Source organism: Sanguibacter suaedae, assembly GCF_016342785.1.
Lineage (GTDB): Bacteria > Actinomycetota > Actinomycetes > Actinomycetales > Cellulomonadaceae > Sanguibacter > Sanguibacter suaedae.
The window spans coordinates 1-86,774 of record NZ_JAEINH010000011.1; the positions used below are offsets into that span (position 1 = coordinate 1).

The window sequence follows — 86,774 nt, forward strand, 5'->3', positions numbered from 1 at the left end:
TCAAGGCGCCGCCCCGTCCACAAGAGCACGCCCCGTGCGAGGGAGCGGAGCGCGCGAGGCTGTCGGGTGCCAGGGGTGCCAGGGGTGCCAGTGGTGCCAGGGGTGCCCGGCGCCGGGGTCAGCGCCGGGGGAGGACCCGGTCGAGGTAGGGGTTGCGCAGGACCCCCTGGGGGTCGAGGCGTTCGGCGAGGTCGCGGAAGTCCGTGAGGCGCGGGTAGAGCTCCGCGAGACGGTCGGTGGGCGTCGTGAAGAGCTTGCCCCAGTGCGGGCGCGCGTCGAACGGGGCGAGGGCGTCCTCGATGCGTGGCAGCAGGGCCTCCACGGCGGGCTGGTCGGGGAGCCACGTGAAGTGGATGCCGAGGGCGTCGTGGTCGCCCGACGGGCTGAGCCACTGCCCGTCGGCCGCCATGGTCCGGATCTCGTTCACCTGGAGCAGCGGCACCACGTGCTCGCGCAGGGAGCGCACCGCGGCGACGGCGGCGGCACCGTGCTCGCGGGGCACGAGGTACTCGCTCTGCAGCTCGTCGCCGTTGGACGGCGTGAACTCCATCCTGAAGTGCGGCAGGCGCTCGTGCCACGGACCGGGCACCCCGAGCTGCTCCGTGCAGCTCACGGCCGAGATCCCGGGCAGGGGGTGGCGGGGCTCGGTGGCGGGCCGCGCCCCGAAGAGGTCCGCACCCTCCGCGGGCAGGGTGGTCGCGTCGACGCGGCTCTTGAGCCACGCCTGGTGGATGCCCTCGTCGCCCCACCGGGTGAACAGGCTCACCGAGTACGCGGACGCGGTCACCTCGTCGAGGTGCTCGGCGAGCACGTCCCAGCCGATGCCCTCGTACACGTCCTGGCGCACCTCGAACGTGGGCTCCACGCGGAGCGTCACGCGGGTCACGACGCCGAGCGCACCGAGGTTCACGAGGGCGGCGTCGAACGGGAACGCGTTGGTGGGGTGCTCCCGGCCCAGGACCAGGACGTCCCCGGTGGCGGTGACCAGCTCCAGGCCCATGACGGCCCCGGCGAGCCCCTGGTTCCTGTCACCTGACCCGTGCGTCCCCGTGGCGATCGCGCCGGCCACGGATATGTGCGGCAGCGACGCGAGGTTGTGGATCGCGTAGCCGCGGGCGTGCAGCGCGGTGGCGAGCGTCCCGTACCGGGTGCCACCGCTCACGGTGACCGTCGAGGTGCCGTCCGCGCTCGTCGCGATCTCGAGGTCGTCGGCGCCCTCGAGCGGCGCGAACCGGTCGAGGGACAGCAGGACGCCGTCGGTGTCAGCCACGTCGTTGAAGCAGTGCCGCGACCCGAGGGCGCGGACGCTGCGCTCCGTGGTGAGGAGCTCCTGCACCTGCTCCACGGTGGTCGGGTGCGCCACGCGGGTGGTGCTGTACCGGAGGTTCCCGGCCCAGTTGTGCTCTGTCATGGTGTCCTCACCAGTTCTTCGTCGTGCCGCCGGAGCCTTGGTCGTCGAGCCAGTCCTCGGTCTCCTGCCGCTCCTGCTCGCCGAGCTCGTTGCGTCGCTCGAGGTCGGCCTGCCGCTGCTCCTCGGGGGTGAGCGGCGGGGCGGTCTCCTCACCGCCCGAGCCCTCCTCGCCCGGTTCGCCCTCCTGACCTTCCTGACCTTCCTGCCCCTCCTCGGGTTCCTGCGGTTCCTGGGGTTCCTCGGGCTCGCCACCGTCACCGGCGTCCGGCGGGGGCGGCTCCTCCTCGAGGGCCTCGCGCTTCTCGCGGGCCTCGGTCTCGCGGTCGACGTTCCGCTGACGGGCGGTGTCGTCGTCCGCGCACCCGTCCTCCACGCGGATCTCGTTGGCCTCCCGGTACAGCCCTTCGGCCTCGAGGTACGCGTCGATGGCGAGCCGCCGGTACTCCTCCGGGTCCGGCGCGGTGCCGTCGTCGGGGACGTCCGGGCCGAGGGCGTCGAGGGCCGACTGCTCGCGCTTCATGCGTGCCACGTGACCGTCGGCAGCGCCGTGCTCGACGTCGCCCTGCAGCTCGTGGGCGACGGCGAGGTTGGTGCGGATCACGCACACGGGCACGATCTCGCCGTCGGCGACGGCGCTCATGTTCTCGGGCGCGGCCGGTGCCGCGTCGAGGGCGACGTACAGCTCCTCGACGGCAGCTTCCAGCTGCCCGTCCTGGAGGAGCGACGTGCCTTCCGCGAAGTGCACCTTCCACTGCTCGGCGACGTTGAGGGTCTGCAGCCAGTGGTAGGAGTCGACGGCGTCGGCGTACCGCCCGTCCTCGTACTCCTCGAGGGCGGAACCGGCGATCACGGGGACCGAGAACGCCTTCCAGGCGGCGGCGAGGGCGAGCAGCACGACGGGCAGCGACCACCACAGCAGCAGGCGGCGACGGCGCAGCCGTGCGGCGCGCAGCCGTGCGGCACGGTCGTACTCGAGGACCTTGCGGCGTTCCTCGGCCTGCCGTTCCATCTCGGCTCGGCGTTCCGCACGCCGGTCGGTGCGCTCGGTGCCTCGGGTGGACACCTTGACGGGCAGGGAGTCAGGCACGTCCCACCCCCACGCGGGCTCCGAGGTGCCGTCCGCTGCTCCACGCCTCGAGGGCGAGGAGCCCGGCGAGGAGGAGGGCGAGGGGCCAGAGCACCAGGTGGTACGACGTGAGGGTGCGGCGCCCGTCGGCGGCGATCTGCTCCGGGTCGACGTCGGCCGTGAGGGGCGCGGTCTCCGTCGGTGCGGTGCGGTGCACGTAGGGGATGCCGAGCTCGGCGGCGATGGCCTGGAGCTCGGCCTCGTCGATGACGGACAGGGCGTCCGGTGTGCCGGGCTGCGTCGGGTCCGTGATGTAGCCGCCCTCGGGGCTCCCGCCGTTCGCGTAGACCGGGTCGTACTCCTTCATGCGCCCACCCTCCTGCGTGCCGTAGCCGAGGACGGCCCCGCCGTCCACGAGCCGTGCGAGGTCCCCGTAGGACCGTCGGGTGCCCTCCGCGGTGTTCTCCCCGTCGGACATGAAGAACACGAGGCGGACGTTCGACGGGTTCTGCTCGGCGGCCCCGGTGAGGGCGCTCGTGAGCTCGTCGAGCGGGCGGTCCACAAGGGAGCCGGACGAGTACATGGTGATCTCCCGTTGCGCGGTCTGCGCCCAGGTGGCCACGGAGCGCGCGTCGGTGGTGAGCGGCAGCTGGCGGCTGGCCTGGGAGTCGAACGCGATGATCGAGTACCGCGCGCCGGGGATGTCGGCGGTGATGCCCTGCATGTCGGCACGTACCCCGTCGAGGCGCTGCTTCTGCCCGTCGTAGTCCTCGGCGGCCATGGACCCGGTGAGGTCCACCACGAAGAAGACATCGACCGCGGTGACGGTCGTGTCCACGCCGGTGCGCGGGACGCTGGGGCCCAGCCCGATCGCGGCGAGCAGGAGGACCATGAGGAACCGGCGGGTCCACCCGCCGAAGCCCGACGTGGGGCTGTGCCACCGGCGGGCGGCGCGGACGGCGAGCACCGCGGTGAAGACGAGGAGGGGGCCGACCACCGCGAGGAGGACCCCGAGGGGGAGGAGCGGCTGGAAGGTCATTCGCGCAACCTCCACTGGACGAGGACGAGGAGGGCGACGCCACCGACCGCCCAGAGGAACCACGGGCCGGCCTTGTCGGAGGACGTCACCTCGGGTGCGGCCTCGAGGTCGACGGCCTGCTGCTCCTGGACGTCACGGACCATCTCCTCGACGGCGTCGGTGTCGTCGCTGTAGAAGTACCGGCCGCCCGCACCCTCGATGGCCTCCTGGTACTCGCGCTCCAGGGCGGCGCTGCCGCCCCAGTCGGACGCGCCGTAGAGGCCGTTGATGACGATGCCCCGCTCCTCGGCGAGGTCCACGGCCTCCTGGAGGCTGTAGATGGGGGTGCCCATGAGGTCGTTGTCGGTGGCGAGGATGATGGACCGCGACCGTTCGGTGTCGGCCTCGTCGAACAGCATGGTGCAGTTGGCGAGGCCGTCGCCGATGAGGGACGACCCCTCGAGGGTGCCCGTCGTGCCGGCCGTGAACCGCAGGTACCGGTTGAGGGCCTCCTCGTCGTCGCTGTACGTGACGATCGGGTCGAGGGCGACGGTCGCCTCGTCGAGCTGGTCCTGGACGAGCGCGTAGTCGTCCGTGAGCGGGAAGACGGTGCGGGACGTCGAGTTGAACACGGACAGGGCGATGCGCTCGCCCTCGAAGCTGTCCACGAGGGTGGAGAAGACCTCGACCATCTCCTGGTCGTACTCGAGCATGGACCCGGACACGTCGAGGCACAGCACGATGTCCCGGGTCCCGAGCTCCTGGTTGACCACGGACACGTCCGCGGGGCGGGCGGCGATGGCGGCCGCGGCCAGCGCGGCGAGCGCCGCCCCGGTGACGCCGATCCACTGGAGGGCGCGGTAGCGGTGCACCCAGGACCGGAACTCCGGGACCTCGCCGAGGTAGTCGGAGTTCGCGACCCAGACGGCCTCCTGGGGCGAGCGCACCCGGGGGTGCCGCACCCGGTACCAGCCGACGGCGAGGGCGATCACGACGACGGCGAGGACGACGGCGACCATCCACGGCCACCGGACGGTGGAGTACACCTGCTCGGCTGCGAGGATCACCACGAGGAGATCACCGTCCTCGCACCGTCGAGGCCCTCGACGCCGGTCTCGTCGGTGCTCCGCGCGAACGACGGCTGGTAGTAGCGGGCGACGAGGTTGGCGAGGCGGTGGGCGCCGGTGAGGTGCTCGAGGTCGGTGAGGGTCATGACGGACGTGTCGACGCCGCGGCGCAGCCCAGCGAACTCACGGACGATGCTGCTGAGCCGCAGGTGGAGCTCGCGCACGTCGATCTCGTGGGCGTGGTACGCCCGGTCGACCTCGTCGACCTTCGCGAGGTACGCCACGCGGAGGTCCACGAAGGGGTCGGAGCCTGCGGCGTAGGTCTTCGGGGGAGGGGGGCTCGCGGCGGCGGACTCCTCGGGCCGGCGGCGGGTGATCACGAAGACCGTCACCCACCAGGCGACGACGGCGGTGAGGAGGAGGGCCCCGGTCCACGCCCACCAGGCGGAGAAGTCGACGGGGGCGACGATGTCATCGACGGGCACGCTTCTGCCTCCCCAGGAGATCGATGAACTGGGTCACGACGTCGTCGCTGCTCTCGGCGATCATGCCCTGGATCTGCTGGCGGCGCAGGAGCTCGGACACGGCGCGGCGGCGGGCGAGGACGGCACGTTCGCCGGAGCTCTCGAGGGCGCGGCGGCGCTGCAGGTAGGGCGGCAGGTGGAGCTCGTCGTCGACGTCGCGCACGGGGCGCGGGGTGCCGCCGCCGGTGAGGGTGAGGGCGGACGCGTCGGCGACGGCGAGGACCATGACCTCGTGGCGGACGCGCAGCTGGCGCAGGAGACGTTCGTTGCGGGGCTCGGGGCGGGCCTCGTCGGTGATGATCATCATGAGCGACCGGCGCTGGAACGCGGTCATGGCGCGGGCGAGGGGCCGGTCGAGGTCCGAGGTCGGGGCGTCGATGTCGAAGCACCCCTCGAGCTGGTGGAGCATGACCTCGAGGTCCTGGGTGCTGGCGCGCGGCGGCCGTTGGACGAGCCGCTCGGAGTCGCCGGCGACGAGGGCCACGCGGTCGCCGCGGTCGCGGGCGAGGTACGCGACGAGGGCCGCCATGAAGCAGGCGACCTTCGACTTCTCCTCGCCGCCGGCGCTCACGGCGGCCATGTTGCGGCCGGTGTCGACGACGAGCACGAGGTTGAGGTTCGACTGCCGGACGAACCGCCGGATGATGGGGATCCCGGCCCGGGCGCTCGACTTCCAGTCGACGTCTCCGACGTCGTCGCCGGGCGTGTAGAGCGAGAGGTCGTCGAAGTCCTGGCCGTGCCCCTTGAAGATCGACCGGTGGCGTCCCTCGAGGAGCCCGGCGGCGCGTCGTGCGACGGGGAGGTCGAGGCGGGCCCGGACCTGCGCGAGCCGTGAGATCTCGTTCATCGGGGGACCACGCCCCTCACGGGGTGGGGACGGCGTCGAAGATCGCGTCGATGAGCTGCTCGGGCTGGACGTTGTTGGCGAGGGCGTCGAAGGTCCGCACGATGCGGTGGCGGAGCACGGCGTAGCGCACGGCCTTGACGTCGTCGGGGATGACGAACCCGCGCCCCGCCTGGACGGCGAGGGCCTGGGCGACGCGCATGAGGGCGATGCTCCCGCGGGGGCTGGCGCCGACGCGCACGTGGTTGGACAGGCCCTGGATGGGGCGGGGTCCGGAGAAGCGGCTCGTGTTGATGACGTCGACGATGTACCGCTTGATGGAGGTGTCGACGTACACGTCGTCGACGAGGCCCTGGAGGAACCGGATGTCGTCGAGGGACACGGGGGCGACGTCGATGGGGGCGCTCTGGCGGCCGGAGGAGATGCGCTCGAGGATCTCGACCTCGTGGACGGCCCCGGGGTACGTGAGGATCTCCTTCATGAGGAACCGGTCCATCTGGGCCTCGGGCAGCACGTAGGTGCCCTCCTCCTCGATGGGGTTCTGCGTGGCGAGGACCATGAAGGGGTCGGGCAGCGGGTACTCGACGCCGCCGATGGACGTCTGCCGCTCCTGCATGGCCTCGAGCATCGCGGACTGCGTCTTGGCGCTCGACCGGTTGATCTCGTCGAGGAGCACGAGGTTGGCGTGGACGGGCCCCAGCTGGGTGGTGAACGACCCGGTGCCGTAGTTGTAGATCTGGGTGCCGACGATGTCGTTCGGCATGAGGTCGGGCGTGCACTGGATGCGGTGGAAGCTGCCGCCGACGGCGGCGGCGAGGGTCTCGGCGGCGGTGGTCTTCGCGAGGCCGGGCACCGACTCGAGGAGGATGTGCCCCCCGGCGATGAGGGTGCTCACGAGCGCCGTCCGCAGCGCCTCCTGGCCCACGACGCGTTGGTCGAAGACGTGCGCGACGGTCGCGAGGAGCCCCTTGGCCCGCTCGAGGTCTGCGGGCGTGATGCCCCCCTGCCCTGCGCTCATTCGAGGTGCACCTTTCGTCGCCGGATCGCGTCCCAGTATGACAGCGGGGTCACCGTGGGGGGCCAGGGGACATGGAGAGGGGTCCCCATGCACGACGCCCGCGGACGTACCCTGGGTGGGTGACGAGAACCACGGCGCGCGGCCCGGCGTCCGACGCGGCGCGCCCTTCCCGGGGCGGCCCTGCCGCCGTCCCGGCGACCGCTCCTGCGGTGCTCGCGTGGTCCGTCCCGGCGATGGTGGCCGTCGCCGTGTGCGCGCTGGTCGTCGCCGGTGCCCTCACCACGGCCTTCGCCCCGCAGCTCCTCCTCGACCCCGGGCCCGTGGTCCGCTGGGGCCTGCCGCTCGCGACGGTCGTCGCGGAGCTCGGGGTGGCGGTGACGCTCGGCGGCCTGTTCCTCGCGGCCTTCGTCGTCCCTCCGGGTCCCGCGCTCGCGCGGACGACGGGGATCGTCGCGGTGGGGTCCGGGGTGTGGGCGGTCGCGGCGCTCGCGCGCGCCGTCCTCACGGCCGCGAACACGGTGGGCCTGCCGCTCGACGGGGAGGGCTTCGGGGACCAGCTCGGGGTGTACCTCACGCAGCTGCCCACGGGTCAGGCGCTGCTGTCGATCGCTCTCGTCGCTGCGACGGTGTCCGTGCTGGCAGCCCTCGTCCCGTCTGCCACGGGTGCCCTGTGGACCTCCCTCCTCGTGGTCGCGGCCCTGGTCCTCCAGTCGCTCATGGGGCACGCCTCCGGGTCCACGAGCCACGAGCTCGCGGTCTCGTCGATGATGCTGCACCTCGTGGGGGCGGCCGTGTGGGTCGGCGGGCTGCTCGTCATCGCGCTGCTGCGCCTGCGCGGGAGCCTCCTCGACGAGGAGCTGCCGGTGGTCCTGGCCCGGTTCTCGCCGGCCGCCGCGTGGTGCGTGGTCCTCGTGGCGCTGTCGGGCTCGGTGAACGGGGTGATCCGGCTGGGCGGGCTCGAGGGGCTGTCCACCGGGTACGGGGTGCTGCTCGTGGTGAAGACCGCGCTCCTCGTGGTCCTGGGTCTCCTCGGCTGGGCGCACCGGCGGTGGGTGATCGGGCGCGTGGGCGGCGCTCCTGCCCTCTTCTGGCGTCTCGCCGCGGTCGAGCTTCTCGTCATGGGTGCGGTGAGCGGTGTGGCGGTCGCGCTCGGCGGGACGCCGCCGCCCGACGACAACGCGCCACCGCCCGACCCCACGCCCGCGTACATCGTCACGGGGCGGGAGCTGCCGCCGGAGCCCACCCTCGCCCGGTGGTTCACGGAGTGGCGGTGGGACGTCCTGCTGGGCTTCGCGTGCGTCGCGGCGGTCGTCGTGTACCTGCGGTGGGTGCGGCGCCTGCGGCGCCGTGGCGATGCGTGGCCGCCGCTGCGCACCGTCATGTGGTGCACGGGGCTCGTCGTCATGTTCTGGGTGACCAACGGTGGCCCGGCCGTCTACGGGTCGGTGCTGTTCAGCGCGCACATGGTGCAGCACATGATCCTCGCGATGGTCGTCCCGCTGCTCCTCGTGCAGGGCGCCCCGGTGACGCTCGCGGTGCGTGCCATGACGGCGCGCAAGGACGGCACCCGGGGCGGCCGTGAGTGGCTGCTCGCCATCGTGCACTCGCGGTACGGGCGGTTCTTCGCGCACCCGCTCGTGGCGGCGGTGAACTTCGCGGGGTCGATGGTCGTCTTCTACTACACGCCGGCCTTCGAGTACGCGTTGTCGACGCACGTCGGTCACCTCCTCATGACGGTGCACTTCACGCTCGCGGGGTACTTCTTCGCGAACGCCCTCGTGGGGATCGACCCGGGGCCTTCGCGGCCCGCCCACGCGCAGCGGCTGCTGCTCCTGCTCGCGACCATGGCGTTCCACGCGTTCTTCGGGGTGGCGCTCATGTCCGGGGAGATCCTCCTCGTGCCGGAGTGGTTCGGGCTCATGGGGCGCGAGTGGGGACTGCCCGCCCTGGAGGACCAGCAGCGGGGCGGTGAGGTCGCGTGGGGCATCGGCGAGGTCCCGACGGTGTTCCTCGCGATCATGGTCGCCGTGTCGTGGTCGCGGTCCGAGGAGCGCGTCGCGAAGCGCCGCGACCGGCGCGTGGACCGCGAGGGCGACCTCGAGATGGACGAGTACAACGCGATGCTCGAGCGCCTCTCGGAGCGCGACCGCCGGTCCTGAGGGCCCGGCACCACCGTGCCGGCCGTCGCGGACATCACGTCTGCCCTGTTCCTGCCGGTTCGTCCGTGGTAGGACAGGTGGGGTGACCGACGACCTCACCCCCGGCCCCACGCCCGCCGACGCCGCGGGCCCCTTCCACGACCTCGACGCGTACGTCGCGCTGCCCCGGCTCGGTGGTCTGGCGCTCTCCCCGGACGGGACGCGCCTGGTGACGTCGGTGAGCACCCTGGACCGCAAGGGTACCGGGTACGTCTCCGCGCTGTGGGAGCTCGACCCGTCGGGTCACGGGGCGGCACGTCGCCTGACGCGCAGCGCCGCGGGTGAGAAGGGTGCGACCTTCACGGCGGAGGGCGACGTGCTCTTCACGTCGGGCCGCCCCGACCCCGGGACGGACGACGACGACGCCCCGCCGGCCCTGTGGCTGCTCCCCGCGGGCGGGGGTGAGGCGCGCGTCCTCGCCTCGCGCGCCGGGGGCGTCGGTTCGCCGCGCGCCGCGACGCGCGCACCGGTCCTCGTGGTGGCAGGCGACGTGCTGCCGGGCGCCCGGGACCTCGAGCACGACGAGGAGCTCCGGGCGGGTCGCACGGAGAAGAAGGTCTCGGCGATCCTGCACTCGGGGTACCCGGTGCGGTACTGGGACCACGACCTCGGCCCGCAGTCCCCGCACGTCCTCGTCGCCGACCTCAGCGACGAGGGTCTCGTCGCGCGCGCGTCGTCCCCCGCCGGTGACCGCCCCGTCCCGGGGCTCGAGGAGCCGCGCGCGACGCTGCGGGACGTCACCCCGGACGCGGGTGTCGCCCTCCGGGAGCACACCGCGGTGGTCTCTCCCGACGGCACCACCGTCGTCGTGCCCTGGGCGGTCCCGGAGGCGCGGGGTGCCCGCCGCTCCGTGCTCATGGCCGTCGACACGGCCACCGGGGACCGGCGTGTCCTCGTGGACGACCCGGACGCCGACCTGTGGGGCCCGGAGATCTCGCCCGACGGGACGCGGGTGGCGTTCGTCCGCGAGACGCGCGCCGCACCGGACCGGGCGCCCGTCGTGCGGCTCGCGGTGGTGGACCTGGCCGGTGGTGACGCGCGGGTGATCGCCGACGGGTGGGACCGCTGGCCGCAGCAGGCCGTGTGGCTCCCGGACGGGTCCGGCGTGCTGGTGACGGCGGACGACGGAGGGCGCACCCCGGTGTTCCACGTGGATCTGACCACCGACGAGGTGCGCAGGGTCACGGCCGACGACGCCGCGTTCTCCGACGTGTGCGTGGCGCCGGACGGGCTGTGGGCGTACGCCCTGCGGTCGAGCTACCTCGAGGCGCCCACGCCCGTGCGGGTCGACCTCGCGCATGCTCTGGCGTCCGGCGAGCCGGTCGCCGCGACGGTCCTCCCGTCGCCGTCGTCGACGCCCACCCTGCCGGGCGTCCTCACCGAGGTGGACGCGACGGCCGCCGACGGCGCGCCCGTGCGCGCGTTCCTCGCGCTGCCGCACGGCGCAGGCCCGGACTCGCAGGCACCGCTGCTCCTGTGGATCCACGGCGGTCCGTTGGGCTCGTGGAGCGCGTGGAGCTGGCGGTGGAACCCGTGGCTGCTCGTCGCCCAGGGGTACGCCGTGCTGCTGCCCGACCCCGCGCTGTCCACCGGGTACGGGCAGGCGTTCGTCGAGCGCGGGTGGGGTGACTGGGGCGACGCCCCCTACACGGACCTCATGACGGTGACGGACGCGGCGGTCGCCCGGGACGACGTCGACGCCGGTAGGACGGCCGCCATGGGCGGGTCGTTCGGCGGGTACATGGCCAACTGGGTGGCCGGGCACACGGACCGGTTCCGGGCGATCGTCACGCACGCGAGCCTGTGGGCGCTCGACCAGTTCGGGCCCACCACGGACGACGCGACGTTCTGGGGGCGCACCATGACCGCGGAGCAGGCAGAGCGGAACTCCCCGCACCGGTCCGTGGCGAGCATCGTCACCCCGATGCTCGTGGTCCACGGCGACAAGGACTACCGGGTGCCCGTCGGGGAGGGGCTGCGTCTCTGGTACGAGCTCCTGTCGTCGTCCGGCCTGGCCGCCGGGGACGACGGGCGGACCGCGCACCGGTTCCTGTACTTCCCCGACGAGAACCACTGGGTCCTCGCGCCACAGAACGCGGTCGTCTGGTACCAGGCGGTCCTGGCGTTCCTCGCCGAGCACGTCCTCGGTGAGGAGCAGCCCCTGCCGCCAGCCGTCGGGGAGCCCCTCCGGTAGGCGCCGACGGTCCCGCCCGCAGCGGCCCGCGCGGGCCTTCCCCGCGCGGTGCCCGTGGTTGTGCGCCAAGGTGGTGCCCGGGGGCGGACCGTCCAGCCAACACTGAGGAGCACACCATGGGTTTCGGAATCGGCATCTTCCTGATCGTCGTCGGCGCGATCCTCGCGTTCGCCGTACGGGACAGCATCGACGTGGTGAACCTCGAGATGATCGGCTACATCTGCCTCGGTGCGGGCGTCCTCGCCCTGATCATCGCGGTCGCCATGAACGCGCAGCGCAGCCACACGACGCACCGCGAGGTCGTCGAGCGTCGCGACGACCGCCTCCCCCCGGCCTGACCGCCGCACGCCCGGCCGGCCCTCTCCGCCCGACCGACGTCGGCCGGACGCAGGGAGCCGGTCAGGCGTAGAGGGACGCGTCGAGGTCGGTGGCCCGCGCCTCGCGCACGAGCGTCACGACGCCCCACGCACCGAGGGCGACCGCCGGCACCACGAGCACCGGGTGCGCGGGCCAGCCGAGGACGATCGACGTCCACGCGACCGCGCCGCCGACGGCCGCCGCACCGCGGCAGGTCCGACGGCCCGGCGCGAGCGAGGCATACACCCACCGGGCGAGGGAGTCCGAGCCCGCCGTGCGCCGGACGGGGACGAGCATCACCCACGACGAGGGGTGGTACATCGTCCACAGGCCCTGCGCCGTGAAGGACAGCGGCTCGTCGGCGTCCTCGCGGCGCAGCGACCGTCCGAGGTGCAGCACCGCCAGCCCCAGGTGCGCTGCCGCCTGCGTGGTGACGAGCACGAGGAGACCCTCCACCAGGGGGAGCACGACGACCGCCAGGCCGACCAGCCCGAGAGTCTCGGCGACGTCCCCCCGGGCCGCGGTGATCCCGTCGGCCTCCGCGATCCCCTCGGTCGCGAATGCGAGGACGGGCAGGAGCGCCGCGCACGCGACCGCGACGACCGTGAGGACCGCCCAGCCGACGGCGACCGCGAGGTATCCCAGAGGCCGCGGTCCCGGGTGGCCGCTCGGGGTGCGGGGAGTGGTCACCCCTCGATCCTAGGTCGGGCCCCACGGAGCTCGCTGGAGGGACTCCCGCGCTGCCGGTGTGGGTGGTTCGTCCCATACTCGGTGGCACGAGGACGAGAGCCGGACGGACGGCGGACGCGGGGGGCGCGCATGGATCACGAGCAGGCACGGCAGACCAAGACCGAGGTGACGAGCTACGTCGAGGAGCTCCTCGCTCGGAGCGTCCGGGCGAGCGGCGCCCCCGACGGCAGCACGCGGGGCAGCGGCATCGCCGTAGGCCTCGCACCGCTGCCCGACGGCGGGTACGGCATCGCGCTGAGGTACCAGCTGGGCTTCCCCACGGCACGCATGGTCGCCCGACGCGTGGTGCACCAGGTGGGTCCGGGCGTCGACGTGCGACGCACCGGGCGCATCCGGGTGGGCCCGCAGGGCGCCCGTACCGGCCAGGTGGTCGCCACCGCGCAGGCGGTCGGCGAGACCGGTCGGGCGCGCCCGCTGCGGCCCGGCGTGTCGATCGCGCACGTCGACGTCACGGCCGGGACGCTCGGGGCGTTCGTCCGGGTGGACGGCCAGGTGCAGGCGCTGTCCAACTACCACGTCCTCGTGGGCGGTCCCACCGGCCGCACCGGTGACACGATCCTCCAGCCGGGTCCCGCGGACGGCGGCCTCGACCCGCACGACCGGGTCGGGACCCTGGGCCGGTTCGTGGCGCTGGAGCGGGGGGAGGTGGCGCGCGTCGACGCCGCGCTCGCCGTCCTCGACGACGAGGTCGTGGACCTCGACCATCCCGTCGGGCGGGTGACGCGCGCCGTTGACGTGCTCGGCGGCGAGCAGGTCGCCAAGATCGGCCGGACCACGGGTCTCACGACGGGCCGGGTCACGGCGATCGAGCTCGACGACGTGGTGGTCGACTACGGGGAGGGTCTGGGGGCGCTGCGGTTCGACGACCAGATCGAGGTGGAGGGCGCGGGTCCCGGTCCGTTCTCCCGCGGCGGGGACAGCGGCTCGCTCGTCTACCGGGCCGACGGCGTGGCCGTGGGGCTGCTCTTTGCCGGGAGCGAGTCGGGGGGCGACAATGGGACCGGGCTGACGTACATCAACCCGATCGGCACGGTCCTCGACGCCCTTGGGGCACAGCTGGTGGACTGAGCCGGTCCCCGGCGCGAGGGACGCGCCGGGTCCCGAGCGAGGTGCACCGATGGCTGACCTGGACGCGGCGCGGCACGCCAAGGCGTCGTTGCGCACGGAGCTCGCCGGGCGTGACGGGGTGCAGGCCGTGGGCATCTCCCACACCGGCGACGGCTACGGCGTGCGGGTGAACCTGCGGACCGAGGCCGACCGTGACGGGGTGCCGTCGTCCGTCGAGGGCGTCCCCGTCGACGTCCGGGTCAGCGGGCGGATCACCGCCGGCGGCTGATCCCCGGGCTCGGCGACCCGGTCGAGCGCGTCAGCGCCGCGTCCCAGGCCCCGAGGATCCGGGCGAGGTGTGCGGCGTCCTCGGTGTCGAGCAGCCCGACGAGGCGGTGCTCGTTGGCGATGTGCGCCGTGAAGGCGGCGTCGATGCGCGCCAGGCCGTCGTCCGTGAGGGCGACGACGCGCCCGCGCCCGTCGGTGGCCGACGCCCGTCGGGTCACGAGGCCGGCGGCGACGAGTCGGTCGACGCGCTTGGTCATGGCGCCGGTCGTGACCATGGTGTGCTCCGCGAGCTCGCTCGGGGCGCGCTCGTAGGGGGCGCCCGCCCGGCGCAGTGCTGCGAGGACGTCGAACTCGCCCTCGCCGAGGCCGTGCTCGCGGTAGACGGGGACGAGCTCGTCGGTGAGGGCGGCGGCGAGGCGGTGCAGCCGCCCGACGACCCCTTGCGGGGTGACGTCGAGGTCGGGGCGTTCCCGGGACCACTCGGCCATGATGCGTCCCACGCGGTCCGGGGACGGGGGCGTCTCCTGCGGCTCGTAGGTCATCCCACCAGCATAGTTTCCACGGAAGGCATCTGTCGCCTATGGTTCCTTCCATGGAAGCAAGATGGCGATGGGTCCTCCTCACAGCGGTCGCACCGGTGACCTGGGGCAGCACCTACTACGTGACGCGCGAGTTCCTGCCCGCCGACCACCCGCTGTGGGGGAGCGTGCTGCGCGCATTGCCCGCCGGGCTCCTCCTCCTCGCCGTCACCCGGCTCCTGCCCACCGGCCGCTGGTGGTGGCGGTCCCTCGTCCTCGGCACCCTGAACCTCGGCGCGTTCTTCGTCCTCGTCTACCTCGCCGCCCAGCTGCTGCCCAGCAGCCTCGCCTCCACCCTCATGGCGCTCTCGGCCGCCGTGATGATGCTCCTCGCATGGCCGCTCCTCGGTGAGCGCCCCACCCTCCTGCCCCTCGCCGGGGTCGTGACCGGGCTCGTCGGGGTGGCGCTCATGCTCCTCACCGGGCGCGAGCAGGTCGACCTCGTCGGGGTCGCGGCGTCCGTCGTCGCCATGGTGTCCTCGTCCGTCGGGTTCATCCTCACCAAACGGTGGGGGAGCGGCGTGCCCGTCCTCGCCCTCACGTCCTGGCAGCTCGTCGCCGCGGGCGTCGTCCTCGTCCCCGTCGCCCTCCTCGTCGAAGGGCCGTTCCCCACCTTCACCGCCCCGGCGTGGGGCGCGCACGCGTACCTCGCCGTCGTCGGCACCGCCGTCGCCTACGCCGCCTGGTTCACGGGTCTCAAGCACCTGCCCGCCGGGACCGTCGGGCTCGTGGGGCTACTCAACCCCGTCGTCGGGGTCCTGCTCGGGACCCTCGTGGCACGGGAGGTCCTCAGCGTCCAGCAGGTCGTCGGGATCGTCCTCGTCCTCGGCGGTGTCCTCCTCGGCAGGGTCACGCCGCCTCGCCCCCGTCGCTCCGGCGCCGATCTCGAGGGCGCCGGCGCTCCCGTCGCCGTCCCGTCCACCGCGGTGCCGCCCAGCACGAGCGGGGGGTGACGTTCCCTCCCGTTCCGCGAACAGAGGACGTCCCGTCGTGATGTCGACGTGTCCCGTTGCCCACCTGCGACGGGCCGTGGCAGACTCGGCGCAGGTCACGAGGCCCAGCGACAAGCCCCTCAGCTTGCTGGCCGGCAACCGCGCTCCGCGCACGGTGCCCCTGAGGGAAGACCCGCTCGCGCAACCAGCGCGAGAAGAGCGACGAACGCCGGCGCCCCCGCACTGACAGGGCGTGCACCGGCGGACAGGAGACTCACATGTCCGAGATCGTGCCGCGTTTCCCCCCGGTCCCCGAGCACATCGGGATCTCTGAGCTGTGCCACGTGTGCCACCGCGCGCGGGTGCACGCCCAGACCACCATCCAGTCGCTCGCGCGAGCGTGCACCCGCTGCCTGAGCCTCGATCGCGCCCTCGGCGCACCGTTCGGCGCCCGGCTCCTCACGCCGCTCGACGAGGGCACCGACCCCGGGTCCGTCCTGCACAACAGGCTGTGGGGGTCGCCCGGACGCGACCTCGCCAAGCGACTGCGTGCACACCACCACAGCCAGGTCGACGAGCTGACCGCCCAGGCCCGCGCCAGCGGCCTCAGTAGCCTGCAGGTGCGCTACCCCGGCGCGTCGCCGATCGCGCAGATGATCGACTGGGACGCCTGGCCGCAGGAGTTCCCCGCCGGCCCCGAGTACACCGTGGCCGGATACCAGCGGTACGTGCAGGAGGTGCACCCCTGGGTCGACTCGGTCGAGCCGCGCGTGTGCGACACCGCGTGGCTGTCGCTGCTCGCGGGCCTGTAGCCCGAGGACCCCAGGAGCCCGGTGGCTCCTGGGGTCCTCGCATCCCCGCGGGCGGGCCCGCCCACGCCGCGCATGGAAGACGTCCGGTCGTGGTGTTGACTTGACCCCGTGACCTCGAACAACCTCCGCCTGCCCCGTGTCCGCGCGTCCGAGCTCGTCGGGCGCGGCTGGCTCAACACCGGAGGGAAGGACGTGACGCTCGCCGACCTCCGCGGCAAGATCGTCGTCCTCGACTTCTGGACCTTCTGCTGCATCAACTGCCTGCACGTCCTCGACGAGCTCCGCGACCTCGAGGCCGCGCACCGCGACGAGCTCGTGATCATCGGGGTCCACTCGCCCAAGTTCGTCCACGAGGCCGACCCGGTGGCGCTCGCCGCCGCCGTCGAGCGCTACGAGGTCCACCACCCCGTCCTCGACGACCCCGAGCTCGTCACGTGGTCCGCGTACACGGCCCGCGCGTGGCCGACGCTCGTGGTCATCGACCCCGAGGGGTACGTCGTGGCGCAGATGGCGGGGGAAGGGCACGCCCACAACCTCGGGATCCTCGTCCGCGACCTGATCGCCGAGCACGACGCGAAGGGCACCCTCCACCGCGGCGACGGACCGTACGTCCCGCCCGAGCCCACGTCGGGCACGCTGCGCTTCCCCGCCAAGGCGATCACCCTGCCTGGCGGGAACCTCCTCGTCGCCGACGCGGGCCACCACTCCCTCGCCGAGCTCGCACCCGACGGCGAGACGCTCGCGCGGCGTATCGGCTCCGGTGAGCGCGGCCTCGCCGACGGCGGGCCCGACGAGGCACGCTTCAGCGAGCCCAACGGCCTGTGCCTCGTCCCCGACGAGCTCCGCGAGCGCCTCGGGTACGACGTGCTCGTCGCGGACACCGTCAACCACGCGCTGCGCGGCGTGGACCTGGCCAGCGGCACGGTGGTCACCGTCGCGGGCAACGGTTCCCAGTACATGGTCGGGGCGAGCGACAACGTCCTCCCCGCCGACGGGACGGGCAGCACCGCGGCGTGTCTCCAGAAGCTGTCGTCACCGTGGGACGTGGCGTGGGTGGAGCCGCTCGGGGCGTTCCTCGTCGCGATGGCCGGCAACCACACGCTGTGGGCGTTCGACGGCGAGCAGGGCTCGGTCGAGCACGTCGCCGGGACCATGAACGAGGGCCTGCTCGACGGCCCGCTGCCCGAGGCGTGGTTCGCGCAGACGTCCGGTCTGGCGGTCGGCCCGGACCGGGCCGTGTGGCTCGCGGACTCGGAGACGTCCGCCCTGCGTCGAGTGGAGATCGACGCCGGGACGTCCCGGGGGACCGTCACGACGGCGATCGGTCAGGGCCTCTTCGACTTCGGTCACCGCGACGGGGCGGCCGGGCAGGCGCTCCTGCAGCACCCGCTCGGTGTGACGATCCTCCCCGACGGCTCGGTGGTCGTCGCGGACACGTACAACGGCGCGATCCGCCGCCTGGACCCGGCCACCGATGAGGTGACCACCCTGGCCACCGGCCTCGCCGAGCCGAGCGGCGTCCTCGTCCACGTCGACGGCGACGCGATCACCCTGACCGTCGTCGAGTCGGCGGCGCACCGGCTCACTCGCGTCGCCCTGCCGGCCCGCCTCGCCGGGCAGGTCCTCGACACCGGTGCGCACCGCACGCAGCGCCCCGTCACGGACGTCGCCCCCGGTGAGCTCGCGCTCGACGTCGTCTTCACGCCCGCGGCGGGCCAGAAGTACGACGACCGCTACGGCCCGTCGACGCGCCTCCAGGTCTCCTCGACGCCCCCGGAGCTCCTTCTCGACGGGGCGGGGGACGCCGTCGAGCTCACGCGCGCCCTGCGCATCAACCCCGACGTCACCGAGGGGGTCCTGCACGTGACCGCCCAGGCGGCGTCGTGCGACGACGACCCCGCGAACGAGTTCCCCGCCTGCCACCTGGCGCAGCAGGACTGGGGCGTGCCCGTGCGGGTGGTCGCCACCGGGGACACGACGCTCACCCTGCCCCTCCACGGCTGACCCGCCTGCCACCCGGGGCGGCCCGCGGTGCGGGTCAGCGGCGGAGGGCGACCACGCCGTCCGCCGCGCGGTCGTGCGCGGTGACGAGGTGCGCGATCGCCTGGGCCGGGTACCGGGCGGCGAGGTCGTCGGCCATGTACCGGCACGCCCACGCGAGTGCGACGGGCGGGACGTCGTCGAGCCCGGCCACCCGGGTCCAGCCGTCGACGAAGGCACGCCAGACGGGGGCGTCCGCGATGAGGCGCGCCTCGGGGTCGAGGTGCAGGACCGTGGCGGTGCGGGCCCGGTCGAGGTCGGCGGGGCCCGCCGCCGTGTTGGTCCAGTCGAGGACGGCGACCACCTCGTCGTCGTCCCCCAGGAGCAGGTTCAGGGGGTGCAGGTCGAGGTGCAGCAGGCCGGGAGGCGCGGGCAGCGCCGCCTCGGACTGCGCCATGCCGGACGGCGCCGTCCCCGGCCCGAGGCCCGCGGCGACCGGGAGACCGGCAGGGGCGGCCAGGTCGGCGAGGGCCCGGTGGACGTGCCCGCACGCCTCGCCGCGCCGTCGGGCCCGGCGTTCCCCGACGCTCTCGTCCACGTACGCCGTGGACCCGGGGAGCAGCGGCTGGAGCACCACGGACCGTCCCGTGCCCGGGTCGTCCACGCGGTCGAGGACGGTCGGGACGGGCACCACGGACGACGCGGCCCCCGCGGCGAGGAGCTCGGTGTCGAGGACCGCCGACCACCCGGTGCGCAGCACGTGCCGGCCGTGTGCGAACACCTGGCCCGTCGCGCCCCCGAGCGACACCGGCTCGTCGTCGGGGAGCCCGAGCCGGGCGGCGGCCCAGCGGGCGAGGTCGGTCCACGTCGTCCCGGTCACGCACCCATGATGCACCCTGCGCCGAGCGGTCAGGCCTCCTGGTCCGTGAGGGACCCGCGGACCACGGAGTCGCCGGAGTGTGCGGGGTCGCCGTCGAAGTGCTCCTCGGAGACGTCGACCACGGAGAACCGCGAGAGGTCGAGGTCGGCAGGGATGTCGAAGCGCCCCTCGGTGCCCTCGAGCACCCCGATGCTCACCAGGCCGCTGAGGTCCTCCGCGAGGAGCCACACCTCGCGGTAGCCGCCGTCGCTCGGCGGCGCGTCCACGCTCACCACGACCTGGCGGACCCCGTCGGCGGTCTCCTCGACGCGCGCCTCGCCCGTCGAGTCCGCCCAGTCGGGCAGGGCCTCGAGCGTGGCGCTCGCGAGCGTCGTCTCCGTGGGAGCGCCGGGCACGTCCTCACGACGCTCCCAGAGGACGCCGCCCGCGACACCCACGACGAGCGCCACCGATGCGGCGGCCGCGAGCCACCCGGCTCCCGGGCCGCGACGCCTGGACGCGAGGTTCACGACGGGTGCGGGCTCGCGGTCGTCCTGCGGCGCGTCGTCCTGCGCGGCGGCGGCCAGGCCGAGCTCTGCCCGGACCCGGTCCCACACCTCGGGCGCCGGCGGGACGAGGGTGTCGTCGGCCGTCACCGTGCGGGCGGCCCCGGCGACCTCGGCGAGCTCGACGACCTCGTCGGAGCACAGCGTGCACACCTCGAGGTGGGTGCGTTCGGAGTCGCTCGCGACGTCCTCGCCGAGAGCGAGGAGCGCGAGGACCTCAGGGTCGACGTGCTGCACCATCCACCTCCATCCGTGTGCGCAACCTGTTCAGGCTCCGTCTGACGTGACTCTTCACCGTGCCGAGCGGCAGGGACAGCTCGTCCGCGATCTGCACGTGCGTGAGGTCTCGGAAGAACGCCAGCTCGAGGATCGTCCTTCCCGGGTCCCCGAGCCGGGCGAGCTCGTCCGCGATGATCACCCGGTCCGCGACCCCGGAGGCTGCGGACTCCGCGACCCCCACCGTGGCCGGTGCGAGCACCTGGGCGGCCTCCTCGGAGCGTCGGGCACGTGCCCTGGCCGCATGGGTGTCGGCCACCGTGTTCCGGCAGATCCCCATGATCCACGTCGGGAGCTTCGCCCGGTCCGGGTCGAACCCGGAGCGGCCCCGCCACGCCGCGACGAACACCTGCTGCGTGACGTCCTCGGCGTCCGACCGGCTGCCGAGCGAGCGCATGGCGACCGTGTGGACCAGGGCCGACCACCGACGGTACGCGGTCGCCAGGGCGTCCTCGTCGCCGGCGGCGAACGCCACACCGAGGGCGTGGACGTCGTCCTGCTCCGCCCCGTCGGGGACATTCACGGTCAGCCCTCCGGGGGGTGTGGTCTCGTGGGACGTCACCCGGCCGGGACCGCCGTGACGATGACGTTGTCCACATAGTGTCCGGTGCTTCGGTCGAAGTTTCCACCACATGTGACGAGGACCAGGCGCTGGGCGCCGGCGCGGTCGAACACGTCGGCCAGGGGGACCTCCTCCTTGGACACCCGCTCCACGGTGCTCACCGTGTAGCGGTGGACGGTGCCGGCGCCGTCCACGACGGTCACGTCGGCTCCCACCGCGACGTCCACCAGCCGCGCGAAGGGCCCCAGGCCCTCCGTGCGGGTGTCGACGTGCGCGGCGAGGACCGTGGTCCCGGCCGGGCTCGCGGGTGCGGGCCCGTGCTGGTACCAGCCGGCGTCGAGCGCGGTCTCCGGGATGGCCATGGTCCCGTCGTCCGCGACGCCCACCGGCACCACGTCCATCGAGATGTCCACGCTCGCGACGGTCAGCACAGCGGGGGCGGGCGGGGCCGGGGCGGGCTGTTCGTCGGCCGACCGGACCTCGATGCCCTCGAGGGCCGACGCCGGGAGGCCGGCCGCGGCAGGCTCCGACGGCGCCGCGTCGGTGCTCGACGGTGAGGGCGTCGGGGTGTCGGCCGTGGCGGTGGCCGCGTCCGTCGGGACAGGGTCCCCGCCCGAGCACCCCACGAGGAGCAGGGCCACCGCGACCACCGGGGCGGTCAGCCGTCTGCGCAGGAACGGGGTGTCGTGTCCGGTGCGACCGCCCCGGACGTGGCCGACGGGCCCGGCGGTCGACCCCGGGTGGGGTGCGCGTACCGGGCCCGCCGTGTCCAGCGGCCCACCGAGGTGAGCGTCGTGCATGGTCGCTGCGCTCAGCTCTCGCGCGAGCCGACGGTCACGCCACGGCGACGCACCGCGACGATGGTCGCGGCGGCGACCGCGAGGAGCGCGGCGCTCACACCGGCCCACAGACCGGTGCTCGTCGAGGAGCCCGTGTCGGCGAGGCCGACCTCACCGGCGGGGACCCCGGCGGGGGCGGAGTGCAGGCCGTCGATGGTCTGCGTGGCGAGCGCGAGCGTCCCGTCCTCGAGGCTGCCCCACGCGTAGGCGATCGTGCTGACGCCCTCGGCGACCGTGACGTCGACCGGGCCGAGGACCGGCTCGGTGGTGCCCGTCGCGGCGACCGCGGCGGAGACCGTGCCGGCGGGCAGGTCGAGGACCTGCTCGTCGGGGTTGCTCAGGTTCGTGACGACGGCTTGGTCGCCGGCGAGCACGTCGACGGCGGGTGCTGCGGCGACGTGGCGCACCGTGAGGCGGCCCTCGCCCGCGGCGGTGGTCGACGTGTCGTTGGTGAAGAGGGTCGCGGTGGGTTCGCCCGCGGCGTCGAGGTGTGCTGCGGCGGTGTAGCTCATGCCCGCCTCGAGGGGGAGGTCCACGGGACCGATCGCGGGAGCGGAGGCGTCCTCGGCGTCGGCCGCGGTGATCGCCACGCTGTACGTGCCGGCCGGCAGGGTCAGCGGTCCGGCGAGGTCGCCGGGCTCGAAGTCGTCGAGGGTGCGCTCGCCGTTGACCCAGACGTCCACGGTGAGGCCGGGGACGCCGTGCAGGACGGACAGCTCCGCGTCGTCGGCCGCCTGGGCGGGCGCGACGAAGGCGCCCAGGCCGACGAGGGCGGAGGCGGAGGAGGCGGCGAGGATCTTGGCTGCGCGGGTGCGGTGTGTCATGAGATCTCCAGGTGTCCGGACCCCGGCTGGCGGGGTGGCTGACGTGCTGACACCTGCTACTACTCCCGGCGGTCCTGATCCGGATGCACCTCGCGCGAGCTTTTTCTCGCGGGGTTCCGGGAGGTGCTCAGAAGGGGAGGGAGTCGAGGCCTTCGAGGGTCCTCATGAGGACGTCGACACCTTGTCCCAGCTCGATGTCGCCGAAGGCGACCTGCTCGTGCTCGGGCCAGTCGTGGATGGGGTTCATGGACGTACCTCGTCGTGTGGTGCGGAGGGAGGGGTGGGGCGGGACGCGGGCGTCGGTGCCCGCGTGGTCGTGGGTGTCACCGGAGGGCGGCGCGCAGGTCGGCGCGGTGTCGGCTCACGTAGTCGGCGGCGGGGCCCCAGTGGTCGGCGTGCCCCTCGGTGTGGAGGGTGGCCCAGGGCTCGGTGCCGGTCCGCGCGCCGTCGACGAGCAGGTCGTGCATGGCGCGCGTCTGGTCCGCCGTCTGCTGCACGAGGTCGGGTCGTTGCGAGGTGCTCAGCCCGTACCCGTCGACGAGGGCCCGCAGGCGGGTCCCGTCGACGCCCGGGTCGCCGTGGGCGTGGAGCGGCAGGAACGCCTGCGCCACGTACGCGAGGTCCCACAGCCGCGTCCCGGGGCCGGCGCCGTCCCAGTCGATGAAGACCCAGCGGTCGCCGTCGCGCACCAGGTTCCAGGGGGCGAGGTCGTGGTGGCAGACGAGGTCGTCGCCGGGGGCGGGGATGCCCACCCCCCAGACGGCGTCCTCGGGCGGCTCGAAGCTCGAGGCCGCGTCGTGGAGGTCCCGGACGAGCTCGCCGAGGCGCCGCAGCTCGTCGGGCGTCATGGGCCCCAGCTCGGTGGACATGCTCCCGGGGACGTACTCGACGACGTGCCGGCCGCGGTCGTCGATGCCGAAGGACCGTGGCGCGCCCCGGAAGCCGACGCTGGAGAGGTGGAGGAGGAACGCGTGGACCGCGGGGGTGGCCCGGGTGGCGGGCTTGCGCACGGTGTCCCCGAGCACGTCGTCGTGCACGAGGACCGCGGACGGCGCGGCGTACCCCACGGTGCCGTGCTCGTCGTCGTGGTCCATGCGCTCAGTTTGCCTCAAAGGAGCGGGTGAAAAAACTCCTGGAGAGGTCGCATTTCGCCATAGGCTCTTGCGTCCGGCGACGCGAACGCCTAATGGGTGGTCGTGAGGTCAGGCGGCGGCCGCCGCCACACCGACGGCGCGCAGCACGAACGCCTCGGTGGCCGCGATGGCGCGGTCCCGCTCGGGCTGGTGCTCGGGGACGGCCCGCCCGGAGAGGCACGCGTTGACGAGCGTGACCGTCGTGGAGATGTCCTGCGCCGGGAACACGCCCTGTCCGATGCCGTCCGTGAGGATGTCCCGCAGGATGTCCTCGACGAGCACGGCGTGCTCGCGCAGCCGTTGCTGGGTCCCGCGCGACAGGACGGTCCGGAGGTCGGGTCCCGGGGCGAGGTGGAACACGCGCGTGAGCCGCGCCTGCGCCTGGACGTACGTCCGCAGCCGGTGGACGGGGTCGACCACGCCCTCGAGCGACCGCTGGAGGGTCTCGACGTAGCGCTGCGTCTCGAAGGTGATGAACCCGATGAGCAGCGCCTCCTTGTCCGCGAAGTGGTTGTACACGGCGGTCCGCCCCACGCCTGCGGCGGCGGCGATCTCGGCGAACGAGATCGCGTCGAAGCCGCGCTCGCTCATGAGCGTGGACAACGCGGTGAACAGTCGCTGACGGGTCTGCTCGCGGTGCTCCTGGAGGGACCCGCCGATGATCTTCGGCATTGTGACAGTGTGGCATGTCGTGTCAGAACATTCATCCAAGGGTGACCTCACCTCGTCGCGACGGTCGCTAGCATCGGCCCATGGACACCACAGGGATCCCCGCCGACACCAAGGACTGGACCTGGGTCCTCGACCGCCCATGCCCCGAGTGCGGGCTGGACGCAGGGGGCGTCGCCCCCGAACAGGTCGGTGCGCTCGTCGCCTCCACCCTGCCCCGCTGGGCCGCGGTCCTCGCCCGACCGGACGCCCGCGACCGCCCCGACCCGCACACGTGGTCACCGGTCGAGTACGCCGCGCACGTCCGCGACGTCTTCGACGTCATGACAGGGCGCCTCACCCTCATGCTGACCGAGGACGACCCGCCCTTCGCCGACTGGGACCAGGACGCGGCGGCGCTCGCGGCGGGCTACGAGTCGTCCGACCCGGTGCTCGTCGGGCAGGAGCTGGAGGCCGCGGGGCGACGGGCCGCCGATGCCTTCGGCGCCGTCCGCGAGGGCGACGTCGAGCGGCCCGGACGCCGCTCGAACGGGTCGGTCTTCACGGTGGCGACGCTCGGGCAGTACTTCGTGCACGACGTCATCCACCACCTGCACGACGTGAACGCGTGACGAACCCCTGACGACCCCCTGACGAACTCGAGCCGATCGGCCGAGTTATCCACAGATTCTGTGCACAGCCCTGTGGGTATGTGGACGATCGTCCCGCACAGGGTGTGGAAAACGCTGTGGGCGGCCCGGGTGACGAATCGGCGTCCCTGCACCCCTTGACCGAGCCCCGGATCCGTGGCCTCGAGCCTCGGGCCGACGCGTCCGCCGACGCACGAAGGGCCGGTCCTCGGTGGAGGACCGGCCCTTCGGCGATGGAGCGGATGACGGGAATCGAACCCGCGCTATCAGCTTGGGAAGCTGAAGTTCTACCATTGAACTACATCCGCACAGCGACGTCGGCTCGGTCTCCCGAGCGGCGTGCGTGAACGATCATACCCATAGGACAGGAGCGTGCGAAGTGGCCCCCCGACGAGGAGACCCCCGAGCGCGCCCCGCGGCACCGTTCTCCCGCGAGGGCGCGTACCCGCCGCCCGCCCGATACGTGTCCGGCGCCACGTCGCCGCGGCCGCCCACCACGGTCGACCCGGAGCCTCCCGGCACCTACGTCCCCGACCTCCTCGCCCGCATGGCCCCCGTGGAGGAGCCCGGCCGCGCCCAGCGCGCCTTCCGGGCCGCGGTCCACCCCGGGTACGGGACCCAGTCCCCGCGGTGGGCCGCTCGCGCCGCCGCCGCGGCCCGTCCCGCCCTCGACCGCGTCGGCCCGGTCCGGCCCGCCGGCCACGTGCCCGGCACGGAGGTCGTCACCGCCCCGCGCTCCAGGGTCGTCGCGGGCGTCCTCGGGATCTTCCTCGGCGCCACGGGCGCCCACCGTCTCTACACGGGCCGTACCCGCAGCGGCCTCGCGATGCTCGTGGTCACCGTCGCGTCCGGCGGTCTCCTCGTGCCGATCACGGCCACCGTGGGTCTGGTCGAGGGCGTGATGTTCCTGTCCTCCACGCGGGGCATCTACTCGCGCGACGGCTACGGACGCGACCTCCGCGGCTGACCGTCGCGTCGTCCGCCCGCCACCTCACGGCCACCTTCCGGTCGCCTTCCCGGCCTAGGGTGCTGACGCCGGGGTTTTCACCCGCTACGGTGTCACAGTGCTGCTCTCCGACCGTGACATCCGTGCCGAGCTGACCGCTGGTCGCGTCGCGCTCGAGCCCTACGCCCCGGAGATGCTCCAGCCCTCGAGCATCGACGTGCGCCTCGACCGGTACTTCCGGCTCTTCGACAACCACAAGTACCCGTTCATCGACCCCGCCGCCGAGCAGCCCGAGCTCACGCGCCTCGTCGAGGTCGAGCAGGGCGAGCCTTTCGTGCTCCACCCCGGGGAGTTCGTCCTGGGGTCCACGTACGAGTCCGTGCGGCTGCCCGACGACATCGCGGCCCGCCTCGAGGGGAAGTCGTCCCTCGGCCGGCTGGGGCTCCTCACCCACTCCACCGCGGGCTTCGTCGACCCCGGGTTCTCCGGTCACGTGACCCTCGAGCTGAGCAACGTCGCGACGCTGCCCATCACCCTGTGGCCGGGCATGAAGATCGGCCAGATGTGCTTCTTCCGTCTGTCCTCCGCCAGCGAGCACCCGTACGGGTCCTCGGCCTACGGCTCGCGCTACCAGGGGCAGCGCGGGCCCACCGCGTCCCGCTCGTGGCAGAACTTCCACCGGACCGACGTCTAGACCATGGCCGACCTCACCCCGGCGCCGTCGCTGCCGCCGTTCCCCGCCGACTCCGCGCTCGACATCGCGGACCTCTACGTCCGCCACGTCCTCGGCGTGGCCGACGACGTCGACCCGTCCGAGATCGAGGCGCTCGCGCTCTCCCGCTTCCCGTCGACCACGTGGGAGATCCCGCCGACGGAGGAGCAGACGCCCGACGGGCGCCAGGTGCGCCCCGGGACCCTGCGGGTCTCCCGCCACACGGTGATCACGGGGCCGTACGCGCCGCGCACCGAGGACGGCCGGGACCTGGGCTTCGACCACGGCGTGGACATGGTCTACGACGTCCAGTGCCCGCGAGAGCGCGGGCCGGCCCCCTACCGGGGAGGCGGTGACCGCGACGGCCTGGCGCGCGTCTTCGCCGACGGCCTGCCGATCCGTGAGGAGTGGCGCCTGTCCTCGTGGCTCGTGGCCGTCTCCCGTCGCCTGGGCGGGTCCGTCCGGTTCGCCGTCGCCGACGGCGTCACCACCCACGTCACCCCGGACCCCGCGGTGTCCGTCGACGTGACCGTGTACTCCGGCGTGTGGCTCGACCCGGAGGCCGCGGAGAGGGTGTGCCAGCAGGCGAACGCCGGTGCCCGGCTCGCCAGCACCGGCATCCCCTGGGAGGGACCGCCCGCCACCACGGGCGTCGTGCCCGCCCTGCCCGACAGCCCTCTCACGCCGGCGCAGCTCAAGGCGATCCACGAGCGGGCCGACGCCGTCGACGTCGCCGCGCTCCGCGACCCCGCGCCGCTCACCGGGTACGCGGTCGAGGTGGACCTCGGGCGGGACGGGCTCGTCTCCGTCGAGGTCGGTGGCGTCGAGTCCGTACCGCTCGTCCTGCGGGGAGCGCCCTGGGCCCAGAACGGCGCGATCTCCTACCTCGTGCGGTGGACGCCGGAGGACCTCGTCGACTGGCAGCGCGAGGTCCCGTCCTTCGGCCTCAAGGTGTCCCGAACCCGCGCGGCGGGCGTCGTGGCCCAGCTCGCCCGGGCCGTCTACGCGGCTGTCGGCGGCGAGGTCGCCGACCAGGACGAGTTCCTCATGGACCCCGAGGACGTCTGAGTCCTTCGTCACTGGCGCGCCCGCGCGCCGTGACAGGTGACCGTCGGTAGACTCACCTCGGAACTCACACAACTCCATCGTCTGGGCCGCGCCCTGCCCTCAGGGGCGCCCTCGCCTCCCAGGCCGACCGACCACCCGCCCACCACAGGACGGAGCGGACGTGCTGCTGCTGCTCGTTGCCCACGCTGTCATGGCACTCGTCGCGCCCGCGCTGGTCTCCTGGCTGGGACGCCGGGCGTTCCTCGTCATGGCCCTCGCACCGGCCTCCGCGGCCGCCTATGCGCTGAGCCGGACGTCGCAGGTCATGGCGGGCGACCATCCCACCGAGGTGGTCGAGTGGATCCCCACCCTCGGCATCGAGCTGTCGTTCCGCATGGACACGCTGTCGTGGCTCATGCTGCTCCTCGTCGGGGGTGTCGGGGCGCTCGTCCTCGTGTACTGCTCCTCCTACTTCGCGGCCGCAGCGTCCGGCCTCCGCCGGTTCGGCGGTGTCCTCGTCGCGTTCGCCGGAGCCATGGTGGGTCTCGTCACGGCCGACGACATGATCGTCCTCTTCGTGCTCTGGGAGCTGACCACGGTCTTCTCCTACCTGCTCATCGGCCACTACCACGAGCGCAAGGCGAGCCGCCGGGCCGCCATGCAGGCCATCATCGTCACCACCGCGGGCGGCCTCACCATGCTCGTGGGGCTCGTGATCCTCGGGGTGCACGCCGGGACGGGCTTCAGCCTCTCCGGGCTCCTCGCGGACCCGCCGTCCGGGACGGCGGTCACCGCCGGGGTCGTGTGCGTCCTCGTCGGTGCCGCCTCGAAGTCCGCGCTCGTCCCCACCCACTTCTGGTTGCCCGCCGCCATGGCCGCACCCACCCCGGTGAGCGCCTACCTGCACGCCGCGGCCATGGTGAAGGCGGGCGTCTACCTCGTCGCGCGCTTCGCGCCCGCGTACTCGGACCTCGCCGCCTGGGTCGTCGTCGTGTCCGTCCTCGGGTGCGGGACGCTGCTCCTCGGCGGGTACCGGGCGCTGCGGCAGAACGACCTCAAGCTCGTCCTCGCCTACGGGACCGTGAGCCAGCTCGGGCTGATCATCCTCCTCGTCGGGTACGGCACCCAGGGTGCCGCCCTGGCCGGGCTCGCGATGATCGGGGCGCACGCCCTGTTCAAGGCGGCGCTGTTCCTCACCGTCGGTGTCGTCGACTCCGCCGCCGGCACGCGTGACCTCCGCAGGCTCACCGGCGTCGGCCGGGCCATGCCCCTCACGGCCGTCGCCGGCGGGCTCGCCACCGCGTCCATGATCGGCCTGCCCCCGCTCGCCGGCTACGTCGCCAAGGAGGCCGCGCTCGAGTCGCTGCTGCACGGCACGGCGGACGGGCTCCCCGGGTGGTTCGGTCCGGTGGTCGTCGCCGCCGTCGTCGTCGGCTCCATGCTCACCACCGCGTACGGCCTGCGCTTCTTCTGGGGCGCGTTCATGACCAAGAGGACACCCCCGGCCATCCCCGTGGTGTCGCGGACCAGCGACGGGGCCGACGTCGAGACCGGCCTGGTGGACCCGGCGACGATCAGCCGCCAGCCGCTGCTCCTCGTCGGCCCCGGGCTGGTCCTCGGGGTGCTGGGTCTGCTCGCGGCGCTCGCGCCGACCTTCGCGGAGGAGCTCCTCGCCCCCCACGCGGACCTCTACCCCACGGGTGAGCCCGGGCACCTGACCCTCTGGGCCGGTGTCGGTCCGGCGCTCTTCCTCACGCTGGCGATCCTCGGCGTCGGGGCGCTGCTGTTCTGGAAGCGCCGCCCCGTCGAGCACCTGCAGGCCGCCATGCCCGCCGTCCCCGAGGCCGACCGCAGCTACCGCCGCTTCATGCGGATGCTCGACGACCTCGCGGCCGACGTCACCGCCTTCACCCAGCGCGGCTCCCTCCCGTTCTACCTCGGCGCGATCCTCCTCGTCCTCGTCATCGGCCCCGGTGGGGTGCTCCTCACGCAGACGACGTGGCCCGAGGACGTCCGCGCCTGGGACATGCCCGCGCAGGTGGTCCCCGTCCTCGTCATCGTCGTCGCGTCAGTGCTCGCCGCGCGCTCCCGCCGCCGCCTCAAGGCCGTCCTCCTCGTGGGCTTCACCGGGTACGGCGTCGCCATGCTGTTCCTCCTCCACGGAGCGCCCGACCTCGCGCTCACGCAGGTGCTCGTCGAGACCGTCACCCTCGTCGTCATGGTCCTCGTGCTGCGCCGCCTGCCCCCGTACTTCTCCGACCGACCCCTCGCCTCCACGCGCTGGGTCCGGCTCGCCATCGCCGTCCTCGTCGGGATCGCCGCCATGGGGTTCGCGATCGTCGTCCCGGGGATGCGCGTCCACCCGCCCGTCTCCGTCGACTTCCCCGAGGAGGCGTACGAGTTCGGCGGCGGGAAGAACATCGTCAACGTCACCCTCGTCGACATCCGCGCCTGGGACACCATGGGCGAGATCTCCGTGCTCCTCGTCGCCGCGACCGGTGTCGCGTCCCTCGTGTTCCTCAGCCGCCGCGGCGGCCGGATCCTCCGTGCCCAGGACACGCCCGACGTCGCCGGTGACCGGACCACCGGCTGGGTCGTGCCCGGAGGCGACGCGAAGGCGGCCGTCACCGGGCGCACCGCCGGCGAGCTCTCGGGCCTCACCGCCCGCGCCACCGCCGCCGCCCCGCCGTCGTCGTCGATGCGGCACCGGGTGTGGCTCCCCGGGGGGCGGACCCTCGCACCGCTGCGGCGCTCCGTGATCTTCGAGGTCGTCACCCGGCTGCTGTTCCACTCGATGATCGTGTTCGCCCTCTACCTCCTCTTCGCCGGCCACAACCAGCCCGGCGGAGGCTTCGCGGCCGGGATCGTCGTCGGCATCGCCCTGATCATCCGGTACCTCGCCGGCGGTCGGTACGAGCTCGGCGAGGCGCTCCCGCTGCAGCCCGGCCTGCTCCTCGGGACCGGCCTGTTCCTCTCCGCCGGGGTCGGTCTCTTCGCGCTGACCACCGGGGGAGAGGTCCTGCAGAGCGTCATCATCGAGAACCACCTGCCCGTCCTCGGGCACGTCAAGCTCGTGACCTCCGTGTTCTTCGACCTCGGGGTCTTCCTCGTGGTCGTCGGGCTCATCCTCGACATCCTCCGGACCCTGGGAGCCGAGATCGACCGGCACATCGACGAGACCAACGCCTCCGCCGAAGCCCCCGAAGGCGTCGAGGGCACTCCCGAGGACGGGGCGGACCGGGCCGCGCCCACCCCGGAGGTGCGGACATGACCGGCTCCACGCTCATCGACATGAGCCCCAACCTCACGCTCGTCGTCGCGACCGGTGCGCTCTTCATCGCCGGCGTCTACCTGCTCCTCGAGCGCAGCCTCACCCGGGTGCTCATCGGGTTCATCCTCATCAGCAACGGCGTCAACCTGCTCTTCCTCATCGCGAGCGGCCGCGCAGGCGGCCCGCCCCTCATCGGGGAGGCCGAGCCCGCCGAGATGAGCGACCCCCTGCCGCAGGCACTCATCCTCACCGCCATCGTCATCACGCTCGCGCTCACCGCGTTCGTCCTCGCCATGGCGTACCGCTCCTGGCAGCTCCACGGCCACGACGAGGTCCAGGACGACCTCGAGGACCGCAGGATCGTGCGGCTCGCCGCGAAGAACTCCCCGTCGTTCACGGACCTCGACGCGGACGAGGTCACGGAGAGCATCGACGAGCAGGCCGCCGAGGCCCGTGACGAGACCCAGCGGAGCGACTCATGAGCGAGTTCACGTGGCTCGTGCCGCTCCCCGTCGTCATGCCCCTCTTCGCGGCGGGGCTGGCCCTCGCCCTCTACCGGCACCCCAAGGCGCAGCGCGTCACGAGCGTCGTCGCCCTCACCCTCATGGTCGCTGCCGGGGTGGGCCTGCTGTTCCTCGCCGACGGCGGCCCCGTCGTCGTGGACGTCGGGGGATGGGCGGCGCCCGTCGGGATCGACCTCGTCGCCGACCGGCTCTCCGCCCTCATGCTCACCGTGTCGAGCACCGTCATGCTCTGCGTCCTGCTCTACTCCCTCGGCCAGGGCATCAGCGACGGCGACGAGGCCGCCCCGGTGTCCATCTACCACCCGACGTTCCTCGTCCTCGCGGCCGGGGTGTCCAACGCGTTCCTCGCCGGCGACCTCTTCAACCTCTACGTCGGCTTCGAGATCCTCCTCGCCGCGAGCTACGTGCTCCTCACCCTCGGCGGGACCGGTGAGCGCATCCGCGCCGGATCCATCTACGTGGTCGTGGCGCTCCTGTCGTCCGTGCTCTTCCTCATGGCCATCGCCCTCGTGTACGCGGCCACCGGCACGGTCAACCTCGCCCAGCTCGGCCAGCGCCTCCCGGAGATCGATCCCGCCGTCCAGCTGGTGCTCCAGCTCCTGCTCCTCCTCGCGTTCGGCATCAAGGCCGCGATCTTCCCGCTCTCCGCGTGGCTCCCCGACTCGTACCCGACGGCGCCCGCACCGGTGACCGCGGTGTTCGCCGGGCTCCTCACCAAGGTCGGCGTGTACGCGATCCTGCGCACCCAGACCCTGCTGTTCACGGACGGCCGCCTCGACACGGTCCTCATGTGCCTCGCCCTCGCCACCATGGTGGTGGGGATCCTCGGAGCGGTCGCCCAGAACGACATCAAACGACTGCTGTCCTTCACCCTCGTCAGCCACATCGGGTACATGATCTTCGGGATCTCCCTCGCGACCCAGGCCGGCCTCGGCGCGTCGATCTTCTACGTGGCGCACCACATCACCGTGCAGACCACCCTGTTCCTCGTCGTCGGGCTCGTCGAGCGCCGCGGCGGGTCCACGTCCCTCGACAGGCTCGGCGGGCTCGCCAAGATCGCCCCCGGCCTCGCGGTGCTGTTCTTCATCCCCGCCATGAACCTCGCGGGCATCCCGCCCATGTCCGGGTTCCTCGGCAAGGTCGGCCTCCTCGAGGCCGGTATCGCGGTCGGGACACCGCTCGCGTACACGGTGGTCGTCGGATCGGTCGTCACGTCGCTCCTCACGCTCTACGCCATCGTCAAGGCGTGGAACAAGGCGTTCTGGCAGACGCCGCCCGAGGACGTCCCGCCGGCGACCCTCCCGATGACGATGGTCGCGCCCACCGCTGCCCTCGTCGCTCTCGGGCTCCTCATCACCGTCGTGTCCGGACCGCTCTACGCCTACACCGACCGCGCCGCGTCCACCCTCATGGACTCCAGCAGCTACATCGACGCCGTGCTCGGCACCGACGGCCGCGGTCAGGGGGAGTCCACGGACGTCAGCGACGAGGAGGACTCCGGCCCGGAGGTCGAGCAGGACGGCGTCACGGAAGGAGCGGCCCGATGACCATCCACCGCAGGCGCCGCAGCATCGCGGCGCAGTGGAGCACCCTCGTGTGGCTCGTCGCCGTCTGGGTGATGCTCTGGGGCGACCTCTCGTGGGCGAACGTCCTCGGCGGGCTCGCGCTCGCCCTCCTCGTCACGCTCGTCATGCCCCTCCCGAGCATCGACTTCCACGGCAGGTTGCGGCCCCTCGGGTTCCTCAACCTCGTCTTCCGCTTCGCCGTCGACCTCGTGGCCGCGTCGGTCCAGGTGAGCATGCAGGCGTTCCGGTTCGGGCACACCCCGCGCGGGGCAGTCGTCGGGGTCCGGCTGCGGAGCTCCTCCGACCTCTACCTCACCCTCGTCGCGGAGCTCGCGTCGCTCGTCCCCGGGTCCCTCGTCATCGAGGCGCACCGGCTCACCGGGATGCTCTACCTGCACGTCCTGGACGTCGACGTGTCGGGCGGCGTGGACGCGGTCCGTGCGGACACCCTCGCCCTGGAGGAGCGGGTGATGCGCGCGTTCGCGTCCGACGAGGAGCTCCTCCGTGCGGGGATCGCCCGGCGCGGACGGGACCAGCGCCGGCCGGCCGGCCGGACGGGGCCCGACGCGGGGACCGCCGCCGAGAACGAGGAGGTGACCTCGTGATCGTCGCCGTCGTCTGCGGGGTGTTCCTGTCCGTCGCCGCCGTCCTGTCGCTCGTGCGCGCCGAGCGCGGCCCGAGCATGCTCGACCGCACCATCGCGCTCGACGTCTTCGTCACCACCGTCGTCGGGGGGATCGTCCTCGAGGCCGCGTACTCGGGGCGGACCGACACGCTGCCCATCCTCGTCGTCCTGTCCCTCGTCGGGTTCGTGGGCTCGGTGACCATCGCCCGCTTCGCGTCGGTGGAGCCCGAGGGCGAAGGCCGGGTGCGCACGCCGGAGGAGATCGCCGCCGACGAGTCCGCGCTCGTGGACAGCGAGGACGAGCACCCGGTGCTCGGCAACGAGCAGACGCAGAGCGGCGCCCACGGTGGGCACGTGGGCGACGAGGAGGGGGACCGATGAGCTGGTCGTGGGTCGCGGACGTCCTCGCGAACGTGTGCCTGGTGGGCGGGTCGTTCCTGGCGCTCGCCGCCGGTGTCGGTGTGGTCCGGTTCCCCGACCTGCTGTCCCGCATGCACGCAGGCACCAAGCCGCAGGTGCTGGGGCTCATCCTGCTCCTCGCCGGGGAGGCGCTGCGGGTGCGCAGCGTGCAGGTGCTCGGCATGCTCGTCCTCGTCGTCGTCTTCCAGCTGCTCACGGCCCCCGTGGCGGCGCACATGGTGGGGCGTGCCGGGTACCGGACGGGCAAGGTCCGCAGCGAGCTGCTCGTCGTGGACGAGCTCACCCTCGACCGGGTGCCCGGCCTCGCGCCGGACGAGATCACGCACCGCGAGGACCCGCAGGCGGGTCTCGGGGACGACATCGACGTCGATGCTGGTCAGGACCGTCCGGAGCGATAGTTGAGAATTGTCGCATTCTGGGCTTTCGGGCAGTAGGGTGTGGGGCGCACCGCAGTCGACGACACAGGAGGACCCGTGAGTCACGAGGCACCGCTACGACGTGCGCAGCGACGAGCGAGGGCCTCCCGGGTCCGGACGGCCGTCGCGCAGGTGACCGGCGCAGCCGTCTTCGGGCTGTCGATGGCAGCCGTCGTCGCAGTCCTCGTCGCCGGTCCCGAGACGCGTGAGTCGTGGCGGCAGGCGCCCGCCCAGATGATCGAGGCGGGGATCGCCACGGTCACGGGCGACACGGCCCCCGACGGCGCCGGGCAGTCCCGCGAGGACCGCGCCGCCGACGCCGCCTCCCGGTCCTCCCGGACCGCTCGCAGCAGTGCCCCCGCCGCTGCGCCCCTCCCCGAGCCGACGGCCGAACCCTCGGCCGAGCCCGTCGAGGAGCCCGCACCCGAGCCCGCGCCGGAGCCGGAGCCCGAACCCGCCCCGGAGGAGTCGTCCGACCCGGCCGAGCCCGCGCCGGAGGCTCCGGCGCCCGACGCTCCTGCCTCAGACACCCCCGCCGCGGCCCCGCCGGCCGCCGAGGACGTCGCACAGGCACCCGCTCCGGCGAGCCCCGCCCCGGTGGCGTCCGCGGGCATGAACGCGGAGAGTGCCGCCGTCCTCGAGATCCTCAACGCCGAGCGTGCCGCGGCCGGGTGCCAGGCCCTCCGGGCGGACCAGGCCCTCGTGCGCGCCGCACAGCTCCACAGCGAGGACATGGCGGCCAACGACTACATGTCGCACACGAGCCTCGACGGCCGCGGCCCCGGTGAACGCGCGGCGGCGCAGGGTTACACGTCGTGGTCCGGTGAGAACGTCGCCAAGGGGCAGCGCACGGCGGCCGAGGTCATGACCGCGTGGATGAACAGCCCCGGTCACAAGGCGAACATCGTCAGCTGCTCGTCCGTCGCGGTGGGCATCGGGTACTCCGGTGGTGCGTGGACCCAGCTCTTCGGCTACGTCTGACCAGCGCTCAGCCCAGGCGCTCCCGGAGCCAACCGCGCACCTCGTCGAGGTAGGCGGAGCGTGCCGGTTCCGGTGACAGCGCGAGGTCGTGGGCGCCGCCCGGGACGCGCACGACCGTGACGTCCTGACCGAGGCCGGGTGCGCGCGCCGCGATCTGCTCGACGTCCAGGACGCTGTCCGACGTGAGCAGCCCGTCGTGCCGGGACTTCGCGTCCCCGGTCCGGTCGGACGTCAGCACGAGGACGGGGCAGCGGACGTCGAGACCGCGAGCCACCTGGGCGTGCCCCCTCCGGATCGCGCGGAACCATGCGGCGCGTACCGGGAACCCCTCGTGGGGTTTCCACGCGAGGTCGTACGACCACTCGCCGCCCGATCCCGCGTGCAGGGCACGCCCGTAGTGGGGCTGGAGCCGCCCGACGACGGCGCGCGGAGCGAGTGGGGCGAGCGCGTCGACCATGCGGGTGGCGACGACGCGTTGGAACCACGGCTCGTTGAGGTCGAACCAGGGGCTGTTGAGGACGAGGGCGTCGACCGTCGGGTGCGGGCCGCGGGTGCGGGCGTCCGCCCAGAGGCTCGTGATGAGCCCGCCGGTGGAGTGGCCCATGACCACGAGCGTGGTGTGCCCCTCGTCGCGGATCGCCTGGGCCGCGGCGTCGAGCTCCTCGGCGTAGTCCGCCAGGGCGCCCACGACGTTGGGTGTCTGGTGGGGTCGCAGGGACCGTCCGTACTTGCGCAGGTCGAGGGCGTAGAGGTCGTAGCCGTCCGCCGCGAGGGCGTCGGCGACGTGCGTCTGGAAGAAGTAGTCGACGAACCCGTGGACGTAGAGCACGGCGCGCCCCGACGCGGGGCCTGCCCGCCGCACGAGGGTGGCGACCACGTCGCCCTCGTCGTCGGGGGAGAGGTGGAGGGTGCGCGACTCCCAGTCGCCGCCGAGGACGTCGGGCTGCCAGTCACCGTGGTCGGGGCCGGGCGTCATGGATGGTCCTTCCGATGGGATGTGCGGGCACGCAGGATCGCGAGGACGGCGACGGCGGCGAGCACGCCGAGGGCACCGACCGCCCAGGGCGCGGATCGTCCGCCGGCCGACGGGCTCGCGGCGGCTCGTGCCGAGACGTCGAGGACGTCGCCCGTGGCACCTTCCCACACGACGGTGCGACCGTCGGCTGTGCCGGTGCTCTCGCGGACGTCCCCGGGGAAGGTGATGGCGATGCGAACCGTCCCGGTGGCCGGGGTGGCGGTGCGGGTGCTGTCGTCCAGGGCGTAGCGGGACGTGTCGATCGTCCCGGTGACGACGTGCTCGTCGCCCTCCCGCGTGAAGCGGAGCGGGCTGTCGTCCGTGTCGTCGCCCTCGAGGGGGACCGCCTCGAGGACGTACTCGACCCCGACGTGGGTCCCGTCGTCGTGGGGGACCGCGCTCACCCCGGAGGGGAGGTCCGCGGAGAGGGCCTCGACGTCCGCCCACGGCTCCCCGGGTGCGAACCCTGCGGCTACCGCGTGCTCGGCGGAGACGGCGACCACGACCGACCCGTCGACGGTGCCGTCCTCGGAGACGACGAACGTCGCGTCCACCCTCGAGCATCCCCCGAGCGCGAGCGCCAGGAGGATGCCGAGGGTGGACGCGAGCCGACGCACCGGGGTGATCAGCCCTGAGGCTGCTGCGGCGGCTGGGGGGCCTGGCCGGGGACGCCGGGCTGCTGCGTGGGCCAGGCGGCCTGCGGCGTGCCCCCGTTCCCGGGCCCGCGCCGACGCGACGTCACCAACCACACGACGAGCCCGACGAGGGCGAGCGCGCCCACGGCGATGCTGACCCACAGCAGCCAGTTCGTGCCCTCGGACTCCTCGTCCGCGGCGGAGTCGTCCTCGGTGTCGTCCGGCTCCGCGACGGGTGCCTCGGTGGTCGGCTCCTCCGTGGGCTCCTCGGGGACGGTGGCCGCACGGGCGGTCATCTCGAGCGTCTCGCCCCAGACCGGCGTCCAGGTGATGGTGCTGCCCTCGACGGTGCCGTTGGTCTCGAGGACCTCGGCGGGGAAGGTCACGATGACACGGAGGTCCGGGTCGGAGAGGTTGCCGGGGTCGAGCTCGGAGATGCCCTCGAGGCCGAAGGCCTCCTCGGTGAACTCCATCGACCCGTCGAGCACGTACTCGTCGCCCTCGCGGACCACGACCAGCGTGTCGTCGCTCGTCGGGTCGGGTGCGGAGAACTTCGCGAGCGAGCCGTAGCCGAAGGTGAGGCGGGTTCCGGTGTATCCGTCCTGCACGTAGTCCTCGGCCTGCGTGCCCCCGGGCATGCCCTCGGTGGGGTCGAGGACCGACTCCGCCCACATCTGGGCCGCGGTCGACCCGAACGCCTGCGCGAGCTCCTCGGAGATGCCCGCGACGATCTCGGCGTCGACGGTGTCGTCCTCGTTGACCGTGAACGAGGTGTGCATGCGCGTGCACCCGGAGAGGGTGAGCGCGAGCACGAGGCCCGCCGTGACGGCGGTGATCTTCTTCATGGTGCCGCTGGTCCTTTCGTCAGCGTGGCGGAGCGGCAGCACGAGAGATGCGGAGGCTCGCCGGTGGGGTGTGCAGGATGAACTGTGGCACATCACACACCTTCCCGGGGTTGGTCGAGCCGCGACACGACCGGCGGTTTCACACCGCCCCGGACGACGAAGGTCGCGCCCCCTCCGCGGCCGGGTACGAGCCCGGGCCGGAGGGGACGCGACCTGTTGCGCGGGTCGAGCGTGTCAGCCCTGAGGGTGCTGCGGCGGCTGCGGCGCCTGGCCGGGCTCACCCGGCTGCTGCGGCGGTGTGCCGGGCTGCTGGGGCTGGCCCCACTGCTGCTGACCGGGGTGGGGTGCAGGCCCGGTCTGGAAGGGCGCCTGGCCGGGCTGCTGCTGGGGCTGGGCCCACTGCTGCTGCGGTGCCTGTCCGGGCTGGAGGGGCGTCTGCCCGGGGACGCCCGGCTGCTGCGTGGGCCACGCGGCCTGCGGCGCGCCGCCGTTCTTGGGGCCACGACGGGAGAGGGTGAACCAGAGGACCAACCCGACGAGAGCGAGGACCGCGACGGCGATGCTGATCCACAGGAGCCAGTTGATGCCCTCGGACTCCTCGTCGGCGGCTTCCTCCGCCGTCTCCGCAGGTGTGCTCTCGGAGGTGTACGAGGTGGCCGTGTAGTCGATCTCCTCGTCGCGGCTGCTGGTCCACTCGACCGTGAAGGCGTCGACGGCGGTGCCGTTGTGCTCGATGACCTCGCCCGGGAAGGTCACCGTCATCATGATGTCGAACTCGCCGTCGTCGGGGACGCCGATGAGCTCGAGGTTCTGCGGCAGCGGGTACTGGAAGTCGAAGACGACCGTCTCGGACTCCTCGTCGGTCTCGAACAGCCCGGTGGCGAAGAGTGCGAGGTCGTCGCCGGGGATGCTCGTCCCCGTGATCTCGGCGCCGACGTACTCGTCGTCGGTGTATGGGACGACCTCGTAGTCGTCCATGCCCGGCTGGAGCTCGAACGACTCGACCGCCTGGTCAGCAAAGGCGTCGACGTCGTTCCCGGCGTCCTCGACGGCCGTGATCTCGCCGACCATGAGCAGCGTGATGTCGTAGGAGGCGTCGTCGTGGACTGTGGTGTCGGCGGTGACCTTGCCGCAGCCGGCGATCGCTCCGGCGAGGAGTGCGGTCCCTGCGACCAGGGCGAAGCGACGTGTACGCATCGTCGGTGACTCTCCTTCTGGGGGTGGGCACGGGTGGGGCCCCGGTGCGGGACCAACTCTGTCACGCCGACGGTGCGTGGGCGGCGACCCCGGGCCGACGTGGGGACTCCTCCCCACGCCGCGTCCAGCGCCGCCGCCCGGCATGTCCGGATGACAGCATGAAGTTGAGTGGAATAGGCTCAACTTTGCACGCGTTGGCACGGGTGAACATCCCGCGTCGCTACCAGGAGGACCCATGGACGCACACCTCACGACGCTCTCGCAGGCAGCCCTGAGCGAGGCGATCCAGTCGGCGACCGCCGCCGGCAACCCCCAGGTCGAGCCGGTGCACCTGCTCGGTGCACTCCTCGGCCAGGAGACGGGCACCACCCTCGGCATCCTCCGTGAGGTCGGTGCCGACACGCAGGCCGTCGGTGCGGACACCCGCCGTGCCCTCGTCGCGCTTCCCACCGTCACCGGCACCGCGGTGACCGAGCCCACCGTGTCCGGGGCGCTCTCCGCCGTGCTCCAGCGCGCCCGCACCGAGGCGTCGGGCATGGACGACGAGTACCTGTCCACCGAGCACCTCCTCCTCGGTCTCGCCGAGGCGCCGTCCACGGCCGCGGACATCCTGCGCCGCGCCGGTGCCACGCACGATGCCGTCGCCGCAGCGGTCCCCGTCGTCCGCGGTGGGCGACGTGTCACGTCGCCCGACCCGGAGGGCACGTACAAGGCGCTCGCCCAGTACGGCGTCGACCTCACCGACGCCGCCCGGGAGGGCCGGCTCGACCCCGTCATCGGGCGCGACGCCGAGATCCGCCGCGTCGTGCAGGTCCTCTCCCGCCGCACCAAGAACAACCCCGTCCTCATCGGCGAGCCCGGCGTCGGCAAGACCGCCGTCGTCGAGGGTCTCGCGCAGCGCATCGTCGCGGGTGACGTCCCCGACTCCCTCAAGGGCAAGCGTCTCGTGTCGCTCGACCTGTCCGCCATGGTCGCCGGCGCCAAGTACCGCGGCGACTTCGAGGAGCGTCTCAAGGCCGTCCTCGAGGAGATCAAGGGTTCCGACGGCGAGGTCGTGACCTTCATCGACGAGCTCCACACCGTCGTCGGCGCGGGTGGCGGCAGCGAGGGCGCCATGGACGCGGGCAACATGCTCAAGCCCATGCTCGCCCGCGGCGAGCTGCGCCTCGTCGGAGCCACCACCCTCGACGAGTACCGCGAGCACGTCGAGAAGGACCCGGCCCTGGAGCGCCGCTTCCAGCAGGTGTTCGTGGGCGAGCCGTCCGTGGAGGACACCGTCGCCATCCTCCGCGGGCTCAAGTCCCGCTACGAGGCCCACCACCGGGTGCCCATCTCGGACGCGGCCCTCGTCGCGGCGGCCTCCCTCTCCGACCGGTACATCTCCGGGCGTCAGCTCCCCGACAAGGCCATCGACCTCGTCGACGAGGCCGCGTCCAGGCTGCGTATGGAGATGGACTCCTCGCCCGTCGAGATCGACGTCCTCCAGCGCGCCGTCACACGCCTCGAGATGGAGGAGCTCGCCCTCGAGAAGGCCGACGACGAGGCCTCGGTCCAGCGGCTGGAGACGCTCCGGGCGACCCTCGCCGACCGCAAGGAGGAGCTCGCCGCGCTCAACGCCCGGTGGGAGGCCGAGAAGGGTGGGTTCAACCGCGTCGGAGAGCTCAAGGAACGGCTCGCGGACCTCGAGGCGCAGGCCGAGCGGGCCGAGCGCGAGGCCGACCTCGAGACCGCGTCGCGCATCCGTTACGGGGAGATCCCCGCCCTGGAGCGCGAGGTCGAGGAGGCGGAGCGCGCGGAGAGCGCACCCGACGAGGACGTCCTCGCCATCACCGGTGGACCCGGCGCCCACAAGCCCGGGCCCCTGGTGGGCGACAAGGTCGACGCCGACGAGATCGCGGAGGTCGTGTCCGCATGGACGGGCATCCCCGCAGGGCGCCTGCTGCAGGGCGAGAGCCAGAAGCTCCTGAGCATGGAGTCCGTCCTCGGCGAGCGTCTCATCGGGCAACGGTCCGCCGTGGCGAGCGTGTCCGACGCGGTCCGCCGCGCCCGCGCCGGGGTGTCCGACCCCGACCGTCCCACCGGGTCGTTCCTGTTCCTCGGCCCCACGGGCGTCGGCAAGACCGAGCTCGCCAAGTCCCTCGCGGACTTCCTCTTCGACGACGAGCGCGCCATGGTGCGCATCGACATGTCGGAGTACTCCGAGAAGCACAGCGTCGCCCGCCTCGTCGGGGCGCCCCCCGGGTACGTCGGCTACGAGGAGGGCGGACAGCTCACCGAGTCCGTGCGGCGGCGCCCCTACTCGGTCGTGCTGCTCGACGAGGTGGAGAAGGCCCACCCGGAGGTCTTCGACATCCTCCTCCAGGTGCTCGACGACGGGCGGCTCACCGACGGCCAGGGCCGCACCGTCGACTTCCGCAACGTCATCCTCGTCCTCACGTCCAACCTCGGGTCGCAGTTCCTCGTCGACCCGCTGCTCGACCCGGAGGCGAAGCGTGGCGCGGTCATGGGCGCCGTGCGGGAGGCGTTCAAGCCGGAGTTCCTCAACCGCCTCGACGACGTCGTCCTCTTCGACCCCCTGGGCCTCGACGAGCTCGGCAGGATCGTCGACATCCAGGTGGGTGCGCTCGCGGCACGGGTCGCGGACCGGCGGATCGACCTCGAGGTGACCCCGGCGGCCCGCGACTGGCTGGCCATCGAGGGCTTCGACCCCGCCTACGGGGCGCGCCCGCTGCGCCGGCTCGTCCAGCGGGAGATCGGTGACCGTCTCGCTCGTCGCATCCTGTCGGGCGACGTCGCCGACGGCGACGCGGTGGTCGTCGACAGGCCCGCCGACGTCCCCGCCGACGGCGAGCGGCTCACCGTCGAGGTGCGGCGCACCGGCTGATACTGACGCGCACCCCGGCGGGACCTCGACGCCCGTGGCCGTGACGGCCACGGGCGTCGGGGTCGTTCTGGGGTGTTCTGCCTGGTGTGGGGTACGGTGACCGCACAACCACACATGCACGGGAGTCCGCAGCAGCGGACTGAGAGGGCGACTTGCGCGTCGCCGACCGTTCGAACCTGTTCGGATCATGCCGACGTAGGGAGAAGTTCCATGACTGTGCCCAGTGCTGCCCGCACGTCCGTCACCACCGGTGCCATCGCCGGGTCGTCCAAGGTGTACGTGCCCGTCCCGGAAGCGCCGGACCTCGAGGTCCCGCTGCGCCGCGTGAACCTCACCAACGGTGAGCACCTCGACCTGTACGACACGTCCGGCCCGTACACGGACGACACGGTGACCGTCGACGTCGTCGCGGGCCTGCCCCGCACCCGCGACGGGTGGACGCGTCACGAGCCCGTCGACGGGGCGTCGACCCAGCTCGCGTGGGCGCGTGCCGGGATCATCACCGACGAGATGCGGTTCGTCGCCGCCCGGGAGGGGGTCGCGCCGGAGCTCGTCCGTGACGAGGTGGCCCGCGGCCGTGCGGTCATCCCCGCGAACCGCAACCACCCCGAGAGCGAGCCGATGATCATCGGCAAGGCGTTCGCCGTGAAGGTCAACGCGAACATCGGCAACTCGGCCGTCACCTCGTCCATCGAGGAGGAGGTCGAGAAGATGGTGTGGGCCGCGCGCTGGGGCGCCGACACCCTCATGGACCTGTCCACCGGCAAGGACATCCACGAGACCCGCGAGTGGATCATGCGCAACTCGCCCATCCCTGTCGGGACCGTGCCGATCTACCAGGCCCTCGAGAAGGTCAAGGGCGACCCCGCCGCCCTCACCTGGGAGGTGTACCGCGACACCGTCATCGAGCAGTGCGAGCAGGGCGTCGACTACATGACCGTCCACGCGGGCGTCCTCCTGCGGTACGTGCCGCTCACCGCGAAGCGCGTCACCGGCATCGTCTCCCGTGGCGGGTCGATCATGGCCGCGTGGTGCCTCGCGCACCACCAGGAGTCGTTCCTGTACACGCACTTCGCCGAGCTCTGCGAGATCTTCCGCCGGTACGACGTGACGTTCTCCCTGGGCGACGGCTTGCGCCCAGGGAGCATCGCGGACGCGAACGACGAGGCGCAGTTCGCGGAGCTGCGGACGCTCGGCGAGCTGACGAGGATCGCGAAGTCGCACGGCGTGCAGGTGATGATCGAAGGCCCCGGGCACGTGCCGATGCACAAGATCGTCGAGAACGTGCGCCTCGAGGAGGAGCTCTGCGAGGAGGCGCCGTTCTACACCCTCGGCCCGCTGGCCACGGACATCGCCCCCGCCTACGACCACATCACGTCCGCCATCGGGGCCGCGATGATCGCCCAGGCCGGGACCGCGATGCTCTGCTACGTGACCCCCAAGGAGCACCTCGGCCTGCCGAACCGGGACGACGTGAAGACCGGGGTCATCACGTACAAGATCGCGGCGCACGCCGCGGACCTCGCCAAGGAGCACCCGCGCGCCCAGGAGCGGGACGACGCCCTGTCCCGTGCACGCTTCGAGTTCCGGTGGCACGACCAGTTCGCACTGTCCCTGGACCCGGACACCGCACGCGAGTTCCACGACGAGACGCTCCCCGCGGAGCCGGCCAAGACGGCGCACTTCTGCTCCATGTGTGGCCCCAAGTTCTGCTCCATGCGCATCTCCGCGGACGTCCGCGAGTACGCCGAGAAGAACGGCCTGACCACCGTCGACGCCCTCGAGGCCGGCATGGCCGAGAAGTCCGAGGAGTTCGCCGACGCCGGCGGGCGCGTCTACCTGCCGGTCGCGCCGGCCTGAGCCCCGCGCGGCGTCACCCGGCCGGGCCCCTCGCGGTCCCGGCCGGGCGCCGTCGTCAGTCGAGCAGGCTCACCGTGAGCGAGCCGCGCGACACCGACGCCAGGCACAGCCCGGTGCGGTCCCCGTCGTCCCACGACGCCTCGCTCGGGACCCACACGGAGAGCTCGAGCTCGGGTACGTCCCCGTCGGGGAGCGTCAGGTCGTCGACGGTGCACACGCGCGCCGTGTCCTCGCGCACGGCGCCGTCACCGGGGAACTCGTCGCCGTCGAGCTCCTCGGCGGCGACGACCTGTGCGTCGTGCTCCTCGTCGCACGGCACGACGGTCACCGTCGCGACGTCGCCGTCCGCGGGGAGCGCCTCGATGCAGCTGCCCATCACGACCTGCTGGGCGGACACCTCGGTGGGGGACTCCACGTCCACGGCTACCGGGTCGAGGTCCGGGCGCAGGAGCAGCACGAGCGCTGTGGTGGCCGCCGCGAGGAACACGGCACCACCGACGACTCCGACGATCAGGTCGGCGCGCCGACGGCGGCGTGGTGCGGGTGCCGCGCCCGACTGCCAGGGCGCCTGTAGGGAAGGCGCGGTCCCCTGCGGGTACGGTGCCGGTCCCTGCGGGTACGGTCCGGCCTGCTGAGGAGACGGTGCTGCACCCGCGGGAAGGGGCGCGACGCCCGGGTAGGCGAGCGGGCTGCCCTGCACGGGAGGCACCCACGACGCGGGAGCCGGCGGCGCGGGCGACGTGGGTGCCGGGGGCGGCGGGGGAGCGGACCGCTCCGACGGGTCGGACGGCTCGGGCGGTGGAGGCGGGGGTGGTACGGAGGTCACGGGTCGTCTACCGCCTCGGGTCGGGTCCGGGAACCCGGACGTCCTGCAGTCGTCCCAGAAGACTAGCCGTCGACGCCCACCACCCGAAGGCCCCCGCGTCGCGCGTCGGCGGTAGAGTCGCACCGCACGTCACCCAGCACCGACCGGTGCCCCCTCCCCGCCCCGGAGCGCCCATGCAGACCGCCCCCGATCCTGCTGTGCCCGAGGTGCCCGAGGTGCCCGAGGTGCCCGGGGTCGCGGTGCCCGGATCGCGGGCGGGACGCGGGAACGCCAAGGGGCGCGCGACGCGGGACCAGATCCTCGAGGCCGCGATGCGCCTCTTCGGGGAGATGGGCTACCACTCGGCGTCGCTGCGGGAGATCGCCGCACGTGTGGGCATCTCCCACCCTGGTCTGCTGCACCACTTCCCTACCAAGGAGGCGCTCCTCGCGGCCGTCCTCCAGCGTCGGGACGAGGTCGACGACGTCGCGCTCCAGGCTGACCTCGACGCCGGGGTCGACTTCTTCGACGCCCTCGTCGACGTGGTGCGGCGCAACGCGGCACGCCCCGGGATCGTGGAGCTCTACGCGACGCTGTCCGCGGAGGCGTCGTCCCCGGAGCACCCGGCGCACGCCTACTTCCGCGCCCGCTACCGCAAGACCCTGCGGGTCCTCGAGGAACAGCTCGAGCACCGACGGGTCGCCGGATCGCTGCGCCGGGACGTGCGGCCCCGGACGGTGGCGCGGGCGGTCACCGCGCTCATGGACGGGCTGCAGGTGCAGTGGCTCCTCGAACGTGGTGAGGACGACCAGGTGGACATGGCCGCCGTCCTCGAGGAGGCCCTGGGCCTGGTCCTCATGCCGCCGTCCGCCACGGGGGACGGACCTCCCGAGTCCTGAGGCGTCGTCGTCAGACCGCGTCTGCGACGTCCACGATCACCGGCACGTGGTCGGACGCGCCCTTCCCCTTGCGCTCGTCCCGGTCGATCGTCACGCCCGTCACGCGGGACGTGAGCGCAGGAGACGTGTACGCGAAGTCGATGCGCAGCCCCTCGTTCTTGGGGAAGCGCAGCTTCTGGTAGTCCCAGTACGTGTACTTGCGGTCCTCGGGGACGAACTCCCGGCTCACCTCCGTGAATCCGATCTCCTCGAACGCCGCGAACGCCGCCCGCTCCGGGGCGCTCACGTGCGTCTGCCCCTCGAAGGCCGCCATGTCCCACACGTCCGTGTCCCGGGGGGCGACGTTCCAGTCGCCCACCAGCGCCACGGGCGCCTGCGCGTCGGCCTCCAGCCACCCGCGCGCCTGGTCCCGGAGCGTCGCCAGCCAGTCGAGCTTGTACGCGTAGTGCGGGTTGTCGAGCGCGCGTCCGTGCGGCACGTACAGGCTCCACACCCGCACACCCCCGCACGTCGCCCCGATGGCACGGGCCTCCACCACCGGCTCCTCGCCGAACTGCGGCTGGTCCGGGAACCCGATCTCCACGTCGTCCAACCCCACCCGGCTCGCGATCGCCACACCGTTCCACTGGCTCAGCCCGAAGTGCGCCACCTCGTAGCCCGCGGCCTCGAGGACGTCGAAGGGGAACTGGGAGTCCTTGCACTTGGTCTCCTGCAGGGCGAGCACGTCCGTGCCGCTCCGCTCGAGGAACGCCACGGCGCGGTCGGCACGGGCACGGATCGAGTTGATGTTCCAGGTGGCGAGGCGCATGCCACCCAGGCTAGCTGGGGACCGGTCGCTGGGTACGCTGACCGCATGGCAACCGCACTCATCACCGGCGCGAGCGCCGGCCTCGGCCTCGAGTTCGCCTGGCAGCTCGCCACGGCGCACCACGACCTCGTGCTCGTCGCCCGCGACGCCGACCGGCTCGAGCGTCTCGCACGCCAGGTGCGGGCTGCCGCGGGCGTCCAGGTCGAGGTGCTCCCGGCCGACCTCTCGGACCGTGAGCAGACGGAGCGGGTCGCGGAGCGCCTGCGGGACAGGGAGACCCCAGTGAGCCTCCTGGTGAACAACGCCGGGTACGCCGTCGACGAGGCGTTCGTCGGTGGGGACGTCGGCAAGCAGGAGGCGTCCCTCGACGTCATGGTCCGGGCACCGATGGTCCTCACGCACGCCGCGCTCGGCCAGATGACGGAGCGGGAACGGGGCGCGATCCTCAACGTGTCGTCCGTCGCCGCCCTCACCACCTCCGGCACGTACTCCGCCCACAAGGCGTGGGTGCGCACCTTCACCGAGGGCCTCGCCGCCGACCTGCGGGGGACGGGCGTCACGGCGACCGCGCTCTGCCCGGGGCTGGTGCGCACGGAGTTCCACGACCGCGCGGGCATCGACTTCTCCAACGTCCCGTCCGTCGCGTGGCTCGACGCCCGGTCCGTGGTGTCCACAGCGCTCGCCGATGTCCGACGCGGCGTCGTGCTGTCGACGCCCTCGCTGCGCTACCGGGCGGCGTCCGGTCTGCTCCGCGCGCTGCCCCGCACGGCGGTGCGCGCCATCCGCGGAGGCGCGGGAGGAGTCGCCGGACGGGGCGCTAGCCTGGTCCCGTGACCACAGCCTCAGACGCCGCAGCCCTGTCCCCGACCCCGCGCGAGCAGCTCCGGGACCTCATCACCGAGCTCGCCGTCGTCCACGGACGCGTCACCCTCTCCTCCGGGGCGGAGGCCGACTACTACGTGGACCTGCGCCGCGTGACCCTCCACCACCGCGCGGCACCCCTGGTCGGGCACGTCATGCTCGACGCCCTCGAGGAGGCCGGGCTCGGCACCGCCGACGTCGACGCGGTCGGTGGCCTGACGCTCGGCGCGGACCCCATCGCCACCGCCCTCCTCCACGCGGCCGCGTCGCGCGGGCAGGACCTCGACGCGTTCGTCGTGCGCAAGGCCGCCAAGGTCCACGGCATGCAGCGCCAGATCGAGGGGCCCGACGTCGCGGGCCGCAAGGTCGTGGTCGTCGAGGACACCACCACGACGGGTGGGTCGCCCATCGCCGCGATCGAGGCCGCACGGGCCGCAGGTGCGGACGTCGTCGGGGTCGCGACCATCGTCGACCGCGCCACCGGGGCACGCGAGAAGATCGAGGCGCTCGGCGTCCCCTACCTCTCGCTCTTCGGGCTCGCGGACCTCGGTCTGGCCTGACGAGGGTCCGCCGGACGGGGACGTCCGTCCCCGTCCGGAGCGGGTGGGGAGTTCTCCCCATCGTGGAGATTTTCACCCGCACCTAGGGTGCAGACCATGACAGCGCAGGCGAGCAGGAATCACCGGACGCGCACCGTCCCGGCGTCCTCGCCCTCAGGTCTGGCCCCCGTCTCCCGCTTCCTCGGTCCCGAGGGTGGCGCACCGGACTCCAGCCAGGCCGAGCAGTACTTCACGTCGGCACGCACCGTCCTCGCCGCGCAGCGTGCCCAGATCGCTGCCGCCTCCTCCACCGAGACCCGCAAGCGCATCCCGCGGATCTCGCCCGCGCGGGTGCACATGTCCTCCGCAGCGGTCGCCGGGCTCCTCACCGTGGTGGTCGCGGTCGTCACGTTGACCCCCTGAGGTCAGGCCCGGGTGCCAGGCGCGCCCGTGGGCTCTGACCAGGGTCGACGAACTTCCTGACGCCTCTCGCGCAGATGGTCCGGGATGCCCTATTCTCCGGCTCATGACCTCCGGTGTCGACTCCCAGCAGCCACGTCCTGCTGGCCCCGACCTCCCCACCCAGAACCCCACCCAGAACCCCACCCCGAACCCCACCCCGAACCCCACCGACCTCTCGGCACTCGCGCCCCCGAGCGGCCCACCCGTCGCCGACGGCCTCGCGTCGCTCGCGCCGCCGACCGGTGCTCCGGTCGCCCTCGACACCTCGCCGCAGGAGGGGGTGCCCGCCGCCCCGACCCTCGTGCGGGGCCCGGACGGGCTGGTCGCTCGCCCCTCGTACCGTCAGCTCGTTCCCCTCTTCCGACGGATCGGCATCGCGGTCGTGGGGTTCGGGGTGATCATGGTGATCCGCGAGGGGCTCGACGGGATTCTCATCGCGCTCGTCGGTGGCCTCATCGGGCTCGTGGCGCTTCACCTCGTGTGGTTGCCGGTCCTGTGGCGGACGCGCGTCGTCATCGGGACGGACACGGTCTCGTCGAGGTCGGTGTTCCGCACGCGACGTTTCGCAAGGTCCGACGTCGGACGCGTGGGGATGGCCCCCTTCGGGGCGCGTGGGGACAGGAGCAGCTTCCTGGTCCTCGTCGTCCAGGACCGTTCCGACCGCAACGTCCTGCGTATCGGTGGCTTCTTCTGGCCGCTGGCCGTGCTGGAGGCCGTCGGCATGCAGCTCGCGACCGGCATCGAGGTGTCCCCCGAGCCGGTACGGGCCAAGGCCCTCGAGCGCGCCTTCCCCGGGTCCACGAGGTGGTTCGAGCGGCACCCGTTCCTGTCCGTGCTCGCAGGGGTCGGCGTGATCGTCCTCGTCGGGGTGGTCATCGGGTCGCTCGCCTGACCTCCGTGCCACGAGCTCTTCGGCCCCTCGGGACCTGCATGGCGCAGGTCCCGAGGGGCCGTCGTCGTGTCAGATGCGCTCGACGAGGTCCGCGATGGAGTCGACGACCGTGCTGGGCCGGAACGGGTAGCTGTCGACGTCCTTGATCTTCGTTGAGCCGGTGAGCACGAGGAACGTGTGGAGCCCGGCCTCGATCCCTGCGACGACGTCGGTGTCCATGCGGTCGCCGATCATCGCGGTCGACTCGGAGTGCGCGTCGATGCGATTGAGCGCGGACCGGAACATCATGGGGTTGGGCTTGCCGATGAAGTACGGCTCGCGCTTGGTGGCGCGCGTGATCATCGCGGCCACCGACCCCGTGGCGGGCAGCGGGCCCTCGGTGCTCGGTCCTGTCGGGTCGGGGTTGGTGCAGATGAACTTGGCGCCGCCGAGGATGAGGCGGACGGCCTTGGTGATGGCCTCGAACGAGTAGGTCCGGGTCTCGCCGAGGACCACGTAGTCGGGGTCGGACTCGGTGAGCGTGTACCCGGACTCGTAGAGCGCGGTGGTGAGGCCGGCCTCGCCGATCGCGTAGGCGCTGCCGCCGGGGTTCTGGTCGGAGAGGAACTGGGCGGTGGCGAGGGCCGACGTCCAGATGGACTCCTCCGGGACCTCGATCCCGGACGCGGCGAGGCGTGCTCGCAGGTCGCGGGCGGTGAAGATCGAGTTGTTGGTGAGGATGAGGAAGGGTCGTCCCCTGTCGCGGAGCGTCGTGACGAACTCCGCGGCGCCGGGGATGGCCTTGCCCTCGTGGACGAGGACCCCGTCCATGTCGGTGAGCCAGGACTCGATGGTGCGTGTCATCGTGGCAGCTCCTAGGGCTGGTCGGCGGTGGTGGGTGCTGCGGCGCGCCCGTGCGTGCGGGCGTCGGCCGTGGTCACCGCTCCAGACTACGGCCTGGCCCCACCGGTGGCGCGGACCGGGACCTCGGGGGACGAGGCGCGAGGGTGGGCGCGGGATGCTGGTCTTGGGGGACGAACTGTGCCATCTTAGGAGGAATGCGCTTACCGAGACAAAGGAGTCTTGACGACATGAGCACCCCACGTACGCACCGCCGGATCGCGACCCTCACCGCAGCCGCGCTGGTCGCCCTCCTCGCACCGGCCGCTTCCGCGACCGCCGCCCCGACCGCGACGGCGGGCGACCTCGCCGCCCTTCGCCCGGCGACCGTGAGCACGGACAGCGCGACCTGGCTGACGTCCGGCAAGGACGGTCGGGACCGGTGGGACCGCGGCGGCAGGCACGGCAAGGGCGGGTGGCCCGGGCGGGGCCGTGGCCGTGACCTCGGCACGGAGGTCCTCGCCCCCGGCGACGGATGGGCGTCCGCCGGGGCCGGGACCACCGGTGGCCGCGGGGCCGCGCCCGAGAACGTCGTCCACGTCGAGACGTGGCCGGAGCTGCGTGCAGCCCTCGGCGGCGACGCGGCCCGCGGCGACACCACGCCGCGCATCGTCTACGTGCACGGCACCATCCACGCGGGCGACACCACCGACGGTGCCCGCCTCACCTGCGAGGACTACGAGGCGACGTCCGGGTTCAGCATGGACGAGTACATCGCCACCTACGACCCGGCCGTCTGGGGGTGGGACACCGACCCGTCGGGCCCCCTCGAGGACGCGCGCGTCGCGGCGGCCGCCGTCCAGGCCGCCCAGACCCAGCAGCACATCGGGTCCAACGTCACTCTCGTCGGGGTCGACGACGCACGGGTCGTCGGCGCGAACCTCCGCATCCGCGACTCGCAGAACGTCATCCTGCGCAACCTCACCGTGTCCGACGCGTACGACTGCTTCCCCGAGTGGGACCCGAGCGACACGAACGCCGGGAACTGGAACTCCGCCTACGACAACGTCTCCGTGTGGTCCTCCACCAACGTCTGGGTGGACCACATGACCTTCGACGACGGGGACAACCCGCACGAGTCCCTGCCCGTCGTGTACGGCCGCCCCTACGAGGTGCACGACGGGCTCCTCGACATCACGCACGGCTCCGACCTCGTCACGGTGAGCTACAACCGCTTCGAGTCGCACGACAAGACCATGCTCATCGGATCCTCCGACTCGCGGACCGACGACCGCGGCAAGCTCCGCGTCACCCTCCACCACAACCTCTGGACGGACATCGGGCAGCGCGCCCCGCGCGTGCGGTACGGGCAGGTGCACATCTACAACAACCACTACGAGCAGACCCGTGAGGGCCTCTTCCAGTACTACTGGGGCGTGGGCGTCGAGTCGGCGATCTACGCGGAGGCCAACTCGTTCGACCTCGCGCGCGGCGTCACCGCGGACCGGATCATCGCCGGGTGGAAGGGCACGCAGATCACCGCGAAGGACAGCCTGGTGAACGGGCGCCGGGCCGACGTCCTCGCGGCGTACAACGCGGCCAACGAGGTGGATCTCTCCGGCGACGCCGGATGGACGCCCGAGCACGCGACGCGCGTGGACCCCGTGCGCACCGTCGAGCGCACCGTCCAGCGGGAGGCCGGCGCAGGGCGCATCGACTGCCGCTGAGGATGCGGCGAGCGCCACGCACGGCGCTCGCTGCGCGACGGGGCCGGGGGAGAATGCGCTCATGACGAGCGAACCCCCGGTCCCCGAGGTGGGCGTCGGCCCGTGGCCGGGCGGCCCGGACGCGTGGCCGCGCACGGCTGACGGCGAGCCCGACGCCCGGTACGACGTCGAGCTGCTCCGTGAGGGAGACCGCCGCAACGTCGTCGACGCGTACCGGTACTGGACGATGGAGGCGATCGTCGCGGACCTCGACACCCGGCGGCACCCGTTCCACGTGGCGATCGAGAACTGGGGCCACGACCTGAACATCGGGTCCGTGGTGCGCACCGCGAACGCCTTCGCGGCGCAGGAGATCCACATCGTGGGGCGGCGCCGCTGGAACCGCCGCGGTGCGATGGTCACCGACCGTTACCAGCACGTGCGCAACCACCCGGACGTCGCCGCCTTCCTCGCCTGGGCGGGGGAGGCCGGCGTCCCGGTCATCGGCATCGACAACGTCCCCGGCTCGGTCCCGATCGAGGGCTATGCGTTCCCGCGGGAGTGCGCCCTGCTCTTCGGTCAGGAGAGCACCGGTCTCACCGACGAGGCGCGGACCGCGAGCCGGGACGTCCTCCACATCACCCAGTTCGGGTCGACGCGCTCCATCAACGCCGGTGCGGCTGCGGCCATCGCCATGCACGCGTGGGTGCAGCAGCACGCCGTGGTCCCGGGCCGGGTCGACCACGGGCCGAACGACCTACCGTGACCGCTGCGGGTTCATGACAAACTGGGGGTGACAGTCCCCGACATCCCCCTTTCACAGGAGTCTTTCGATGGCCATCGCCACCCCTGAGGTCTACAACGAGATGATCGACCGCGCGCGGGCGGGCAAGTTCGCCTACCCCGCCGTGAACATCACGTCGTCCTCGACCGTCACCGCTGCCCTCCAGGGCTTCGCCGAGGCCGAGAGCGACGGCATCATCCAGGTGTCGGTCGGTGGCGCCGAGTACGCGTCCGGCTCGACCGTCAAGGACCGCGTCGCCGGTTCGCTCGCCCTCGCCGCGTACGCGCACGAGGTCGCCAAGGGCTACGGCATCACCGTCGCGATCCACACGGACCACTGCGCCAAGCAGAACCTCGACTCCTGGGTCCGTCCCCTCCTCGCCCTCGAGGCCGAGCAGGTCCGCGCCGGCAAGCTCCCCACGTTCCAGTCGCACATGTGGGACGGCTCGACCGTTCCGCTGGACGAGAACCTCGTCATCGCCGAGGAGCTCCTCGAGCTCTCCGTCGCGGCCCGCACCATCCTCGAGATCGAGGTGGGCGTCGTCGGTGGTGAGGAGGACGGTCACGAGGCCGAGATCAACGAGAAGCTGTACACCACGGTCGAGGACGGCCTCGCGACCGTCCGTGCCCTCGGCTCCGGCGAGAAGGGCCGCTACCTCACGGCCCTGACCTTCGGCAACGTGCACGGCGTCTACAAGCCCGGTGCCGTCAAGCTCCGCCCGGCCCTGCTCAAGCAGATCCAGGACGGCGTGGGCGCCGAGATCGGCAAGGAGAACCCGTTCGACCTCGTGTTCCACGGTGGCTCCGGCTCGACCGCCGAGGAGATCGCCGAGGCGGTCGACAACGGTGTCATCAAGATGAACATCGACACCGACACCCAGTACGCGTACACGCGTCCGGTCGCCGGCCACATGTTCGGCAACTACGACGGCGTCCTCAAGATCGACGGCGAGGTCGGCAACAAGAAGGCGTACGACCCCCGCGCCTGGGGCAAGCTCGCCGAGGCCGGCATGGCCCAGCGCATCGTCGAGGCGGCACAGCAGCTCCGCTCGGCAGGCCAGAAGATCGGCTGATCTCGGTCTGCAGCAGACAGAAGGCCCCGGTGGACTCGTCCACCGGGGCCTTCTGCTCGTCCGTGCGGCCCGTCCCTGCGCGACGCGCGGAGGGCGGACCGGTTCAGCTGATCTCGGGCGTGGACGGGACCACCGGGACGGCCCCGGTCTCGAGACCGCTGCGATCGTCCGCCTCGTCGTCCACGATGTCGAGCATGTCACCGATGCTCGTCACCTCGAGGAGGAACTTCACCGTCGGCGGGGTCCGCAGGATCCGGACGCGCTCCGGGCTGACCGCCGTGAGGCGCGCGAGGAACGCGACGCCCGTCGAGTCCATGAACGTCACGTGGTGCGCGTCGATCTCGACCGGCAGCCCGGCCTCCTCGACGTCGCTCGTCGCCTGGTGGAGGTCCGCCACCAGGTCCGCGTCGATCTCACCCGACAGCACGATGCGGGCGCGCGTCGTGCCGACGATGACGTGGACCGAGCCCGGTTCGCTCGAGTCCAGGTCGGCGGTGATGGTGTCGGAACGGGTGCTGTCACTCGATGACTCGAGAGGCCCCCCGGCTCCTGGAGTGTTAACGTCGCCCACGAATGCTCCCTTCGGCAAGAAGACCATTGTGTCGTGGTCGAGGGGCGTTGACCAGTAGCCCGTTGACCTCGTTGAACACTGTCGTCTCATGGTCTGTCACCTGAGAGACTAGTGCTTGGGTCGGACAAGGCACGAACTGGAGGACTGGGTGGACGTCTCGTCGCACGGCACGGGGGACCGCGCGACCACCGCGGAGGTGGCACAGGAGGACGGTCTGGGAGCGCTGCGCGACCGCGCGCTGCAGGCCGCCGGTACGGCCACCGTCGTGCTCGACGCGAGCCAGGACGTACCCACCGTCGTCTGGGTCAACGACGCCTTCGTCCACCTGTTCGGCCACCCGTCCGACGCGCTCGTCGGCGGCACCCTGGCGCGGCTCGCGCCCGCCGGCGGGGGTGTCCTCGACGGCGGTCGGCTCGCCGCGTCCCTCGCCGACCGCACCCCCGTCGTCTGGACGGCGCGGTCCGTTCGAGCGGACGGCAGCGTCCTGTGGTGCGAGTACTCGGCGGCCGTCGTCCCGGGCGGCGAGACCCCGGGAGCGCACTGGGTGATCCTCGTGTCCGACGTCACGCGCCACGTCGAGCAGCGCGAGGAGCAGGAACGGTCCATCGCCGTCGAGCGCGCCGCCCGCACCACGCTCGACCTCATCTCCCTCGTGTCGGACCTCCTCACCGACCTCGACTACCCGTACGTGCTGCGCGAGATCGCCACGCACCTCCAGCGCGGCCTGGTCGGCTGGGCCGGGTTCTTCCTCGACGACGCCGGTCTGCGCCACGCCGAGGGGATCGCCGTGAACCCCGGGACGGAGCGCACCTCCTACCGGCTCGCTCGTGAGGCGGGCGTCCACGTCGACGCGCTCGGTGACGCCCGCGCACCGGGCGAGAGCACCGGCGTCACCATGACCACCGCGTTCATCGACCCGCTGCGCGACCTGCTCGACGGCCATGTGTCGGGACCCCTGAGCTTCGCGCTGCGACCCGACTACCCGGCGGGCTCCGCGGCCCGCTGGCTGTCCGTCGAGATGCGCACCCGCCTCGGCCTGCCCGACGCCACCGAGACCGACGGCAGCGCCGCGGGGACGGCCCACGACCCGGCGGTGCCCTCCGTCGTCGTGTCCGCGGTGCCGGGGCGGCGCCGCGTCCTCGGGATCCTCGTGACCCTCCCCACCGGACCCGTCGCCGGCGCCCGCGGCGTCGCGGGCACCGACCCCACGACGATGACGCTCCTGCACGTCGTCGCCCGTCGGGTCGGGATGGCCATCGACAACGTGCGGCTCTACGCGCGGGAGCACCAGCTCGCCGAGACCCTGCAGCGCTCGATGCTCCCCGAGCAGGCGGACATCCCCGGGCTCGACGTGTGGACCTACTACGCACCCACGTCCGAGCACGCCCAGGTGGGCGGTGACTGGTACGACGTGCTGCACATCGACGAGCAGGTCGCCGGGCTCGTCATCGGTGACGTCGTCGGGCACGACGTCGAGGCGGCCGCCACCATGGGGCAGCTGCGGTCCGTGGTCCGGTCCTACGCCTTCGAGCTCGCCACGCCCGGACCCGTCCTCACCCGGGTGGACCAGCTCGTCGTCGGGATGCGCGTGCCCCGCTCCGCGAGCCTCGTGTACGCGACGCTGCGCCGGCCCGCCCCGGACGCGACCACCCCGGCGTGGCGGCTCGAGTACTCGCGCGCGGGCCACCTGCCGCCCCTGCTCGTCCGCGACGGTGACGTGTCCCAGCTCTCGGGGGCCGGGGGAGCGCTCGTCGGGTACGGGACGGGCGACCGGCAGACCGCGTCCGTCGAGCTCCTCCCCGGCGACGCCCTCGTCCTCTACACGGACGGCCTCATCGAACGCCGGGACCGGTCGTTGCGCGCCGGGCTCGCGGCGCTCGTCACCGCAGCGGAGCGCGTCACCGCGACCGACGCCGCAGGCATCGGTGAGGAGCTCCTCGCCCGGCTGGCCGACGCCCCCGAGGACGACGTCGCCGTCGTCGTCGTGCGTGTCCCCGACCCCGGGACCGACGGCACCACGGCCGTCATGAGCCCTCGGTCGCGTCGCTGGCTGCTGCCGAGCGAACCGGCGTCCATCGGCCGGGCACGCCACGCCGTGGTCCGCACCTGCCGCACGTGGGAGCTCCCGGACGTGGCCAACGCGGAGCTCGTCGTGTCCGAGCTCGTCGCCAACGGTGTCCTCCACGGGTGGGGGCACATCGCGCTGCGCCTCTTCGACACCGGCGACGGCCTGCGCATCGAGGTCGAGGACTCCAACCCGTCACCGCCCGTGACGACCGACGGGCACGCGAACCGCCTCGGCGGGTACGGCATGCAGATCGTCGAGCGGCTCGCCGACTGGGGCTGGCGCCCCAGCGGCACGGGAAAGCTCGTGTGGGCCAAGATCCGGACGTCGGGGACGCTCCGCAGGTCCTAGCCAGCGGGAGGGGAAGCCTGTCAGGCCTCGGGTGTGCCCTCGCCGACGAGCGGCACACCGCCGGCCGGTGTCGCCGGGTCGCACGCGTGGTCCGCGTCGATGCGGAACAGCTCGAGCGCCCCGCAGACCTCGAGGACGAACAGGTCGCGGTCGTCGCACCCGCGCAGCACCGTGGCGCCCCCGCGCTTGCGACCGGAGTCGGCGAGGGAGATGAGGAACGCCGCGCCGGTGGAGTCCATGAACGTCACCCGGCACATGTCGATGACGAGGAGCTGTCGGCGGAGTCCGACCACCCGGGCCGCGATCTCGGGGAACTGGTCACGCTCCGCGAGGTCGAGATCTCCGGCGATCACGAGCGTGGTGGTCGCAGGTGATGTCGCGATCTCGATCATGCTGTCGACTCTAACCACGGCACATGGGCCCTGCACGCCGGTCCCCGGCGTGCTCGCCTTTCGTTGTACGACCGTGACGGCACGGGTGGACAATGGCCGCATGAGCCACGTCCCGCACCCCGCGCCCCGCCCGTCCGCGAACCTCCTGCCCGGCCCGGCACCCGCGATGCTCGCCGAGGACCACCCCGACATGACGGCCCGCAGCGAGGTCGCCGGCGGCCGCGCCGTCGCGGACGTCGCCCGCGACCACCCCGCGTCGTCGTACGCGTGGGCCGTGCTCGCCGAGGACGCGCTCGACCGCGGCGACGACGTCACCGCCTACGCGTTCGCCCGCACCGGGTACCACCGCGGGCTCGACTTCCTGCGTCGGGCCGGCTGGCGCGGCCAGGGCCCCGTTCCCGCCGAGCACGTCCCCAACCAGGGGTTCCTGCGGGCCCTGCTCGCGCTCGCCGAGGCGGCGGAGCTCATCGGGGAGGTCGAGGAGGCCGAGCGGTGCGTCGCGTTCCTCGTGGACTCCGGCACGTCGGCCGACGAGGTCCGGGCGCTGCGCTGAACGCAAAGTAACGGTAAACTCCCCGGGGAGATCGGGTGGCTGCCGCCCGGAGGCCCGGAACGCCGAAGCGACCATGAGCGCGGCGCCGCCCACACACAGGCAGCTCGAAAGCGGGGAATTCCATGCCAGCCGTGGTAGTCGTCGGTGCCCAGTGGGGCGACGAAGGCAAGGGCAAGGCGACCGACCAGCTCGGCTCGCGCGTCGACTACGTCGTGAAGTTCAACGGCGGGAACAACGCGGGCCACACCGTGGTCGTCGGCGGTGAGAAGTACGCGCTGCACCTGTTGCCCTCCGGCATCCTGTCGCCCGGGGTCACCCCGGTCATCGGCAACGGCGTGGTCGTCGACATCGAGGTCCTGTACGAGGAGCTCGACGCGCTCGTCGCGCGCGGCGTCGACGTCTCGCGGCTCCTCGTCTCGGGCTCCGCTCACGTCATCGCGCCGTACAACCGGACGATGGACAAGATCACCGAGCGCTTCCTCGGCAAGCGGAAGATCGGCACCACCGGTCGCGGCATCGGCCCCACGTACGCGGACAAGATCAACCGCACGGGCATCCGCGTGTGGGACCTCTTCGACGAGAAGATCCTCCGCGCCAAGGTCGAGGGCGCCCTCGACCAGAAGAACCACCTCCTCGTGAAGGTCTTCAACCGTCGGGCCATCACGGTCGACGAGACCGTCGAGGAGCTGCTGCAGTACACGGAGCGCCTGCGCCCGATGGTCGCGGACACCGCGCTCGTCCTCAACCAGGCGCTCGACGCCGGGCAGACCGTCCTCTTCGAGGGCGGCCAGGCGACCATGCTCGACGTCGACCACGGCACGTACCCGTTCGTCACGTCGTCGAACGCCACCGCGGGCGGGGTGTGCACCGGGTCCGGGATCGGTCCTACGCGCATCGACCGCGTGGTGGGTGTCATCAAGGCGTACACGACGCGCGTCGGCGAAGGCCCGTTCCCCACGGAGCTCTTCGACGAGTCCGGCGAGTTCCTGCGCGCCACGGGCCACGAGTTCGGTGTCACCACGGGCCGGCCCCGTCGCTGCGGCTGGTATGACGCGGTCATCGCGCGGTACTCGAGCCGCGTCAACGGTCTCACCGACTTCGTCCTCACCAAGCTCGACGTCCTCACGGGCATCGAGAAGATCCCGGTGTGCGTCGCGTACGACGTCGACGGGGTGCGCCACGACGAGATGCCCACGGACCAGAGCGCCTTCCACCACGCGAAGCCCATCTACGAGGAGCTCGACGGGTGGACCGAGGACATCACGGGTGCCCGCACGTTCGAGGACCTGCCGGTGAACGCGCAGCGGTACGTGCTCGCCCTCGAGGAGATGTCGGGCACGCGGATGTCGTCCATCGGGGTGGGTCCCGACCGCGAGGCGACCATCCAGCGGTTCGACCTCATCGACTGAGCGACTGCGTCGTTAGACTCACGCCCGTGAAGATCCTCGTCGTCGGTTCCGGTGCCCGCGAGCACGCCATCGTCCACTCCCTGGCGCACGAAGCGCCGGGGAACGGTCCGCACGAGCTCCACGCGGCGCCCGGCAACCCGGGCATCGGGGAGCTCGCGCGGCTGCACCCCGTCGATGCGCTCGACGGCGCGGCCGTCGCGGCGCTCGCCCTCGAGGTCGGCGCGGAGCTCGTGGTCGTGGGACCGGAGGCGCCGCTCGTCGCGGGCGTCGCGAACGCGGTGCGGGCGCACGGCATCCCCGTGTTCGGACCGAGCGCCGACGCCGCCCGTCTCGAGGGCTCCAAGGCGTTCGCCAAGGACGTCATGGCCACGGCGGGCGTGCCGACGGCCATGGCGCACGTGTGCTCGACCACCGACCAGGTGGGCGACGCCCTCGACGCGTTCGGCCCGCCGTACGTCGTCAAGGACGACGGGCTCGCCGCCGGGAAGGGCGTGGTCGTCACGGACGTGCGCCTGGACGCGATGCGCCACGCCCAGGAGTGCTTCGCGAACCCCGACCGCGGCGGGGACCCACGGGTGGTGATCGAGGAGTACCTCGACGGCCCCGAGGTGTCGTTGTTCTGCATCAGCGACGGGGAGACGGTGGTGCCGCTCGCCCCCGCGCAGGACTTCAAGCGGGCGTTCGACGGGGACGCAGGCCCCAACACGGGGGGCATGGGTGCGTACAGCCCTCTGCCGTGGGCGCCCGAGGGCCTGGTCGACGAGGTCGTGGAGCGGGTGGCGCAGCCGACGATCGACGAGATGCGTGCCCGCGGCATCCCCTTCGTGGGGGTCCTGTACGTGGGCCTCGCGCTGACGAGCCGCGGCACGCGCGTCGTCGAGTTCAACGCGCGGTTCGGCGACCCGGAGACCCAGGTGGTGCTGTCGCGTCTCGCGTCGCCGCTCTCCGTGCTCCTCCTCGCGGCCGCCACCGGGCGCCTCGCCGACCTCCCGCCCCTGCGGTGGCGCGACGAGGCCGCGGTGACCGTCGTCGTCGCGTCCGGCGGCTACCCGGCGTCCCCGCAGACCGGCGGCCCGGTCACCGGCGTCCGCGACGCCGAGGACCTGCCGGGCGTGCACGTCCTCCACGCAGGGACGGCGTCCGACGGCGAGGGCGGCCTCGTGAGCGCGGGCGGCCGCGTCCTGTCCGTGGTGGGCGTGGGCGCGGACCTGCGCGAGGCGCGGCGGGTCGCGTACTCCGGGGTGGACCGCGTCGTCCTGCCCGGCGGGCACCACCGCACCGACATCGCGGAGAAGGCCGCCGCCGGCGGCACCGTCGGTGGTGCGCTGTGACGAGCACCGGGGTGGGCGCCGGGGGGCAGGGCCTGGACGCCGACGTCCTCGACCTGCCCGGCTGGACGCACGTGTACTCCGGGAAGGTCCGAGACCTCTACGAGCCCGACCTCGCGCAGCACGGCGGCGCGCACCCCCTGGGTGACGTGGTCCTCGTCGTGGCGTCCGACCGGGTGAGCGCCTACGACCACGTGCTCAGCCCCGGCATCCCCGACAAGGGGACGGTCCTCACCCAGCTGAGCCTGTGGTGGTTCGAGCAGCTCGCCGACCTCGTCGACAACCACGTGGTCAGCACCGCCGTGTCCGCCGCGCCGGCCGACGGGCTCGTGCCCGCCGCCGTCGCCGGGCGCGCCATGGTGTGCCGTCGCCTGGAGATGTTCCCCGTGGAGTGCGTGGCCCGCGGCTACCTCACGGGGTCCGGGCTCGTCGAGTACCGGGAGTCGCGGTCGGTGTGCGGCGTGCCGCTGCCCGACGGGCTCGTCGACGGTTCCCGTCTCCCGGAACCGATCTTCACGCCGGCCACCAAGGCGGAGGTGGGGGAGCACGACGAGAACGTGAGCCTCGACGTGGTCGCCGAGCGGATCGGCCGCGCCGACGCGGAGCGTCTGCGCGACCTCACCCTCGCGGTGTACGCCCGCGCCGAGGCCGTCGCCCGGGAGCGTGGCGTGATCCTCGCGGACACCAAGCTCGAGTTCGGCACCGACCCGGTGACCGGTGCGCTCGTTCTCGGCGACGAGGTCCTCACCCCGGACTCGTCCCGGTTCTGGCCGGTCGACGACTGGGAGCCGGGTCGCGCGCAGCCGAGCTTCGACAAGCAGCCCATCCGGGACTGGCTCGTGTCGGACGCCGCGGGGTGGGACCGCACCGGGGACACGCCGCCGCCCGAGCTCACCCCGGAGGTCGTGGAAGCCACGCGACTGCGGTACCTCGACGCCTACCGGCGGATCACCGGGTCCGACCTGGCCTGAGCTCCGGGCCGGTCCGCCCGGCCCGCCGCTCAGCGCGGGGTGAGGAACGCGAGCTGTGCGGTCTTCTGCGGCATCTCGATCACGGGTCCGAGCTCGAACCCGGAGCGCACCATCCGTGCCACGGCACGGTCGTTGCGCACGTCGGGCTCGACGACGATCCGTCGCGCGCCCGGCTGCCCGAGGACGAACTCACCCATGGCGCCGACGAGCATCCCGCTGTACCCGGGGAGCCGTGCGTCGCCGCGCCCGACGAGGAGGTGGACGCCCACGTCGCCGGCCTGCACCGGGTAGCGCTCGCCGACGGGGTCGTGCGCCGGGTCGTACGTCTGGAGCAGCGCGACGGGTGTGTCCTCGACGCGGACGAGGAACGCGTGGTGGGTGTCGAGGGAGTCGACGAACGCGTAGAGCTCGCGCAGGTCCTCGCGGCCGAGATCTCCGAGGCCCCAGAACTCGGTGCCGGGCGCGGTGACCCACGCGTGGACGGTGTCGAGGTCGGCGTCGGGGTCGAGCACCGTCACGGTGACCCGCCCGAGGCGGGGGTGCTGCCCGGTGTGGACGGTGGTGCCGCGGGGGCCGTGCGCGAGGCGCACCCCGTCGGTTCCGGTTCCGGTGCCGGCGGTGGGCGTGGGGGCGGTCATGGGAGGTCCTCTCGGGCGAGTTGGTCCCAGTCGTCGACGACGGGGAGGGTGCCGGCGCGCGCCCACAGCGGGTGCTGGTCGGCGAAATGGGGGTGGTCGGGGTCGCCGTGCGTGCCGAAGGGGACGGCCCACCGGCTGGCGGAGCGGTCGGCGAGGTCCCACACCCAGCGGGCGACAGGTCCGCGCCAGGAGCGGTCGGTGAGGCCGGGGGTGCTCGTGGTGGCGCACACGCAGTCGGTGTCGCCGCCGAGGGGGACGGCTGGGACGGGGGGCGGTGTGCAGCCGTCGACGTCGGCGAGGACGTGGACGGGGAGCACGGTGTGGGCGTCGCCCCACGTCCCGGTCTCGCGGTGGGCGACGTCGTCGAGCGCCGCACGGAGCTCGGTGGCCACGTCGAGGAGCGGCAGGTCGCCGCTGTGCCCGCTGTCGTCGGTGCTCCCGTCGGGGGCGACGTCGCCGCGTCGCGAGGCGAGGAGCTCGGGCAGGGCGTCGCCGACGCGGGCGACGACGGAGAACCACGGCGCGAGGACGTCACCGGCGCCGTGGGGCCGGTGGAGCGGGGCGAGCGCGGGGTGCGCCGCGACGCGGGTGACGAGCGCCGTGCGGAGCGCGGCGTAGGCGCCGGCCGCGGAGCTCCCGGCGTCCATGCGCCCGTCCCAGCCGAGGAGGAGCTCGCGGAGGTCCTTCGCGGGGACGCACAGGTCGTCGAGCGCGGCGAGGCGCCCGAGGAGCACGTTGGTCCCCGCGAGGTGCGTGTCACCGTGGACTGCTCCCATGTCCGCGGCCGTCGCGTGCTGCTGCTCCGCGAGGAGCTCGCGGACGCGTCGTGCCCGGTGCGGCGGGGCGTACGTGCACCCGAGGTCGCGGTCGGGGTCGGCGGGGCGCTCGTTGGCGTCGACCACGAGGTCCACGACCTCCCACGCGGGCGGCATGGTGCGCCACGGCGCGGGCCGCGCGTCGGGCGACCACGCGTCGAGGGGGCGTACGCGCTGCGCGGGTGCGCGCTCGGGGCACCGGCCGGCGACGACGCTCACGACGCGCCCGCGGGTGTCGGCGGCGACCACCCGGTTGACGGGGTCCACCCAGCCGTCGAGCGCGGCGACCACGTCGTCGGTGGTGCGGGCCCGCAGGAGGGGCAGGAGGGCCCCGATCCCCGCGTCGGCGTCGACCCGGACGGGCGTGCGGAGGCTGAACGCCGAGCTGCCGAGGGTTCCCCGCGCGTCAGCCGACCGGGTCGACCCAGCCGGGTCGGTCGCGCCGCCGACGACCACGGGACCGCGGACGGTCTCGAGGACCTCTATGGTCACGGGCTCACCGCCGCGCACGAGGGCGGTCTCCTCGGACCGGTGGACGGGTTCCCAGCCGTCGGGCCCCCTGGCTTCGACGTGCTCGCCGTCGCGGCGCAGGTCCTCGCGGTGGACGTCGGCTTGGTGGGCGAGGGCGTTGGTCACGCCCCACGCGACACCCCCGGTGTGCCCGAAGTGCGCGATGCCGGGGACACCGGGGAACGCGAGACCGACGACGTCGAAGTCCGGGCAGGCGAGGTGCACCTGCTGGTACACGCCGGGCAGCTCGAGGACGCGGTGCGGGTCGCCGGCCAGGAGGGGCAGGCCGCTCGCGGTGCGCGACCCGTGCAGGCCCCACGCGTTGCTGCCCGAGGCGGGGACCCTCTCGCCTCCCATGAACAGCCCGACGGCGCCGGGCCCGAGGGTCCGGGCGACGTGCTCGGCCCACAGCAGGTGCGGGAAGGTGGAGAACAGGGCGTGCGCGACGAGGAGCACGCCGACGGGCGCCCACGCGGGCCACGGCTCGTGCGGGGTGGTGTCCCCGAACCGGGCGTCGAGCGCCCGGACCTCGGCGGGGCGCGGCGACCCGGCCAGCCCGGCGTTCACTCCACGCACGTACGCGTCGACCCACGCGCGGTCGCCGGCAGCCAGACCCTCGTAGACCGCGCGGGCGGTGTCGGGCAGCCGGGAGCGTCGGGCGAACCGGTCCCACGCGAGGCCGCCCGCACCGATCCGCTCCGCGAGCCGCCCCTCGGCGCGCCACCGGTCCACCTCGATCTGCCACCCGCGGTCCAGGGCGGTGACGCGCCCCTGGGCCTCGGCGAGCTCGAGGTGGTCGGACGCCCGCAGGTGCGGGACGCCCCACGCGTCGCGGAAGAGCTCGGCGCTCACGGGTGGGCGCCGCGGCCGGCGGGGTTGGCGAGGGTCCCGGCGTAGATGAGCGACGAGGACTGGTCGGTGAGGTCCACCATCTGCAGGGTGTTGCGCAGCTGGAGACGGTTGAGGCACGAGTGCGCGAACCGCTCGGCGCGCAGGTCCACGCCGGACGTGATGCCCGGGTGGTCGGCGCGGTGCCGGTCGATGCACCGGGCGACGAGCCCCCAGAACTCGACCTCGGGGAGCACCCCGTCGACGTGGAGGATCGCGGCGAGGTGCCGGAAGAACCCGTCGAACACGTCGGTGAGGACGGCCAGGGCCTTCTCGTCGTCGGCGACCTCGTGGCAGATGCGTTGCACGCCCTCGGGAAGGTCGCGCGCGGCGAGCACGGCGACCTCCTCGCCGATGTCCTTCATGAACACCCCGACGGGCACCTGCCGGTCGAGGACGAGGATGAGGTTCTCGCCGTGCGGCATGAACGCGAGGTCGTGCACCAGGAGGCAGTGCACGACGGGACGGAGGTAGGCGTCGAGGTAGCGCTCCACCCAGACGGCGGCGGGGACGCCGGACTCGCGGACGAGGGCCGTGACGAACGCGTCGCCCGCGGCGTCCCGGTGCAGGAGGGACGCCATGGTTGCGAGCCGCTGCGACGGTTCCACGAGCGTCTCCGGGCTCTCCCGCCACAGGGCGGCGAGCATCTTGCGGTACGCGCTCGGCTGCTCCGTGCGGTGGTAGACGTCGCCCGTGTACCCGATTGCCACCCGCTCGCGCAGCACGCGGAACCCGCACGCGCGCAGCGTCGGGTCGTCGGCGACGACGCCCGCCACCCAGTCGTTGATCGCGGGTGTGCGCTCCATGTACGCGGGGGACAGGCCCCGCAGGAACCCCATGTTCTGCACGGCCAGCGCCACCTTGACGTAGTGGCGGTCGGGGCGCGAGCGGTTGAGGAAGGTCCGCACGGACTGCTGGGCCTGGTACTCGTCGTCGCCCTCGCCGAGGAGCACGAGGTCGCCGCGGCCCACGTCGGCGGCGAACGTCACCGCCACGCGGTGCTCCCACTGCCAGGGGTGGACGGGCAGGTACCGGTAGTCCGCCGGGTCCAGCCCGCGGGCGCGCAGGGTCGTGGCGAACCGGTCGAGAGTGGCCCGGCCCAGCTCGTCGAGGTAGAACGTGTCCTCGTCGACGCCCGCACCGAGCGCCAGGTGGCTCGTCGCCCGGCGCACGGCCAGCCACACGAGGCGGACGGGCGCGGCGGCCTCGGGGGAGTACGCGGCGTGCTCGGTGGCGCCGAACCCGATGCGCCCGTTGTTGGCGACGAACCCCGGGTGGCCCTCGGTCATGGACCGTTCCACCGTGGCGAGGTCCTCGTGGACGAGCTCCGCGACGGCCGGCCCCCCGTGGTGGATGCGGTACGCGGCGCTCGCGAGCGTCGACGACACCTCCTCGAGGTACACGGGCAGGAGGTCGGCGGGCACCTGGAGCTGTTCCTGGAGGTCGAGCACGAGGTCGAGGGCGTCGAGCGGCGCGTGCCTCCCGTCGACCTCCCGGGTGAGGCTCGGTTCGTCGATCACCCAGTGCTCCAGGGCCGTGCGGCGGGCCCGGAACCGGTACACCGCGCGGCCACCGTCGAGCTCCACTCGGTAGGCAGCGGGCGCCGTCGGGTCGTGGTCCAGGTCCTCTCCGTGGTCTCCCTCACGGTCGGGCACGGGCGCCAGGAGGCGCTCGTGCGTGAACTCCGCGAGGGCCTTCGCCGCGAGGTGGCGGTGGGCCGCGGCCATGGTGTCGGGGCGCAGGTGCGGGGCGGTCCACGCGTCCGCGGGCGGGGCGGCCACCGTTGTCCTGGAGGTCGAGGTGGAGGTGGCGTCGGTCGTGAGGGTCATGAGGTCCGTCCGAGAGGGCTGAGGAGGAAGGCGTCGAGGGTGCACACCGACAGGAGCGCCTCCTTGCCGGGCAGAGCCACGCGCCGAAGCACGCGGAACCCCGCGGCCGCGTTCTTCGCGGCGATGCGCTCGTTGCGCACGTCGGGCTCGACCACGACGCGGCCCGCGCCACGGTCGACGAGGAGGAACCGCACCACGGCGGCCATGACGGCCGACGTGAGGCCGTGCACCGGCTCGGCCGGTGGCGGTGCGACGAGCAGGTGCATGCCGACGTCGCCCGGCAGGGCCTGGTGGACGTCGGTGAGGAGCACCCGCGCCGGGTCGTACGTCTCCACGTAGAACGTGGGCACGCCGTCGACGCGGCCGAGCCACGCGTCCTGGTGCGCGTCGTCCACCACGGACCGCGCGTACGCGCGGACCTCGTCGGCGTCGAGGTGCGTCATCTGCCAGAACGCCGACGCCGGGTCGCGCAGCCACGCGTGCAGCGTGGCGGCGTCCCGGTCGACGTCGAACGGCTCGAGCGTCACGTCGCGCACCACGCACTCGGCCGCGCGCACCGGTGCGCCGCTCACGGCTCAACCACGGCCTGGGGACGCAGCGCGTCGGCCGGCACCCCGAACTCCTGGAACGCGATGCGCCGCTCCATCGGGTACACCTCACGGCCCGTCACCGACGCGAGGATCGACGAGTTGCGCCACGGCCCGAACCCCAGGTCCGGGGCCGTGATGCCGTGCGTGTGGTCCTCCGCGTTCTGCACGAACACCCGACCCCGCCCCCCGTCCACGGAGTAGTCGCGGGCCACGTCGAACCGGCCCGTCGGGTCCCAGGCGAGGCGCTCGCGGACGCCGAGGACGAAGTCGGGGACGCGTGCGGCGTACCCGGTGGCGAGGACGATCGCGCTGGTGCGGCGCTCGTGCTCGACGTCCAGCTGGTCGTGACGCAGGCGCAGGGTGTGCTCGGCGGCGCCGGCGTCCCAGCGGACACCGAGGACCTCGGTGTCGGTGAGGAGCGTCGTGGGGACGGGGCCGGTGACGGACTTGCGGTAGAGGGTGTCGTAGATGTCGTCGACGAGGTCGCCGCTGATGCCCTTGTAGAGGGCGCGCTGGTCGCGGCCGAGGCGCTGGCGGGTCTCGTGGGGCAGGGAGTGGAAGTGGTCGGTGTACTCGGGGGACGTCATCTCGAGCGTGAGCTTCGTGTACTCCATGGGGAAGAACCGCGGGGAGCGGGTCACCCAGTCCAGCCGGTAGCCGTGGGTGTCGACGTCCTCGAGGAGGTCGCGGTAGATCTCGGCGGCGGACTGCCCGGAGCCGACGACGGTCACCGACGGCAGGGTGCGCAGGTGGTCGCGGTGGGTGAGGTAGTCGGCGGAGTGCAGGACGGGCCCGGTGGCGCCGCGCAGGGCGGCGGGGACGACGGGGCTGGTGCCGGTGCCGAGGACGACGTGCCGCGCCCGGTAGACCTCCTCGTCCCCGGTGTCGGTGCGCACGGCTCGCACGAGGTAGAGGTCGTCGTCGTGCGGGTCGGTCTCGAGGGCGACGACGGTGCGGCCCCAGCGCAGGGTGTCGAGCTGCTGGGCGGCCCACCGGCAGTACGCGTCGTACTCGGCGCGCAGCGGGTAGAAGCTCTCCCGGATGTAGAAGGGGTAGAGGCGGCCGGTGGCCTTGAGGTAGCTGAGGAAGGAGTACGGCGACGTGGGGTCGGCCATGGTGACGAGGTCCGCGAGGAAGGGGACCTGGATGGTGGCGCCCTCGATCATCATGCCGGGGTGCCACGCGAAGCCGTCGGCGGAGTCGAGGAACACGGCGTCGACGTCGTCGAGGGGGGCGCTGAGGCACGCGAGGCCCAGGTTGAAGGGGCCGATGCCGATGCCGACGACGTCGTGGGTGCGGGTGCTCACAGGACCACCTCCGCCTCGAGGGCGGGGACGGGGGCGAGCATCCTCGCCTCCTCGACGAGGGCGGACGCGGCGCCGCGGACGACGTCGAGGACGCGGCGGACGTCCGTGTCGGTGGACTCCGGGTTGAGCAGGGTGAGCTTGAGGCAGGGGCGGCCGTCGACGACGGTCTTGGCGACGAGGGTCCGGCCGGACTGGAACAGGACGCGGCGCACGAGGGGGACGAGGGCGTCGGCGTCGGCGTCGGTGAGCCCGGCGGGCTGGTAGCGGAAGAGGACGGTGCTCAGCTGGGAGCGGCCGACGAGCCGCAGGTCGGGGTCGTCCTCGACCATGGTGTGGGCGCGGGCGGCGAGGTCCACGACCTCGTCGAACATCTCGCCGAGGCGGTCGGCGCCGAGGGCGCGCAGGGTGACCCAGAGCTTGAGGGCGTCGAAGCGCCGCGTGGTCTGGATGGACTTGTCCACCTGGTTGGGTTCCTCGCTACCGGCGGGGTTGAGGTAGTCGGCGTACCAGGTGACGGGGGCGAGGTCGGCAGGGTCGCGCACGAGGACGGCGCTGGACGACACGGGCTGGAAGAAGCTCTTGTGGAAGTCGACGGTGACGGAGCGGGCACGCTCGATGCCGTCGAGGAGGTGGCGTCGCGTGGGGGAGACGAGGAGGCCGCACCCGTAGGCGGCGTCGACGTGCAGCCACGTGCCGGTGGCGTCGCAGGCGTCGGCGATGGGGGCGAGCGGGTCGATGCACCCGCGGTCCGTCGTACCGGCGGTGGCGACCACGCACATGGGGACGCTGCCCGACGCGCGGCACAGGTCGAGGGCGTCGCGGAGGGCGGCGGGGTCCATGCGCCCGGACGAGTCGGTGGCGACGGCGACGACGGCGTCGTCCCCGAGGCCGAGGATCCGTGCGGACTTCTGGACGCTGAAGTGGCTCGACGCCGTGGCGAGGATGACGAGGCGGCGCAGGGCGTCGGGCGCCCCGGGGAGGGGTTCGGCGGTCGCGAGGGCGTGGTCGCGGGCGACGAGGAGCGCCTGGAGGTTGGACTGGGTACCGCCGGACGTGAAGATCCCGTCGCCGGCGGGGAACCCGATGCGCGCGGTCACCCAGTCGACGAGGTGGCGTTCCATGAGGGTCCCGACGGTCGACTGGTCGTACGTGTCGAGGGACGCGTTGACGGCGGCGACGACGGCCTCGGCGGCGACGGCGGGGAGGGCGACGGGGCAGTTGAGGTGCGCGGCGTAGTCGGGGTGGTGGAACCACACGGCGTGCTCCGCGAAGAGGGTGTCGGCCTCGAGGACGGCGGCAGCGGTGCCGCGGCCGGGGCCGTCGAGGTCGACGGCGTCGACGAGGGACTGGAGCTCGGCGCGGCTCGCCCCGGAGAACGGCCGGGTGGTCTCGCGGAACCGGCGGGCGATGCGGTCCACCGCGTCGTGCATGGTGGCGGTGTAGGTGTCGGCGGTGGCCGAGGACAGCAGCTCGTGCACTGGGTCGCTCCTGGCGGTGGGGAGAAGGTCTGCAGGCGTACCGTAAGGGTCGCCTTACCTAACGTCGACCAAGGTAGCGCACGATGTGCGACATTCCTCCGGAATCTCAGGACATCCCGTGTGAAGCACTTCACACCGACTGAGGTTAGGCGATCCATACCCAGGCGAAGGTTAGGCATGCCATACTCGAAGCATGTCGACCACTGCAGCGACCGAGGTACGGGCCCAGCCGTCCTACCGAGCGTTCGGCGTCACCGTGAGCCGGGTGCGGCGCCTGAGCCCCTCCTTCGTCCGCCTGACCTTCGCCGGGCCGGACCTCGCCGACTTCGGTCGCACGGGCCTCGACCAACGCATCAAGGTGGTCCTCCCCACCCCCGCAGGACGCCCGGCGGACATCGCCGACTTCAGCTCCGACTCCTGGTACCAGGACTGGCGCGCCCTGCCCGACGACCAGCGCAACCCCTTCCGCACCTACACCGTCCGCGCCGTGCGCACCACGGCCACCGGCGACGTCGAGGTCGACGTCGACTTCGTCCTCCACACCGACGCCGACGGCCACTCCGGCCCCGCGTCCCGCTGGGTCGCGCAGGTCGCCCCCGGCGACACCGCCGTCATCAGCGGCCCCAACGCCCTCTACGACGGCCCGCCCGTCGGCCTCGAGTGGACCCCGCCCGCCACCGCCCGCACCCTGCTCCTCGCCGGCGACGAGACCGCGGCACCCGCCATCACCTCCATCGTCGAGAGCCTCCCCGCCGGGACCGCCGCCCACGCGTTCCTCGAGGTCCCCGAGGAGGGCGACGCCCTCGACGTCCGCGTCCCCGACGGCGTCCACCTCACCTGGCTCCCGCGCCGCGAGGCCGACGGCACCGAGCACGAGCGCGGCGTCCTCCTCGACGCCGCCGTCCGCGCCTGCATGGAGGCCCGCCGCCAGGAGCAGGTCGCCACCGACCGCGCCGCCGCCGAGATCCTCGCGGGCCTCGAGCCCGAGGACGTCGACATCGACTCCACGATCCTCTGGGACGTGCCCTCCGGCCACGACGCCCCCACCACGGGCAGCGCCGTCCCCGGCTGCTACGCGTGGATCGCCGGCGAGGCCGCCGTCGTCCGCGAGCTCCGCCGCCACCTCGTCCGCGACCTCGGCATCGACCGCCGGTCCGTCGCGTTCATGGGGTACTGGCGCCGCGGCCGCGCCGAGTGCTGACCACCGCGCACCGCCCACCCCACCAGACCTGACGGAACCGTCCGTCGTCCCCGCCGTCCGCGCCCCCGCCCGGACGCGCCGAAGCACAGCAGAGAAGGAACACCAGTGAGCATCCTCCGCCCCACCTCCCGCGCGGCCCGCGCCGCCGCGACCGTCGCCGGGGGCGCCCTCGCCCTCGCCGGTCTCGCCGCGTGCAGCACGGACTCCACCTCGTCCGGCGACTCGTCCGCCCCCGCCGCGGGCGCCGACACCGACGCGTTCCCCGTGACCATCGAGCACGCCCTCGGCGAGACCGTCGTCGACTCCGCGCCCTCGTCCGTCGTGACCATCAGCTGGGCCAACCAGGACGCCGTCATCGCGCTCGGCGTCGTGCCCACCGCCATGCCGTTCTCCACCTACGGCGGCGACGAGGACGGGTACCTCCCGTGGACCCTCGAGGCCCTCGAGGCGCTCGGCGACGAGCGGCCCACCCTCTTCTCCGAGGCCGACGGCACCCCCCTCGAGGACATCCAGACCGCCGCCCCCGACCTCATCCTCGGCACCTACTCCGGCCTCACGCAGGACGAGTACGACCAGCTGGAGAAGATCGCGCCCACCGTCGCGTACCCCGAGGTCGCGTGGGGCACCGACTGGAAGGACCAGCTCGACGTCACCGGCCGCGCCCTCGGGCTCGAGGACCAGGCGGACGACCTCGAGTCGCAGATCGAGGAGGACATCGCCGCAGCCGTCGAGGCCGCCCCCGAGATCCAGGGCAAGACCTTCGCGTACCTGTCCTTCAGCTCGGCCGACCCGTCGACCGTCACCTACTACACGACCGAGGACTCCCGCGTGGAGTTCGTCGAGTCCCTCGGCCTCGAGAGCGCCCCGAGCATCGAGACCCTCTCCGAGGGCAACGACGAGTTCTTCGGGACCATCAGCGCCGAGCTCGCCGACACCATCGACGCGGACATCGTCTTCGCGTACGTCGACAGCCCCGAGCACCTCGAGGCCGTCAAGGCCGACCCGCTCCTCGGCACCATCCCCGCCATCAAGTCCGGCGCCGTCGTCACCCTCGACGACCCGACGTTCATCCTCTCCACGTCCGCCCCGTCGCCGCTGTCCATCCCGTGGGCCGTCGACCAGTACGTCCCGCTCATCCAGGCCGCCGCAGCCGAGACCGAGTGACGGGCAGCACCACCCGCCGATGACCGCACCCGCCGTCCCGCACCAGCCGGTCGCACCCCGCACAGGGGCGCGGCCGGCTGGTCGGCGTCGGTCGGTCCTCGTCGTCGGCCTCGTCGCCGGGGCCGCCGCCCTCGTCCTCTGCGCCCTCGTGAGCGTCGCCGTCGGCGCCCGCGAGGTGCCCCTCGCCCACGCGTGGGACGCGCTCACCGCCTACACCCCCGGTGACATCGAGCACGAGGCCGTGCGCTCCCGCATCCCGCGCACCGTCCTCGGCCTCCTCGTCGGCGCGGCCCTCGGCCTCGCCGGCGCCCTCATGCAGGGCGTCACCCGCAACCCCCTCGCCGACCCGGGCATCCTCGGCGTCAACGCCGGCGCCTCCGTGCTCGTCGTCCTGGGGATCGTCGTCCTCGGCATCACCTCGCCCACCCAGTACGTGTGGTTCGCGTTCGCCGGGGCGGCCATGGCGTCCGTCGCCGTGTACGCCGTCGCGTCCCTGGGCCGTGGGGGCGCGACCCCCGTGAAGCTCGCGCTCGCCGGGGCGTGCATCACCGCCGCCCTCACGTCCCTCATCACCGCGATGCTCATCACGAGCACCGACTCCCTCGACACCTTCCGGTTCTGGCAGGTGGGCGCCGTGTCCGGGCGGTCCATGGAGACCGTCGCCACGGTCGCCCCGTACCTCGCGGTCGGCGCCGTGGTGGCGCTGGCCAGCGGCCGCGTGCTCAACGCCCTGTCCCTCGGGGACGACGTGGCCCGCGGTCTCGGCCAGCACGTGGGGCGCTCCCGGGCCCTCGCGGCCGTGGGCATCGTCCTCCTCGCCGGCGGGTCCACGGCCGCGGCGGGGCCCGTCGCCTTCGTCGGCCTGACCGTGCCGCACGTCGCCCGCGCCGTCACCGGGCCCGACTACCGGTGGATCCTCCCGTACAGCGCCGTCCTCGGGGCGGGGCTCGTCGTGGTCTCGGACATCCTCGGGCGGGTCGTGGCGCGCCCCGGCCAGCTGCAGGTGGGCATCGTCACCGCGGTCCTCGGCGCGCCGGTGTTCATCGCGCTGGTGCGCCGCCGGAAGCTGGCCGAGCTGTGACGGCCGACGTGCGCCCGGTCGTGACACCGCCGAGCGCTCCAGCTGCGCCGCCCGTTGCGCCCGGCCACGGTGCGGGGCCCGGGGGTGCGGAGCGGGTGCGTGCCGCCCGGCGCTCCCGGGGGCGTCGCGCGCGCGTCGTGAGCTGGTCGCTCGGTGCGCTCGTCCTCGTCCTGTTCGTGGTGACGCTGTGCGTGGGGACGTTCCAGGTGTCGGTGGTCGACGCGTTCCGGATCATCGGTGGCGCGCAGATCCAGGGTGCGACGTTCGTCGTGTGGGACCTGCGCCTGCCGCGTGCCCTCACGGCCGTGGGTGTGGGTGCGGCGTTCGGGCTGTCGGGTGCGATCTTCCAGACGTTGGTGCGCAACCCGTTGGCGAGCCCCGACATCATCGGGATCACGTCGGGGGCGAGCGCTGCGGCGGTCGTGGCGATCACGATGTTCGGGCTGAACCCGGCGCTGGCGGCGCCGGTGGCGTTCGCGGGTGCCCTGGTCACGGCGACCCTGATCTACACGTTGGCGTGGCGGGGCGCGGTGTCCGGGTACCGCCTGGTCCTCGTGGGCATCGGGATGGCCGCGGTCCTCAACGCGGTGGTGAGCTATGCGATGACGCGCGCCGAGGTGACGGACGCCGCGGAGGCGCTCGTGTGGCTCACGGGGTCGCTCAACGCGAGCACGTGGTCGCGGCTGCCGGGCCTGTTCCTGCCGCTGGCGGTGCTGCTGCCTGCCGCCCTGGTGCTGGCGCGCCCGTTGCGGGGGTTGCAGCTGGGTGACGACCTGGCGGCGGGTCTGGGTGTGCGGACGGAGCGGTCGAAGGTGGTGCTCATCGTGGTGGCCGTGGGTCTGGCGGCGATCGCGACGGCGGCGGCGGGGCCGGTGGCGTTCGTGGCGTTCGTGTCGGGGCCGATCGCGCGCCGGTTGGCGCGCGGGTCGGGGCTGGCGTTGGTGCCGGCGGCGCTGGTGGGGGCGTCGGTGGTCCTGGCGGCCGATTTTGTGGGTGCGCAGCTGTTGGGTGGGGTGCGCATGCCGGTGGGCATCATCACGGGCGTCGTGGGCGCACCGTTCCTCTTGTGGCTGTTGGCGCAGTCGAACCGCACCGGAAGGGGTGGGTGACGTGGAGCATCATGGTCTTGCCGCGGAGTCGTTGACGTTGGGGTACGACTCGCGGGTGGTGGTCCCGGATCTGAGCGTGGTGGTCCCTCCGGGGAAGATCACGGTGATCGTGGGCGCGAACGCGTGCGGGAAGTCGACGTTGTTGCGCGGTTTGGCGCGGTTGTTGGCGCCGTCGGGTGGTCGGGTGCTGCTGGACGGGAAGGACATCCGGTCGCGGTCGACGCGGGACGTGGCGCGGGTGCTGGGGTTGTTGCCGCAGACGCCGATCGCGCCGGAGGGCATCACGGTCGCGGACCTGGTGGGGCGGGGCCGGCACCCGCACCAGGGGTGGTTGCGGCAGTGGGGTCCTGAGGACGACGTGGCCGTGGCCGACGCGTTGGAGGCGACGGGGACGGCTGACCTGGCGGAGCGGTCGGTGGATGAGCTGTCGGGTGGGCAGCGTCAGCGGGTGTGGATCGCGATGGCGTTGGCGCAGCAGACGGACCTGTTGTTGTTGGACGAGCCGACGACGTTCTTGGACGTGGCGCACCAGATCGAGGTGCTGGATCTGTTGTGCGGTCTGAACCGGTCGTCGGGGCGGACGATCGTCATGGTGCTGCACGACCTGAACCTGTCGGCCCGGTACGCGGATCATCTGATCGCGATGAAGCAGGGGCAGATCCACAGTCAGGGGTCACCGCAGGAGGTGGTGACGGCTGCGGGCGTGGAGGACGTGTTCGGGTTGCGGTGCCGGGTGATCGACGACCCGGAGACGGGGACACCGCTGATGGTGCCGATCGCGGCACCGCACCTCATCGGCCCTGGGCGGTTCGGGGTGCGGTCGGGCGTGGCCTGAGGGTCACCACTCGTCGTCGTCCGGTTCAGGTGCGGCCGGGCGTGGTGCGGCGGCGAGCGCGGCGCGGGACCCGGCGCGCATGGCGGCGACCGGGTCGGGTCGGGTGGGGTCGTCGTCGATGCGTGGCGCGATGTAGCCGCCGTCGGTCCGGCGTCGGTCCTTGGACGAGCTGCCGGCGCCGGCACCGCCGCCGCCCATGACCCCGTGGGTGCCGGACGCGCCCGACGCGCCGCCGGTACCCGTGGTCCCCGGTGCGCTCCCGGGCATGCCTGCGCCGCGTGCGCCGACGGTTCCGCCTGTGCCTGCGCCGCCCGGGCCTGCGATACCGGTGGCGCCTGCACGGGAGCCGGCACCGGTGCCTCCGCCTCCGAAGAGGCCTGATCCTGCCGCCCCGAGGGCACCGGACCGGGCGCCACCGAGAAGACCTGCCGCCCCGGCGCCGACCACACCGGCGCCGAGTCCTGCAGGTCCGTGGCCGCTGCTGCCCATAGCGCTGCTCCCGCCGGCCGCACCGGTCCCGAACCCGCTGCCGAGGGCCGACGCGCTCGCCCGGTCACCGGCACCGAGACCGCCTGTGCGGTCGACGTACCCGCCGGTGGTGCCGTCGACGGACGTGTGGTTGCCGGGTCCGCCCGCGGGTCCCCCGGTGCCGCCTGCGCCTGAGCCCGCGTCGGTGGCGTGGTCACCCGCGCCCACCGCACCGGCGCCGTGGTCGCCCGCGCCGGTCCCGCCGGTGCCTGCCCCGTACCCGGTGCTGCCCGTCCCACCGGGGTTCCCGGCCCAACCGGAGGTGACCTGTGCGCTCCCGGTCCCGCCGTTCCCGGGTGTACCAGGACCGTAGGGTGTGCTGCCGTGCCCGCCCGTGGTGCTGGGCCCGTAGCCGCCCGGGGATGTCGCGCCGGACCAGCCGTCCCTCCCGGTGTCGCTCGGCAGGGTGGGGCCGGGCATGAGGGACTGGGGGTCGACGGCGTTCTCCTCCGCGAAGATCTTGATGCTGTCGACGGTGGACCGCATGGCGGCTGCCTGCGCGTCGATGCGTTGCAGGGCGAGGGCCGCCTGGGTCTCCACCTGGTCGTCGCTGAGGGGCGCGCTCTGCATGAGGTCGCTGACCTGGTACGACGGCCCGCCGAGGCCGTCGGCGAGCGTGCGGTTGGTGGCGACCAGCTCCTCGGCCTGCTCCGCGACGGTCTTCAACGAGGTGACGTTCGCGGAGTGCTCGTACAGCTTGCGGCCGAGCTCGACGAACGACTCCGCCGAGTCCTCCGCCGAGCGCCCTGTCCAGCCGACGTCGGCGGCGATCCTGCTCAGGGACGCCGCGACCTCGTCGAGCGCCGCGCTCGCATTGCCGAGCTTCATGGAATCGTAGGATCCGGAGTCGATGACCGAGGACTGGTGGATCCGGTCCAGGGCCCTCTTGTTGGTTCCTTCTGTCGACATAAGTCCTCCTGGGGTGGGTCCGGCTGGACTGCGTGTCTACGTCGTCAGACAGCCGTGTAGTGGACGAGGACGTAGTCGGGTCGGCCGTCGGGTCCGATCCAGTCGATGAAGATCTGCCACTGGCCTCCTGCCACCTGGGAGGGGGGGATCTCGACGCACGGGACCCCTTCGGCCGACGGGTCCTCGTTCACGTAGCCCGGCCAGTAGGTCTCGACGGCCATCCCGTACCTGCCGCACGTGTTGATGGCGGTCGTCGTGCCGTCGGCGGCGAGGTGGCTCACGGTGATGGAGTTGAGCCGGTCCTGGTCGTCGGTGTCCCCGTTGTAGACGATGCTGGACGGTGCGGAGACGTAGACCATGCCGGGTTCTGGTGGATACCAGTCCATCGTGCTGGGGCTGGTCTGCTGGAGCTGGGGTTCGAGCTCGGGCCAGCTGTCGGTGTCGGTCTCGCCGATGGTCATGGTCCAGTCGTCGAGGATGACGAAGGTGTCGCCGGGCCCGTACGGGTTCTCGGGGGTGCCCACGGTCACCCCCGGGACCTCGGCCTCCTCGGCCTCCTCGGACGACGCCGCGGGGCCGGGAGTCGTTCCGGCGGCCGGTGTCGTCGCAGGATCCGATCCGTCGGAACCGTCACCGAGGGCTCCCGAGATCACCAGGGCTCCGGCGGCCGCGCCCACGACGAGTGCTCCGGCCAGCGCGACGAGTGCCGGGCGTCGTGCCGAACGTGGTGCGCCTGCTCGTACCGGTTCCCGGGGGTCCGGGGTCTCCGACTGTGACACGGGTGGTGCCTTCCTGCTGGTGTGACGTTCCTAGAACGGCTGCTGGTGCTGGTGGGTCTTGATGATGTGCCCGTTCTGCTGGACGTCCGGGGTGGGGATCGGGGGCGGGGCGAGCGCGTCGTCGATCCGTCGTTCGAGCGAGCTCAGGGCGTCGAGCGCTGCCTGGTCCTGCCACTGCATGTCGGTGGCGAAGGTACGGATCGCCTCGGCCATGCCCACGAGCTTGAGCTCGGCCTGGTCGAGGACCGCGATGATCGCGGACGAGGCGTCCCTGTACGTCTGGGCGAAGGTGACCAGCGACGGCACCGTCGACCACGACTGCCGGGCGGGGCGCGTCGCGATCGACTCGAGCTCGTCGCGAGCCGTCGCGAGCCGGCTGAGGGCTCCTTCGACTGCCGTGGCCTTCGCGAGCAGCTCCTCGATCGAGTTGATCGTGACGGTTCCCGTCGGCACGACCGTCGGTAGATCGCTTGCCACGATGTCCCCCCATGTCGATTCGTCGCACGCCCGAGGCGGTACGTGTCCTCCAGCAGATTAGGTCACGGCGAAGGCTGCGTGGGGTTCCGCGCATGGGGCGAGGTCCCCATGGTGGGCGCCCCGCGGGTGGGCTGGACGCTCGCGATAAACTGGCCCCCGCTGCAGCCACCCGCCGCTCCAGCGCACCAGATCCGATCCTGAGGAGCCCCTGTGGGACGCGTAGTCGTCGACGTCATGCCGAAGCCCGAGATCCTCGACCCGCAGGGGAAGGCCGTCGCCGGTGCCCTGCCGCGTCTCGGCCTCGACCAGTTCGTGAGCGTCCGTCAGGGCAAGCGGTTCGAGCTCGAGGTCGAGGGCGACGTCACCCCCGAGGTCCTCGCCGCCGCCCGAGAGGCCGCGGAGCGTGTGCTGTCCAACCCGATCATCGAGGACGTCGTGAACGTCGTCGACGCCGCCGCCGAGGTCTCGCAGGCATGACCACCCTCACCGACGCCCGCGTCGGCGTCATCACGTTCCCCGGCACCCTCGACGACCGCGACGCCGCGCGCGCCGTGCGCCTCGCAGGCGGGACCGCGGTGCCCCTGTGGCACGCGGACGCCGACCTCCACGACGTCGACGCCGTAGTCCTCCCCGGCGGGTTCTCCTACGGGGACTACCTGCGTGCCGGCGCCATCTCCCGGTTCGCACCCGTCATGGAGTCGCTCGTCGACGCCGCCCAGGGTGGGCTGCCCGTCCTCGGCATCTGCAACGGCTTCCAGATCCTCACCGAGGCCCACCTGCTGCCCGGCTCCATGATCAAGAACGACCACCTGGCGTTCGTCTGCCGCGAGCAGACCCTCACCGTCGAGAACACCGGCACCGCGTGGACGCGCGACTTCGAGGACGGTGAGGAGATCACCATCCCCCTGAAGAACCAGGACGGCCAGTTCGTCGCCGACGAGCGCACCCTCGACGAGCTCGAGGGGGAGGGGCGCGTCGTGTTCCGCTACTCCGGGTGGAACCCCAACGGGTCACGCCGCGGCATCGCCGGCATCAGCAACGAGGCCGGGAACGTCGTCGGACTCATGCCCCACCCGGAGCACGCCGTCGAGAAGGGCTTCGGCACCGCCGGGGACGCCGGACCCCGGGCAGGCACCGACGGCCTGAAGTTCTTCACGTCGGTCCTCAGCACCCTCGTCCACGCCTGACCCATGGTCGCGGAGACGACCCAGCACACCACCGCGGCCCGGCCCGACTCCGGTGACGTGACCCTCGAGGCCGTCGCGTGGGACCACCCGGCAGGCGTCGCGCTGCGCGACGCGCAGCAGGCCGAGCTGCGAGCCAGGTACGGCACGGACGACGAGCCCGGCCCACCACCCACCGGTGACGGGCTCGTCGTCCTCCTGCTGCTCACCGTCGACGGGCACCCCGTCGGGTGCGGTGCCGTCCAGGACATCACCGGGCTCTACCCCGAGCACGGCCACGGGCCCGTGGGTGAGGTGAAACGCCTCTACGTCGAACCCGGATCGCGTGGGCGCGGCCTGTCCCGGCGCATCATGCGCGAGCTCCACGCCCGCGCCACGGTGCACGGACTCCACCGGCTCGTCCTCGAGACCGGCGACGCCCAGCCCGAGGCCGTCGGGCTCTACGAGTCCCTCGGGTACAGGCGCATCCCGAACTACGGGGCGTACGCCGCCGACCCCCGATCCCTGTGCTTCACCCTCGACCTCACCGACAGGACCACACCCGCATGACGGTCGTCATCTCCCTCGCGATCATCGCCGTCGTGGTCGTCGCCATCCGCTCCTCCTCCCGCGGGACCCACCGTCGCGGCGGGGGCGGTCACGGCGGCGACAGCAGCGACGGCGGCTCCTGGTGGTCCGACGGCGGCAGCGACTCCGGCGGGTCCGACGGCGGTGGTGGAGGCGGCGGCGACTGACCCGGGCCTCCGGGGGCGGGCCCGACGTCGCCGACCTACCGTGGGAGGACCACGCCGGTGACACCGAGACCGGCCGACAGGAGGGACGCACCATGACCGAGGACGCCGCTGTCGAGAAGGTCGCAGGGCTCATCGCCGACGCGAAGATCGCGATGCTCACCACCGTCGCCCCCGACGGGCGGCTCGTCAGCCGCCCCATGGGGCTCCAGGACGTCGACTTCGACGGCGACCTGTGGTTCTTCGCCGACGCGGACAGCCACAAGGTCGACGAGATCCAGCACGACAGCCACGCCAACGTCACGGTGAGCACCAGCACGTCGTGGGTGTCGCTGTCCGGCCGCGCGCAGGTCGTCAAGGACACTGCACGCGCCAAGGAGCTGTGGGGTGCGAGCGCCGAGGCCTGGTACCCGGACGGCCCCGAGACGCCGGGGCTGGTGCTCGTCGTCGTGCGCGGCGAGACCGCCGAGTACTGGGACACGCCCGGCGGACGCGTCGCGTCCGCACTGAGCTTCGCGAAGGCGAAGCTCACCGGCGAGCGCTACGACGGCGGCGAGAACGAGACCGTCCGCCTCTGACGGGCGGCGGCGCTGACGGCCGTCAGCCCGCGGCGAGGGCCCGCTCGACGTCCTCGATGATGTCCAGCGGGTCCTCGAGGCCGACGCTCAGGCGCACCGTCGTCTCGGCGATGCCCACCGCAGCGCGCCCCTCCGGGCCGAGCTTGCGGTGCGTCGTCGTCGCGGGGTGCGTGACGAGGGACTTCGCGTCGCCCAGGTTGTTGGAGATGTCCACGACCTCCAGGGCGTCGAGGAACGCGAACGCCCGCGCCTTCGCCGCGTCCGGGCCGGTGCCGTCGGGCACGGCGAGGTCGAACGTCACGACCGTCCCGCCGCCGGACTGCTGCGAGCGGGCGAGGTCGTGCTGGGGGTGCGACGGCAGGAACGGGTAGCGCACCCGCCCGATGCCCGGCAGGGTCTCGAGGTGCTCGGCGACGCGCAGCGCCGCCGCGGTCTGCGCGTGCACGCGCAGCGGGAGCGTCTCCAGGCCCTTGAGGAGCACCCACGCGTTGAAGGGGCTGAGCGACGGCCCGGTGTTGCGGATGAACTTCTGCACCGGCCCGTCGATGTACTCTTTCGAGCCGAGGATCGCGCCGCCGAGGACGCGGCCCTGCCCGTCGATGTGCTTGGTCGCGGAGTACACCACGACGTCCGCGCCGAGCGTGAAGGGCTGCTGCAGCACCGGCGTCGCGAACACGTTGTCGAGGACGACGACGGCACCGGCGGCGCGGGCGAGCTCGCACACTCGGCGCACGTCGACGACGTCCTGCATGGGGTTGGAGGGCGTCTCGAAGAACACGACGTCCGCGGGGGTGGCCAGGGCTGCCTCCCACTGGTCGGTCTCGTGGCCGTCGACGTAGTCGACCTGCACGCCCCAGTCCTTGAAGATCTCCTCGAAGATCACCACGGTGGACCCGAAGAGGGCACGCGCGGAGACGATGCGTGACCCGCTCCTGACGAGCGCCGCGAGGGACGTGAACACGGCGGACATCCCGGTGGCGGTCGCGTAGCAGGCCTCGGCCCCGTCGAGGAGGCGAAGGCGTTCCTCGAACATGTGGACGGTGGGGTTGCCGTAGCGGGAGTAGATGAAGCGGTCGACGTCGCCCGCGAAGGCGGCCTCGGCCTCGGCGCCGCTGGCGTACACGAACCCCTGGGTGAGGAACACCGGTTCGGACGTCTCCGCGAAGTCGGAGCGGACCTGGCCGCCGCGCACGGCGAGCGTCGCGGGCCGCAGGGCCCGCGGGGCGGGCCCGTCCACGGCGGTCACTCCTGGCCCTGGTAGCCGGTGGACGGCAGGCCGCGCAGGCGCCACCCGTTCACGGTGCGCCCGCCGTGGGCGTCGGTGTCGCCCTCGAAGCCTTCGAGGACGTTGTACGACGGCCCGAACCCGGCGGCGGTCGCGTCGATCGCGGCGCCGACGGAACGGTTGCCGGCGCGGCACAGGAAGACGAGCGGGCGCTCGTCGCCGGGCTGCACACCGGCCTTCTCCGCGACCTCGGCGACGAACCTCTCGTTCGGTCCGTGCGCGGTGGTCCACTCGACGAGGACGAGCTCCTGCCCGTCGAGCCCGCTCACGTCGGGGATGCCGACGTGGCGCCACTCGCCCTCGGTGCGCACGTCCACGAGGACGGCGCGGGGGTCGTCGCGGAGCAGGTCCCAGGCCTGCTGGGGGGTGAGGTCGCCTGCGTAGGTCATGTGATGCCTCCGTCGTCCGTTCCATCGGTCCTGGCGGTAGCACCCTCACCTCGTCGCGAGGGGGTTGCTGCGGCGTCGTCGTGCCAGGTCACTCGGCCGCTCTGGATGGGTCGTCCGACCAGGATCGCTCCCACCTCCTGAAAATGAGACCCCGTGATCACATGCTGAGATGCACCCGGTCGGTGCGTTGACACCCCCGCCACCGTCGCTGATCGTTGAGTCAGGTCACGAGTGCCAGCAGAATGCCCCGGCTTGCTGGCCGGCAACCCTCCTCCGCGGTGGGGTGCCCCGGGTGAAGACCTGGCCGGACGTCGCCCGACGCCCCGGCAAGCGCGGGGTCCGCCGTCACCGGCGGTCGGTCCCCCGGAACCACGGAGGACCCCCATGTCTCGACCCGCCGCACCCTGTCTGCCCGTCGTCGGCTCCGACACCCGCGTCCCCCTCGTCGACGGCCGCACCGTCACCTACGCCAACCTCGACTGCGCAGCCAGCGCCCCCGCGCTGCGCGCCGTCGCCGACCGCGTCGCCGAGGTCCTGCCCCTCTACGCGAGCGTCCACCGTGGCGCCGGGTACCTCTCCCAGGTGTCCACCGCCCTCTACGAGGCCTCCCGCCGCACCATCGGCGGGTTCGTCGGTGCTCGCGAGGAGGACGTCACCATCATCACGCGCAACACCACCGACTCCCTCAACCTCCTCGCCGGGTGCGTCCCCACCGGACCCGACGGCGAACCAGGGCGCGTCCTCGTCCTCGACGTCGAGCACCACGCCAACCTCCTGCCCTGGCAGCGCAGCGACGGGGGAGCGACCGTCGTCGTCGGCCGCGAGTCCGTGGCAGCCACCCTCGACGCCCTGCGCACCGAGCTCGCCGCGGCCCCCCACGCCCTCGTCGCCATCACCGGGGCCTCCAACGTCACGGGGGAGTCGCTGCCCCTCGCCGACGTCGTGCGCATCGCCCACGACGCCGGGGCGCGCGTCGCCGTCGACGGCGCCCAGCTGGTCCCGCACCGCCCGTTCTCCCTCGCCGCCACCGGCGTCGACTACGTGTCCTTCTCCGGCCACAAGACCTACGCACCCTTCGGGGCCGGAGCCCTCGTGGGACGCCGCGACTGGCTCGACGTCGGCCGGCCGTACCTCGCCGGCGGCGGAGCCGTCCGACAGGTCGGCATCGACGACGTCGCCTGGGCCCCTGCCCCCGCCCGGCACGAGGCCGGGTCGCCCAACGTCGTCGGCGCCGTCGCGCTCGCCGCAGCGTGCGACGCCCTCGCCGCACTTCCCGACGGTGCCCTCGAGCGCCACGAGGCCGTGCTGCGCGAGCGCCTCGTGACCGGCCTCGAGGGCGTGCCCGGCGTCGAGATCGTCCGCGCCTGGGCGGACTCCGTCGACCCCGTCGCCGTCGTGACGTTCTCCGTGGTGGGCCACGACCCGGGCCTCGTCGCCGCGTACCTGTCCGCCGAGCACGGCATCGGGGTGCGCGACGGACGCTTCTGCGCGCACCCGCTCCTCGCCCGCCTCGGGTACGACGCCGGGGCCGTCCGGGCGAGCGTCGGCGTCGGCACCACCCTCGACGAGGTCGACCGCCTCGTCGGCGCCCTCGCCGCGTACGTCGCCCACGGACCCACCGCGCGGTACGAGGTGGTCGACGGGTGCTGGTCCGTCGTCGACGACCCCCGTCCCCTGCCCGACGTCACCGGCCTCACCGGGCTCGTCGGCACCGCCGCCGCGGCCCTCGGCGCCGCCGGGTCCGCGTGCGGGCCCGCGCCCGCCGCGACCGGGCCTGCACAGCACGCCGACGCGGTGGAGCTCGCCCGCGTCTGAGGGGCCGACCGTGGTGTCTGTGAAGTCACTCACGTGAAAAATTACCGGCCTGTTCGGGCTCTTAGTGTGGATCTGTCACCATCCCCGCAGATCCCCGAGGAGCACCATGCTGTCCGAGAAGTCCCGCCCGGTCATCGAGGCGACCATCGGTCTCGTCGCCTCCCGCATCGGCGAGATCACCCCCAAGTTCTACGCCCGCATGTTCGCCGCCAGGCCCGACCTCCTCGACGGACTCTTCAGCCGCGCCAACCAGCGCTCCGGTGAGCAGCAGAAGGCGCTCGCCGGGTCCATCGCGACCTTCGCGTCGTGGCTGCTGGAGCACCCGGACACGCTGCCCGAGCCCGTCCTCGCCCGGATCGCCCACAAGCACGTGTCCCTCGGCATCGTCGAGGAGCAGTACCCCATCGTGTACGAGCACCTCTTCGCGGCCATCGTCGACGACCTCGGCGACGCCGTCACCCCCGAGGTCGCCGAGGCGTGGACCGAGGTGTACTGGCTCATGGCCCACGCCCTCGTCGCCCTCGAGAAGGGCCTGTACTCCGAGCTCGCGACCACCGCCCCCTGGGCGCCGTGGCGCATCGTCGAGAAGCGCCGTGCCGGAGCGGGCGCCATGACGTTCGTCCTCGAGCCCGCCGACGACACCCCCGTCACCCCGGCCCGTCCCGGCCAGTACGTGAGCGTCCGCGTCGAGCTCGCCGACGGGTTGCGTCAGGTCCGCCAGTACTCCCTGTCCGCGGACGTCGCCACCGACCGCCGCGTCTTCACCACCAAGCTCGACGACGGCGGCGAGGTGTCGCCCGTCCTCCACCGGTCCGTCGACGTCGGTGACGTCGTCGAGCTGTCCCACCCGTGCGGTGACGTCACGCTCGACGACGGCGACCACCCGATCGTCCTCGCGACCGCGGGCATCGGCTGCACCCCGGCCGCCTCGATCCTGCGGTCCCTCGTGGAGTCCGGGTCCACCCGCCGCGTCGTCGTCCTCCACGCCGACCGCGCCCTCGACCAGTGGGCGCTGCGCGAGCAGATGCTCGACGACGTGGACCGCCTCCACGACGCCGGCCTCACGCTGTGGCTCGAGGAACCCGCCGCCGGGGCCCGCACCGGGTTCATGTCCCTCGAGGACGTCTCCCTGCCCACCGACGCCACCGTCTACCTGTGCGGGCCGCTGCCCTTCATGAAGTCGATCCGCGAGCAGGTCCTCGCAGCAGGGGTCCCCGCGCAGCGCGTCCGCTACGAGGTGTTCGGCCCCGACGTCTGGCTCGCCGCCTGAGTCACCCCTCGGGGACGCCGAGGTCCGGGATCTCCGGGAACTCCTGGAACTCGAACGTCGGGATCGAGACGGTCGGGGCGGGGCGCGGGGTGAAGCGGTCGGGGTCGAAGGTCGTCGTGGACGGGACCACGAGGGGCGTGCGGGACCGTTCCTGCGCGCCCCACTCCCGCACGGCGTCCGCGACGCCACCCGTCGAGGTGACCAGGAGGGCCCCGGCCAGGAGCACGGGCACCACCACGAGGAGCACGCCCCGCGCCGACGGACCGTCCGCGACGGACGCGGTGAGGACCACCGCCTCGGCGACCGCCACGAGCGCCACGACGGCCGCGATCACGCCGATCGCCGACCGAGCCGCCTCGTCCTCGGGCGAGGCCCCCGGGAACAGTGCGACGAACACCAGCGGCAGGAGCAGCACCGGCACCACGAAGGCATGCCGGAACCGCTCCCGGACGAGCCTGGACGTCAACGGGCCGGCGCGAGAACCCCGGTCCGCGCCGGACTCCGCCGCGATCGCGTCGTCCGCACGACGCGCCTGCGCCCGCTCGTACCCGAGGCCCGCCGCGCGCGTCGCCGCCCACGCCAGCACCGCGACGACCAGACCCCACGCACCGAACACCCCGCCCATCGAGAGCACCACCCCACCACCCGCACCGGCGACGACGGCGAGCGTCGCACCGTACCGGGTGACCAGCCGCCACGGGGCGCGGGACGCGAGCTCCTCACGCACCGGGTCCGGCAGTCGTTCGAGAGTCGCGGACCGCACCCCGAACACGAGGAACCCGGCCACGAGGACCAGCGCCACCCACGCCGCACGGAAACCACCGCCCGGGACGACGCACCCCAGGGCGAGGAGCACAGGCATGAACCACAGCATCGTGAGGAGCCGGCGTCGCCGCCGCGACACGACGCTGTCGAACATGGCCTGCAGCCGCGGGTCCGTAGGGGAGCCGGCGAGCATCCCCGACACGATGTCCAGGGACTCCTCCGTGGGGGTCCCGTCGAACCCGGCCTTCGTCATGAGGAGGCCGGTGTCCGTGGGGAACCTCTCGAGGCCCTCGTCGACGAGGCGGCGCGCCTCGGCCGTATTGCCCAGGTGCACCTCGATCTCCGCGGCCGTCCGCACGAACCACGCCGCCCCGCCGCTGTACTCCAGGGCCAACAGGTAGCTCTCACGGACGCGCACCCGGCCGGCCGGCGACGTGTCGCGCAACCCGCTCAGCGCACGGCACATGTGCGCCACGGGGTTCTCCGGCTCCCGAGCCAGGACCACGGACACGTGCTGGTCCATGACGTCCCACCGCTGCAGGCGGTACGCCGCCCACGCCCGGAGGATGTGAGCCGGGACCAGGTCCGGGTCGGCGACGAGGGCTGCCTCCGTCGTCGTCAGGACGTCCGACCACCGTTCCTGGTCGTCGAGGACGCGTGCGAGGGCCAGGAGGAGGCGCGCGTCGCGCGGAGCCTGCGCGAGTGCCTCCCGCACCAGCGTCTCGGCGCGGTCGGACCTGCCCAGCGCCAGGAACGACTCGGCGCGGTAGACGACGCCGTCGATCTCGTCGGCCACCGGTCAGCGTCGCTTGCGGGACGCGATGTGCTCGGCGAGGTCGTCGTACCGGCCGTCCGTGTTCGCGAACGACACGACGTTCTTGGCCCCGGCGAACCATGCCCCCGTCGACGGCTTGATCTCCTTGAGGACGTGCCGCAGCTCCGCCATGGTGATGGGCTGCACCTCGCCGGCCGCGATGGACCGCAGCATCGCCTGCTCCGCTGCCGACGACACGAGGTGCTCGAGGTCCGCACCGGAGAACCCGTCGGTGCTGCGCACCAGCTCGTCGAGGTCGATGCCCGCGATGGGACGCCGGTCGAGGTGCATGCGCAGGATCGCGGCCCGCGCCGGCTCGTCGGGCGGGAGCACCAGCAGCATGCGGTCGAACCGGCCCGGGCGCATGAGCGCCGGGTCCACCTCCCACGGGCTGTTCGTCGCCGCGAGCACGAAGAGGCCGTCGTTGTCGGCCGCCATGGAGTCCAGCTCCATGAGCAGCTGGTCCACCATGGCGCGCATCCCCGACCACCCGGTGCCGATGCTCGACCGCTTGGCGCCGATCGCGTCGATCTCGTCGAGGAACAGCACGGCCGGCGTGAGGGAGCGTGCGTGCTCGAAGAGGTTGTGGATGTTCTTCTCCGTCTCCCCGAAGTGCGTCCCGAGGATCTCCGAGAGGTTCGTCGTGAGGAACCGCGCCCCCAGCTCGCCCGCGATGGCGCGCGCCATGAACGTCTTGCCGCACCCGGGCGGCCCGTAGAGGACCAGCCCGCCGCGCAACGACTTGCCGAACGCCTTTGCCAGCTCCGGGTGACGCATCGGCTCGAGGAACGACTCGTGCAGGCGCCGCTTCACCAGCTCCAGACCGCCGACGTCCGCGAGCGTCACCCGCGGGCCACCCTCGTCGACCACCGGGGCCGCGACGTCGTCGCCCGGTGTGACGGGCAGCGGCTCGCCCTCCGGCGCGGGGTTCGTCACGAACGGCGGAGGGACCGGCGGGTCACCGAGCTCCGACTCCGCCTTCGACCAGTCGAAACCGGGCCGGTCCGGCCCGGGCGCCTCGGTTGACGGGTCGTCCGCTGCGGGTCCGGAGGGCGCGGCAGCCGACGGGGCCTCGGCCGATGCTCCGTCGTGGGTGGTGGTGAGGTCGGGTGCGGCGCGCATCGAGGTGGACGC

84 protein-coding genes, 1 tRNA gene and 4 riboswitches are annotated in these 86,774 nt (G+C 73.0%); of the genes, 46 read left to right on the forward strand and 39 right to left on the reverse strand.

The features are described from left to right. Positions 1–118 precede the first annotated feature (118 nt). Genes JAV76_RS12380 through JAV76_RS12410 form a run of 7 tightly spaced genes read right to left on the reverse strand, consistent with a single transcriptional unit; the run spans position 119 to position 6,948 of the window. Positions 119–1,411, reverse strand: coding sequence for a D-arabinono-1,4-lactone oxidase (locus JAV76_RS12380; protein ID WP_198734380.1), 1,293 nt, complete (start codon positions 1,409–1,411; stop codon positions 119–121). Between the two features lie 7 nt (positions 1,412–1,418). Next, positions 1,419–2,498 carry a hypothetical protein gene (locus JAV76_RS12385; RefSeq protein WP_198734381.1) on the reverse strand — a complete coding sequence of 360 codons (1,080 nt, stop codon included), beginning with the start codon at positions 2,496–2,498 and terminating at the stop codon, positions 1,419–1,421. After that, positions 2,491–3,516 (reverse strand): vWA domain-containing protein, encoded by a 1,026-nt coding sequence (locus JAV76_RS12390; protein WP_198734382.1) that lies wholly within the window; start codon positions 3,514–3,516, stop codon positions 2,491–2,493. Before JAV76_RS12390 ends, JAV76_RS12385 begins: the two co-directional genes overlap by 8 nt. Then, positions 3,513–4,565 carry a vWA domain-containing protein gene (locus tag JAV76_RS14975; RefSeq protein ID WP_198734383.1) on the reverse strand — a complete coding sequence of 351 codons (1,053 nt, stop codon included), beginning with the start codon at positions 4,563–4,565 and terminating at the stop codon, positions 3,513–3,515. The genes JAV76_RS12390 and JAV76_RS14975 overlap by 4 nt, the downstream gene beginning before the upstream one ends. Continuing rightward, entirely contained in the window at positions 4,559–5,047 is a 489-nt protein-coding gene (locus JAV76_RS12400) for a hypothetical protein (RefSeq protein ID WP_198734384.1), read from the reverse strand. Before JAV76_RS12400 ends, JAV76_RS14975 begins: the two co-directional genes overlap by 7 nt. Beyond that, on the reverse strand, positions 5,034–5,933 hold the full coding sequence (locus JAV76_RS12405; protein WP_198734385.1) for a DUF58 domain-containing protein: 900 nt from the start codon (positions 5,931–5,933) through the stop codon (positions 5,034–5,036). The genes JAV76_RS12400 and JAV76_RS12405 overlap by 14 nt, the downstream gene beginning before the upstream one ends. Before the next feature lie 16 nt (positions 5,934–5,949). After that, positions 5,950–6,948: an AAA family ATPase gene (locus JAV76_RS12410; protein ID WP_198734386.1), complete on the reverse strand. Its 999-nt coding sequence runs from the start codon at positions 6,946–6,948 to the stop codon at positions 5,950–5,952. A 119-nt stretch (positions 6,949–7,067) separates the two neighbouring features. Here JAV76_RS12410 and JAV76_RS12415 point away from each other — a divergent pair, with 119 nt between their 5' ends. From JAV76_RS12415 to JAV76_RS12425, 3 genes are all read left to right on the forward strand, one after another. Continuing rightward, on the forward strand, positions 7,068–9,107 hold the full coding sequence (locus JAV76_RS12415; protein WP_307844207.1) for a bifunctional copper resistance protein CopD/cytochrome c oxidase assembly protein: 2,040 nt from the start codon (positions 7,068–7,070) through the stop codon (positions 9,105–9,107). Positions 9,108–9,189: 82 nt separating this feature from the next. Next, positions 9,190–11,340 (forward strand): S9 family peptidase, encoded by a 2,151-nt coding sequence (locus JAV76_RS12420; protein WP_198734388.1) that lies wholly within the window; start codon positions 9,190–9,192, stop codon positions 11,338–11,340. Positions 11,341–11,456: 116 nt separating this feature from the next. Continuing rightward, positions 11,457–11,678 (forward strand): DUF6458 family protein, encoded by a 222-nt coding sequence (locus JAV76_RS12425; RefSeq protein WP_198734389.1) that lies wholly within the window; start codon positions 11,457–11,459, stop codon positions 11,676–11,678. 61 nt (positions 11,679–11,739) lie between these two features. On the opposite strand, the gene JAV76_RS12430 is transcribed toward JAV76_RS12425, so the two are convergent. Continuing rightward, positions 11,740–12,387 carry a hypothetical protein gene (locus JAV76_RS12430; RefSeq protein WP_198734390.1) on the reverse strand — a complete coding sequence of 216 codons (648 nt, stop codon included), beginning with the start codon at positions 12,385–12,387 and terminating at the stop codon, positions 11,740–11,742. Between the two features lie 129 nt (positions 12,388–12,516). Between JAV76_RS12430 and JAV76_RS12435 the strand changes: the two genes are divergently transcribed. Both JAV76_RS12435 and JAV76_RS12440 read left to right on the forward strand, forming a co-directional pair. Next, positions 12,517–13,515 (forward strand): chymotrypsin family serine protease, encoded by a 999-nt coding sequence (locus JAV76_RS12435; RefSeq protein ID WP_198734391.1) that lies wholly within the window; start codon positions 12,517–12,519, stop codon positions 13,513–13,515. A gap of 49 nt (positions 13,516–13,564) precedes the next feature. After that, a complete protein-coding gene (locus JAV76_RS12440) occupies positions 13,565–13,783 on the forward strand; it encodes a hypothetical protein (RefSeq protein ID WP_198734392.1) in 219 nt (72 codons plus the stop codon). Here the strand turns inward: JAV76_RS12440 and JAV76_RS12445 are convergent. Further along, complete coding sequence (locus JAV76_RS12445) at positions 13,767–14,324, reverse strand: MarR family winged helix-turn-helix transcriptional regulator (RefSeq protein WP_198734393.1); 558 nt, start codon at positions 14,322–14,324, stop codon at positions 13,767–13,769. The two genes, JAV76_RS12440 and JAV76_RS12445, sit on opposite strands and share 17 nt — an antisense overlap. Positions 14,325–14,374: 50 nt before the next feature. Between JAV76_RS12445 and JAV76_RS12450 the strand changes: the two genes are divergently transcribed. From JAV76_RS12450 to JAV76_RS12460, 3 genes are all read left to right on the forward strand, one after another. Continuing rightward, positions 14,375–15,313, forward strand: coding sequence for a DMT family transporter (locus tag JAV76_RS12450; RefSeq protein WP_198734394.1), 939 nt, complete (start codon positions 14,375–14,377; stop codon positions 15,311–15,313). A gap of 93 nt (positions 15,314–15,406) precedes the next feature. Then, positions 15,407–15,518: riboswitch (SAM riboswitch) on the forward strand. A 52-nt stretch (positions 15,519–15,570) separates the two neighbouring features. Beyond that, positions 15,571–16,104 carry a hypothetical protein gene (locus JAV76_RS12455; protein ID WP_198734395.1) on the forward strand — a complete coding sequence of 178 codons (534 nt, stop codon included), beginning with the start codon at positions 15,571–15,573 and terminating at the stop codon, positions 16,102–16,104. A 108-nt stretch (positions 16,105–16,212) separates the two neighbouring features. Next, positions 16,213–18,108 carry an NHL domain-containing thioredoxin family protein gene (locus tag JAV76_RS12460; protein WP_198734396.1) on the forward strand — a complete coding sequence of 632 codons (1,896 nt, stop codon included), beginning with the start codon at positions 16,213–16,215 and terminating at the stop codon, positions 18,106–18,108. A 34-nt stretch (positions 18,109–18,142) separates the two neighbouring features. Here JAV76_RS12460 and JAV76_RS12465 read toward each other — a convergent pair whose 3' ends face one another. The 7 genes from JAV76_RS12465 to JAV76_RS12495 form a co-directional block, all read right to left on the reverse strand. Beyond that, positions 18,143–18,964, reverse strand: coding sequence for a phosphotransferase (locus tag JAV76_RS12465; protein ID WP_198734397.1), 822 nt, complete (start codon positions 18,962–18,964; stop codon positions 18,143–18,145). A gap of 29 nt (positions 18,965–18,993) precedes the next feature. Beyond that, entirely contained in the window at positions 18,994–19,749 is a 756-nt protein-coding gene (locus JAV76_RS12470; RefSeq protein ID WP_198734398.1) for an anti-sigma factor, read from the reverse strand. Continuing rightward, positions 19,727–20,308, reverse strand: coding sequence for an RNA polymerase sigma factor (locus JAV76_RS12475; protein WP_307844209.1), 582 nt, complete (start codon positions 20,306–20,308; stop codon positions 19,727–19,729). The genes JAV76_RS12470 and JAV76_RS12475 overlap by 23 nt, the downstream gene beginning before the upstream one ends. 35 nt (positions 20,309–20,343) lie before the next feature. Beyond that, positions 20,344–21,147, reverse strand: a complete 804-nt coding sequence (locus tag JAV76_RS12480) for a class F sortase (protein WP_198734400.1) — start codon at positions 21,145–21,147, stop codon at positions 20,344–20,346. An 11-nt stretch (positions 21,148–21,158) separates the two neighbouring features. Then, complete coding sequence (locus JAV76_RS12485) at positions 21,159–22,010, reverse strand: DUF4397 domain-containing protein (RefSeq protein WP_198734401.1); 852 nt, start codon at positions 22,008–22,010, stop codon at positions 21,159–21,161. A gap of 323 nt (positions 22,011–22,333) precedes the next feature. After that, complete coding sequence (locus JAV76_RS12490) at positions 22,334–23,104, reverse strand: phosphotransferase (protein WP_198734402.1); 771 nt, start codon at positions 23,102–23,104, stop codon at positions 22,334–22,336. 108 nt (positions 23,105–23,212) lie between these two features. Then, positions 23,213–23,815, reverse strand: a complete 603-nt coding sequence (locus JAV76_RS12495) for a TetR/AcrR family transcriptional regulator (protein ID WP_198734403.1) — start codon at positions 23,813–23,815, stop codon at positions 23,213–23,215. An 80-nt stretch (positions 23,816–23,895) separates the two neighbouring features. On the opposite strand from JAV76_RS12495, the gene JAV76_RS12500 reads away from it, so the two are divergent. After that, complete coding sequence (locus JAV76_RS12500) at positions 23,896–24,423, forward strand: DinB family protein (protein WP_198734404.1); 528 nt, start codon at positions 23,896–23,898, stop codon at positions 24,421–24,423. 252 nt (positions 24,424–24,675) lie between these two features. On the opposite strand, the gene JAV76_RS12505 is transcribed toward JAV76_RS12500, so the two are convergent. Further along, a tRNA-Gly gene (locus JAV76_RS12505) sits at positions 24,676–24,749 on the reverse strand. Positions 24,750–24,820: 71 nt separating this feature from the next. Between JAV76_RS12505 and JAV76_RS12510 the strand changes: the two genes are divergently transcribed. The 10 genes from JAV76_RS12510 (at position 24,821) to JAV76_RS15285 (ending at position 34,948) form a co-directional block, all read left to right on the forward strand. Beyond that, the gene (locus tag JAV76_RS12510; protein ID WP_198734405.1) at positions 24,821–25,408 is read left to right on the forward strand and encodes a TM2 domain-containing protein; all 588 of its coding nucleotides are present in this window, start codon (positions 24,821–24,823) and stop codon (positions 25,406–25,408) included. 97 nt (positions 25,409–25,505) lie between these two features. After that, the gene (dcd, locus tag JAV76_RS12515; protein WP_198734406.1) at positions 25,506–26,081 is read left to right on the forward strand and encodes a dCTP deaminase; all 576 of its coding nucleotides are present in this window, start codon (positions 25,506–25,508) and stop codon (positions 26,079–26,081) included. A gap of 3 nt (positions 26,082–26,084) precedes the next feature. Next, positions 26,085–27,167 carry a hypothetical protein gene (locus tag JAV76_RS12520; protein ID WP_230402257.1) on the forward strand — a complete coding sequence of 361 codons (1,083 nt, stop codon included), beginning with the start codon at positions 26,085–26,087 and terminating at the stop codon, positions 27,165–27,167. 160 nt (positions 27,168–27,327) lie between these two features. Continuing rightward, positions 27,328–30,417 (forward strand): Na+/H+ antiporter subunit A, encoded by a 3,090-nt coding sequence (locus JAV76_RS12525; protein WP_198734407.1) that lies wholly within the window; start codon positions 27,328–27,330, stop codon positions 30,415–30,417. Beyond that, positions 30,414–30,899, forward strand: coding sequence for a Na(+)/H(+) antiporter subunit C (locus JAV76_RS12530; RefSeq protein WP_230402258.1), 486 nt, complete (start codon positions 30,414–30,416; stop codon positions 30,897–30,899). Before JAV76_RS12525 ends, JAV76_RS12530 begins: the two co-directional genes overlap by 4 nt. Then, positions 30,896–32,488: a Na+/H+ antiporter subunit D gene (locus JAV76_RS12535; RefSeq protein WP_198734408.1), complete on the forward strand. Its 1,593-nt coding sequence runs from the start codon at positions 30,896–30,898 to the stop codon at positions 32,486–32,488. The genes JAV76_RS12530 and JAV76_RS12535 overlap by 4 nt, the downstream gene beginning before the upstream one ends. Then, positions 32,485–33,111: a Na+/H+ antiporter subunit E gene (locus JAV76_RS12540; RefSeq protein ID WP_198734409.1), complete on the forward strand. Its 627-nt coding sequence runs from the start codon at positions 32,485–32,487 to the stop codon at positions 33,109–33,111. The genes JAV76_RS12535 and JAV76_RS12540 overlap by 4 nt, the downstream gene beginning before the upstream one ends. Continuing rightward, entirely contained in the window at positions 33,108–33,512 is a 405-nt protein-coding gene (locus JAV76_RS12545; RefSeq protein ID WP_307844210.1) for an MrpF/PhaF family protein, read from the forward strand. Before JAV76_RS12540 ends, JAV76_RS12545 begins: the two co-directional genes overlap by 4 nt. Next, positions 33,509–33,949: a monovalent cation/H(+) antiporter subunit G gene (gene mnhG, locus JAV76_RS12550; RefSeq protein WP_198734410.1), complete on the forward strand. Its 441-nt coding sequence runs from the start codon at positions 33,509–33,511 to the stop codon at positions 33,947–33,949. Before JAV76_RS12545 ends, mnhG begins: the two co-directional genes overlap by 4 nt. 75 nt (positions 33,950–34,024) lie before the next feature. Continuing rightward, positions 34,025–34,948, forward strand: a complete 924-nt coding sequence (locus JAV76_RS15285; RefSeq protein ID WP_198734411.1) for a CAP domain-containing protein — start codon at positions 34,025–34,027, stop codon at positions 34,946–34,948. Positions 34,949–34,955: 7 nt separating this feature from the next. Here the strand turns inward: JAV76_RS15285 and JAV76_RS12560 are convergent, their stop codons facing one another. From JAV76_RS12560 to JAV76_RS12575, 4 genes are all read right to left on the reverse strand, one after another. Continuing rightward, positions 34,956–35,924 (reverse strand): alpha/beta hydrolase, encoded by a 969-nt coding sequence (locus JAV76_RS12560; RefSeq protein ID WP_198734412.1) that lies wholly within the window; start codon positions 35,922–35,924, stop codon positions 34,956–34,958. Next, the gene (locus JAV76_RS12565) at positions 35,921–36,580 is read right to left on the reverse strand and encodes an LppM family (lipo)protein (protein ID WP_198734413.1); all 660 of its coding nucleotides are present in this window, start codon (positions 36,578–36,580) and stop codon (positions 35,921–35,923) included. The genes JAV76_RS12560 and JAV76_RS12565 overlap by 4 nt, the downstream gene beginning before the upstream one ends. Positions 36,581–36,588: 8 nt before the next feature. Beyond that, positions 36,589–37,443, reverse strand: a complete 855-nt coding sequence (locus JAV76_RS12570; RefSeq protein ID WP_198734414.1) for an LppM family (lipo)protein — start codon at positions 37,441–37,443, stop codon at positions 36,589–36,591. Between the two features lie 234 nt (positions 37,444–37,677). Further along, complete coding sequence (locus JAV76_RS12575; protein ID WP_198734415.1) at positions 37,678–38,640, reverse strand: LppM family (lipo)protein; 963 nt, start codon at positions 38,638–38,640, stop codon at positions 37,678–37,680. Between the two features lie 235 nt (positions 38,641–38,875). On the opposite strand from JAV76_RS12575, the gene clpB reads away from it, so the two are divergent. Beyond that, on the forward strand, positions 38,876–41,524 hold the full coding sequence (gene clpB / locus JAV76_RS12580) for an ATP-dependent chaperone ClpB (RefSeq protein WP_198734416.1): 2,649 nt from the start codon (positions 38,876–38,878) through the stop codon (positions 41,522–41,524). A gap of 108 nt (positions 41,525–41,632) precedes the next feature. After that, positions 41,633–41,743, forward strand: a riboswitch (TPP riboswitch). Continuing rightward, on the forward strand, positions 41,735–43,384 hold the full coding sequence (gene thiC, locus JAV76_RS12585; RefSeq protein WP_198734417.1) for a phosphomethylpyrimidine synthase ThiC: 1,650 nt from the start codon (positions 41,735–41,737) through the stop codon (positions 43,382–43,384). (Overlaps the previous riboswitch by 9 nt.) A 55-nt stretch (positions 43,385–43,439) precedes the next feature. On the opposite strand, the gene JAV76_RS12590 is transcribed toward thiC, so the two are convergent. After that, positions 43,440–43,871 carry a septum formation family protein gene (locus JAV76_RS12590; protein ID WP_198734418.1) on the reverse strand — a complete coding sequence of 144 codons (432 nt, stop codon included), beginning with the start codon at positions 43,869–43,871 and terminating at the stop codon, positions 43,440–43,442. A 512-nt stretch (positions 43,872–44,383) separates the two neighbouring features. Between JAV76_RS12590 and JAV76_RS12595 the strand changes: the two genes are divergently transcribed. Continuing rightward, positions 44,384–45,088 (forward strand): TetR/AcrR family transcriptional regulator, encoded by a 705-nt coding sequence (locus tag JAV76_RS12595; protein WP_198734419.1) that lies wholly within the window; start codon positions 44,384–44,386, stop codon positions 45,086–45,088. Between the two features lie 10 nt (positions 45,089–45,098). Here the strand turns inward: JAV76_RS12595 and JAV76_RS12600 are convergent, their stop codons facing one another. Continuing rightward, on the reverse strand, positions 45,099–45,896 hold the full coding sequence (locus tag JAV76_RS12600) for an exodeoxyribonuclease III (protein ID WP_198734420.1): 798 nt from the start codon (positions 45,894–45,896) through the stop codon (positions 45,099–45,101). 45 nt (positions 45,897–45,941) lie between these two features. Here JAV76_RS12600 and JAV76_RS12605 point away from each other — a divergent pair, with 45 nt between their 5' ends. The 4 genes from JAV76_RS12605 to JAV76_RS12620 all read left to right on the forward strand — a co-directional run bounded on the left by JAV76_RS12605 (position 45,942) and on the right by JAV76_RS12620 (position 48,650). Next, complete coding sequence (locus tag JAV76_RS12605) at positions 45,942–46,730, forward strand: SDR family NAD(P)-dependent oxidoreductase (protein ID WP_198734421.1); 789 nt, start codon at positions 45,942–45,944, stop codon at positions 46,728–46,730. Then, entirely contained in the window at positions 46,727–47,317 is a 591-nt protein-coding gene (gene pyrE / locus JAV76_RS12610; RefSeq protein ID WP_198734422.1) for an orotate phosphoribosyltransferase, read from the forward strand. The genes JAV76_RS12605 and pyrE overlap by 4 nt, the downstream gene beginning before the upstream one ends. Positions 47,318–47,413: 96 nt before the next feature. Further along, positions 47,414–47,719: a hypothetical protein gene (locus tag JAV76_RS12615; protein WP_198734423.1), complete on the forward strand. Its 306-nt coding sequence runs from the start codon at positions 47,414–47,416 to the stop codon at positions 47,717–47,719. 103 nt (positions 47,720–47,822) lie between these two features. Beyond that, entirely contained in the window at positions 47,823–48,650 is an 828-nt protein-coding gene (locus JAV76_RS12620) for a hypothetical protein (RefSeq protein WP_198734424.1), read from the forward strand. A 69-nt stretch (positions 48,651–48,719) separates the two neighbouring features. On the opposite strand, the gene JAV76_RS12625 is transcribed toward JAV76_RS12620, so the two are convergent. Further along, positions 48,720–49,493 (reverse strand): HAD-IIA family hydrolase, encoded by a 774-nt coding sequence (locus tag JAV76_RS12625; RefSeq protein ID WP_198734425.1) that lies wholly within the window; start codon positions 49,491–49,493, stop codon positions 48,720–48,722. Positions 49,494–49,720: 227 nt separating this feature from the next. Between JAV76_RS12625 and JAV76_RS12630 the strand changes: the two genes are divergently transcribed. The 3 genes from JAV76_RS12630 (at position 49,721) to fbaA (ending at position 53,031) form a co-directional block, all read left to right on the forward strand. Continuing rightward, positions 49,721–51,196: a pectate lyase family protein gene (locus JAV76_RS12630; protein ID WP_198734426.1), complete on the forward strand. Its 1,476-nt coding sequence runs from the start codon at positions 49,721–49,723 to the stop codon at positions 51,194–51,196. A gap of 61 nt (positions 51,197–51,257) precedes the next feature. Further along, positions 51,258–51,941: a TrmH family RNA methyltransferase gene (locus JAV76_RS12635; RefSeq protein WP_198734427.1), complete on the forward strand. Its 684-nt coding sequence runs from the start codon at positions 51,258–51,260 to the stop codon at positions 51,939–51,941. 67 nt (positions 51,942–52,008) lie between these two features. Then, positions 52,009–53,031: a class II fructose-bisphosphate aldolase gene (fbaA, locus tag JAV76_RS12640; protein WP_198734428.1), complete on the forward strand. Its 1,023-nt coding sequence runs from the start codon at positions 52,009–52,011 to the stop codon at positions 53,029–53,031. Positions 53,032–53,134: 103 nt separating this feature from the next. Here fbaA and JAV76_RS12645 read toward each other — a convergent pair whose 3' ends face one another. Beyond that, positions 53,135–53,620, reverse strand: coding sequence for an STAS domain-containing protein (locus JAV76_RS12645; protein ID WP_372403599.1), 486 nt, complete (start codon positions 53,618–53,620; stop codon positions 53,135–53,137). Positions 53,621–53,750: 130 nt separating this feature from the next. Between JAV76_RS12645 and JAV76_RS12650 the strand changes: the two genes are divergently transcribed. Beyond that, positions 53,751–56,018, forward strand: coding sequence for an ATP-binding SpoIIE family protein phosphatase (locus JAV76_RS12650; protein ID WP_198734430.1), 2,268 nt, complete (start codon positions 53,751–53,753; stop codon positions 56,016–56,018). 20 nt (positions 56,019–56,038) lie between these two features. Here JAV76_RS12650 and JAV76_RS12655 read toward each other — a convergent pair whose 3' ends face one another. After that, a complete protein-coding gene (locus tag JAV76_RS12655) occupies positions 56,039–56,410 on the reverse strand; it encodes an STAS domain-containing protein (RefSeq protein WP_198734431.1) in 372 nt (123 codons plus the stop codon). Positions 56,411–56,510: 100 nt separating this feature from the next. Between JAV76_RS12655 and JAV76_RS12660 the strand changes: the two genes are divergently transcribed. The 4 genes from JAV76_RS12660 to JAV76_RS12675 all read left to right on the forward strand — a co-directional run bounded on the left by JAV76_RS12660 (position 56,511) and on the right by JAV76_RS12675 (position 60,671). Then, positions 56,511–56,963, forward strand: coding sequence for a DUF3151 domain-containing protein (locus JAV76_RS12660; RefSeq protein ID WP_198734432.1), 453 nt, complete (start codon positions 56,511–56,513; stop codon positions 56,961–56,963). Between the two features lie 122 nt (positions 56,964–57,085). Beyond that, positions 57,086–58,372: an adenylosuccinate synthase gene (locus tag JAV76_RS12665; RefSeq protein ID WP_198734433.1), complete on the forward strand. Its 1,287-nt coding sequence runs from the start codon at positions 57,086–57,088 to the stop codon at positions 58,370–58,372. A 26-nt stretch (positions 58,373–58,398) separates the two neighbouring features. Beyond that, positions 58,399–59,703, forward strand: a complete 1,305-nt coding sequence (gene purD, locus JAV76_RS12670; protein ID WP_198734434.1) for a phosphoribosylamine--glycine ligase — start codon at positions 58,399–58,401, stop codon at positions 59,701–59,703. After that, entirely contained in the window at positions 59,700–60,671 is a 972-nt protein-coding gene (locus tag JAV76_RS12675) for a phosphoribosylaminoimidazolesuccinocarboxamide synthase (protein WP_307844214.1), read from the forward strand. The genes purD and JAV76_RS12675 overlap by 4 nt, the downstream gene beginning before the upstream one ends. A 29-nt stretch (positions 60,672–60,700) precedes the next feature. On the opposite strand, the gene JAV76_RS12680 is transcribed toward JAV76_RS12675, so the two are convergent. The 6 genes from JAV76_RS12680 to JAV76_RS12705 are packed head-to-tail and all read right to left on the reverse strand — an operon-like array spanning position 60,701 to position 68,726. Then, positions 60,701–61,309 carry a GNAT family N-acetyltransferase gene (locus tag JAV76_RS12680; RefSeq protein ID WP_198734435.1) on the reverse strand — a complete coding sequence of 203 codons (609 nt, stop codon included), beginning with the start codon at positions 61,307–61,309 and terminating at the stop codon, positions 60,701–60,703. Beyond that, positions 61,306–63,486, reverse strand: a complete 2,181-nt coding sequence (locus JAV76_RS12685; RefSeq protein ID WP_198734436.1) for a penicillin acylase family protein — start codon at positions 63,484–63,486, stop codon at positions 61,306–61,308. The genes JAV76_RS12680 and JAV76_RS12685 overlap by 4 nt, the downstream gene beginning before the upstream one ends. After that, positions 63,483–65,351, reverse strand: a complete 1,869-nt coding sequence (locus JAV76_RS12690; protein WP_230402260.1) for an IucA/IucC family protein — start codon at positions 65,349–65,351, stop codon at positions 63,483–63,485. The genes JAV76_RS12685 and JAV76_RS12690 overlap by 4 nt, the downstream gene beginning before the upstream one ends. Continuing rightward, positions 65,348–65,923 carry a GNAT family N-acetyltransferase gene (locus JAV76_RS12695; RefSeq protein WP_307844215.1) on the reverse strand — a complete coding sequence of 192 codons (576 nt, stop codon included), beginning with the start codon at positions 65,921–65,923 and terminating at the stop codon, positions 65,348–65,350. Before JAV76_RS12695 ends, JAV76_RS12690 begins: the two co-directional genes overlap by 4 nt. Further along, positions 65,920–67,248, reverse strand: a complete 1,329-nt coding sequence (locus JAV76_RS12700; RefSeq protein ID WP_198734437.1) for a lysine N(6)-hydroxylase/L-ornithine N(5)-oxygenase family protein — start codon at positions 67,246–67,248, stop codon at positions 65,920–65,922. The genes JAV76_RS12695 and JAV76_RS12700 overlap by 4 nt, the downstream gene beginning before the upstream one ends. Next, complete coding sequence (locus tag JAV76_RS12705) at positions 67,245–68,726, reverse strand: pyridoxal phosphate-dependent decarboxylase family protein (RefSeq protein WP_372403603.1); 1,482 nt, start codon at positions 68,724–68,726, stop codon at positions 67,245–67,247. Before JAV76_RS12705 ends, JAV76_RS12700 begins: the two co-directional genes overlap by 4 nt. A 193-nt stretch (positions 68,727–68,919) precedes the next feature. On the opposite strand from JAV76_RS12705, the gene JAV76_RS12710 reads away from it, so the two are divergent. From JAV76_RS12710 to JAV76_RS12730, 5 genes are all read left to right on the forward strand, one after another. Continuing rightward, positions 68,920–69,927 carry a siderophore-interacting protein gene (locus JAV76_RS12710; RefSeq protein ID WP_198734438.1) on the forward strand — a complete coding sequence of 336 codons (1,008 nt, stop codon included), beginning with the start codon at positions 68,920–68,922 and terminating at the stop codon, positions 69,925–69,927. A 105-nt stretch (positions 69,928–70,032) separates the two neighbouring features. After that, positions 70,033–71,091 (forward strand): iron-siderophore ABC transporter substrate-binding protein, encoded by a 1,059-nt coding sequence (locus tag JAV76_RS12715; protein ID WP_198734439.1) that lies wholly within the window; start codon positions 70,033–70,035, stop codon positions 71,089–71,091. Between the two features lie 19 nt (positions 71,092–71,110). Continuing rightward, entirely contained in the window at positions 71,111–72,172 is a 1,062-nt protein-coding gene (locus tag JAV76_RS12720; RefSeq protein WP_198734440.1) for a FecCD family ABC transporter permease, read from the forward strand. 137 nt (positions 72,173–72,309) lie between these two features. Next, on the forward strand, positions 72,310–73,281 hold the full coding sequence (locus JAV76_RS12725) for a FecCD family ABC transporter permease (protein ID WP_307844216.1): 972 nt from the start codon (positions 72,310–72,312) through the stop codon (positions 73,279–73,281). Position 73,282: 1 nt separating this feature from the next. Continuing rightward, entirely contained in the window at positions 73,283–74,116 is an 834-nt protein-coding gene (locus JAV76_RS12730; RefSeq protein WP_198734442.1) for an ABC transporter ATP-binding protein, read from the forward strand. 3 nt (positions 74,117–74,119) lie between these two features. Here JAV76_RS12730 and JAV76_RS12735 read toward each other — a convergent pair whose 3' ends face one another. The 3 genes from JAV76_RS12735 to JAV76_RS12745 all read right to left on the reverse strand — a co-directional run bounded on the left by JAV76_RS12735 (position 74,120) and on the right by JAV76_RS12745 (position 76,809). Continuing rightward, positions 74,120–75,472 (reverse strand): hypothetical protein, encoded by a 1,353-nt coding sequence (locus tag JAV76_RS12735; RefSeq protein ID WP_198734443.1) that lies wholly within the window; start codon positions 75,470–75,472, stop codon positions 74,120–74,122. Between the two features lie 125 nt (positions 75,473–75,597). Beyond that, positions 75,598–76,332, reverse strand: coding sequence for a hypothetical protein (locus JAV76_RS12740; RefSeq protein ID WP_198734444.1), 735 nt, complete (start codon positions 76,330–76,332; stop codon positions 75,598–75,600). 30 nt (positions 76,333–76,362) lie between these two features. Then, positions 76,363–76,809: a hypothetical protein gene (locus JAV76_RS12745; RefSeq protein ID WP_230402261.1), complete on the reverse strand. Its 447-nt coding sequence runs from the start codon at positions 76,807–76,809 to the stop codon at positions 76,363–76,365. Positions 76,810–77,019: 210 nt separating this feature from the next. Here JAV76_RS12745 and purS point away from each other — a divergent pair, with 210 nt between their 5' ends. The 5 genes from purS (at position 77,020) to JAV76_RS12770 (ending at position 79,302) form a co-directional block, all read left to right on the forward strand. Next, complete coding sequence (gene purS / locus JAV76_RS12750) at positions 77,020–77,286, forward strand: phosphoribosylformylglycinamidine synthase subunit PurS (protein ID WP_198734446.1); 267 nt, start codon at positions 77,020–77,022, stop codon at positions 77,284–77,286. Then, positions 77,283–77,996: a phosphoribosylformylglycinamidine synthase subunit PurQ gene (gene purQ, locus JAV76_RS12755; protein WP_198734447.1), complete on the forward strand. Its 714-nt coding sequence runs from the start codon at positions 77,283–77,285 to the stop codon at positions 77,994–77,996. Before purS ends, purQ begins: the two co-directional genes overlap by 4 nt. A gap of 3 nt (positions 77,997–77,999) precedes the next feature. Continuing rightward, complete coding sequence (locus tag JAV76_RS12760) at positions 78,000–78,542, forward strand: GNAT family N-acetyltransferase (protein WP_198734448.1); 543 nt, start codon at positions 78,000–78,002, stop codon at positions 78,540–78,542. Continuing rightward, the gene (locus JAV76_RS12765; RefSeq protein WP_198734449.1) at positions 78,539–78,727 is read left to right on the forward strand and encodes a hypothetical protein; all 189 of its coding nucleotides are present in this window, start codon (positions 78,539–78,541) and stop codon (positions 78,725–78,727) included. Before JAV76_RS12760 ends, JAV76_RS12765 begins: the two co-directional genes overlap by 4 nt. 92 nt (positions 78,728–78,819) lie before the next feature. Further along, positions 78,820–79,302, forward strand: coding sequence for a pyridoxamine 5'-phosphate oxidase family protein (locus JAV76_RS12770; protein ID WP_198734450.1), 483 nt, complete (start codon positions 78,820–78,822; stop codon positions 79,300–79,302). A gap of 22 nt (positions 79,303–79,324) precedes the next feature. Here the strand turns inward: JAV76_RS12770 and JAV76_RS12775 are convergent, their stop codons facing one another. Together JAV76_RS12775 and JAV76_RS12780 are read right to left on the reverse strand one after the other, a co-directional pair. Continuing rightward, positions 79,325–80,539 carry an O-succinylhomoserine sulfhydrylase gene (locus tag JAV76_RS12775; protein WP_307844218.1) on the reverse strand — a complete coding sequence of 405 codons (1,215 nt, stop codon included), beginning with the start codon at positions 80,537–80,539 and terminating at the stop codon, positions 79,325–79,327. A 5-nt stretch (positions 80,540–80,544) separates the two neighbouring features. After that, complete coding sequence (locus tag JAV76_RS12780; RefSeq protein ID WP_198734452.1) at positions 80,545–80,976, reverse strand: rhodanese-like domain-containing protein; 432 nt, start codon at positions 80,974–80,976, stop codon at positions 80,545–80,547. 18 nt (positions 80,977–80,994) lie between these two features. After that, a riboswitch (SAM riboswitch) is annotated at positions 80,995–81,088 on the reverse strand. Between the two features lie 111 nt (positions 81,089–81,199). After that, positions 81,200–81,315, forward strand: a riboswitch (SAM riboswitch). A gap of 45 nt (positions 81,316–81,360) precedes the next feature. Here JAV76_RS12780 and JAV76_RS12785 point away from each other — a divergent pair. Both JAV76_RS12785 and JAV76_RS12790 read left to right on the forward strand, forming a co-directional pair. After that, entirely contained in the window at positions 81,361–82,791 is a 1,431-nt protein-coding gene (locus JAV76_RS12785; protein ID WP_198734453.1) for an aminotransferase class V-fold PLP-dependent enzyme, read from the forward strand. A gap of 106 nt (positions 82,792–82,897) precedes the next feature. Continuing rightward, positions 82,898–84,061, forward strand: a complete 1,164-nt coding sequence (locus JAV76_RS12790) for a globin domain-containing protein (protein WP_198734454.1) — start codon at positions 82,898–82,900, stop codon at positions 84,059–84,061. Between the two features lies 1 nt (position 84,062). Here JAV76_RS12790 and JAV76_RS12795 read toward each other — a convergent pair whose 3' ends face one another. Next, the gene (locus JAV76_RS12795) at positions 84,063–85,622 is read right to left on the reverse strand and encodes a tetratricopeptide repeat protein (RefSeq protein WP_198734455.1); all 1,560 of its coding nucleotides are present in this window, start codon (positions 85,620–85,622) and stop codon (positions 84,063–84,065) included. A 3-nt stretch (positions 85,623–85,625) separates the two neighbouring features. After that, the coding region (locus JAV76_RS12800) for an ATP-binding protein (protein WP_198734456.1) at positions 85,626–86,774 on the reverse strand (1,149 nt) is incomplete at its 5' end.

Bases quoted from the DNA above. Each gene is read 5' to 3' on its own strand.
- JAV76_RS12380 (WP_198734380.1), bottom strand. From the start codon at position 1,411: ATGACAGAGCACAACTGGGCCGGGAACCTCCGGTACAGCACCACCCGC.
- JAV76_RS12390 (WP_198734382.1), bottom strand. From the start codon at position 3,516: ATGACCTTCCAGCCGCTCCTCCCCCTCGGGGTCCTCCTCGCGGTGGTC.
- JAV76_RS12405 (WP_198734385.1), bottom strand. From the start codon at position 5,933: ATGAACGAGATCTCACGGCTCGCGCAGGTCCGGGCCCGCCTCGACCTC.
- JAV76_RS12410 (WP_198734386.1), bottom strand. From the start codon at position 6,948: ATGAGCGCAGGGCAGGGGGGCATCACGCCCGCAGACCTCGAGCGGGCC.
- JAV76_RS12425 (WP_198734389.1), top strand. From the start codon at position 11,457: ATGGGTTTCGGAATCGGCATCTTCCTGATCGTCGTCGGCGCGATCCTC.
- JAV76_RS12435 (WP_198734391.1), top strand. From the start codon at position 12,517: ATGGATCACGAGCAGGCACGGCAGACCAAGACCGAGGTGACGAGCTAC.
- JAV76_RS12440 (WP_198734392.1), top strand. From the start codon at position 13,565: ATGGCTGACCTGGACGCGGCGCGGCACGCCAAGGCGTCGTTGCGCACG.
- JAV76_RS12445 (WP_198734393.1), bottom strand. From the start codon at position 14,324: ATGACCTACGAGCCGCAGGAGACGCCCCCGTCCCCGGACCGCGTGGGA.
- JAV76_RS12450 (WP_198734394.1), top strand. From the start codon at position 14,375: ATGGAAGCAAGATGGCGATGGGTCCTCCTCACAGCGGTCGCACCGGTG.
- JAV76_RS12455 (WP_198734395.1), top strand. From the start codon at position 15,571: ATGTCCGAGATCGTGCCGCGTTTCCCCCCGGTCCCCGAGCACATCGGG.
- JAV76_RS12470 (WP_198734398.1), bottom strand. From the start codon at position 19,749: ATGGTGCAGCACGTCGACCCTGAGGTCCTCGCGCTCCTCGCTCTCGGC.
- JAV76_RS12480 (WP_198734400.1), bottom strand. From the start codon at position 21,147: ATGCACGACGCTCACCTCGGTGGGCCGCTGGACACGGCGGGCCCGGTA.
- JAV76_RS12485 (WP_198734401.1), bottom strand. From the start codon at position 22,010: ATGACACACCGCACCCGCGCAGCCAAGATCCTCGCCGCCTCCTCCGCC.
- JAV76_RS12490 (WP_198734402.1), bottom strand. From the start codon at position 23,104: ATGGACCACGACGACGAGCACGGCACCGTGGGGTACGCCGCGCCGTCC.
- JAV76_RS12495 (WP_198734403.1), bottom strand. From the start codon at position 23,815: ATGCCGAAGATCATCGGCGGGTCCCTCCAGGAGCACCGCGAGCAGACC.
- JAV76_RS12500 (WP_198734404.1), top strand. From the start codon at position 23,896: ATGGACACCACAGGGATCCCCGCCGACACCAAGGACTGGACCTGGGTC.
- JAV76_RS12520 (WP_230402257.1), top strand. From the start codon at position 26,085: ATGGCCGACCTCACCCCGGCGCCGTCGCTGCCGCCGTTCCCCGCCGAC.
- JAV76_RS12530 (WP_230402258.1), top strand. From the start codon at position 30,414: ATGACCGGCTCCACGCTCATCGACATGAGCCCCAACCTCACGCTCGTC.
- JAV76_RS12535 (WP_198734408.1), top strand. From the start codon at position 30,896: ATGAGCGAGTTCACGTGGCTCGTGCCGCTCCCCGTCGTCATGCCCCTC.
- JAV76_RS12540 (WP_198734409.1), top strand. From the start codon at position 32,485: ATGACCATCCACCGCAGGCGCCGCAGCATCGCGGCGCAGTGGAGCACC.
- mnhG (WP_198734410.1), top strand. From the start codon at position 33,509: ATGAGCTGGTCGTGGGTCGCGGACGTCCTCGCGAACGTGTGCCTGGTG.
- JAV76_RS12560 (WP_198734412.1), bottom strand. From the start codon at position 35,924: ATGACGCCCGGCCCCGACCACGGTGACTGGCAGCCCGACGTCCTCGGC.
- JAV76_RS12570 (WP_198734414.1), bottom strand. From the start codon at position 37,443: ATGAAGAAGATCACCGCCGTCACGGCGGGCCTCGTGCTCGCGCTCACC.
- JAV76_RS12575 (WP_198734415.1), bottom strand. From the start codon at position 38,640: ATGCGTACACGTCGCTTCGCCCTGGTCGCAGGGACCGCACTCCTCGCC.
- clpB (WP_198734416.1), top strand. From the start codon at position 38,876: ATGGACGCACACCTCACGACGCTCTCGCAGGCAGCCCTGAGCGAGGCG.
- thiC (WP_198734417.1), top strand. From the start codon at position 41,735: ATGACTGTGCCCAGTGCTGCCCGCACGTCCGTCACCACCGGTGCCATC.
- JAV76_RS12595 (WP_198734419.1), top strand. From the start codon at position 44,384: ATGCAGACCGCCCCCGATCCTGCTGTGCCCGAGGTGCCCGAGGTGCCC.
- JAV76_RS12600 (WP_198734420.1), bottom strand. From the start codon at position 45,896: ATGCGCCTCGCCACCTGGAACATCAACTCGATCCGTGCCCGTGCCGAC.
- JAV76_RS12605 (WP_198734421.1), top strand. From the start codon at position 45,942: ATGGCAACCGCACTCATCACCGGCGCGAGCGCCGGCCTCGGCCTCGAG.
- JAV76_RS12615 (WP_198734423.1), top strand. From the start codon at position 47,414: ATGACAGCGCAGGCGAGCAGGAATCACCGGACGCGCACCGTCCCGGCG.
- JAV76_RS12620 (WP_198734424.1), top strand. From the start codon at position 47,823: ATGACCTCCGGTGTCGACTCCCAGCAGCCACGTCCTGCTGGCCCCGAC.
- JAV76_RS12625 (WP_198734425.1), bottom strand. From the start codon at position 49,493: ATGACACGCACCATCGAGTCCTGGCTCACCGACATGGACGGGGTCCTC.
- JAV76_RS12630 (WP_198734426.1), top strand. From the start codon at position 49,721: ATGAGCACCCCACGTACGCACCGCCGGATCGCGACCCTCACCGCAGCC.
- JAV76_RS12635 (WP_198734427.1), top strand. From the start codon at position 51,258: ATGACGAGCGAACCCCCGGTCCCCGAGGTGGGCGTCGGCCCGTGGCCG.
- fbaA (WP_198734428.1), top strand. From the start codon at position 52,009: ATGGCCATCGCCACCCCTGAGGTCTACAACGAGATGATCGACCGCGCG.
- JAV76_RS12655 (WP_198734431.1), bottom strand. From the start codon at position 56,410: ATGATCGAGATCGCGACATCACCTGCGACCACCACGCTCGTGATCGCC.
- JAV76_RS12660 (WP_198734432.1), top strand. From the start codon at position 56,511: ATGAGCCACGTCCCGCACCCCGCGCCCCGCCCGTCCGCGAACCTCCTG.
- JAV76_RS12665 (WP_198734433.1), top strand. From the start codon at position 57,086: ATGCCAGCCGTGGTAGTCGTCGGTGCCCAGTGGGGCGACGAAGGCAAG.
- JAV76_RS12680 (WP_198734435.1), bottom strand. From the start codon at position 61,309: ATGACCGCCCCCACGCCCACCGCCGGCACCGGAACCGGAACCGACGGG.
- JAV76_RS12690 (WP_230402260.1), bottom strand. From the start codon at position 65,351: ATGACCCTCACGACCGACGCCACCTCCACCTCGACCTCCAGGACAACG.
- JAV76_RS12710 (WP_198734438.1), top strand. From the start codon at position 68,920: ATGTCGACCACTGCAGCGACCGAGGTACGGGCCCAGCCGTCCTACCGA.
- JAV76_RS12720 (WP_198734440.1), top strand. From the start codon at position 71,111: ATGACCGCACCCGCCGTCCCGCACCAGCCGGTCGCACCCCGCACAGGG.
- JAV76_RS12735 (WP_198734443.1), bottom strand. From the start codon at position 75,472: ATGAAGCTCGGCAATGCGAGCGCGGCGCTCGACGAGGTCGCGGCGTCC.
- purQ (WP_198734447.1), top strand. From the start codon at position 77,283: ATGACCACCCTCACCGACGCCCGCGTCGGCGTCATCACGTTCCCCGGC.
- JAV76_RS12760 (WP_198734448.1), top strand. From the start codon at position 78,000: ATGGTCGCGGAGACGACCCAGCACACCACCGCGGCCCGGCCCGACTCC.
- JAV76_RS12765 (WP_198734449.1), top strand. From the start codon at position 78,539: ATGACGGTCGTCATCTCCCTCGCGATCATCGCCGTCGTGGTCGTCGCC.
- JAV76_RS12770 (WP_198734450.1), top strand. From the start codon at position 78,820: ATGACCGAGGACGCCGCTGTCGAGAAGGTCGCAGGGCTCATCGCCGAC.
- JAV76_RS12780 (WP_198734452.1), bottom strand. From the start codon at position 80,976: ATGACCTACGCAGGCGACCTCACCCCCCAGCAGGCCTGGGACCTGCTC.
- JAV76_RS12785 (WP_198734453.1), top strand. From the start codon at position 81,361: ATGTCTCGACCCGCCGCACCCTGTCTGCCCGTCGTCGGCTCCGACACC.
- JAV76_RS12790 (WP_198734454.1), top strand. From the start codon at position 82,898: ATGCTGTCCGAGAAGTCCCGCCCGGTCATCGAGGCGACCATCGGTCTC.